The organism is Mesorhizobium sp. P2_H9 (assembly GCF_056403215.1).
This window is the reverse complement of record NZ_JBFUFX010000006.1, coordinates 1-111,148: the sequence shown is the minus strand read 5'-3', so window position 1 is coordinate 111,148 and position 111,148 is coordinate 1. Positions and strand designations below refer to the sequence as shown.

Below are 111,148 nucleotides of genomic sequence, written 5' to 3'. Positions count from 1 at the left end.
CCCTCGGCGATCAGCCGCTCGGCATAGATCTGCACCGTCGTCTTGTGGCTACGGATGTTGCGATACATGATCGGCTGGGTGAAGGCCGGCTCGTCGCCCTCATTGTGGCCGAAGCGGCGGTAGCAGAACATGTCGACCACAACAGGCTTGTGGAACTTCATGCGGAATTCGATCGCCACCTTGGTGGCGTGGACCACGGCTTCCGGATCGTCGCCATTGACGTGGAAGATCGGCGCCTCGATCATCTTGGCGACGTCGGACGGATAGGGCGACGAGCGCGAGAAGCGCGGATTGGTGGTGAAGCCGATCTGGTTGTTGATGATGACATGCAGCGTGCCGGCAACGCGATGACCGCGCAGGCCCGACAGGCCGAGGATCTCGGCAATCACGCCCTGGCCGGCAAAGGCGGCGTCGCCGTGCAGCAGCAGCGGCAGCACCTTGGCGCGCTCCTCCAGCGGCACGATTTCCTCGCGGCTGCGGCCGAACAGATAGTCCTGCTTGGCGCGCGCCTTGCCCATCACCACCGGATCGACGATTTCCAGATGCGAGGGATTGGCGGTCAGCGACAGGTGCACCTTGTTGCCGTCGAACTCGCGGTCCGACGAGGCGCCTAGATGGTACTTGACGTCGCCCGAACCTTCGACCTCGTCGGGAGCTGCCGAGCCACCCTTGAACTCGTGGAAGATGGCGCGGTGCGGCTTGGCCATCACCTGGGAGAGCACGTTCAGCCGGCCGCGATGCGCCATGCCGAGCACGATCTCCTTCATGCCGAGTTGGCCGCCACGCTTGATGATCTGCTCGAGCGCCGGGATCAGCGCCTCACTGCCATCGAGGCCGAAGCGCTTGGTGCCCTTGTACTTAACGTCGATGAACTGCTCGAACCCTTCGGCCTCGACCAGCTTCTGCAGGATCGCCTTCTTGCCGGTGGCGGTGAAGGAGATCTCCTTGTCGACACCCTCGATGCGGCCCTGGATCCAGGCCTTCTCGACCGGATCGGAAATGTGCATGAACTCGACGCCCAGCGTCGAGCAATAGGTGCGGGTCAGGATGTCGAGCATCTGCCGGATGGTGCCGAATTCGAGCCCGAGCACATTGTCGAGGAAGATCGGCCGGTCGTAGTCGGCTGATGTAAAGCCGTAATTCTCCGGCGACAGCTCGTTGTAGTCCTCGAGCTTGGCGATGCCGAGTGGATCGAGATTGGCGTGCAGATGGCCGCGCATGCGGTAGGCGCGGATCATCATGATGGCGCGCACCGAATCGCGCGTCGCCTGGTGCACGTCGGCGTCGGAAAGCACGATGCCGTTGGTGACCGCCTTGTCCTTGACCTTCTTTTCCAGGTGCTTCTCGACGACGCCCCAATTGCCGTCGAGCGCCGACACCAGTTCGCCATTGGCCTGCAGCGGCCAGGAGGGCCTGGCCCATGAGGCGCCCTTGGCGTTCTTGCGCACATCGCCGGCGTCGTCCTTCAGCGCCGCGAAGAAGTCCTGCCATTCGGGATTGACCGATTCCGGATCGTCCTCATAGGCCGCGTGCAGTGCCTCGATATAGTCGGCATTGCCGCCATAGAGGAAAGAGGTGAGCGAAAACTGGTCGTTGGCCTGATCTTGTCTTGCCATGTCACTTAGCGGAGCCGCGCTCCGTCTCCTTAGTTGGAGGGAGTAAGGGAGTAGGTCAGTAGGGGAGTAGGGCTTCTTGGCCGCTAATCTCTTTCCCTACTCCCCTACTCCCTTACTCCCTTACTCCCCTATTCCCTTAACCCTTGATCGCCTCGACCAACGTCGTGCCCAACCGCGCTGGCGAGGGCGAAACTTTTATCCCGGCCGATTCCATCGCCGCGATCTTGTCCTCGGCGCCGCCCTTGCCGCCGGAGATGACCGCGCCGGCATGGCCCATCGTGCGTCCCGCCGGCGCCGTGCGTCCGGCGATGAAGCCGGCCATCGGCTTCTTGCGGCCGCGCTTGGCCTCGTCCTTGAGGAACTGCGCCGCGTCTTCCTCGGCCGAGCCGCCGATCTCTCCGATCATGATGATCGACTTGGTCTCGTCATCGGCGAGGAACATCTCAAGCATGTCGATGAACTCCGTGCCCTTGACCGGGTCGCCGCCAATGCCGACGGCGGTGGTCTGGCCGAGGCCGACATTGGTGGTCTGGAAGACTGCCTCATAGGTAAGCGTTCCCGAGCGCGAAACAACGCCGACCGAACCCTTGCGGAAGATGTTGCCGGGCATGATGCCGATCTTGCATTCGTTGGGGGTCAAGACGCCGGGGCAGTTGGGGCCGATCAGCCGCGAGGTCGAGCGATCGAGCCGTGCCTTGACCTTGATCATGTCCATCACCGGAATGCCTTCGGTGATGCAGATGATCAGCGGGATCTCGGCCTCGATGGCTTCCAGGATGGCTTCGGCAGCACCCGCCGGCGGCACATAGACGACCGAGGCATTGGCGCCGGTCTTTTCCTTGCCTTCGGCCACGGTGGCGAAGATCGGCAGGCTTTCGCCCTTCGAGCCGGTCCAGGTCTCGCCGCCCTTTTTGGGATGGATGCCGCCGACCATTTTGGTGCCGTGATATGCCAGCGCCTGCTCGGTGTGAAACGTGCCGGTCTTGCCGGTCAGGCCTTGCACCAGCACCTTGGTGTTCTTGTCGATGAGAATGGACATGATGGCCCTTTTTACAAACCGTTGATCGAGGAAGGCGAAACGCGTCGGTAAACGCCGCTCACCATGTCTTGCCAGGCATTGCTACCGGCCGGCTGGAACTCCAGCCGCATGCGGTAGCTGTCGTCTGTATCGAAAACATAAGTCACCCGGGCCGATCCGCGCGGCGACGAGCGGACCAGCACCAGTTCGCTGCCATTCCATACGCCTGTGGCCGGCGACGCCGGGACAAAGCCCATCGAATCGAACTGATGCATGGTGACGACGCCGTTTTGCTGGTCGAAGCCAAACACATTGTGCGACCCGAACGAGATCGTGCCGTCGCGGCGCTGGCGATAGCGCTGCACCACGAACAGGCCGCCGAACTGTGCCTCTGCCAGCACTTCTGAGGTCGCCGTGCCGGCATCGGTCCATTGTGTGGCCGCCACCTCTTCTTCGCCATGCCACGCGCCGACCAGCGCCTGCAGGCGCTGCTGATCGGCCGAGAGCGAGGAGAAGGAGGCCGCGTTCATGGTCAGAGCCGCTTCAAATCGGCGACGGTAAGGTCGCTCTTGGCATTGCCGGTGTTGAGCGTCGTCGCCGGCTCGAACATCAGCACCACCGGCTCCGCCGTGAGTGAGCGCGGACGATGCTCGACGCCACGCGGCACGACGATGAAGTCGCCCTCGCCGAGTTCGACCGGACCGTCGCGGAAATCGATGGCGATGCGCCCGCGCAGCACGAGGAAGGCTTCATCCTCTTGCTCATGCGCGTGCCAGTCGAAGATCTCGCCGAACTTGGCGACCTTCGCCTGGCTGTCATTCACGTCACCGGCGATATGCGGATCGAAGACCTTCTTGATCTTCGCGTCCGCCGCCTCGACGAGGTTTATCTTGCGCGGAGGCACAGGTTCAGCCCTTCACCGCCGCCACGATCTTCTTGGCTGCGTCGTCGAGGTCGTCGGCCGAAACGACGTTCAGGCCGCTGTCGTTGATGATCTTCTTGCCGAGCTCGGCATTGGTGCCTTCCAGGCGCACCACCAGCGGCACCTGCAGCCCGACTTCCTTGACCGCGGCAATGACGCCCTCGGCGATGATGTCGCACTTCATGATGCCGCCAAAAATGTTGATCAATATGCCTTTGACCGCCGGGTCCTTGGTGATGATCTTGAACGCCGCCGTCACTTTTTCCTTGGACGCGCCGCCGCCGACATCGAGGAAGTTGGCGGGTTCGGCGCCGTAGAGCTTGATGATGTCCATCGTCGCCATGGCAAGGCCTGCGCCATTGACCATGCAGCCGATATTGCCGTCGAGCGCGACATAGGCGAGGTCGTATTTCGACGCCTCGATCTCCTTCTCGTCCTCTTCGGTGGTGTCGCGCAGTTCGAGCACGTCGGGGTGGCGGAACAGCGCGTTGTTGTCGAACGACACCTTGGCGTCGAGCACGCGCAGCCGCCCGTCCTTCATGACGATTAGCGGGTTGACCTCGAGCAGGCTCATGTCCTTCTCGACGAAGGCCTTGTAGAGGATCGGGAACAGCGTATCGCCGTCCTTGGCAGCACTGCCGTCGAGCTTCAGCGCGCCGTTGAGCGCCTTCAGGTCGGACGCCGTGACGCCCTTTTCCGGGTCGATGGCGACGGTGATGATCTTTTCCGGCGTATCATGGGCGACGCCCTCGATGTCCATGCCGCCTTCGGTCGAGACGACGAAGGCGATGCGGCCGACCGTGCGGTCGACCAGGATCGACAGATAAAGCTCACGCGCAATGTCGGCGCCGTCCTCGATGTAGAGGCGGTTGACCTGCTTGCCGGCCGGGCCGGTCTGCTTGGTGACCAGCGTGTTGCCGAGCATCTCCTTGGCGTTGGCGGCCACTTCGGCCACCGACTTGGCCAGCCGCACGCCACCCTTGGCATCGGGCGAAAGCTCCTTGAACTTGCCCTTGCCGCGGCCGCCGGCATGGATCTGGCTCTTCACCACATAGAGCGGGCCGGGCAGCGCCTTGGCCGCGGCTTCCGCCTCGCTCGCCTTGAACACCGGCACGCCTTCGGCAACCGGTGCGCCAAAGCTCTTCAGCAGCGCCTTGCCCTGATACTCATGGATGTTCATCGAGAATGTCTCCGGATCTTGGCAGCTAGGATGTCACTTGGCGGGATGACGGCGAGACGTCACTTGTTGGCGAGATGCGGAGCGATCTTGACGCAGGCCTCGGTCAGGCCCTGCACCGTCGCCACCGACGCATCGAACATCTTCTGCTCCGCCTTGTTGAGGTCGATCTCGATGATGCGCTCGACGCCGCCGGCGCCGATCACAACGGGAACGCCGACATAGGTGCCTTTGACGCCGTACTGGCCGGAGAGGTGCGCCGCACAGGGCAGCACGCGCTTCTTGTCCTTGAGGTAGGCTTCGGCCATCGAAATCGCCGAGGCGGCCGGCGCATAGAAGGCCGAGCCGGTCTTGAGCAGGCCGACGATCTCGGCGCCGCCGTCGCGGGTGCGCTGCACGATCTGGTCGAGCTTTTCCTTCGAGGTCCAGCCCATCTTGATCAGGTCGGGCAGCGGAATGCCTGATACCGTCGAATAGCGGATCATCGGCACCATGGAATCGCCGTGGCCGCCGAGCACGAAGGCGGTGACATCCTCGACCGAGACCTTGAACTCCTCGGCCAGGAAATAGCGGAAGCGCGAACTATCGAGCACGCCGGCCATGCCGACGACATGGCTCTTCGGCAGGCCCGAGAACTTCTGCAGCGCCCAGACCATGGCGTCGAGCGGGTTGGTGATGCAGATAACGAAGGCCTTTGGCGCATACTTCTTGAGGCCTGCGCCGACCTGCTCCATGACCTTCAGATTGATGCCGAGCAGATCGTCGCGGCTCATGCCCGGCTTGCGCGGCACGCCGGCGGTGACGATGCAGACATCCGCACCCTCGATGCCGGCATAGTCGTTGACGCCGGTCAGCCGGGAGTCGAAACCATCAACCGGCGACGACTGCGCGATATCGAGACCCTTGCCTTGCGGGACGCCCTCGGCGATATCGAACAGCACCACGTCGCCGAGATCCTTGAGGCCGATCATGTGTGCGAGGGTGCCGCCGATCATGCCAGAGCCGATGAGCGCTATCTTGTTGCGTGCCATGTGAGGATGTTTTCCCTTTGTCGGTGACGGCGCCGAACGGCGTCGAAGAAGAGCCGGAATGCTGCGGGGAACCGCGAATTTTCGCCGCACCCAATAGCCTTGGTGGAGAAAATATTCAAACGATTATTTTCGAGTGAATAATTTCAATCGGTTAGAAACATTGGGATTTACGTAAACGTCAAAGTTTGTAAGCTGACTTGGGAGATTTTGCACATGACTGTGGAAATCAGAAGGCTGTTTCCGGGCGATGACGTCGTTTTGATGCAAGTCGCCGAAGATGTGTTCGACGAACCGGTGCAGGCTGACAGGCTGGCCGCCTATCTCGCCATGCCGGGTCACTTCATGATCGTGGCCATGGCCGAAAGTGTCGTCGTCGGCCAATGCGCCGCCGTCATCCACCGCCACCCGGACAAGGTCAGCGAACTCTACATAGACGAGGTCGGCGTCTCGCCCACCTTGCAGCGCCAGGGCATCGCCCGAAAAATGCTCGACGCCATGTTCGCACTCGGCCGCGAGCATGGCTGTGGGGAAGCATGGGTTGGCACCGAGCCCGATAATGTTGCGGCGCGGGCGCTCTATGATACGCGCAAGGAGCCGCATGGGCCGGCGGAGGAGTTTGTGATGTATGTGTATGAACTTTTATGAACTTTAGAGACTGGCCGAAAGCTTCCCCAACTCCGCCCTAGGATGACGAATGCGTGGTGGGCTAGGCCTGCGCCTGCTGCACTTCGGCCGTCGCCTTCGCCTTGTGCCGCTCCGCCCAGTCTTCCAGCCAGTCGCGGCTCCGCATCTCGATCAATCTCGACGCAGTCCGCTCGAATTCGAACACCTCGACGCCGCGCTTGGCGGTGTAGAGCAGCTGTGGCTGTGCCGCGGCACTCACCACCAGCCGCACGTGATGGTCGTAGAGCGTGTCGATTAACAGGATGAAGCGTTTGGCCTCGTTGCGCCGGCCTTCGCCGAGCACCGGCACATGGTCGATGAAGATGGTCGAGAAGCGGTTGGCAATGGCCAGAAAATCGCGGGCGCCGAGCGGCTTTTCGCACAGATCGGCGAAGGAAAACCGCGCCGCCGCGCCGGCCGCGCGTGGCACCACAACGTGCCGGCCCTTCACCGTCAGCGTCGTCTCGACCGTCGGCGCGCCATGCGTCATCGCTTCCCAGGCGTCGTCGAGCGTCCGCTCGGCGGCGGCATCGTCGGGAGTGACATAGACCGGCGTACGCGCCAGTTTTTCCAGGCGGTAATCCTTGTCGGCATCCAGCGACAGCACATGCGTCTGCCGTTCGAGAATGCCGATGAAGGGCAAGAACAGCTGGCGGTTCAGCCCGTCGCGATAGAGATCCTGCGGCGCGACATTGGAGGTGGCGACCAGCACCACGCCATTGGCAAACAACGCCGAGAACAGCCTGGACAGGATCATCGCATCGGCGATGTCGGTGACCGAAAACTCGTCGAAGCACAGCACCCAGGCCTGCTCGGCCAGGGCGCGCGCCACCGGCGGGATCGGATCGTCCTCCTTGACGTCGCCGTTCTTGCGCGCCGCCCGGTGCTTCTGGATGCGGTCCTGCACGTCGGCCATGAAGTCGTTGAAATGCACCCGGCGCTTGCGCCGCACCGGCAGCAGCTCGAAGAACATGTCCATCAACATGGTCTTGCCGCGGCCGACGCCGCCATGGATGTAGAGGCCCTTGACCGGCTCATGCGTTTCGCGCTTGCGGGCGAACAGCCAGCCCAGCGCACTCGATTTGTGCGCCAGCCGCTTGGCCGAAATCTCGTCGGTCAGCCGGTCGAGCGCGGCGGCGATCCGCATCTGCGCCGGGTCGCGTTCGATCGCGCCGGTCTCGATCAGATGATCGTAGCGCTGCCTGACGGTCGCATGGGTCTGGAGGCCGTCACGCAGATGCATCGGTCACGTCATTAAAGAGGCGGGTCGGTCTACCTTGTAAGCGAAATCGGCAAGCCGTTGGAAGTCTGGCCGTCGAATTTCGAGCCGCCCGAGGAATAGAGCCGCGCCAGCGCGCCGCCATTCTCGTCATAGAGCGTCAGCTGCTTGCCGGCGACGTTCCACGACTTGATGCCGTCGATGGGTGCTGGGCAATGCAGCGGCCCGGCACGGAAGCCGGCGCCAAATTTGGTCTGCGGCGTCGCCACCTTGCAGTTCTGTCCGGAGACACTGGCGTTCCAGACGCCGGCGACGCTGGCCGCGGTCAGGTCGGTGGCGCCGGCCGGCGCCGATCCATCCGGCGGCAGCGAGGCGACCTGCGTGTTTGCCGGCGCGGTCGGGAATTGCGACGGGTCGGTGGCGCCGGGCGTCGCCGGCGGCGGCAGCTGGTTGCCGGTGACCTGGCCGGCGGGCGCAGGCTGCAGCGGCGCCGGCTGCTGATCGTCCATTGATGAAAAGCGCGAGGTCGAACAGCCGCTCGCAATGAGAGCGGCCAGCGATACGGCCAGCAGGCCGGTCTTCGAAAAATTCATGTCAACCTCCGTCGGATCCGGCTGGGGCTGCCGTCCGCACAATCTCACCCCCACCAAGACGGAGAAGGTGGCGAAATTTCAACCTGATATGGTTAAAATACGGTTTGCGGCAACATTTGTTGCAAATTTAACGCAATCATCCGGCCAAGGCGCGCCCGTCTGTCATCGGAACGTGACCCAAAGGTGCCCTAACGCGGCTCGAACCGGTACAGCGGCAGCGAAACCGGCATTGGCGGCCGCAGCAGGTCGGCGCATCGGCGGTCCAGCCTAAGCGCCAGCTGATGAGAGCGCCGCACTGCCGTCTTCCAATCGCCGGCCGTTTTCAGCAAGGCCAACGCATCCGCGGGACGGTCGGCTGCGATCATGAGATCGGCAGCAACGATGCGATCTTCCGGCGCGATGGGTTCGCCGGTCTTCAGCTTGCCGGCCAATCCAACCCACTGTTCCCAGGGGAAGGTCGCTGCGAGCAGACCCGGGCGAGGTGGCGGTTCGGCCCCATTGTCGAGCATGAAGGAGGCCAACATCACCCGGGCTAACGCCCTGTCTATGAATTCCCCCGCCGTTTCGCCCTGTATTTCGGAGATCAGAGCGTCGCTCAAATTGTGCTCACGGTCGCGGCGGCCAAGAACGTAGTCGATCCCGTCGAGCATGGCTGCCGTGACCGTATCGGGATAGTTGACCGGGTCGAGATGTTTTGCGGCAATCTGCGCGTTGATCGCCCCAGCCACCGCTGTGCCGAGGCTCAAATTGCCGGTCTGGTTCACGAGGGGCAGCAAGATCGCAGTTTGAGGAACATGGGCAATCAGCTGCCCGATCGAGCGGATGGCTGAGCCCAGATCGTTTTGACCGTCGAGCGCCCGCACCTCCGCTGGCTGTCTGGACATATCGAAGGAAGGGCGAAGATTGGCTAGGTTCAGGGCTTTGCGGATAAACCCTGTGCGGCCACTCTTGTCGGGACGTACCGCAGGTGGAAGCCTGTCGAGGTAAGCGACGTAGTCCGAGAGGTCGTCTTTGACTGCCCGCATCTCCAGAGCCATGGGCCAGATGCCCGCATCTTYCGCTCTTTTGGCAAGGCGCGATTTGGCCTCATCGTCAAGGTCCGCCAGCACCTGGGCAAGCCCCACGGAAATCCTCGATGCGTCGAACTGGTCGGCGTCGGCAGCGCGCCAGCGCGCCAGTTCGCCCAGCAGCCAGTCGCCGCCGTCCTCGGTGACGAGCGCACGCAAGGCGGATTGGCCAAGCTGAGGCACAACCGACTTCGCGTTGCGCAGCGGCTGCAGGCCGGCAATCATCGCCGCCCGCTCAGGCGTTGTTGCATAGGCAAGTCTGAGTTCGCCAATCCGCAGCGGCGGATGGCTGCGTTTTTCCAGACCGGCCAGCAGCGCGGCACCCTCGGCATAGGCGAGGCCGCCATAGCGGATTTTCAGATACGCCGCGTCATCGCCAAAAGGGTCGCGCCAGAAATTCGGAAATACCGCTGGTTCAACAAGCAGGAAATCGCTCGCGTCCAGGATGGTTGGCGCATGGATACAGGCACCGTCGGGCTGCGTCTGCGCAACAGCCATCGACGGCGCGGACGCTATCCCGATGACCGCAAGAAAAGCCAGCCAGCGCATGGTGTGAACCCTCCGCCACGACAACATCGTACAAAATCCCCACAGACACCAGCAAGCTGGGCATTCGGTAGTGGGTCAGTTTGAAATTTCGAGGCTGATTCCGGCTGCGAGCCGTTCTGCGACAAGAGCCTGGAGTCGCCACAGGGATCGGTCGTGAATGCCCAGTTCCTCCAGCCGAAACCGTCTCTCTTAGATACTCTGCGCAAGAGCCCCAATGCCCTGCTGCCGTCGCAAGAACATCGGCTGCCGCATCAAGGGACACCTTGCCAGAATAATGTGGACTCTGTCGGTTTACGACGAAACCGAGCGCCCGGATCGGACCGTCGACAGTCTCAGCCGTCATCCAACGGGGCACATTTACCGATGGTTTGATCATCAATTCACGCCGAAACAAGGTGTCCAAGCTTGCCGCGACCTGTTCGGCAGGAAGCCTGAAAATCATACCCTTGCAGCTGCCGCCCCGATCAAGAGCAAGCATCAATCCGGGCTGGTCTCGCGTCCCTCGAAACCGCGCCACCCGAAAGCAGAACGCCCGGTGCCACCCTTGAACGGTGGCTATCCGACTTTCGACGAACTCACAGGCAGGTTTCCAGAGCAGGGAGCCATATCCAAAGAGCCAAATGTCACCCTCTGGCGTGTTCGTCAGGACGTTGTGTATTGCGATGACATAATCGTCATCGGTCATGTAGACCGCGCCTGGAGTCGGCCCCGCATCCTCAACCACGCGAGCGGCCCGAGCCACAAGCTCCGCTGTGAGCGCCATCTGCTGAACGACTCTAGGCACAACTGACCGCCCCGAAAGGTTCTCTGAGCGGAGATGCGTTTCTCTTGGCACTCGCGCTTTGCCGGGTTGGATCGCGCCGACGCTTGGGGTGTTTCGTCATGCCGGGAGTATGCCACTCTTGCCGAGCACCTCCAACGCCCCTCAAGAGCGGGAAATTTCAAAACTGACCCACTACCGGGCATACCGGCTTGCTGGTGTCTGGCCGCTGCCCGGTATTGCGCCAAAGGCCCGCGTCCCTATGTTTGCTGAGACTGAAACCTGCGGGAGCGGAAAATTGGCAGTCAGAAAGAAAGCCGCCAACCGCTATTACAGCGGTCCGCCCAGCGATCATTTCGACGGCACTCTGTTCTTCAACCCCGACGGCAAGCCGCCCGGCCGTTTTTCCGATCTGTTGAAATGGCAATTGAGCGGCGAGCGCTCGAAATGGCCAGCGGCCAATCCGAGCCCGTTTGAACAGGCAAGACCGGCGGAGCGGATCGCCGGTTCACGGTTGCGGCTCACCATGGTCGGTCATTCCACGCTGCTCATCCAGACCGCCGGCCTGAACATCCTCACCGATCCGGTCTGGTCGCCACGCGTCTCGCCACTGTCCTTTGCCGGACCCAAACGCGTCAATCCGCCGGGCATCGCCTTTTCCCAACTGCCGCCGATCGACCTCGTCCTGGTCAGCCACAACCATTACGACCATCTCGACCTCGCCACGCTGAAGCGGCTGCAGGCCAAACACGACCCGCTGCTGCTGACGCCGCTCGGCAACGACGCCATCATCGCCAACGCAGTATCAGGCATGCGGCTGTCGGCACATGACTGGGGCGACCGCGTCGAGATCGGCGATGGCGTCACCATCCATGTCGAGCCGGTGCACCACTGGTCGGCGCGCGGGGCGCGTGACCGGCGCATGGCGCTGTGGGCGGGATTTGTGATCGAAACCCCTGAGGGAAAGGTCTATTTCGCCGGCGACACCGGCTTTCATGCCGGCACCAACTACCGGCTGATGGCCGAAAAACATGGCGGCTTCCGCCTCGCCATTCTGCCGATCGGCGCCTATGAGCCACGCTGGTTCATGGCGCCGCAGCACCAGAATCCGGAAGAAGCGGTGCAAGGCATGAAATTGTGCAACGCGGCTCACGCCGCCGGCTGCCACTGGGGCACGTTCCATCTGACCGACGAACCGATCGACGAGCCGGTGAGGAAACTGGTCGAGGCGCTCGACGATCAAGGGATTTCTCAAGAGCGCTTTCGCGCCTTGCGCCCGGGCGAGATCTGGGACGTGCCGGAGACCTAGGCCAATCGACATTGTCGATGTCGATTGGTCCTGACACGGCTGAGGTCTGCATTTGGCCGTTTACGGCACTGCCGTTTTCGTTGATGGTCCCCCCTCAACCGGCGTAGGGGAATCACATGAAATCAATCCTGGCAGTTCTGATGGCGCTGGTGATTTCGGCACCGGCTGCTTTCGCAGGCGAAATCAGCGATCGCGCAACAGAGGCCGAAAAGGCGCTTCAGTCGGGTGACGGCGCCGGCGCGCTGGAAAAATTCCGCAGCGCCGAGGACGCTCTGTGGCAAGCGATGCCGCTTGGCGTGCAGAATGTCAGGCAGATCGACACGGCGAGCGGCTTTGGCATCTACAGCGAGCGCGCCAACCACATCTACAAGCCTGGCGAGAAGATCATCCTGTACATGGAGCCTGTTGGCTATGGTTACGGCTCGGACGGCCTCGGCAACAGCTTGATCGCGCTTTCCGTCGACATCACCGTCGTTTCCGAGGCGGGCGAGACTCTCGGCACGATGGAGAAGGTCGGTCGCATTCAGGTCGCTTCGCGCTCGCACAACCGCGAACTGTTCTTCAAACTCGACCTCTCCCTCGATGGCCTACCGCCCGGCAAATACCGGTGCGATTTCGTCATGCACGATGAGAATTCGAGCAAGACGGCGCCCTTCACCACCGATATCGAGATCGCCGGCTAGACAAGAGCCAAGGGAACCGCCGGCCTCGCAACCGCGTTTATCGACAGTTTCAAACTGGGCTGTGAGGCATTTCCCATGATCAAATGGATCATCATTCTGCTGATTGTCGCGGCTGCGGCGAGCCTGCTCGGCATGCCGGCCCTGGCCGGAGCCGCCGCAACCGGCGCCCGGGTGCTGATCGGCATCGTTCTGATCGTCTTCCTGCTGATCGTGCTCGGGGTCTTTGCGATAACCTAAGAGCAGCGCGGACTGGTAATTTCGGCCGGTATCCGCCATATAGGCGCCAAACCGGCAAGAGACCTTTCGACCCATGGCAAGTGCTGCCCCTTTCGCCAAGATGAACGGCATCGGCAACGAGATCATCGTTGCCGACATGCGCGGCCGTGCCGATCGCGTGACGGCGCCGGCTGCCGTGGCGCTGAATGCCGACGCAGCGACCAAGTTCGATCAGATCATGGCGATCCATGACGCCAGGACGGCGGGCACCGCTTATTACATCGACATATTGAATTCCGACGGCTCCGGGGCGCAGGCCTGCGGCAACGGCATGCGCTGCGTCGTCCAGGCGCTCGCCGCCGAGACAGGCCAGAAGACTTTCACCTTCGAGACCCGTGCCGGCATCCTCAACGCCATAGAGCATGCCGATGGCACGATCTCGGTCGACATGGGCATGCCACGCTTCGGGTGGCAGGATATCCCGCTGGCGGAGGAATTCCGCGACACCCGCATGATCGAGCTGCAGATCGGCCCTATCGACGCGCCGGTGCTGCATTCGCCCTCGGTGGTATCGATGGGCAACCCGCACGCCATCTTCTGGGTCGACCAGGACGTCTGGTCCTATGAGCTCGACCGTTTCGGCCCGCTGCTCGAGAACCACCCGATGTTCCCCGAGCGCGCCAACATTACGCTGGCGCAGGTGACCTCGCCCGACACGATGATCATCCGCACCTGGGAACGCGGCGCCGGCCTGACCAAGGCCTGCGGCTCGGCCGCTTGCGCCTCGGTGGTTGCCGCGGCCCGCACCAGGCGCACCGGCCGCAGCGTCACATTGATGACCCCCGGCGGCGGCTCGCTGCATGTCGAATGGCGCGACGACGATCATGTCATCCTCACCGGTGCCGCCGAATGGGAATTTTCCGGCAGTTTCGACCCGTCGACCGGCCTATGGGCCCGCGACACCGAAAGCGCCGCCTGATGGCACCCCTCTCCATGGGTCCCAAGGGTATTGATGTCGTTACCTTCGGCTGCCGGCTGAACACCTATGAATCCGAAGTGATGCGGCGCGAAGCGGAAAACGCCGGCCTCGGCGCACTCGAAGGGGGCGCCATCATCTTCAACACCTGCGCCGTCACCTCGGAGGCGGTGCGCCAGGCCAAGCAGTCGATCCGCAAAGCCCGCCGCGAAAACCCTGGGGCGCGCATCATCGTCACCGGCTGCGCCGCGCAGACCGAGCCTGACAATTTCGTCGCCATGGACGAGGTCGATCTCGTGCTTGGCAATGAGGAGAAGCTGAAGGCGCATTCCTATCGCGCGCTGCCGGATTTCGGCGTCAACGACACCGAAAAGGCCCGCGTCAACGACATCTTTTCCGTGCGTGAGACCGCTGGCCACATGGTTGACGCCATCGAGGGCAGGGCACGCGCCTTCGTCCAGGTGCAGAATGGCTGCGATCACCGCTGCACCTTCTGCATCATTCCCTATGGCCGCGGCAATTCGCGCTCGGTGCCGATGGGCGCCGTTGTCGAGCAGGTCAAGCGTTTGAGCGGCAATGGCTATGCCGAGATCGTGCTGACCGGCGTCGACATGACAAGTTTTGGCGCTGACCTGCCGGGTGCGCCAAAACTCGGCAGGCTGGTGAAAACCATTTTGAAGCAGGTGCCGGACGTGAAGCGCCTGCGGCTCTCCTCCATCGATTCGATCGAGGCCGACGACGATCTGCTCGACGCTATCGCCACCGAGAAGCGGCTGATGCCGCATCTGCATCTGTCGCTGCAGTCTGGCGACGACATGATCCTGAAGCGCATGAAGCGCCGGCATCTGCGCGATCAGTCGATCCGCTTCTGCGAGGATGTGCGCAAATTGCGCCCTGCAATCGTCTTTGGCGCCGACATCATCGCCGGCTTCCCGACCGAAACCGACGCCATGTTCGAAAACTCGGAAAAGATCGTCGAGGAATGCGGTCTGACGCATCTCCACGTCTTCCCGTTCAGCCCCCGCGAAGGCACGCCCGCAGCGCGCATGCCGCAGCTGCGGCGCGAGGTGGTCAAGCAGCGCGCCGCTAGGCTGCGCGCCGCCGGAGAGGCCGCCTATCGCCGCCATCTCACTTCGCTTGCCGGGACCCGCCAGTCGATCCTGGTCGAGCGCGACGGCCTCGGCCGCACCGAAGGCTTCACATTGGCCGCTGTCCCCACGGGCTCGCCGGGCGACATCGTCGAGGCCTATATTTCCGGCCATGACGGCGCCCGCCTGATCGCCGCGCCGCTTAGCGCCCGCGCCGCCTGAGAAACGCAAAGCATGGCTGGTTTTTTCAAGAAGATATTTTCGTTCGGCAAGAAGGAAGTGGTCGAGGAGCGGGTCGACGAGACCGCGCCGCTGCCGCCGATCAAATGGGAAGCGCTTGACGCGCTGAAGCCGGCGGCTGAACAGGCGCTGCCGGAATTTTTGAAGCGCGACGAGGCTGAGGCGGAGGTCGCGCTGGCGCCCCAGCCGGAGCACGAGGAGCCGAGGCCAGAGCCGACCATCCCGCCTGCGCCGGAGCCGACCGTTCCGTCCGGGCCAGAACCTCTGCCGGAGCCTGAGCCTGTAGAGGAGCCGGCTCCCGAGTCGCCGACACCCGAAATTCCTGCACCGCCTGCCGTTCCGGAGCCCTCGCCCGAACCGACCCCGTCCATTCCATTGGAGCCGGAGATCCAGCCGGAGCCTGCTCCGGTCGAGGAACCGCAGCCGCCGGAAGCACCTGCTGAGGAGCCGGCTCCGGTGGAAATCCCGGTCGCGCCTGTGGTGCCGGAGCCTGAACCCGAACCGCAGGAAATTCCGCAGCCCGAGCCGAAGCAGCCGGAAATCGTTCCGCCGCAGCCGGAGAAACCGCCGGAGCCAGCACCTGTCGAAGTGCCAACACCTGCCGAGGTGCCGGCCGAAGCGCCAGCGCCGATCGAGGTGCCACAACCGGCCTCGCCTTCCACGCAGCCAACGGCGGTGGCCGCGCCAGCGCCCCACCCTCCCCTCGATGGGGAGGGTCAACGCGAAGCGGCGGGGTGGGGTGACAGCGCCGGCGCCATTGCGCCGTCCGTCGGCAAGGTGACCGTCACCAAGAAGGTCGAGCAGAAGGCCGAACCGCAGAAGGCACCGGAACCGGCACCGAGACGCTCATGGTTCCAGCGCATGAAGGACGGGCTTGCCCGTTCTTCCAAGGAGCTGACCGGCAACATTGCCGGCGTCTTCACCAAGCGCAAGCTGGATGAAGAGACGCTGCAGGATCTGGAAGACGTGCTGATCCGCGCCGACCTCGGCATGGAAACCGCCCTGCGCGTCACCGATGCGCTGGCTGCCAGCCGCTACGGCAAGGACGTCTCCGACGCCGAAGTCCGCGCCATCATGGCGACCGAGGTAGAGAAGGTGCTCACCCACGTCGCCATGCCGCTGGAGCTCGACCTCAGCCACAAGCCGCATGTCATTCTGGTTGTCGGCGTCAACGGCACCGGAAAAACCACCACCATCGGCAAGCTGGCAGCCAAGCTAACCGATGGCGGCCTGTCGGTGATGCTTGCCGCCGGCGACACGTTTCGCGCCGCCGCCATCGAACAGCTGAAGATCTGGGGCGAGCGCACGAAATCGCCGGTCATCGCCTCCAAGATCGGCGCCGATGCCGCGGGCCTTGCCTATGACGCCTTCGAGCGGGCCAAGGAGGCCGGCTCCGACGTGCTGATCATCGACACTGCCGGCCGGCTGCAAAACAAGACCGAATTGATGGCGGAACTCGAAAAGATCGTCCGCGTGCTGGGCAAGCTCGATCCGGAAGCGCCGCACACGGTGCTGCAGACGGTCGACGCCACCACCGGCCAGAATGCGCTCAACCAGGTCGAGATCTTCCGCAACATTGCCGGCGTCAACGGCCTGGTGATGACCAAGCTGGACGGCACGGCACGTGGCGGTATTCTGGTGGCGATCGCGGCAAAGCACAAATTGCCGGTCTATTTCATCGGCGTCGGCGAACAGGTCGACGACCTCGAACCCTTTTCAGCCAGCGAATTCGCCAGGGCGATCGCGGGCGTAGCATAGCAGGCACGATCTCCAGGAGCTGCAGGCTTTTTGGACAAGATCATGCGTCAGAAGGAAATCATGAACCCGCCCATCCTCGAACGCGACCCGTCCGACCCGCAGAAGAAGAAGGAGAGCGTCAACCCGCTGCTCAAGCTGGTGCTGGAACTCGGCCCGTTGATGGTGTTCTTCTTCGCCAATGCGCGCGGCGCCTGGCTGGTGCAGAAATTCCCTGTTTTGGCCGAACTCGGCGGACCGATCTTCGTCGCCACCGGCCTGTTCATGGCCGCCACCGCGATCGCCTTGATCGCCTCCTGGCTGCTGTTGCGCACCTTGCCTATCATGCCGATGGTGTCGGGCGTCGTCGTCCTCATCTTCGGTGCGCTGACGCTCTATCTGCAGGACGACATCTTCATCAAGATGAAGCCGACCATCGTCAACACGCTGTTCGGCGGCGCGCTGCTCGGCGGCCTGTTCTTCGGCAAGTCGCTGCTCGGCTACGTCTTCGATTCCGCCTTCAGCCTCGATGCCGAAGGCTGGCGCAAACTCACCTTCCGCTGGGGGCTGTTCTTCCTGTTCCTGGCACTCGTCAACGAAGTGGTCTGGCGGAATTTTTCCACCGACGCCTGGGTTACCTTCAAGGTCTGGGGCATCATGCCGATCACGCTTCTGTTCACCTTCAGCCAGATGCCGCTGATCCTGCGCCATTCGCTGGAGGACAAGACCGGAGAGGCCGGCAAGTAGGGAGATGCGGCTATGGAGTTTGTCACTTCGCGCGACCAGCTGAGGACGATCTACAAGACGCCGCGGCCGACCGACGGCTCCATCCGCAAGGAACTGAAGGCGCTCGACGGCCACTGCCGTTCCTTCATCGGCAAGAGCCCGTTCGTGCTGATCGGCTCGTCCGACGGCGCCGGCAATGCCGACGTGACGCCCAAGGGCGACAGGCCCGGTTTCGCCGCGGTGCTCGACGACAACACCATCGCCATCCCCGACCGCCCAGGAAACAACCGGCTCGACACGCTGGAGAACATCCTTCTCAACCCTTCGGTCGGGCTGCTCTTTCTCATCCCGGGTATGAACGAGACGCTGCGCGTCAACGGCGACGCCCGCATCACCGTCGATGCCGGTTTGCGCGAGCGGCTGGCGGTCGACGGGAAGGAGCCGCAGAGCATCGTCGTGGTGACGGTCAAAGCTGCCTACATGCATTGCGCCAAGGCTTTTATGCGCTCGGATCTGTGGAAGCCGGAGACTTGGCATGACCGCGCGACGCTGCCGACGCTAGGCCAGATCCTGCGCGACCAGCTGGCGGTTGCCGATTCGGCAGAGGCGACCGACCGCCGGCTCGACGAGGAATACAAGCAGACGATGTGGTAGGTTTTGCGGACACGATTCGCTCGCATACGGCTCGCCTCCCTTGATCGAAATCTTCGCCCTCTCCGGCAGCCTGCGCGCCGCCTCCACCAATTCGGCGCTGGTCGCAGCGCTGGCGCAAAACGCACCGTCCGGCTGCCGCGTCAGCGTCTATGACGGGCTTGGCCGCTTGCCGATCTTCAACCCCGACGACGAAGGTGAGCGGACGCCGCCTGAGGCTTCCCGGCTGATTGATGCCGTTACCAACGCCGACGGCGTCATCGTCTCTTGCCCGGAATATGCCCATGGCGTGCCGGGCGGCCTGAAGAACGCGCTCGACTGGCTGGTGTCGCGCGACGCCGCCGTCGAGAAGCCCGCCATGCTCGTGCACGCCTCGCCGCGCTCGCTGTTTGCCCGCACGGCGCTCGCCGAGATCATGCGGACGATGTCCTTTTCGCTTTATGAGGAAGCGGTGCTGGAGATCGCCCTGCTCGGCAAGAAGCCGCCGGAGGTGGAAGCGATCCTGGCGGAGCCAGAGAGCCGGCTGGCGATGCGCGACGCCGTCGCGGCCTTCGCTGAGTTCATCCGGACGCGTTGAGGACGACGACCCACCACGCCTTCGTCATCCTAGGGCGAAGCAGTCGCGAAGCGGCGTCGCGGAGACCCTAGGATGACGAAGGAAGGGCTCGCCACTCCTTCGAGCTACCCCTTCCGCAGCGTCTCGACATCAGTCTTGCCGACATACCAGTCCCGCGCGTTGACCTCCTCGAAGACCACCCAGACGTCGTCATTGCCCAGTCCGGTGGCGTCCATGATGGCCGCCGTGACTTTTTTGGCGATATCGGCCTTCTTGCCGGCCGGGTCGGCGGCAATCACCTCCTTGACGATACGGATGTTGACGAATGGCATGATGTCCTCCCCCTCAATGTTGTTGACGGTCGCTCAGAAAGTCTTGGCGCCGTTGACCATCAACCGCACCATATAGAGTGAGGTGGTGCCGGCGATGTACAGGCAGTTCAGCTTGTTGCCGCCGAACACGCAGTTGGCGACGACTTCCGGCACCTTGACCTTGCCGATCAGCGTCCCGTCGGGGTCGTAGCAATGGATGCCGTCGGCCGCACTGGTCCAGATGCGCCCGTCCGCATCGAGGCGAAAGCCGTCGAACAGGCCGGCGGTGCAGTCGGCAAAGACCTTGTCGCCCGACACTTTCTTGCCGCCCTTGCCGACATTGAACACCCGCATATGGGCCGGGTTCTTGGCGCCATGCGTGCGGCCTGTGTCGACGACATAGAGCTTGCTCTCGTCGAGCGAGAAGGCGAGCCCGTTGGGCCTGACCATGTCGGTGATGACGGCTTCTACCTCGCCGCTGTCGGGGTCGACGCGGTAGACATGGCAGGCGCCGATCTCGCTCTCGGCCTTGTCGCCCTCGTAGTCGGTGTCGATGCCGTAGCTCGGATCGGTGAACCAGATCGAGCCGTCGGATTTCACCACCGCGTCGTTCGGCGAGTTCAGCCTTTTGCCCTTCCATTTCGTGGCGATTGTGGTGACCGAGCCATCAAACTCGGTGCGGCTGACGCGGCGGCCCGAATGCTCGCAGGAGACCAGCCGGCCCTGCCGGTCGACGGTGTTGCCGTTGGAATTGCCGGACGGCTGACGAAAGACGCTGACATTGCCGTCGGTCTCGTCGTAGCGCAGCATGCGATTGTTGGGGATGTCGGACCAGACGACATAGCGCCCGGCGGCGAACCACGCCGGCCCTTCCGCCCACTGGCATCCCGTGAACAGCTTTTCCACTTGCGCGTTGGAATTGAACAGCCGCGCGAAACGCGGATCGAGAATTTCGTAATAGTCTGCGGCCGCCATGCTTTCCTCCGGGCACTACACAACGCGAGGGATCAAGCCAGCCCGTGAAACAGAAGGCAATGTGCGTCCGCACAGTGTCATGCAAAAAGGGCGGCCAGGACAGATGGCTTGCCGGCCTATTGCCTGCGCTTGGACGTTAGCGCCGCATTAACCGGCTATGCGCCCAGTGCAATGGTGCATTGCAACATCTTCTTTTTGCAACGCAGCGTAACTATGTCATGGTTCGTATCGATCAAGGGAGGAATAACTGCCGCAGCAATGCGGCGCTGAAAAGGAACCTTGCTATGATCATCGACAGCCTTATGACCCGCGCTCGTGCCAGCATTGCCAAGCGCAAGCACTACAACCGTCTCGTTGCGGAAATCGACAGCTTCTCCAGCCGCGACCTCGCCGACATGCGCGCCGACCGCTCGGAAATGCTCTATCAGGTCCACAAGCAGATCTACGGCTGAACTTTCAGTCGACCGATCACGTTCGTCATCCTTGGGCGTAGCGACGCGAAGCGGAGCGAAGACCCAAGGATCCATGCCGTGACTTTCGAGCACCGCAGCGGTACAGGACACTGGTCCTGCGATAGCCCCTGATTTCGCGCGTTGAAGGCGCCTATTCTAGGCGGTCGCATCCTTCGGCAAATGTCACGGCATGGATCCTAGGGTCTGCGCCGCGTCGCTTCGCTCCTTGCTTCGCCCTAGGATGACGAAGGCGAGTGAGCCCCGTCAGTTCGGCACCGCCAGCGCCTTTTCTATCTGTGGCAGCAAGAGGTCCCTGGCCGATTCCGGCGTCAACGGGCCGACATGCTTGTAGGCAATCTTGCCGTCCTTGCCGATGACGAAGGTTTCCGGCACGCCGTAGACGCCCCAGTCGATCGCCGTACGACCCGCTACATCGACACCGATCGCCTGGTACGGATTGCCGACTTCACCGAGGAACCGGCGCGCGTTTTCCGGCTGGTCCTTGTAGTTCAGCGCCGCCATGACAAAGCGCTTGTCCTGCGACAGCGCCAGCAGCACCGGATGTTCTTCCCGGCACGGCGCACACCACGACGCGAAGACGTTGACCAGCGTCACCTTGCCGGCGAATGATTTCGACTCCAGCCCCGGCAGATTGATGCCTTCCAGCGCCGGCAGGTTGGTCTGCGGCGCCGGCAGGCCGATCAGCGCCGACGGCACTTCCGAAACGTCACGCCCGGACAGGAGCTGCGACAGGAACAGCCCGGCCAGCCCGAGGAAAATCAGCAGCGGCAACAGCACGATCAGGCGGCGACGTGCCGGCGTTTCGTTGTCCATGCTCATGGCTTGGCGGCCTTGTCGGAGCGTCGCCGCACGCCGGCGGCTTCCAGTTCGGCAAGATCGCGCTTGCGCCCGCGCTGGTCGATGAGGATCCAGCCGATCAGCCCGGCCAGAACCACGGCCGTGATGGCATAGGCGGCCGTCACATACAGCGCATGCGCGCTCATGCGGCTCGCTCCGCCAGCGCGCAGCCTTCCAATCCGACCGTTTCGCCTTTTTCGATCATGCTTTTCCTTAGCCTCGCGCCAGCGGCTTCGCAATCAGCCGCCGCGCCGCAGCCTTCAATCTGTCCCGTGCCGCAACGCCAGCGCCGCCGCCACCGGTCCCAGCACGGCAAGAAACAAGGTCAGCGCGGCAAGAATGAGGAAGGGCTGCAGGAACGGGTCGGGATCCGCCACCGCGCCATAGCTGGCAGCGACGCCAAAGATCAGCACCGGAATGGTCAGCGGCAGCACCAGCACCGAGATCAGCAGCCCGCCGCGCGGCAACGCGACGGCCACCGCCGCACCGGCGGCACCAATGAAAGTGATGGCCGGTGTGCCGACGAGAAGCGTGAGCGCCGTGGCGCCGATGCTGACCGGCTCCATGTTCATGAACAGGCCCAGCAAGGGCGCGGCGATGACCAGCGGCAACACGCTGCCCGCCCAATGCGCCAGGCATTTCGTCAACACGGTCAGCGCCAGCATGTGGCGGTCGTTGCCGAGCACCAAGAGATCGAGCGAGCCGTCTTCGCGGTCGGCCTGGAACAAGCGATCGAGGCCGAGCAGGCAGGAGAGCAGCGCGCCGATCCACAGGATCGCCGGACCGATGCGAGCGAGCAGCTTCAGGTCCGGCCCAACGCCGAAAGGGATCGTCGCGATCACGGCGAGGAAGAAAATAACGCCAGTCAGCGCCCCGCCACCGGCGCGGATGTTGAGGCGGATCTCGCGCAGGAAGAGGGCTAGCACTTCACCCTCCCCCTTGTGGGGAGGGTCGGCGCGTAGCGCCGGGGTGGGGGAGCGGCGGTAATCATAAGAGACCCCCACCCCGCTCCGCTTCGCGGATCGACCCTCCCCACAAGGGGGAGGGTAAGCCCATCACCAACTCTTTCGCCCCCTCGATCCCCAGCGGCAGATGCGTTGCCGCGACAATCATCCCGCCCTCTTCACAATGCTTCGTCATCAGCGCGGCAAACCGCGCCTCCGAAGCCTTGTCCAGCCCCGCCGTCGGCTCGTCGAGCAGCCACAGCGGCCGATGACTGACCAGCAATTTCGCGATTGCCGCCCGCCGCCGTTGCCCGGTCGAGAGATAGCCGAACGGCAGATGGCCGATGCCGCCAAGCCCGACGGTTTCCAGCGCCTCTTCGACGCTCGCCACACCCGCACCCGAAAAATCCCGCCAGAAGCGCAGGTTTTCCGTCACGCTCAGCGCCGTCTTCATCGCGTTGAGGTGGCCGAGATAATGGCAGACCGCCGCGACCGTCGGAAAGTCCTCACCACCGCCCTCGATCGACACGCGGCCTTCCGCCACCGGCAGCAGCCCGGCGACGACCCGCAGCAGCGTCGATTTGCCAGAACCGTTCGGCCCGGTGACGATCAGCGCCTGACCTTGAGCAAGTGCGAAGTGGATGCCGGAAAACACCGTCTCGCCGCCGCGTTCACCGCCCAGATTTTCGGCAAGCAGCCGCATTCGTTCCCCTTCGGCTAAAGTCTAGGAGCGGCTTCGGTGCGCCGCAGCAAAAATGGCCAATCCGTGTCTAGAACTATTCCAGAAAATTCTCTATATCCGGGTCATCCGTGCCAGCGGTCGGCACGGGAACAGGAATTTGCGCCGAACCAGCGCACGCGCCGCCTTTAACGGCTCGGGTTGGCTGGGAACGGACAGCGGAAATGGCCGTACCCGCACCTTTGCGCGTGATTGCATGCCATCGGCGTCCGTTCCCTTTCAGGCTGAACAGACAAGGACGGACCGCACGTGTCAAAATCCCTCGATAGTTTCAACTGCCGCCGCACGCTGACCGCGAGCGGTACAGACTATATCTATTACGACCTGATCGAAGCCGAGAAGAACGGCCTCACCGGCATCGCCCAGCTGCCCTATTCGATGAAGGTGCTGCTGGAGAACCTGCTGCGCAACGAGGACGGCCGTTCCGTCACCAAGGAATCGATCCAGGCGGTTGCCGGCTGGTTGACCGACAAGGGCACCGCCGGCGTCGAGATCGCCTATCGGCCAGCGCGCGTGCTGATGCAGGATTTCACCGGCGTTCCGGCCGTGGTTGACCTCGCCGCCATGCGCGATGCCATGGCCTCGCTCGGCGGCGACCCGCAAAAGATCAATCCGCTGGTGCCGGTCGATCTGGTCATCGACCACTCCGTCATCGTCGACGAGTTCGGCACGCCGATGGCCTTCGCCCGCAATGTCGAGCTCGAATATGAGCGCAACGAGGAGCGCTACAAGTTCCTTAAATGGGGCCAGCAGGCGTTCCGCAATTTCCGCGTCGTGCCGCCCGGCACCGGCATCTGCCACCAGGTCAATCTCGAATATTTGGGACAGGTGGTGTGGACCAACACCGAGGACGGCGAAACCACCGCCTATCCCGACACCTGCGTCGGCACCGATTCGCACACCACCATGATCAACGGCCTTGGCGTGCTCGGCTGGGGCGTCGGCGGCATCGAGGCCGAGGCCGCCATGCTAGGCCAGCCGGTTTCCATGCTGTTGCCCGAAGTCATCGGCTTCCGCCTCACCGGCAAGCTCAAGGAAGGCGTCACCGCCACCGACCTGGTGCTCACCGTCACCCAGATGCTGCGCAAGAAGGGTGTCGTCGGCAAGTTCGTCGAGTTCTTCGGCCCCGGCCTCTCCAACATGACGCTGGCCGACCGCGCCACCATCGGCAACATGGCGCCCGAATATGGGGCCACTTGCGGCTTCTTCCCGGTCGATGGCGAGACCATCCGCTACCTCACAATGTCGGGTCGCGAGGAAAGCCGCATCGCTTTGGTCGAGGCTTACGCCAAGGCGCAAGGCCTGTGGCGTGACACCGGCTCGGCCGATCCTGTGTTCACCGACCTGCTCGAGCTCGAGCTCGGCAGCGTCGTGCCGTCGATGGCCGGCCCCAAGCGCCCCGAAGGCCGCGTGGCGCTTGAAGGCATTCCGGAAGGCTTCGCCAAGGCGATGGAGACCGAATACAAGAAGGCCGCCGAAATCCACAAGCGCTACGCCGTCGAAGGCACAGACCATGATCTCGGCCATGGCGATGTCGTCATCGCCGCCATCACGTCGTGCACCAACACCTCCAACCCGAGCGTGCTGATCGGCGCCGGTCTGCTGGCGCGCAACGCCAACCGGCTCGGCCTCAAGCAGAAGCCGTGGGTGAAAACCTCGCTGGCGCCAGGCAGCCAGGTGGTCGCCGAATATCTGGAGAAATCCGGCCTGCAGAAGGAGCTCGACCAGATCGGCTTCAACCTGGTCGGCTTCGGCTGCACCACCTGCATCGGCAATTCCGGCCCGCTGCCGGCGCCGATCTCGAAAACCATCAACGACAAGGGTCTGATCGCCGCCGCGGTGCTCTCCGGCAACCGCAATTTCGAAGGCCGCGTCTCGCCCGACGTGCAGGCGAACTATCTCGCCTCGCCGCCGTTGGTCGTCGCCCACGCGCTGGCCGGCACCGTGACAAAAGACCTGACCACCGAGCCGCTCGGCGAGGACAGGAATGGCAACCCGGTCTACTTGAGGGATATCTGGCCGAGCTCGGCCGAGATCCAGGAGTTTATCGAGAAGAACGTCACCCGCGAGCTGTTCGCCCGCAAATATGCCGACGTCTTCAAGGGCGACGAATATTGGCAGAACGTCAAGGCGCCGGAAGGCCAGACCTATGCCTGGGACGACAACTCGACCTATGTGCAGAACCCGCCCTATTTCGCCGGCATGACCGCCGGCTTCGGCAAGATCGGCGACATCAAGGGCGCGCGCGTGCTTGGCCTGTTCGGCGACAAGATCACCACCGACCACATCTCGCCGGCGGGTTCGATCAAGGCGGCCTCGCCGGCCGGCAAATACCTCACCGACCATGGCGTCGGCGTTGCCGACTTCAACCAGTACGGCACGCGCCGCGGCAACCATGAGGTGATGATGCGCGGCACCTTCGCCAACATCCGCATCCGCAACCACATGCTGGGCGAGAACGGCCGCGAGGGCGGCTACACCATCCACTACCCCAGCAAGGAAGAGACATCGATCTACGACGCCGCCATGGAGTACAAGAAGGAAGGCGTGCCGCTGGTCATCTTTGCCGGTGTCGAATACGGCAACGGCTCGTCGCGCGACTGGGCGGCCAAGGGCACCAATCTCCTCGGCGTCCGCGCTGTCATCGCCCAGTCCTTCGAGCGCATCCACCGCTCCAACCTGGTCGGCATGGGCGTCATCCCCTTCGTCTTCGACGAAGGGACGTCATGGGCCACGCTCAACCTCAAGGGCGACGAAATCGTCGAGATCGATGGCTTGAGCACTATCAAGCCTCGGCAGACGATGACCGCCAAGGTGACCTATGGCGATGGCACGGTGAAAAACGTGCCCATCATCTGCCGCATCGATACGCTGGACGAGCTCGACTACTTCAAGAACGGCGGCATTTTGCAATATGTGCTGCGTGACTTGGCGGCTTAAGCCGAACAGACGATCGAGCTGAACCAGAAAACCGCCGGAGCCAAGGCTCCGGCGGTTTTTTCTTGTCTGTATTTGGCCCTCATGCCGTGTGCCGGTCACCTGCAACGGCAAAATTTCACCGCAACGTGACTTCCCGTTGACTGTGGCTTCTGCCACATATTTCAGCAACCAGAACAAGGCCGGCAGCACCGGCGGGAAATCGGAACGACCATGGCCTTCAACAGACCATTGCGGCTTGCGGCTTTAGCGCTGGCCCTTTCGGCGCTCGCCGGCACCGGGCTTGCCGCCGAAACCGGCAAATCCCAGATCGACAGGCCCTTGGGCGTGGTCGAGCTTTTCACCAGCCAGGGCTGCAGTTCCTGCCCGCCGGCCGACGCGTTCTTCGCCGAGCTTGCCGCCAAGGAAGACATCGTCGCGCTCGCCTATCACGTCAACTATTGGGATTATCTTGGCTGGCAGGACACGCTGAGCCGCAAGGAGAACACCGAGCGCCAATATGACTATATGCGCGCCTTCGGCAACCGTTCGGTCTACACGCCGCAAGCCGTCATCAATGGCCGCAGCCACGTCAACGGCGCCAGCCGCAAGGAAGTCGATGGCGCGCTGGCCCGCATGGAACGAGCCGGCGAAGGCATGCGGGTCGGCATCAAGGTCAGCCAGACCAGCGACCGCGTCATGATCGACGCCGGCGACGCCGGCAGCGGTCCCCGCGACGCCCATGTCGTCATCGTCTATTTCGACCCGCCGCAGACGATCGACATCGGCAAGGGCGAAAACAGCGGTCGCAGCATGACCTACTGGAACGCCGTCTCCGGCATCCAGACCGCCGGCATGTGGCACGGCAAGGCGCAGCGCTACGAATTGCCGATGAGCGAGATCTCCAAGAAGGCCGGCTGCGCGGTGTTGCTGCAGTCGGTCGGCAAGGACGGCATGCCTGGGCCGATCCTGGGCGCTGCGTTTATTCACAAGCCGTAAGATAGCGCGCCGAAGCGACCCGGGCCTTCGTCATCCTGGGGCGAAGCAGGAGCGAAGCTCCGTCGCGGAGACCCCAGGATCCATGCCGTGACATCGGCTGCGCACGAAAGCGGTCCAGAAATACGGGAGCGACCTGCTTAAGCTATCCTGACGCACCAGCTGACTAGCCTGATAGGGAGCGTGCCTCGACAAACGTCACGGCAGGGATCCTCGGGTCTGCGCGTCCGCTTCGCTTCCGCTCCGCCCGTGGATGACGACGTCGCGGTAGCGTGAAGTCGTTTCAGCAATAAAAAACCGACGTCAGCTTGCTTCTGACGTCGGTCATTTAGTTTTGGGATCGTCGCACCCGATTTTCCCTTGGGAAAACCGAGGTTGGTTCGATCCGACGCAGACCCGTGGGCGGGGGGCTTGGGGTTTACGAGCCGGTGCCGGACCGAACCGTCTCAGGCAACGCCGGTAAACTCGTCGGACATTGGGGCATGAGCGCGGATAAAAAAAGGCAGAAATGTGGCGAAGGATCACCAATTCCATCAACGCGTTTCACAAAAGTGACTGGACGTGACGAAAACAGCGCGGTTGCGGGATGCTTAGCCGGGTCTTGCAATTCGGCGACGAACACGCCAACTTTGGCTGGCAAGATTCATTTTGAAGGATCGACGCATGACCGATCGCGGCAGTGGGGCGGAGGATGGGGACGCATCCGCAATATTGATCCCGTTGCATGAGGCAAGACGCGAACGCCTCGACCAGCCGGTTCGCTTCGACCGGCGCGAGCTGGACCAGATACTCAGACTTTACGGACGCATGGTCGCCGCCAATGAATGGCGCGACTACGCCATCGACCAGCTTGCCGACCGCGCCGTTTTTTCGGTGTTCCGCCGCACCAGCGAGGTGCCGTTATTCCAGATCGTCAAGGACCCGCAGCTGGCGCGCCGGCAAGGCGCCTTCGCCGTCATCGCCGCCGGCGGCCGCATCCTCAAGCGCGGCCAGGAGCTTGGCCGTGTGCTTGGCGTCTTCGACCGCACGCTGAAGCTGGTCGAAGCCTAAACCCTTATTTCTGCTGACGAAACTCCCGCTCTGGCAGCGATTCGGGATCGGGCGGCACCTGCGCCCCGCCATTCAACGACAGCTGCATGAACACGGTGTCCAGCCAGCGCTCGTGCTTGTAGCCGGAGCCTTCCAGGCGCCCCGAATGGCGAAAGCCGAGCTTTTCGTGCAGCCGCACCGAGGCACTGTCCGCGTGGCCGTCGCCGATGACGGCGACGATCTGGCGAAAGCCCGCCGCTCGGGCTGCCTCTATCAGCGCTTGCATCAGCTTGAGCCCGACGCCCTGTCCCTTGGCATCGGGCGCGACATAGACGGAATCCTCGACGATGAAGCGATAAGCCGGGCGCGGCCGGAAGGCGCCGGCATAGGCGTAGCCGAGCACCGTGCCGTCCTTCTCCGCCACCAGATAGGGAAAGCCGCCCCCCATCAGACTGTCGAATCGCGTGCCCATTTCGGCACGGCTCGGTGGCTCCAGCTCGTAGCTCGCCGTGCCATGAGTCACCGCGTCGGCATAGATTTCCGTGATCCGGTCAAGGTCGGCGGCAATTGCGGCGCGTATCGTGATGCTGCTCATAATTTATGCAAGTGATCCATCTGCCCGCTATTACAGCAAAGGCCGGCGCAAAAGAAAAGGGCGGCCGTTGGGCCGCCCTTCTTGAACTCGATGGTCCAGCGCTGCTGATTAGCGGCGGTCGCCCATGAACTGCAGCAGGAACATGAACAGGTTGATGAAGTCGAGGTAGAGCCTCAGAGCGCCCATGATCGCCTTGCGGCCGGCGACATCCGTGGCGTCACCATCGTAATACATTTCCTTGATGCTCTGCGTGTCATAGGCGGTGAGGCCTGCGAAGATCAGCACACCGAGCGCCGAGACGGCAAAGCCGAGCGCCGACGACTGCAGGAAGATGTTGATCACCATCGCGATCATCAGTCCGACCACGCCCATGATCAGGAACGAGCCGAAGGCGGTCAGGTCGCGCCTGGTCGTGTAGCCGTAGAGCGACAGCGCGCCGAAGGCGGCCGCCGTGGCGAAGAAGGTCTGGGTGATGCTGGCGCCGGTGTAGACCAGGAAGATGGTCGACAGCGACAGGCCAACCAGGGCCGAATAGACCCAGAAGGTCGTCTGCGCCGCGGCAACGCTCATCGACTGGATTCTGAACGACAGGAAGAACACGGCAGCCAGCGGGGCCAGAATGACGACCCAGCGGAAAGCGCTTGTGTAGATGAGCGCGCCGAAAGCGGTAAGCTGGCCATCACCCGTGACGGCGAGCTGGAAAGCGCCCCAGGCAGCAAGGCCGGTGATGAGGAGGCCAAGCCCCATCAGATTGTAGACCTTGATCATGTAGGCGCGCAGGCCCTGGTCGATGCCTGCGTCAACGCGGGCGCCGGGCACGGCGCGCGTCTGGTAGTTGCGAAGGGGTTCAGCCATGAGAGTCCTCTATTGCTTCTGCCCCGTCCGGTGTCAGGCCCATTTGGACCCAGGCGCCGCTGGCGGGGCTCCAGCATGCCTATGGCGAAATATGATGGTTCTTTGCCTCAAGAACAAGGCCGTAACCGGATGTAATGCTTTGTGAAACATTGCAGACCCGGTTTGGCGGCTTTCAGACCCGCAACATTAACAAAATTTAACCAAAAGCGGGTCGCCCAGACTAGAGATTCCGCAGCACCGGGGCCGCCTTGTGCCCCAGCACCCGCCATGTGCCGGCAAGGCCGATGCCGACCGTGATCACCAGCGCAAAGACGATTGTGGCGACTGCCACTTCGGGCATGAAATGCGACGGCAGCGTCATGATGCGCGCGACGACGAACCACGCCGCAACCCCGCCCGCAACCAGCGCGAAGATGGCGGTGGCAAGCCCGATCAGCATGTATTCCAGCGAGAAGGCCGCAATCAGCGTTTTCCGTGTCGCGCCCAGCGTCTTCAGCACCACCGCGTCATGGATGCGGGCCCGATTGCCGGCGGCAAGCGCGCCGGCCAGCACCAGCACCGAGGCAAACAGCGCCACGCCGGCCGCCGCCCGGATCGCCGTGCCGAGTTGCGCCACCAGCCGGTTGACGATGTCGAGCGCGTCCTTGACCCGGACCGTCGTCACCGCAGGGAAGGCGCGGGTGACGGCGTTGAGCAGGCGGGCATCGTCGGCCGTAGAAGTGTTCTTCTCGGTCAGCGTCGCCAGCCAGCCATGCGGTGCCCCGGCAAAAGTGTTGGGCGAGAACACCATGACGAAGTTGATGCCCATCGTCTCCCACTCGACCTGACGGAAGTTGGCGATCCTGGCCGTCACATTGCGGCCCAGCACATTGACGGTGATGGTGTCGCCGAGCTTCAGCCCGATCTCTCTGCCCTCTTCGGCCGAGAACGAAACCAGCGGCTCGCCGGCATAATTGTCCGGCCACCACGTGCCTTCGGTGAGTGTCGCGTTAGCGGGCTGTTTCGCCTCATAGGTCAGGCCGCGATCGCCGCGCAGCACCCAGGCGCCTTCCGACGGAACGTTGACCTTGCCGACATCGACGCCGTTCAGCGCCATCACCCGGCCGCGCAGCATCGGCACCTTGAGCAGCGTGCCTTGTGGCGCTTGGCTGCCGATCAGCGTCGAGAACGCATCGACATCATTGCTCTGGATGTCGACGAAGAAAAAGTTCGGCGCACGTTCCGGCAGGCTGCCGGAAATCTGCCGCCGCAGATTGCCGTCGATCAGCGCCAGCGTCACCAGCAGCGTCAGCCCGAGCCCCAGCGACAGCACCACCGATGGGGTCAGCGCGCCCGGCCGATGGATGTTGCCGATCGCCAGCCGGAGCGCCACGGAGCGGACGCGCGGGCTCTTTTTCGCCGCCCATTGCACCAGCCCACCAACCAGGCGCAGCACAAGAAAAGCAAAAATAGTGGCGCCGACGAAGATCGAGGCGATACGGCGGTCGCCGGAAAACAGAATGGCCAGCGCCGCCAGCAGCAGCGCAATGCCGATTGCCGCGCCGACATAGGGCGGGCGCGGAAAGCCGCGACCCTCAAACCCCATTTCGCGAAACAGTGCAGTTGCCGGCACGTCGCGGGCGCGGCCGAGCGGCAGAAGCGCAAAGGCCAGCGTCACCAAGAGGCCGAACAGCGCCGCCATGGCGAGCGCGCCGGGATAGAAGCCGCCCTCGGCCGGCACCGGAATGACCGACTGCAGGGCAGCACTGGCCGCAAACGGCATCAGCGCGCCAAGCACGAGGCCGAGCACGACGCCGAGCCCGGCGATCATCAGGATCTGGACGAGATAGACGGTAAAGACGAAGCCGCCGGAGGCTCCCAGGCTCTTGAAGGTGGCGATGACGGCTCGCTTGCCGTCGAGATAGGCGCGCACCGCGTTGGCGACGCCGACCCCGCCGACGACCAGCGCCGTCAGCCCGACCAGCGTCAGGAACTGCGAGAAGCGCTCGATATTCGAAGACAGCGCCGGTGCCGCATTGGAGCGCGAGCGGATCGACCAGCCGGCTTCTGGAAAGTCCTTTGCCGCCTGCTCCTGAATGCCTTTGATATCGGCCTCGCTGGCCCCGGCGGGCAGGCGGATCTTGTAGGCATTCTCGACCAGGCTACCAGGCTGGATCAGCCCGGAGGCGGCCAGCCCCTCAGTCGACACCATCAGCCGCGGCGCAAAGCCGAAACCGTCGGATACGGCGTCCGGCTCGCTGACCAGCCTGGCGCGCAGCTCGAATGTGGCGCTGCCGAGCTTCAGCCGGTCGCCGATCTTCACATTGAGCCGATCGAATAGAAGGTCCGGTGCGGCGGCGCCGAACACGCCGGATTTCTCACCAAACAGATCCTGTTTCGACAGCGCCGGCGCGGTCACCAACGCGCCATAGAGCGGGTAAGCCTCGTCAACCGCCTTGGCCTCGACCAGCGACTGGTCGGAACCGTCTTCGAGCCTCGCCATTGAGCGCATGTTGGCGCTGCGCGAAACCGTGCCCAGCCTATCGAGGAAGCTGCGCTCGGCCTGGCTTGTATCGCGCTGGTTGATCTGGAAACGCAGATCGCCGCCGAGCAGGGTCTGGCCCTGGTTGGCGACGCCTGATGTAATCGCCTGCGCCACCGAATTGACGCCGCCGATCGCTGCGACGCCAAGCGCGATGCAGGCAAGGAAGATCATGAAGCCGGACAGCCCGCCGCGCATCTCGCGCAGCGAGAAGCGGAAAGCCAGTTTCAGCGTGCGCGACAGCGGCATCAGGCCGGCACCTTGACCGGTGCTGGCGCCTCGATCCGTCCCGAGCGCATCGAAACCTGGCGCGAGCAGCGCGCCGCCAGCGACGGATCATGGGTGACCAGCACCAGGGTCATGCCGCGCTCGGCCGCCTTGGCGAACAGAAGATCGGCAACCTGCCGCCCCGTGGCCTGGTCAAGATTGCCGGTCGGCTCATCGGCAATCAAAAGGCGCGGCGAGGGCGCCAGCGCCCGGGCAATGGCCACGCGCTGCTGTTCGCCGCCGGACAATTCGCCCGGATAATGGGTGACGCGATCGCTGAGGCCTACGGCTCCCAACTCCCGCGCCGCCACCCCGAACGGATCGGCATGGCCGGCCAGTTCCAGCGGCACCGCGACATTTTCGAGCGCCGTCATGTTGGGGATGAGGTGGAAGGACTGGAAGACGATACCAATGTTTCGCCCCCGAAACGAAGCAATCTGGTCCTCGCTTTTGCCGTTCAACAGCTCGCCGGCGATCCGTACCGTACCCGAATCGACCCTTTCCAGCCCGGCCAGGACCATCAGCAACGTCGACTTGCCGGACCCCGAGGGACCGACGATGCCGGTCGCCTCACCCTCGGCGACATCGAGGCTGACGCTCTTCAGCACATGGACGGAAGACGCGCCTTCGCCGAGTGTCAGCGATACGTCTTTCAGCGCGATGACGGCTTCTGTCAAAATGAAAGCGTCCTATATGGGAGGATGAAGGCTCTGCTTGTCGGGCCGGAAGAATCCTTGGTCATATGGGGCCTGCCGCATGTCTTTCAAACGCATCTTTGCCGCAGGCTTCATGCTTTTTCTTGGCCTCAGCAGTGCCGTCTCATTGGCGCACGCCGAGACGTTCAAGATCGTCGGCTTCGGCGACAGCCTGATGGCGGGCTTCAGCCTCGGCCCCGGCGAAGGGTTTACCGACAAATTGCAGGCAGCCCTTCGCGCCAGAGGTCTTGATGTGAGCGTCGCCAATGCCGGGGTTTCCGGCGATACGTCGAGCGGTGGCCTGGCTCGGCTCGACTGGTCGGTGCCGGACGGCGCAAATCTTGTCATCCTCGAGCTTGGCGCCAACGATATGCTGCGCGGCGTTTCACCCGACATTCCCGAAAAGAACCTGGACGAGATGCTGGCCAAGCTGAAACAGCGTAAGATTGCCGTGCTGCTGGCCGGCATGCGTGCTGCCCCCAATCTCGGTGCCGATTACCAGAACGCTTTCGACACAATCTATCCAAAACTGGCTGCGAAATACGACGTGCCGCTCTATCCGTTCTTTCTCGACGGCGTTGCCGGCAAAGCCGCTTTGCAGCTCGAAGACGGACTGCACCCAAACGCCCGGGGTGTCGACCAGATGGTCGAACGCATCCTGCCGACCGTGGAAAAGGCAATTGCCGCGGTGCAAGGCAATCCCTGAAGTGAGTTATTCCCGCGGCATGCCGTTGGGGAAGCTTGTCCGACGAGCCTGCGACCAACAAACCACTTGCCGAGTTTCAATATCGATGATTCGCTAGGGGCATAGTTCGATTCGAGGAAGGGAGGCTCTCCATGCCGCGTCTTTTCACCGCCCTCGAAATACCGCGTGACGCCGCTCTTTCGCTGTCCCTGCTCCGGGGCGGCCTGCCCGGAGCCCGCTGGATCGACGTTGAGAACTACCACATGACGCTGCGCTTCATCGGCGATGTCGAGGGCCATGTCGCCGACGAGATCGCCAATGCGCTCGACCGAATCCACCGCCCCTCCTTCTCGCTGACATTGTCGGGTGTCGGCGCTTTCGGCCAGAAGAAGCCGCATGCGGTGTGGGCCGGCGTTTCAGCTTCGCCCGATCTTTCCGCCCTGCAGGGCGAGATCGACCGCATCTGCCAGCGGCTCGGCCTCCCCGCCGACCCGCGCAAATTCACCCCGCATGTGACGCTGGCGCGCCTGCGCAATTCGAGCCCGCTCGACGTTGCCCAGTACCTGTCGGCACGCGGCAATTTTTCGACACTGGCGTTCCGTGTCGGCCGCTTCGTCCTGATGTCGTCGCGCGATTCGGTCGGCGGCGGACCCTACATCGTCGAGGAGGCCTGGCCGCTGTCGGGCACCGATGCCCGTGTCGCGAGCCGCGTCGACAGCATCTCCGACGCGTCGCGGATCATGCGGTAGACCAAAGCGAACGCGTCGGCGCCGTCATAATAGGGATCCGGCACGTCGCCCGCCTTTCCCTCGGCGAACTCCAGGAACAGATGCACCCGGTCGCGCAGGGCGGCCGGCGCCAGCGCTTTCAGGTCCCGGACGTTCGACCGGTCCATGCCCAAAATCAGGTCGAAACGGGAAAAGTCGTCCGGCGTCACCTTGCGCGCTCTCTGACTGGAAATGTCGATGCCGTGCCGCGCGGCGATCGAGATCGAGCGCGGATCCGGAGCAGAGCCAACCTCCCAGCCGCTGGTTGCGGCTGAATCGAGCAGGATATCCTGATGTTGCCCGCGCTCGGCCAGCACCGCGCGAAAGGTGCCTTCGGCCAATGGCGAACGGCAGATGTTGCCGAGGCAGACGAAGAGAATGGATTTTATGGGCTTCGCGCTCATCGATCCGGCATTTTGTCTTGCTGCATGTCGTTATCCCAAAACCGCGACACACTTTTGGGCGACATGCATTATGGTGAAGGTCATTTTTCGAGATAGCACAGGAAGCTGATATGACGAGAGAGAAACTGGGCAAGGAAGCCATCACTGCGGCGCTGGCCGAACTCGGTGGCTGGACGTTGGCCGCGGATGGCGCCTCGATCAAGCGCACCTTCACCTTCAAGAATTTTTCCGAGGCCTTCGCCTTCATGACCCGCGTCGCTTTGGCGGCGGAGAAGATGGATCATCACCCCGACTGGTCGAACGTCTACAAGACCGTGGACGTGACGCTGAACACCCACGACGCCGGCGGCGTCACCGCGCTCGACATCGAACTGGCGAAGAAGATGAACAGATATGTCGGCTGAGGGCAGGAGCGCAAGTAGCCTCGCTTCGTCATCCTAGGGCGAAGCAGGAGCGAAGCTCCGTCGCGAAGACCCTAGGATCCATGCCGCGACCTTGGGCAAAGGGTGCAACGGTGCTGAATTCTGTACCGTCGCGGAGCTCGAAAGCAACGGCATGGATCCTCGGGTCTGCGCCGCGTCGCTTCGCTCCTTGCTTCGCCCGTGGATGACGAAGGGAGGGGCGTTTCGGCCAATCTCCAAAGAGAGCTGCCGCCAAGGAGTTACCCCCGGCATCATCTGCACCGTCCGGTTCCGGCAACGTTCCGTTCGATTTTGGGATCAGGGATCGACTAGACTCTTGTAGCGGACCTTGGCTTTCACCACATTTTCCCTCGCAGGCGCCAACGCAACGATGCGCTTGAGCCCGCAAGGAGAGACTGATGGCGCAACAACCCGGTTTTGATTTCTTCGGCTTTGGCGGCAGCGATGAAGGCGAAGTGCGCGAGAAATTCTGGCGCACGGCCAAGAAGGCGGCCCGCCAGATCCCGTTCATGGAAGAGGTGGTTGCCGCCTACTACTGCGCCATGGACAAGAAGACGCCGGTGCGCGCCAAGGGCATTTTGCTGGCGGCGCTCGGCTATTTCGTGCTGCCGGTCGATGTCATCCCCGACTTCGTCTTCGGGCTTGGTTTCACCGACGATATCGCTGTGCTGACCGCCGCGATCACCGCCGTCAGCGCCCACATCACGCCGGCGCACCGCCTCGCCGCCAAGCGGGCGATTGCCGACAAGAGCTGAGCCGGCAGTCCAGTTGAAAAGTCAAACTCTTGCCGCTTTCGTGGCCTCCAAGTCGCGCCAGGGACATTCTGACGGTCGCTTTTCGGCAGGCGGCGGGGAAATGGCGGTGGTTTCCCGGGGTGAATGTCCTTTTCGCGAGGGAAATTCACCGTTTGGTAACCCAGATTAAATCAAAATGAAGCGACGGGCAGGACGCCAGACCGGCCTGCCGCCGCACCAGTTGGAATACGGGAAAAACGATGCGCGGATTGATTGCTACAGTTTCGAGCCTGGTCCTGGTGGCCTTGACAGCGCCGGCGCTGGCGCAGACCGCGACCAAGACCGGCCAGCACAATGCCTGGGGCACCTACAGCTACCAGGCTTCCGGCGGCAAGGTCTGCTACGTGCTGACCGTGCCGACCGACAAGCAGCCGCCGACGCTCGACCATGGCGACATGTTCTTCTTCGTCAGCCAGCGACCGGGACAGCAGGTGTCCTACGAGCCGCAATTCATTGCCGGCTACAAATTCCAGGAGGGCTCCAAGGCCACCGTCACCATCGACAAGAAGTCCTTCTCGATGTTCACGCGCGGCAAGTCGGCTTGGGTGGAGAATGCCGCCGAGGAGCCGGTGCTGATCGCCGCGATGAAGACCGGCACCGACATGAAGGTGTCGGCCAAGTCCGGTCGCGGCAACCCCACCTCCTACGTCTTCTCGTTGAAAGGCATTTCAGCGGCGCTGACGTCGATCGCCAAGTGCAAGTAGGCAAGGCTTGTAACTAGGCAACTTCGTTTTGCAATGACAGGCCGGGCCGCAAAGCCCGGCCTTTTTGCTTTTTCAGGCCGGCGTGCGTGCCGGCGGTTCAGTCTTACATGGCCATTTTTTCACATTCGGCCTGGGCTTTCTTGGTCGACGTATCGATCATGAAGGCTTTGCCCTTGGCGTCGGTCATCATCATCATGCAGTGCTTGATCGGCTTTGCCATCTTCATCATCTCGGCGCCCATCTTTGCATCCGGCATCATGGTGCCCATATGCCCGTCCGGCATGATCGCCATCACTTCTCCACCCTTCATCATGGTCATCGTGCCCATCGCGTCTTCGGCAAATGCCGGCGAGGCGGAAAGGCCGACGAGGCCGGCAATGACGGCGAGCTTGATAGAGTTCATTCTGCATACTCCCATTTTGTAGGGGCATAGTTGCCCCCTTCGGACTTCGAAGGCGCGATGGGAATCGTTACGCAAACACACGACTATGTGATCGGTCCATTTGCAGCGCGAGGACTGGGCAGGGTGCCAGATGGCCGTAGCGAGCTATCAGCCGCTGCATTCCCCGCGCATGACTCTGCCCCCAACCTGTGCTATGCGCCGCGCTTCAATTCCGGCACGATGCTGAAATCGGCCGCAAACCGCTTATATCAAGTGCCACCATGACCCTTTCATTCGATCTCACCATTGAGGGCGCTCGTGACGCGTTGCGCGCCCGCGCCGCGCCCGAGAAGCCGTCGCTGATCGGCCTGACCCGGGCCGAGCTTGGCGAGGCCCTCGTTGCATCAGGCATCGTGCCGGAGCGCCAGGCCAAGATGCGCGCCCAGCAGCTGTGGCACTGGATGTATGTGCGCGGCGTTTCCGACTTTGCCGGCATGTTCAACATCTCCAAGGATCTTCGCGCCGAGCTGGACAAGCATTTTACCGTCGCCAGGCCGGAAATCGTCGAGGAGCAGATTTCCGCCGACGGCACCCGCAAATGGCTGTTCCGCTTTCCGCCACGCGGCGCCGGCCGTCCGGTCGAGATCGAGACCGTCTATATTCCCGAGGAAGGCCGCGGCACGCTCTGCATCTCATCGCAGGTCGGCTGCACGCTGACCTGCTCGTTCTGCCACACCGGCACGCAGAAGCTGGTGCGCAATCTGACGGCGGAGGAAATCCTCGCCCAGCTTCTGACCGCCCGCGACCGGCTCGGCGATTTCCCCGACCGCGACACGCCCGACGGCGCCATCGTGCCGGCCGAGGGCCGCAAGGTGTCCAACATCGTCATGATGGGCATGGGCGAGCCGCTCTACAATTTTGAAGCCGTCAAGAAGGCGCTGCTGATCGCTTCCGACGGCGACGGCCTGTCACTGTCCAAGCGCCGCATCACCCTGTCGACCTCCGGCGTCGTGCCCGAAATCTTCCGCACCGGCGAGGAGATCGGCGTCATGCTGGCGATTTCGCTGCATGCAACCAATGACGATCTGCGCGACCTCCTGGTGCCGATCAACAAGAAGTATCCGCTGAAGGAGCTGATCGCGGCCTGCCGCGMCTATCCCGGCCTGTCSAACGCCMRSCGCATCACCTTCGAATATGTSATGCTSAAGGRCGTSAACGATTCCATCGAGGACGCCAAGGGGCTGATCAAATTGCTCAAGGGCATTCCGGCCAAGATCAAYCTGATCCCGTTCAAYCCSTGGCCMGGCACCWWCTACSARTGCTCGGACTGGGAGACGATCGAGAAGTTTGCCGACTACATCAACAATGCCGGCTACGCCTCGCCGATCCGCACCCCGCGCGGCCGCGATATTTTGGCCGCCTGCGGCCAGCTCAAGTCGGACTCCGAGCGCATGCGGAAAGTGGACCGGCTGGCGCTGGAAGCCATGATGATCGCGGGGCACGGCGAGGCGTGAACCGTCTCGTCGCCTATCTCATCCGCTTTGCCGTCATCCTGATCGGCTATGTCGTCGCCTCGCTGGCGGCCAGCGCCTTTCTCAACATCATGGTGCTGGCGTCGCTTGGCTACGCGCCGGAGCATGCCCACCCGACGGCGACCGCATCGCTGTATTTTTCAATTCCCTTCGTGGCGCTGTTCGTCGCCTATTTCGCTTTCATGCCGGCGGCGATCGTCATCATTGTCTCGGAAATCCTCAGCCGTCGCGACTGGCTGTTCTATGCGCTCGCTGGCGCGGTGGTGGCGGCGGTCTTCCTCGGCTTCGTCCACCGGACCGCCGATGCCAATTTCGACGTCACCGACACCAGCGCCGTGTTGGCGGTGGTCGGCTGCGGCATGGTCGGGGGCATTTTCTACTGGCTGAGCGCCGGGCGCTGGGCCGGAAGCTGGCGGCAAGCCACCTGAAGGTTCGCTGTAGCGCCTATTTCGTCTACGCCGTCGGCGTCTGGTCCAGTGGCTGCGGCGACCGAAGGCCCGTTCGTCCCTTGCGTTAGCCGGAAACGCCGTGATACCTCGCCCGCCGAGAACTCGTGATCGCGGAACCGCCAAATGCAAAAAGCAAAAGACGTCAAGAAGGTCGTGCTCGCCTATTCCGGCGGCCTCGACACCTCCATCATCCTGAAATGGCTGCAGACCGAACTCGGCGCCGAAGTCGTCACCTTCACCGCCGACCTCGGCCAGGGTGGCGAACTGGAGCCGGCGCGCCGCAAGGCCGAGATGATGGGCATCAAGGACATCCGCGTCGTCGACGTGCGCGAGGAATTCGTCTCCGACTTCGTCTTTCCGATGTTTCGCGCCAATGCCGTCTATGAAGGCACCTATCTGCTCGGCACCTCGATCGCCCGGCCGCTGATCTCCAAGCACCTGGTCGAGATCGCCAAGGAGACCGGCGCCGATGCGATTGCGCACGGCGCGACCGGCAAAGGCAACGACCAGGTCCGTTTCGAGCTGTCGGCCTATGCGCTGAACCCCGACATCAAGGTCATCGCGCCCTGGCGCGACTGGTCGTTCAAGTCGCGCACCGATCTGATCAACTTTGCCGAGCAGCACCAGATCCCGGTGCCGAAGGACAAGAAGGGCGACGCGCCGTTCTCGGTCGACGCCAACCTTCTGCATTCCTCCTCCGAGGGCAAGGTGCTGGAGGATCCATGGGTGGAGCCGCCGGAGTTCGTCCACCAGCGCACCGTCTCGCCGATGGACGCCCCGGACAAGGTCACCGAAATCGAGATCGAATTCCTCAAGGGCGATCCGATTGCGCTCAACGGCAAGAAACTGTCGCCGGCAACGATGCTGGCCGCGCTCAACGACCTCGGCCGCGACAACGGCATCGGCCGGCTCGACCTAGTCGAGAACCGTTTCGTCGGCATGAAGTCGCGCGGCGTCTACGAGACCCCCGGCGGCACCATCCTGATCGCCGCACACCGGGCCATCGAATCGATCACGCTCGATCGCGGTGCCGCGCATCTCAAGGACGAGTTGATGCCGCGCTATGCCGAGCTGATCTACAACGGCTTCTGGTTCGCGCCCGAGCGGCTGATGCTGCAGGCGATGATCGACAAGAGCCAGGAAGACGTCGAAGGGACGGTGCGGCTGAAGCTCTACAAGGGCAACGTCATGGTCAACGGCCGCAAGTCGAAAAAGACGCTCTATTCCGACGCGCTGGTCACCTTCGAGGACGATCGTGGCGCCTACGACCAGAAGGACGCTGCCGGCTTCATCCGCCTCAACGCGCTGAGGCTGAGGACGCTTGCCGCGCGCAACCGCAAGGCTTGATATCCGAACAGCAGCGCGGGGCCGACCTCATCAACGCTGAAACGGCTCAGGAAACCCGGCGGAGACGCCGGGTTTTTGTTTGCTAATATAATGGAAGTCAATACCCGCCAGGATCACTTCGCCGACGCAGATCTGAATGTCGCGATATGGTCGCTCTGGAACTATGTCATGGGCGCCACCGTCACCCGGGCGAGCTTCGACCTCTCGGAAGACGACAGGGCCGCCGCGCGGCAGCGCCTTCTCACCGAACGCTACCCGACGATCGAACGCTCCCACCTGCTGTTGGATGACGATTGGGATGGTGCTTTCCGCAAAGGCCTCGGCTTCCTGCTCGACGGCCTCACTCCAGGATAATGAATCGGCCGGAGTGACTGGGGTTTTTGCCCCTGGACCATCAACAAAAAGCCCGGCACATGGCCGGGCTTCTTTTGTCGAATGGAGATTTCTATCCGTCAGTCGCCGTCGATCGCCGTGGCGATCTGGGCGATGGCCTGCTGGTAGACGCTCGCGGAATTCCAGCCGGCAATGGCGCCCATATTCGCACTTGCGCTGGCACCCGCCCGCCAGCCATGCGCCTTGAGGAAGTTGGCGGTGGAAGCCAGCGCCGTCGCCTTGTCGCGCAGATTTCCGTTGCCGACGCCATACTTCAAGACATTTCCGGGCAGGAACTGCGTATGGCCGATCTCGCCATGCGCGGCGCCGGTCGACGAGGCGCTCAGCGCGCCGCGATCGACCAGCTTCAGCGCCGCAATGGCATGCGGGTAGAAGAACCCCGGGCGGCGGCAGTCATAGGCAAGCGTCAGAATGGCCGAGACCGTATTCTGGTTGCCCATGGCGGAACCGAAGCCGGTCTCCATGCCCCAGATGGCCAGCAACACGCCCGGCGAGACGCCGTAATTGCTCTCGATCCTTTCGAAAAGTGCTGCGTTCTGCTTCTTCAGCGAACGGCCTTTGGAAATGATCGAGGCCCCGCCACGGCGCTTCATGAAAGCGTCCACCGAACCGCTGAACGCCTTGTGGATGGCGCGGTCGACGGAGATCGTCTTTGTTGCGTAGCTGGCGCCAGCCAGAGCGGCCAGACCCTTGGCGCCGACACCTTCGGACTTGGCCTCCGCGGCGAACTCCGGCTTCCAGGCGTCGAAGCCGGCGCCGGTTTTGCCACAGCTGGCCGCCGCTTGCGCGCCCGTCGCCAGCGCAAGCACCGCCACCGCCGCGGCCACAAAAATCCTACCCTTGGCAAAAAATGCCATGCTGTTCTCCTGATTTGCCTGAATCACGTCCCGGTTGCGAATTTGCCAGCGAAACGTGCACTTGTCACTGTCTGCCGGCGCTGCGCTGGCCAATGCAGGGGAATTTGCCTACGATCAAGGGATTACTGTGGCGAGAATGCAAGTTGAAGCCCGATTGGTCCATCTGCCGCATCGCTGATCGGGCTTTTCGGCAGGGAATGCCGGCCGATGGCAGGCGTTTGGGGCGGCCGCGCACTATATCCCTGCCCTGACCATTTGAGGCCGAGATGAAACTCTTCGACTGCCCCCATTGCGGCCACCGCCTCTATTTCGAGAACGCCCAGTGCCTGAACTGCGCCAGCCCGGTGCTGTATGATCCCGAGCATGCGCGCTTTGCGCTGTCGGGTGTCGACGGCATCTTCCAATGCACCAACGCCGACGAATGCGCCTGCAACTGGATGGCCGAGCCGGGCCACGCCTTTTGCCGCGCCTGCGTGTTGAACCAGCTGATCCCCAATCTTTCCGTCGACGGCAACCGCAGTCGCTGGATCCGCGTCGAAGCGGCCAAGAAGCGCGCCATCTATTCGCTGCTCGCCTTTGGATTGCCGGTGGCGCCCAAGCAGGGCGCTGCCGACGAAATTGGCCTTGCCTTCGACTTGCTTGCCGATCCGATCGGCGGCGGTCCCGGCGGCGAGCGCATCCTGACCGGTCACGACAACGGTCTGATCACGCTCAACGTCGCCGAGGCTGATTCAGCCGAGCGCGAAAAGCGGCGGGTCGAGATGGGCGAGAACTACCGCACGCTGCTCGGTCATTTCCGCCACGAGCTCGGCCACTATTACTGGGACCGCTTGATCCGCGACGATCCGCAGCGGCTCGCGGCCTTCCGCGCCCTGTTCGGCGATGACCGCGCCGATTACGAGCAGGCGCTGAAGACCTATTATGCCAATGGTGCTGCGTCGGACTGGCAACAGGGCCACATCTCGGCCTATGCGACGTCCCACCCGTGGGAGGACTGGGCCGAGACCTGGGCGCACCATCTGCACATCACCGATACGCTGGAGATGGTGCATGCGCTGAACTTTCCGCTTGGCCGGCTGGAAACCGTGGAAACCAACACTCTGCCGCAAGGCGACACCGGCGGCAGGCCGCAGGCCGCACCCGCCGAACCTGCCGCCACGCCAGAACGCTTTGAAGATGTTCTCGCCCGCTGGCTGGTGCTGTCGGAGGCCTCCAACTCGATCAATCGCTGCATGGGCCTGCCCGACCTCTACCCGTTCGTCATCTCGGACGTGACCGCGCAAAAACTGGCTTTCGTTCATGAACTGCTGACCGGTTTGCCGAAAGAAAGGGGAATAATTCGTGAGCCGGCCCAGGCATTTTAGCCGGAACGCATAAGGCTGTGCTTCGTTTCCGTTTCGCGAGGGACTACGAAAACGGAGAGAATGCCATGAAACGGATACTGTTTCCTGCCGTCGCCGGGGCGCTCGTCGCCATGTCCGGCGCGGCTTTGGCCGATACCGCGGTATCTGCTGTCACCGATCTCAACGTGCGCGCCGGCCCTGGCCCGCAATATCCGGTCATCGGCGTGCTGGCCGCCGGCCAGTCGGCAACGCTCAATGGCTGCATCGAAAACAGCAAATGGTGCACCATCGCCGAGGCCAATGGCCAAGGCTGGGTCTATTCCGACTATGTGACGGCCGATTTCGGCGGCAACGCAGTCGTGCTGACACGGCGTCCGGCCGACGCCGGCATAGCGGTCGTCGAGGCGCCGGCCGACGACAGTGACTATCCCGACAGCTATACCGGTGCCATCATCTCGGCCGAACCGGTCGATCCGATCGCCAGGCCGCCGGCTGAAGTGGGCACGTATATCAGCACCCACCGGCTCGACCCAGTCTATCTCGATGGCGAGGTGGTGACGGGCGCGACCTTGCCTGACACCGTCGAACTGCGCGAAATCCCCGACTACAACTACCGCTATGTCTATGTGAACGGTCAGCCGGCCCTGGTTGACCCGCAGACACGCCGCATCATGTACGTCGTGCGCTGACGCGGAACCGCTCAAACGGGCGGCCGCCGGCGCAGGCGGCCCCCGCCCCATTTTGGCCCGCGCGCATGAGACCTACGAGGATGATTGCGCGCGAGGCCCCGATCCCATAGATCATGCGACCCGAAAGCGTTCGGCAAGGGGACCCGCGTGATCATCGACAATGCCGCCTTCGAGCGCTACCGGCGTTCGCCGAACGACAAGACGACCTTGCCGCGCCTGCTGCTCGGAACGGTGATCGTCGTCGTCTTCTGGTTGGCAGTCACCGTGGTCGTGGTGTTTGGCGGCACCTATGCCTTTGTTGTCTGGATGGCCTCGACCGGCGGCTCGGTCGGCATCCAGCCGGTGCAGAATTTTCTGGCATCGCCCCCCGGCATTCTCGTTGCGCTGAGCTCGTTCGCCGGCATCTGGCTCGGCCTGTGGGTGGCCATGCGCTGGGTCCATGGCGAGGCACTGGCGGCGCTGATCGGTGCCAGCCGCCGAGTTTCGCGCAACGGCTTCCTGAAAGGCCTGGCCGCGGTGCTGATCACCTCGCTGTTTTCCGAAATCCTGCTCTATTGGTTGCAGCCCGGGATCGCACGCGGCGCAATCAGCCTGTCGTCCTGGCTGCTGTACCTGATCCCGATCGTTGCGCTCACCTTGCTGCAGACATCGTCCGAGGAGGCGCTTTTCCGCGGCTATCTGCTCAGAGGCCTGGCCAGCCGTTTCGAGAACCCGTTCATCTGGGCGCTGCTGCCGGCGCTGCTGTTCACCGCATTGCACTGGAGCACGAGTTCGACCGCCGCCATCAACGGCAGCGTGCTGGCCTCGATCGCCGCCTTCGCGTTGCTCTTGACGCTTCTGGTCTATATCACCGGCAACCTCGGCGCCGGCTTCGGCGCCCATCTTGGCAACAACCTGACCGGGTTCCTGCTGATTTCGCATCAGGAAAGCTACAATTCCTTCGCTTTGTTCAACGCCAAGCCGCTCGAAGGCGCCGACTGGACGACGACGAATGCAGTTCTCATCGCGACGATCGGCATCGTCAGCAGCCTGTTGACGATCCTGCTGCTGCTGCACCCGCGCTCGCCGCTGAAGGTCGAACCCGGCTTTTCGCGCACCGGCGGACCAGGCTGATGCGCATCACCCTGGTCGCTTCGGGTGTGCTCCCTGCGAGGGGCTATGGCGGCACTGAGCGCCAGGTCGATTGGCTGACGACCGAGCTGGTGCGCGCCGGCCACCATGTCGTGTTGATTGCCGGCGCCGGCTCAAGCCATCCGCTTTGCGAGGTGCGCGGCGTATCGTCGGAAGCGCAATGCCGGGCGGCCATTCCGGTGGATACCGACATCGTCCATTTCAACGGCTGGTACGTCGAGGTTCCGTTTCCGACCCTCAACACCGAGCACGGCTATTTGCCGGGCGAACCCAGGCGGCAGAAAAACTGGAATTTCGTCAGCGCCAGCCATGCGCGCAATCACGGCCGGAAGACCTTCGTCTACAACGGCTTTCCCGCCGATTCCTATCGGCTGGCCAGCTCGAAGAATGACCGCCTGCTGTTTCTGGCCGGCATCGCGCGCGCCGGCAAGAACCTCAATCGTGCCGTCGACCTTGCCAGGAGACACCATTTCCGCCTCGACATCGCCGGCGGCGCGCGCTGGACACTGCTGACGCGCAGCCAGGTCCGGCGCGACGGTGTGTTCTTCAAGAGCCTGGGGTCACGCTATCGTTTCCACGGCACCGTCGATGGCGACGAAAAGCTGCGTCTGCTGGGTGAGGCAAAAGCCTTCCTCAACCCGATCGCCTGGGAAGAGCCGTTCGGCATGGCGCCGGTCGAGGCCATGCTGTGCGGGACGCCGGTGCTGAGCACGCCGCGCGGCGCCTTGCCCGAGATCGTCGATGGCGACACGGGGCTGCTGTTCGACACCGACGCGGACTTCGCCGTCGCCCTCGATGCGGTTGCTGGGCTTTCCCCGCAACGCTGCCGCGACTCCGCCGCCGACCGGTTTCCGATCGCCAAAACCGCGAAGGGCTATCTCGATCTTTACGCCCGCATCCTCGACGGCGAAGTGCTGCCATGAGCCGCATCCCGCCCAGACCTTGACTCTTCGCCGGATTTCCTGTCTACAGCCCGCGAAATCCGCGACGAGTATCCCTCCGAGCAAGCCGACCAGGACGCCGAAACCTCTTTGAGGTGAAGTGCTGTAAATCGATCCTGGAGGCCAACACCCGGCAGCGCTGAGCGCCCCCGGGTGCTTTTTGGCTTTGCGCTTGCCCGGGCTTTGTTTGGACAAGCTCTTTTGTTTGGACACTTGGCGCGAACGCATTACCTCTCGGGCACCATCCGGGTGCCAGGGAAAAGGAAAAAGAATGTTTGAATCGCTACAGGAACGTCTTGGTTCGATCCTGAACGGCCTGACCGGCCGCGGCGCGCTGTCGGAGGCCGATGTCTCGGCGGCGCTGCGCGAGGTGCGCCGTGCGTTGCTCGAGGCCGACGTGGCGCTGGAAGTGGTGCGTTCCTTCACCGACAAGGTGCGCGAAAAGGCCGTCGGCGCCGCCGTGGTCAAGTCGATCAAGCCGGGACAGATGGTCGTCAAGATCGTCCATGACGAGCTGGTCGACATGCTCGGCTCCGAAGGCGTCGCCATCGACCTCAACGCGCCGGCCCCGGTCGTCATCATGATGGTCGGCCTGCAGGGCTCGGGCAAGACGACGACATCGGCCAAGATCGCCAAGCGCCTTTCCGAGCGTCAGAACAAGAAGGTTCTGATGGCCTCGCTCGACACCCGGCGTCCGGCCGCGCAAGAGCAGCTTCGCCAGCTCGGCGAACAGATCAAGGTCGCGACGCTGCCGATCATTGCCGGTCAGAACCCGGTCGACATCGCCAAGCGCGCCGTGCAGGCAGCCAAGCTCGGCGGCCATGACATCGTCATCCTCGACACTGCCGGCCGCACCCATATCGACGAGCCGCTGATGGTCGAGATGGCCGACATCAAGAAGGTGTCGAGCCCGCACGAAATCCTGCTGGTCGCCGATTCGCTGACCGGCCAGGACGCCGTCAACCTGGCGAAAAGCTTTGACGAGCGCGTCGGCATCACCGGCCTGGTGCTGACCCGCATGGACGGCGACGGCCGCGGCGGTGCAGCCCTTTCGATGCGCGCCGTCACCGGCAAGCCGATCAAGCTCATCGGTACCGGCGAAAAGATGGACGGGCTGGAGGAATTCCACCCCAAGCGCATCGCCGACCGCATTCTCGGCATGGGCGACATCGTCTCGCTGGTCGAAAAGGCCGCCGAAAACATCGACGCCGAACAAGCGGCGGCGATGGCCAAGAAAATGCAGTCGGGCAAGTTCGATTTGAACGACCTCGCCGGCCAGCTTCAGCAGATGTCGAAAATGGGCGGCATGGGCGGCATCATGGGCATGATGCCCGGCATGGGCAAGATGAAGGACCAGATGGCCGCCGCCGGCCTCGACGACAAGATGTTCGGCCGCCAGCTCGCCATCATCTCGTCGATGACCAAGGCCGAGCGCGCCAACCCGGACCTGCTGAAACATTCGCGCAAGAAGCGCATCGCCGCCGGCTCCGGCACCGATGCGGCCGAAATCAACAAGCTTCTGAAAATGCATCGCGGCATGGCCGACATGATGAAGGCGATGGGCGGCAAGGGCAAAGGCGGCGGCCTCATGCGCGGCATGATGGGCGGCCTCGCCTCCAAGATGGGTCTTGGCGGCATGATGCCCGGCGGCATGGGTGGTATGGGCGGCGGCATGCCCGATTTGTCGAAGATGGACCCCAAGCAGCTCGAAGCCTTGCAGAAGCAGGTGCCCGGCCTCGGTGGCATGAAGGGCTTGCCTGGCGGCCTTCCCGGCGGTGGCTTGCCCGGTCTGCCCGGTGGCATGAAGCTTCCGGGTCTTCCCGGCCTCGGCGGCGGCGGTCTGCCCGGTCTCGGCAAGAAGAAGTGAGGGCGTCATGAACGAAGAAAAGGACATGGCCGACGCACGCACCATCCTGGCCGACTACCGCGCCTCGATCGACAACATCGACGCGGCACTCATCCATATGCTGGCCGAGCGCTTCCGCTGCACCAAGGCCGTCGGCGTGCTGAAGGCGACACATGGTCTGCCGCCGGCCGACCCGGCGCGCGAGCAGCAGCAGATAGCCCGCCTTCGCCAGCTGGCGAAGGATGCCCACCTCGACCCGGATTTCGCGGAAAAATTCCTCAACTTCGTCGTCCGCGAAGTGATCCGACATCACGAACAGATCGCCGCTTCCAACGGCGTGACGAAAGCCGGCTAATAAACCAGCCACAACCAACCAACGAAATCAGAATTGTTAGGAGAAACAGAAATGCCGTTGAAAATCAGACTGGCCCGCGCGGGCTCGAAGAAGCGTCCCTACTACCACGTCGTCGTCGCCGACGCCCGTTCGCCGCGCGACGGCCGGTTCATCGAGTCGCTCGGCTCGTGGAACCCGCTGCTGCCCAAGGACGGCGAGCGCGTCAAGGTTGACGCCGACCGCGTCAAGCATTGGCTGTCGCACGGCGCCCAGCCGACCGACCGCGTGCTGCGCTTCCTCGACGAAGCCGGCATTGCCAAGCGCGACGCCCGCTCCAACCCGAAGAAGGCCGAGCCGGGCAAGAAGGCGCAGGAGCGCTCTGCCCTGCTGAAGAAGGCGCAGGAAGATGCCGCCGCCGCTGTTGCTGCCGCGGCAGCCGCACCGGCCGAGGCGGCAGCCGCCACAGCCGAGTAATTCACGATCCATCATTCACGAAAACGGCGGGCCTGTGCCCGCCGTTTTTGTTGTGTCGTCCGGTCAATAGCCGTCGGGACAGCGGGCGATATAGGTACGTCCGTAGCGGTCGCGGTAGCGGCAGCGGTCCGGTTCGTTGGCCCGGCCGATGAGCGCGCCGGCGACGGCCCCGACAGCACCACCAACGACAGCGCCTTCCACCGGATCATTTGCCACCGCGGCGCCTATGGCCGCACCGCCCAGGCCACCAACCGCCGCGCCTTTTTCCGTTTGCGAGCAGGCGCCGAGCGGTAGCAGCAACACCATCAAAAGCATGATCTTTTTCATCGTCGTTCCTCTCCCAAGGGGCAAACTTTTCACCCGCCGTGGATCGACAACGCACGAAAACGTGATTTGATCCCTTAGGAGAGCGACAAAGCGATTGCCTTACTTTTCCGCAGCTCTTTTCAAACTGGCGAGACCGGCCTCGAAGTCCTTGCCGACCAGCCTGTCGAAGTTCATGAACACGCCGATCAGCTTGGCCATGAACGGGTAGCGGCCGCGCATGGCCCAGGTGACGGTGGTTGCGTTGCCGGCCGGCTTCAAGGTGAACTCGACCGTGTTGTTGGCCTTGAACGGCTTCTCGAAGTCGAGCTTCAGCGCAATCAGCGAAGACGGCACCGAACCGGTGATTTCCATGCGACCTATGCCGGCCTTGCCGCCGCTGTGCCAGGCATAGGCGGCGCCCTTGCCGCTGTCGGCGCCGGAGAAAGTGCGCTTCATCGCCGGGTCGAGTTTCTCGTAAGGCGACCAAACGCTCCAGCGCCTGAAATCGTTGATCTCAGGAAAGATCGCCTCGGGCAACGCATTGATGCTGGCCGAGCGGCTGACGATGAAATCATCCGGCCGTGTCGCGGCATAGATGAGCACGGCGGCGATCAGCACAACCAGGATGACGATGATGGTGGTGAGCATTCTTTTCTTCTTGTGTGCGCTTATCGGGTGAACGGAACGAGGGCACGCAGCCGGGGGTCCCTGAGATACAGGCCGCCCCACAGGATGATGCCAAGATAGACGCCGAACAGCGTGTGCGAAAACAGCGGGTTGTCGACGCGCACATTGGTGGCGATGGCGCCGCCCATATAGGCGGTGAGCAGGATGGCGCCGAGCACTGCGGTGCGTGGCAGCGCATAGAGCGCCGTCGAGACCAGGCCGATGATGCCGAGCAGGCGCGCAACATTGGGATCGGCCGGCCAGCCGAGCGGCACCATGGACTGGGTGACGATGTCGAGCGGCGGCAATTTGATGACGCCGTCGAAGATCATGAACAGCACGATGATGGCGCTGAGCACCCGGCCGGTCCACAGGGCGCCGGATGAGACGGGCGCGGTTTGGGAAATGGTCATTGGTGTTCCTCCGTTTGGTTCGGGCACTGGCGGTTTTGCCAGGGTTGAACCAAGGACGGGGCACGGGGCGATGATCCGACAGGGTCGGGATTCTTTTTCGGCGGTGGGTCCTCCACAGCAGGGTCAAAGTAGGCCGCTGGCCGCCGCGCCTTCGTCATCCTCGGGCTTGACCCGAGGATCCATGCCGCGACATCAGGCGAAGAATGCGGCGGTCAAGAAGGAAGCGTCCATTCGCTGCGAAGAAGAGTGCTCGCTTGTGGTCCGTCTTCGCGTACCACAGGCATCACGGCATGGATCCTAGGGTCTCCGCGACGTCGCTGCGCTCCTGCTTCGCCCTAGGATGACGAAGGGAGGGATGTTCCAGCTATTCTCGAAGGTTTGCTGACCACCGAAGCATCAACGTTCACTGCCTATCGGCCTCGCGAAGACCTACGAAAAATAAAACTTCTCCGCCGCAATCATCTTCGGCGGCGTCTCGCCCAACGCCTCGAACACCGAGATTTCGCAGACGCGGCAGAGACCGTCGAGCGCCAGATCGTTGGCCTCGGTGCCGAACGGATCCTCGAGTTCTTCCGACAGCGCGTCGAGACCGAAGAAAGTGTAGGCGATCAGCGCCGTGAACAGCGGCGTCGCCCAGCCGGCGGCCGAGGCCAGCCCGAATGGCAAAAGCAGGCAGAAGATGTAGGCGGTCCGCTGCAGGAGCAGCGTGTAGGCAAAGGGCAGCGGCGTCCCGGCGATGCGCTCGCAGCCGGCCTGCGCAGCGGCGATTTCCGACAGCCGCTCATCGAGGATGCGGTAGCCGATCGTATCGATGGCACCTGCCTTGCGAAGTGCCGCGATGCGTCCGCCCATCCGCCGCACCATGGCGTCCGGTGCGTTGGCGGCCTTGGCGGCGCCTTCAACGTCGTTGCCGATGAAGGTGCGGGCTTCCGCCGTGGCGTCGACGCGCCTGAGCAGGCCGCGCAGGAAGTGACAGAAGGCGGTTGCTTCCATCAGCAGGCCGCGCAGTTCGGTGCGGTCCTCGATCAGGCCGCTCGACGCGCGCGCGAGATTGCGGATGTCGAAGACCAGTTGGCCCCACAGCTTGCGCGCTTCCCACCAGCGGTCATAGGCGGCGTTGTTGCGAAAGCCCAGATAGATTGACAGTGCGACGCCGAGCAATGCGAAGGGTGCCGTGCCGGCATTGCCGAAGTCGAGCTTCAATGCCCTGACGATGACCACCACCATCGCGCCATAGGCGGCAAAGCCGAAGATTTGCGGCAGGATGCGCGGCACCACGGAGCCGCGCATGATAAAGAACAGATGCAGGAATCCCGGACGCGGGCGAACGATCATCGAAACCCCTTTCACGGACCGGCGCCGGTCCTGAGCCCGTCTAGTGTGCAATGCACCGGCAAGGCAAGCTCGGCCGCCAGCGACATCGCCATGTCGCCCAAGTGGGGGACTACCGGCGCGATGCCGGCCGGTCCAAGGACGAAGCGGGACAGTTCCCGCAGCTTGGGAACGCCCAAGGAGGCACCATGACCGGCGAGACCGATCTGAAAAAGCTGCTGGCGTCGATGACGCCCGAACTGCTTCCGGCCATCCATGTCTTCGTCACGCTCGCACCTGGCGCTGCGCAGCCGCAAGGCGTCGACCCGGTGATGGTCTTTCGCGAACGAGAGGGTCTGACATTGATCGTGACCGAGGGCGCGGCAAGAGCAGCCGGCCTAGCCGCTTCGTTCCGCTGCCGCATGATCACGCTAAACATCCATTCGTCGCTGGACGCGGTCGGCTTCCTCGCCGCCATCACGACGCGGCTCGCCGCTGCCGGCATGGGCGTCAATCCGGTCTCGGCTTTCTATCACGACCATCTGTTCGTGCCGGCCGACCGGTCCGAAGAAGCGATGGAACTGCTGCGCCAGTTGGCCAAGGACAGCGCCGGCTGAGCTTCACAAGCGGCGGACGTAGAGAATATCCGGCAGGCCTTCCTCATTGGTGGTGCCGTCGCCGAACGACTCGGCGCGAAAACCGTGTCGCTCATAGAAACGCCGGGCGCCGGTGTTGGCCTGGAAGCAATGCAGTTTCACGATCCGTAGCGCGGCGGTCGCTTGCACCAGCAACCGGCTCCCGATGCCTTGTCCCGTCCAGGCCGGGTCGAGATAGAGCTGCTCCACCCAATCGCCGCTGACGGCAATGAAGCCGACGATATTCTCGGCGACCTCGGCGACCGTCACCTGCTGCCGGGGCAGCACGATGTCGCGGATGAAGGCAAGATCCTCGTCCGGCGTGTGGATGACCGGCATCCAGTCGAACGAGCCAAGCGCTGCCCGCATGAGCCTGGCGATGGCAGTGGTGTCGGAGCTGGTGGCCGGGCGAAGCGTGACTTTGGCCGAATCGTTCAAAAAGCATCTCTCTACAGAGGCCCGTGCCGCCCCTCATCCCCCTGCCGGGACCTTCTCCCCGTGAACGGGGAGAAGGAGGCTAACGGCCGAAGGCCGAGCCCGCGACTGCGGGCCGCCGGCTTTCCGGCGCCCCCGCGGAGGGCCCGCCGCGGCAGCGGCGATACGGCCCGTGAGCGAAAAACTATGCCGCCTTCTTCTTCGGCTGGATCAGACCGCGCTCGACCAGAAGCTCGGCGATCTGCACCGCGTTGAGCGCGGCACCCTTGCGCAGATTGTCGGAGACGATCCACATCGACAGGCCGTTGTCGATGGTCGAATCCTCGCGGATGCGCGAGATGAAGGTGGCGTCCTCGCCGGCCGATTCGAGCGGCGTGATGTAGCCGCCGTCCTCGCGCTTGTCCAAGACCTGGCAGCCGGGAGCCTCGCGCAGGATGTCGCGCGCCTCGTCGGCGGTGATCGGCTTTTCGAACTCGATGTTGACCGCTTCCGAATGGCCGATGAACACCGGCACCCGCACGCAGGTTGCCGTCAGCTTGATCTTGGGGTCGAGCATCTTCTTGGTCTCGGCGACCATCTTCCACTCTTCCTTGGTAAAGCCGTCGTCGAGGAAGACGTCGATATGCGGAATGACGTTGAAGGCGATGCGCTTGGTGAACTTCTTGACGTCGACCTGGTCGGCGACGAAGACCGCGCGGGTCTGGGTAAAGAGCTCGTCCATGCCTTCCTTGCCGGCGCCCGAGACCGACTGGTAGGTGGCGACGACGACACGCTTGATGGTGGCGAAGTCGTGCAGTGGCTTCAGCGCGACAACCAGCTGCGCCGTCGAGCAGTTCGGATTGGCGATGATGTTCTTGCGGGTGAACAGCGAGATCGCGTCCGGGTTCACCTCAGGCACGATCAGCGGCACGTCCTGGTCGTAGCGGAAGGCCGACGAATTATCGATGACGACGCAGCCCTGCTTGCCGATCTTCGGCGACCATTCCTTGGAAACAGCGCCGCCGGCCGACATGATGCAGATGTCGGTGTCGGAAAAATCATACTGGTCGAGCGTCCTGACCTTCAGCGTGCGGTCGCCGAACGACACTTCGGTGCCCTGGCTGCGCCGCGAGGCCAGCGCCACTACTTCGCTCACCGGAAAGCCGCGCTCTTCCAGTATGTTGAGCATTTCCCGGCCCACATTGCCCGTGGCACCGACGATCGCAACCTTGAAACTCATAGTGATCTCCTGTCCCTCTCCGCTCGGTTTTTGGAGAAAACCCGCCGGCCAATGCGGGTTTCGTCCCCCGGGCCGAACCCGGGAGAGGGTGGTTAGGCCAAGGGAATCACACCGTTTTGGTGGTGGTTTTGGCCATGGTTTTGCTGGAACGAGGAGACGCGCCGACGCGCCCGGCCCAATGATTTGCATTGTGGCCAGGGAAATCGAATGCAAGAAACGCCATCAAAAGGCCGCGCATCGAAAACTGTCCTGTTCGGTGCCGGCTTTTACGCGGTTTGCGTCAAGAGTCAATTGGTGGTCCTTCCTTCTCCCCTTGTGGGAGAAGGTGGATCGGCGCGCAGCGCCGAGACGGTTGAGGGGTGTTGGACGGAGCGCGGTGGGTGCCAAGCTGGAGCACCCCTCATCCGACCGAGCTTCGCTCGGCCACCTTCTCCCACAGGGGGAGAAGGGAAGCACGCCACGGCTTGCCCTGTACAAGAGAGGCGGCAGGAAGTACGAACGGCCAAGATTGTTTGGTTGGCGCTGCGCCAGCCCCGGCTCGCGCTCCCTGACGAGCGCAGACCCCGAATTCCGAAAGAGTGAGATGTCCAACTTCGAAGCTATTGTCCCGGCGCTGGCAAAGGCGCTGGAAAAACGCGGCTATTCCGAGCTGACGGCGGTGCAGAAGGCGGTGCTGGAGCTCGGCCAGGCCGATGCGCTGGTTTCCGCCCAGACCGGCTCCGGCAAGACCGTCGCCTTCGGCCTGGCGCTGGCGCCGACGCTGCTTGGCGATGCCGAGCGCTTTGTCCATGCCTCGGCACCGCTGGCGCTGGCGGTGGCGCCGACGCGCGAACTGGCGCTGCAGGTCACCCGCGAGCTGGAATGGCTTTACGAACTGACCGGCGCCACGGTGGCCTCCTGCGTCGGCGGCATGGACATGCGCACCGAAAAGCGGGCGCTGGAGCGCGGCGCCCATATCGTCGTCGGCACCCCCGGCCGGCTGCGCGACCACATCACCCGGCACTCGCTCGACATGTCGGCGCTGAAGGCCGTGGTGCTCGACGAGGCCGACGAGATGCTCGATCTCGGCTTTCGCGAGGATCTGGAATTCATTCTCGACGCGGCACCAGCCGCCCGCCGCACGCTGATGTTCTCGGCCACCGTGCCGCGCTCCATCGCCACGCTGGCCAAGGGCTACCAGCGCGACGCGGTGCGCATCTCGGCCGCGGGTGAGGAAAAGCAGCATCTCGACATAGAATACCGGGCGCTGAGCGTCGCCCAGGCCGACCGCGAGAACGCCATCATCAACGTGCTGCGCTATTACGAGGCCAAGAACGCGCTGGTGTTCTGCAACACCCGCGCCGCGGTGAACCACCTCACCGCGCGTTTCAACAACCGCAATTTTTCCGTCGTGGCGCTTTCCGGCGAGCTCAGCCAGAACGAGCGCAGCCATGCGCTGCAGGCGATGCGCGACGGCCGTGCCAAAGTCTGCATCGCAACTGACGTGGCGGCGCGCGGCATCGACCTGCCCAACCTCGAACTGGTGATCCACGCCGATTTGCCGACCAACCCGGAAACGCTGCTGCACCGCAGTGGGCGCACCGGACGCGCCGGGCGCAAGGGCGTCAGCGCGCTGATCGTGCCCAACAATGCCCGCAAGCGCACCGAACGGCTGCTCCAGAATGCCGGGCTCAAGGCGACATGGGCGAGCCCGCCCTCGGCCGACGACGTGATCCGCCGCGACGATGAACGCATTCTCGCCGATCCAGCTTTCGACGAGCCGGTAAAGGATGACGAGCGCGGCTTCATCGACGCGCTGCTCGCCCGGCACGGCGCCGAACAGGTGGCGGCCGCCTTCGTGCGCCAGTGCCGCGCCAGCCGTTCGGCGCCCGAGGATCTCATGGAAATCGCGCCGTTCACGCCTTCGCGTGAAAGACCGGCGGGCGAAACCTTCGCGCGCCGCGACGAGGCCCCCAGCCGCCGCGACGATTTCGGCGACAGCGTCTGGTTCTCGGTTTCGGTGGGGCGGCGGCAGAATGCCGAGCCGCGCTGGCTGATCCCGATGCTGTGCCGCACCGGCGGCATCACCAAGCGCGAGATCGGCGCCATCAAGATGCAGCCGGAGGAAACCTTCGTGCAGATTTCGGCCGACTGGGCCGACCGCTTTCTCGCCGCCATCGGCCCCGACCGCAAATTGCAGAACAACATCGCGGTGAAGCGGCTGGACGGCACACCCGATCTGTCGCGCGCCGGCTATCAGCCGCCAAATCCGGACAAGAAGCCACACCGCGGCAAGGGGACGTTCGACCCGAACGCGCCGAAGCGCAAATTCGAGAAGCGGCCGCCGGCAGCGGGCGATCAGCGCCCGGCATTCGAGGCAAAGCCGTGGGCTCCGAAAGCGGGCAAGCCGAAATTCGACAAGGCCGGACCGCCGAAACACAAGAAGTCGAAGAACCGGCCGGCCTGATTTCCGCCGCTGGCGTATGCCCCCTTGCGATATGCCAGAACTTTGAACAGTCTGGAGCGCGAACACGGGGGTGAGCGGATGCGCGGCGAAGTTCTTCACTATGACGAGGCGCAAGGCTTCGGTTTCATCACCGGCGCCGACGGCAACCGCTACACCTTCACGCGGGAGAGCCTGCGCCGCGAGGTGTCGATGGCCAAGGGCACCGCCGTCGAGTTCCAGCCCGGCGGCGGCCAGGCGCGCGACATTTTCTCGATCGGCGCCCAGAATCCGACCGACAGCGCTGCTGCCGCAGCGAGTGCCCCACCGCGCCAGGCAGGCAGCGCGCCCGCGGGGCCACAGCATTTCGGCCGTGCCGCCGAAAACGTGCCCGGCGAACCCACCGATCTGTGGGGCTATTTCTGGCACGCCCTGACGCAGAACTACTTCAATTTCGGAGGCCGGGCCCACCGCAAGGAATATTGGAGCTATTTCCTGTTCTGGGTGGTTTCTCTGCTCATCGTCGGTGGCCTTGGACTGTTCCTCGACGCCAAAATGGGCAATTTCGACAGCGACATGTCGGCAGCGGCAACCGTTGGCCTTTGCGGCACCTTCCTGCTGGCGACATTCCTGCCCAGCCTCGGGATGGCCGTTCGCCGCCTGCACGACATCGGCCTGCCGGGATGGCTCTGTCTGCTGGTCTTGATCCCGACCATCGGCAGCCTGATCATCATGGTCTTCGCGCTGATCCCGACGCAGGCCAAGGAAAACCAGTGGGGACCGGTGCCTGCTGGAGTCAGGGTTTAGAACCGCCGCATCCCCGGCCGTCGCCCAGCGGACGTCGACCGCAATGGGATCAGCCCAGGAACTTGGCGATGATTGCATCGCCCATTGCAACGGTGCCGACCTCGGTCATGCCCTCGGACAAGATATCCTTTGTCCGCAAGCCGTCTTCGAGCACGGCGGCGATTGCCGCTTCGAGCTTGTCGGCCTCATCAACCATGCCGAACGAATAGCGCATGCACATGGCAAAAGACGCGATCATGGCGATCGGGTTGGCGATGCCCTTGCCGGCGATGTCGGGCGCCGAGCCGTGCACCGGCTCATAGAGCGCCTTGCGCTTCTTGGTCTTCACATCCGGCGCGCCGAGCGAGGCCGACGGCAGCATGCCGATCGATCCGGTCAGCATGGCGGCGATGTCGGACAACATGTCGCCGAACAGATTGTCGGTGACGATGACGTCGAACTGCTTTGGCCAGCGCACCAGCTGCATGCCGCCGGCATCGGCCAGCATGTGGTCGAGCTTGACGTCTGAATAGCGCGCCTTGTGGGTCTGGGTGACGACCTCGTTCCACAGCACGCCGGATTTCATCACATTGCGCTTTTCCATCGACGTGACGTGGTTCTTGCGCGTCCGCGCCAGCTCGAAAGCGACGCCCGAAATGCGCTCGATCTCGAACGTGTCGTAGACCTGCGTGTCGATGCCGCGCTTCTGGCCATTGCCGAGATCGATGATCTGCTTCGGTTCGCCGAAATAAACGCCACCGGTGAGCTCGCGCACGATCAATATGTCGAGACCCTCGACCACTTCCTGCTTGAGCGAGGAAGACGCCGCCAGCGCCGGATAGCAGATGGCCGGACGCAGGTTGGCGAACAGTTCCATGTCCTTGCGCAGCCGCAGCAGGCCGGCTTCGGGGCGCACCTCGTAAGGCACCGCATCCCATTTCGGCCCGCCGACGGCGCCGAACAGCACCGCATCGGCCGCCATCGCCTTTGCCATGTCGGCATCGGAGATCGCCGCGCCATGCGCATCGTAGGCGCAGCCGCCGACCAGACCCTCGTCGGTGGCAAAATCGCTGCCGAGCTTGGCGTTCATGGCCGATATCAGCTTCTTCACCTCGGCCATCGCCTCGGGGCCGATGCCGTCGCCGGCGAGCAGGAGAAGATTTTTCGAAGCCATCAGAACCGTCCCAACATCGTTTGGAGAAACCGCGGCCTTGCTAAACGCCAAGCGGTTACAGTGCAAGGGGAGGAATTTCCTCGCCCCCGCCAAGGGCGGGGGAGAGGAACTGGAGTCTGTCATCACCGATGCGAGAGGATATTCACCAATCTGCCATAGGGATCGCGCACATAGAAGCGGCGCACGCCCCAGGGTTCGTCGGCGGGTCCGTATTCGATGGCGAAACCAGCCGTCTTCATCCCATCAAGCGCCGCCTCGACATCGTCGACCTCGATCGACAGATCGGGCACTGGCGTGCCGGAGCCGCCTTCGGCCATGAAGCTGACCTGCACGGTCATTGTCTCTTGCGAGCCGTAGGTGGCGATCCAGCCAAGGTCCATCTTGAGATCAAGGCCGAGCACATCCTGGTAGAAGCGCTTTGCCGCCGCGACGTCCTGCGTGCCTATGTTTGCAACGATGCGCCGGACGTTCATGATCCGCGCCGCAACGCGGTGACTTCGATCTCGATCTTCATTTCCGGCTTGTTGAGCTGGCACACGATCATCGTCGCCGCCGGCCCGATCTCGCCAAAGGTTTCGCCGAGGATCGGAAAGACGATGTCCACGAAGGCCTGGTCGGTGATGTAGTAGTGCGCCCGCACCACGTCGGCCATGGCGAAGCCGCCGTCCTGCAGCGCCTTGGCGATGGTGGCCAGGCAATTGCGCGTCTGCGCCTCGACCGTCTCCGGCATGGTCATGGTCGCGTAATCGTAGCCGGTCGTTCCGGACACGAAACACCAGTCGCCCTGCACCACGGCGCGCGAATAGCCGGCGGTCTTTTCGAAGGGTGAACCGGTGGAGATGAGTTTTCGCATGGTGTCCTCGCGGATTGTTGGCTCGCATCTAGCAGGAGACGCGCTGCTCGGTCGTGGGCCAAGCCGAGGGGATTATTATCACGAAGGCAAAGCGCAACATCGGAGATTGACCGAGACATCCCTCCCGTCGTCATCCCAGGGCGAAGCAAGGAGCGAAGCGACGCGCGCAGACCCTGGGATCCATGCCGTGACCTCGAGGCGTTGCGGCGTTTCAGAATTCTGCACCGTTGAATTCTACGGCAACGGGTGACGGCATGGATCCTCGGGTCTGCGCTCCGCTTCGCGTCGCTCCGCCCGTGGATGACGAAGCCGCGATGGTGTGCCGAGCCCTAGTTCGCCGACCCCAGCGCCTTGTCCAGCGCTTCCTTCACATCCGCCGGCCAGTCCTTCAGCGGCGGCCACGCATTCGGCTCGCCATTGTCGCCGCGCCTGGAGAAGTAGAGCGCGTGCTTGGCCGGGTCGACCGCCATGAAGCCGTCATTGCCGCCGCAATCATGCGGGACGCAGCCGGTGGCGTAGAAGGCGCCGGATGCGGTCTTTTCGGTGCCGCCACCGACCAGCAGGCTGGTCGCCATGTCGGGCATGGTGTCGCCGAGCAGCGTCTTGGCCGCCTTGTAGACGGCCTCGTTGTGGAAGGCGTCGATGATGTTCTGGTATTTGGAGGGGTCGATGTCCTTCCAGTCGGTGCCCGGCTCGGGCGCGTAAGTCAGATCGCCTGAAATCGTCAGCCCTTCGGTTGGCGACCATTGCAGCGCTTGCTGCGAAGCGCCCGGCAGCAGATAGGGCACGAAATAGATGGCGTTGTCGGCGACCGCCGCCGGCGGCGCGCCGCACTCGTCCTGTTCGACTGTGAGGCTCTGGATCTCGCCGCCTTCCGGCTTCCAGACGATCACCGTGGCCGGCCCGCACTGGTTGCCGCCATCGCCGACATTGACCAACGCGACGTTGACGCCGCCAACCTTGACCACCTTGTCGAAGAACACCTCATAATTGCTGGCGAGCTGCTTGCCGTCATAGGCCAGCACCTTCTCGCCATCCTGCTCAGGCTGGGTGATGGTCAGCTGCCCACCCTCGAACGGGATCGGTCCCTGGCTGTCATCGTCGGCCAGAGCCGCATTGCTCGATGCGCCCGGGTTCGCCCCGCCGGACGGATCTTCAGCCGGCACCAGCACCTTGTCCGTCTGTGCATGCGCACCAGCCACCGACATCAACATCCACGCCAGCGCGCAGACGCCGGCAAGAAGCGAACGTGTCATGACCTGTCCCTCCCGTTCAGCCGCCACGAACCCGGCCAGTCGCGGCCGGGTCATCGCACCGCTCAGGCCCAGGGGCGCTCGGCGGCGTTCTTCTTCTCGAACGAGGCAATGGCGCCGGCCTTCTCCATGGTCAGGCCGATATCGTCGAGGCCGTTGAGCAGGCAGTGGCGCTTGAAGTCGTCGAGGTCGAAATGCACCACGCCGCCATCCGGGCCGCGGATTTCCTTGGCCTCGAGGTCGACCGAAACCGTTGCGTTGGAGCCGCGCGAGGCGTCGTCCATCAGCTTCTCCAGATCTTCCGGGCTGACGGTGATCGGCAGGATGCCGTTCTTGAAGCAGTTGTTGTAGAAAATGTCGGCGAACGAGGTCGAGATGACGCAGCGTATGCCGAAGTCGAGCAGCGCCCACGGCGCATGCTCGCGGCTCGAGCCGCAGCCGAAATTGTCGCCGGCGACCAGGATCTGCGCCTTGCGATAGGCCGGCTTGTTGAGCACGAAATCAGGATTTTCCGAGCCGTCATCATTGTAGCGCATTTCGGCGAACAGGCCGGTGCCGAGCCCGGTGCGCTTGATCGTCTTGAGATAATCCTTGGGGATGATCATGTCGGTGTCGACATTGACGATCGGCATCGGCGCGGCGACGCCGGTGAGCTTGGTGAATTTTTCCATGGCTTTTGCCCGTATTTTCGTTGCGGGAGGATTTGCTGACGCCGGTTTACACAAAGGCGCAGGCAATTAAAAGGCGGCTGTTTGAGCCTGGTCTTGGTCCTCGATCAAAAGATCGAGCGCAGCGTCTTCAAAAGCGGCGGCCGCTGGTGCACCTTGGCCGGCATGACATCTCCTTCAAAAATCCTCTATGCCAGCGAGTCGGAACTCGAGACCGCCGAGTTTCGTCGCGTGCTGGTCGAATCCGGCCTCGGCGACACACGCCCCGTCAATGACGACGCCCGGCTGAAAACAATGCTTGCCAATGCCGACCTGGTGCTGACCGCGCGCCTCGACATCGAAGGCAAGCCGCTGATCGGCGTTCTCAGGGCCATGACCGACTTTTCCTGGGTCTGCTACATCTCCGAACTCGCCGTTTCCCAATCGGCGCAAGGACTCGGCATCGGCAAGGGCCTGATGAATGAGGCGCGCCGGCAGCTCGGACCCTCCGTCGCGATCAGCCTCATTTCGATGCCCGACGCCATCGGCTTCTACGAACGCATCGGCATGAAGCGCATGGCGGATGCGTTTTGGTTTGGGCGGAAAGCCTGACGCCTCTTCCTTCTCCCCTTGTGGGAGAAGGTGGATCGGCGCGACAGCGCCGAGACGGATGAGGGGTGCTCCAGCGGAGTGAGACGTTGGTGTTTCCTGGAGCACCCCTCACCCGTCGCCTTCGGTGACACCTTCTCCCACAAGGGGAGAAGGGAAGGTTGCACCTGTCCCGCTCAAATCACATTCAATTCCCGAAACGCCCGCCCCTCGGCGACGCGCTCATAGCCAAACGCCGAGCAATCCACCGTGCGGTAGCCGCCATGCACCAGAAGCTCGGCCAGCGCCTTGCCGACCGCCGGTGCCTGCTGCAGGCCGTGACCCGAGAATCCGTTGGCGAACAGGAAATTCGTCACCTCGGGATGCGGGCCGATCACCGCGTTCTGGTCGAGCGTGTTGTAGTCGTAATGGCCGACCCAGGCGCGGGTCGGTTTGATCGCCTCGAAGGCCGGAATGCGGGTGGCCAGCACCGGCCAGATCACCTCTTCGAACAATGGCCATTCGACATCGAAATCCTGAGGGTCGGCGGGGCCATCGCCGTCTTCCGGCTCGGCGCCGCCGGTGATGTAGACCGAGCCTTCCGGCCTGACATAGATGCCCGAGGGATCGACCAGCAGCGGCATGTCGGCATATCTTTCGCGCGCCTCGAAGACGAAGACGTTGCGCTTGCGCGGCTCCACCGGCAGCGCCAGCCCGGCCATCGCTGAAACCTTGCCGGCATTCGGCCCGGCGGCGTTGATGATTGTGCCGGCCTCCAGCTTGTCGCCATTGTCGAGGCTGACGCTGGTGACGCGGTCGCCCTGTCGTTCGATGCCGGTGACGTCAGCGGTGATGAAATCGATCTTTTTCGCGCGCAGCGCCTTGCGAAACAGCATCAGCATGGCATGCGCGTCGAACCAGCCCTCGCCGCTGCGGCCATAGGCGCCGGCGGTGATGCCCTCGGCCGACAGCCACGAAAACCGCCGCACCAGCGCGTCGGCATCCTCCAGCACGATGTCGGCGCCTTCGGCCATCTGCGCCTCGTGGTTGGCTTTGAGGATCGGCAGCCCGTTCTCGCCGGCCAGGATCAGATAGCCGCCTTCGCGAAAGCCGATATCAGCGTCGGCGCCGAAGGTTTCCGTCAGCCGCCGGAACAGTTTCAGCGTGAACTGCGACAGGCGAATGTTTTCCGGAATGGAGAATTGCTGGCGGATGGAGGCGCAGGAGAGTGTCGTTGCCGCATGCGCAAATTGCGGGTCGCGCTCAACCAGCGCGATCGAGCCGGAAAAGCCTTCCTCGCGCAGATAGTAGGCGATCGAGGACCCGACGATGGCCCCGCCGATGATGACGATGTCGTAGCGCATTTTTTCTCCGCTTCGCCGCCTGCATCCCTACGCAACCGGCACGATAATCTCGAAGCGCGTGCCGCGCCCGGAGTCAACCAGGCGGATCGTACCATCATGCGCTTTCAGGAGGGCCAGCACGATGCCGAGGCCCATGCCGGTGCCGCCACTGTCGCGACGCGTGGTGAAAAACGGCTCGAAAATCCTGTTGCGATTGCTCGGCGAAATGCCGGCGCCGTCATCGCTGACCAGCACCATCGCCTTGCCGCCCGTGCTCGCCGCCGTGACCGAAACCTGCGTCGCGCCATGCCGCGCCGAATTGTCGATGAGATTGGCCAGCACGATCGCGGCGTTTTCCGCCGATATGCGCAGACCGATATCGCCGCCCGCCTCGATGCGAACCGCCACCCTCTCCTCGGCTGGCAGCAGCGCCAGTGCGGCGCCGAGCGATGTGCTTTCACCGCTCGGCGCCAGATTTTCGGCGCGGGCCAAATCGAGCAGGCGCCGCACCAGGAGATTGAGCCGTCCGGCATCGGTGACGATGTTGTTGGAAAACCGCTGCCGCTCGGCCTCGTCCATGGTGCCACCGGAATCGCGCAACAGTTCGGCTGCGCCCTGGATCGCCGTCAGCGGCGATTTGAGTTCATGCGAGACATAGGTGGCAAAGGTCTGGATGCTGTCCGATCGCGCCTGCAGCTTTTCCGCCATGTCGAGAAAGGCGGCGGAAAGCTCGGCCATTTCGCGCGTGCCGTGATGGTCGAGCGGCCGGATCGCCGCGCGGTCGCCTGCGGCGATACGCTCTGTGCGCTCGATCAGCGCGTAGATCGGCCGGCTGACGGTGCGCAGGAAGACGAGGCCGATGAGCAACGTGCCGCCGAGTATGGCGATGGCCGCCAACGTCACCTTGCCGCGCTCGCCATAGAGATGTTTGATGATGTTGTTCGGCGTTCGCGACAGATAGACGACGCCGGCGACCTGTCCCGCGACGGCAACCGGCATGGCGACGAAGACACGCACCTTGGTGCCGCGGCTGACCGAATAGAGCGGCGGCGTTGGCTGGTCGGGGATGCGCAGCCTGAGCGCGCTGGCATAGTGACCGGCAAGTGCTGCGCGCACCTCTTCGACATCGCCGAGCGACAGGCCGATCTCCTCGCGCCCGGCGATGACGATGCCTGAGGGGTCGAGCACCCGAAAGCCGGCCAGCGTGGTTTTCTGCGTGGCGTCAAGAATGCCGGACAGGCGGACGCCGATCGCCGCATAGGCCGGATCAATGGTCGCGGCCTTCGCCACTGGCCGCGTCGGCAGGACATAATCGGAAGCGAGGTCGAGGCGCGGCTCGATCGGATTGTAAGGATAGTTCCGATCGCTGACACCGGCCGCCGGCATCGCCGCGCCGAGCTTCTCCACCGGAATGCCGGCGTCACGCACATCCTGCGCATAGATGGCGGCGAGCACGGCCCCTTGCGCGATCAGCTCGGCCTCGGTCTGGCGGATCAGCTGGTTCTCATAGAGCCGGAAGAAGAACAGCCCGACCAGCGGCAGCGCCATCACCATGATCAGGATGGCGACGACGACAGTGGCCAGGCGCGGCCGCCATTTGCTGCCAATCCATTTGCGGGCGCTCACGCGCTGCATCGGCCGAGCCGGAAGCCGACGCCATGCACGGTCTCTATGCCGTCCATGCAACCCGCCGCCGCCAGCTTGGCGCGGATGTTGCGGATATGGCTGTCGACGGTGCGGTCGGCGACATGGATGTTGGCGGCATAGGCGCTGGCCATCACCGCGTCGCGGTCGAGCACATGCGCCGGCCGCGCCAGAAATCCTCTGAGGATCGAGAATTCTATCCCCGTCAGCGCCAGCGGCTTGCCGTCGAAACTGGCGCTGTGGCTGGCCGGCGCCAGGCTGAGCTTGCCATGCGCGAAATGCCGGTCGTCGGCCGTTTCCGGCGCCGGGCGGGCGCGCCGCAGGATGACGTTGACGCGGGCGACCAGTTCGCGCGGGCTGAACGGTTTGGTGACATAGTCGTCGCCGCCCATTTCCAGCCCGAGGATACGGTCGATCTCCTCGTCGCGCGCGGACAGGAACAGCACCGGCACGTCGGAGCGCTGCCTGAGCCGCCGGCAGACTTCGAGCCCGTCCATTTCCGGCATGCCGATGTCGAGCACGACGAGATCGGGCGCCCGGCGCTCGATGGCCATCAGAGCGGCGGCGCCGTCGGCCACCGCTTGCGTCTTCATGCCGGCCTTTTCCAGCGCAAAGCAGATCACTTCGCGGATATGCGGGTCATCGTCGGCGACGAGGATGTGATGCGGCATGAATCTAGCGGTCCGGCATGGAAGGCTGGGAAGGTTGCGAAGGTGGAGGAAGCACGAGCGGGCCTCTGTTGTCGAGAACCCTGGTCAGCCGCCAGCCGCGAAAGCTCCAGGCGCGCCACTTCTTTTGCTCGGCGATATAGTCGTCGGCCATCTGCAGGTCGACCACCCAGGTGGTCAGATGTCCGGTCTGATGCATGTAGTAGCGATCCAGTGCCGGCAGGGCGACGGCGCCGAATGAGCGCAGATACTCGGCATCGAGCGGCGTGCCGGAGCCGGACATTTCAAGGGAGTGGTCGACATTGTAGTTGGCGATCAGCGCCGCGAAGTTGATGAAGCAGCAGGCATAAAGCGTCGCCGATAACGTCAGAAGATTGGCGGAGGACAGCCATTCATTGGATTTTCCAAGCGCAATGCGGGCGACAATGAGGGCAAGACCTACCGCCACCAGTCCCATCCAGACGAAGGCGGCGATGCGCCAGGAGGTCAGCGCATAGATGCCGACATAGAGATCGAGCCGCAGGATCGACGAGATGACCAGCATGATGTTCTGCGCCACCCAGGCATAGACCAGCCGGCGGATGAGCGGATCGCCTGAGGTTTCGCTGCCGGGCCTGAGCGCCGCCAGCACGAAACCGGCGGCAAGCAGGGCCGTGACGATCAGCGGATAGGCGCCGCGATGCGCATAGGAAGCGTAGCTCAGACCGTCGGGCAGCGCGACCCCGCCCCACAGATAGGTGGCGTCGAGCCCGGTCTGCAGCGCAAACAAGATGTTGAAGACGATCAGCGCGCGCAGAATGGCGGACTTGCCGAAGATGATGTCCTCGATGATCGGTCCGGCCTTTGTCGCGGAGGGCGGGGGCTTGGATAGCGGGCTGACTGGCGCAGGCTTTGCCACACGCGGGATGCGGCGCAGAAAGCGTGGCAGGCGCGGCCGCAGGAAAGCCCAGACGACGACAAGCATCATCAGCCAGAAGGCCAGCCGCATCAGCTGGATCAGGTCGAGCAGCGCCATCAGGTCGATCAGCGAGAACCAGTAGTCGATGACCGGGTTGGCGGCGCCGAACAGCGCGAGAAACACCACGCCGAGGACCAGCGGCATGATCCAGACGGCCAGCGCTGCAAGGCGGATGCGCCGCCGGCCGTACCGACGCGCCGCCTGGCGCCAGCGCAAGAAGTCGCCAGCGAAGCGGAAGGGGCCGGCGAGCAGGAAGAGTGCTGCCTGGCCGGCCATGCGGGCAGGGCTGTATCGCAACCGCTTGGTCAGCGAAAGCGCGAAGATGACCATCGCCACAAGCGCGATCGAGACGGACAGCACGCTGACATTTTCGGCCAGCGGCAGCAGCGCAACGAACAGGGCAGCAGGCTTGAGCCACACCCTGCCGTCGCTGAAGGCAGCAGGATGGACGGCGACGACCGCGCCGGCAATCAAGATGGCGAACAGGAAAACCGTGATGCCGACCGGTTGGCCATAGAAGAAGAAATCCGCCAGCGCGACCAGCAGCACGGCGATGCCGAAGCGGCTGCAATAGCTCGGCGCGCCGATAAGGAACGATGTCATGAGCGGACTTTCCTGGTGATACAACCGACATGTCTGGGTGTGCGGACGAAAGGGAGGAGCGTGGCCTCGCCCCGGGGCGGATCGACGAGCCACCAGCTTTCGTTACGGAGCCGGTACGGCAGGGACCAACGGGGGGTGTTTCGCTGTTGCATGCCGCCCTTGTCGCCTACAGGCATGCGCGCAACTGGGCGGAGCCGAGGAGATTTTCCGCAACCGCGTGCAGTTTTTGTGCAGCAATCGCTTGAGGCCTGCCGCTCATTCTTGCGGGATTAGCGCTGCCCCTCATCGCCCTGCCGGGCACTTCTCCCCGTATAGTGACGGGGAGAAGTGGCTGGCCGCAGCCTCGGCGCCTTCCTTGCAACGCTCGTGATTGGCGAAGCCGTCGATGCGAGCGTCCCTCTCCCCGTCGCTATACGGGGCGAGGATGCCTGCAGGCAGGTGAGGGGCAGCGCCATCTTTGGCGATTGGCTCGTCTCCAACACAGATCAAGCCATGAGTGTCCGAAGCGATTGCCTTGTGTGCTTGCCTCCCCCGCCCTCAGCCGGCATAGATCGCGCTATGACAAGCGAACCCTACCGCCCGCGCCGCTCGGTGCTCTACATCCCGGCCTCGAACGACAAGGCGCTGGCCAAGATCGCGCAGCTTGCCTGCGACGCCATCATCATCGACCTGGAAGATGCCGTAACCCCGGCCGACAAGAGTGCCGCGCGCGAAAAACTGAAGGGCATTTTCGCCAACCGCCCGGTTGCCAACGGCCGGCGCTGCGAGATGGTGGTGCGCGTCAACGGGCTCGCCAGCGTATGGGGCACCGACGATCTGCTGGCCGTTGCCAGCTGCGAGCCCGACGGCATCCTTTTGCCCAAGGTCGCCACGCCGCGCGACATTCTCGAAGTCGGCGATGTTCTGGACGACAATTTTGCCCCCGACGCGGTGAAATTATGGGCGATGATCGAGACGCCAAAGGCCATGCTCAACATCGGCGCCATTGCCGAGCTTGGCCGCGATCCGGCCTCGCGCCTCACTTGTTTCGTTGCCGGAACGAACGATCTGGTCAAGGAGACCGGCGTATCGGCCACCCCTGACCGGCGCTATCTCGTGCCATGGCTGATGCAGATGCTGCTGGCCGCGCGCGCCGGCGGTCTCGACATGCTCGACGGCGTCTTCAACGATTTTCGCGATGCCGACGGCTTTGCCCGCGAATGCGCGGAAGCAGCCGCCATGGGGTTCGACGGCAAGTCGCTTATCCACCCGGCCCAGATCGAGGCCGCCAACCGCGCCTTTGCGCCGTCGCCCGAAGCCTTGGCCGAGGCGCGCGCGATAAAAGAGGCCTTCGCGCTCGCTGAAAATGCCGGCAAGGGCGTGATTGCGCTGGATGGCAAAATGGTCGAACGGCTGCATCTGGCACAGGCCGAAAAACTGCTGGCGAAGGCAGCCGCCATCGGGGCATGATGGCCCTCGATGCTCGCGGGCTACAGGTTATTTACGACAGGAACTGAACCATGAAACTCTACCGCTTTCTGTCCGCTCCGGACGACGCCACCTTCTGCCACAAGGTGACGGCGGCGCTGAACAAGGGCTGGCACCTGTTCGGCTCGCCGACCTATGCCTACGACAAGAAGGCAAAAACCATGCGCTGCGGCCAGGCCGTGGTGAAGGACATCGAAGGTCAGGAATACGGGCCGGACACCAAGCTTAGCGATTGGTAGGCGTTCACCCGCTGCGCAGCTCTTTCGACGCAGGCRGGACAGCGCCCCCCTCTGTCCTGCCGGACATCTCCCCCACGAGGGGGGGGAGATCGGATGTCGCGACGGCTTTCGCCAGTTTTCAACGTTGAAAAGAAGGCGCCTGAGCCGAAACTGCCAATCTCCCCCCGTGTGGGGGAGATGTCCGGCAGGACAGAGGGGGGCGCGAAGGAACGGGACGTCCGTGCTGGAGACGTGACGCAGCCAAGCAGGCTGCCTACTCCGCCGCCTCTTCAATCTTCTCCATATCATCATCCGACAGCCCGAAATGGTGGCCGATCTCGTGGATCAGCACATGGGTGACGATGTCGCCCAGCGTCTCCTCGTTCTCGGACCAGTAGTCGAGGATGGCGCGGCGGTAGAGCGTAATGCGGTTCGGGCCCTCGCCGGTCTGCGGGTTCCAGCGTTCGGCGATGCCGCGTCCCTCGAACAGGCCGAGCAGGTCGAACGGCGTCTCCAGCGACAGATCGTCCATGATCTCGTCGGTCGGAAACTCGGCGATCTGGATAACGATCTCGCCGGTCAGCTTGCGAAAATCGTCCGGCAGATGCGCGTACGCCTCCAGCGCCAGGAACTCCATTTCCTCCATCGAGGGCGAAAGTTCGTCGTGCCAGGTGCGGGTCTTGTAGATGCGGGCCATGCTTTATCCTTTGAACCCGGCATATAGGCTTTCCCTCAGGAATCGGCAAATGACGCGGCGGCGGCCCCAACGCAACGGCTTCAAACGATCAGTGGTCGATGTCGGCCCCGCCCCTCATTGCCCTGCCGGGCATTTCTCCCCGTGAACGGGGAGAAAGAAGCCGGCCGCAATGCTGGCGCCCGTCTGCAACGTTGGTGATTGGCGAAATGGTCGACGGCAGCGTCCTTCTCCCCGTTCACGGGGAGAAGATGGCGGCAGCCAGATGAGGGGCAGCGCCAACGACCGGAAAGGATGACGGGGCGATTCAAAGCAACCTGCTTGGCTGGGCTCGCGTCGACAGGAATAAATTCCCCATGACTCCGCTTGACTCTTCCGGCCCCCTCTGGAATCTATAGGAACATAACAGGAACAATTGTGAGTGGAAGCTGACCGTCATGGCGATGACCGCCGTGGCGCGGGAGACTGTTTTTGCCCTGCGCCGCCAGATCGCGAAGATCGAGGGAACGCTGCCCGAGCGCCTGGAGGCGCCGGCTGGCCCGTCGCTTGACGCCCCCAATGTCACCTCCAACACCGATGTGACGATTGTCCGCCGCGGCATCGCCGTGGCCTCGCCGGAGGCATTTCTGCGCACCGGCGCCGAGCGTCTCGACCGCGCTTTGAGCGGCGGCCTGCCGAAAGCGGCACTGAGCGAAATCCATGGCACCGAGACCCGCGACGCGGGTTCCGTCGCCGGCTTTGCGCTGTCGCTGATCAGCCTGATCCTCAGGCAAGGGCCGCGCCTGCCGGTGCTTTGGATCGGCACCACGGAGATTTTTCGCGAGGCCGGCTTTCCCTATGCCAGGGGGCTGCATGGCTTTTTCGGCATCGCGCCGGAGCAGTTGCTGTTTTCGCAGGCGCCAAGACTTGTCGACGCGCTGTGGATTGCCGAGGAGGCCGCGAAGATGACGGCGCTGGCCGCCGTCATTCTCGAGATACGCGGCAGCCCGCAGCGGCTCGATCTCACCGCGACGCGGCGGCTGCACGCGCGGGCGCAGAGCGCCGGCCGGCCGGTGTTCCTGCTGCGGCAGGCCGGCGAGGCCGAACCGACGGCCGCACCCGTGCGCCTCATTGTGTCGTCGGCGCCGTCGGCACCGCGCAGCACCATCGCCGGGCCGCTGGCCGGTTCGATCGGCCGCCCCGCCTTCACAATCAGCATCGGCAAGAGCCGCACGGCTCTGCCTGGACAATTCACACTGGAGTGGAACCCCGATGAACACGCTTTTGAGGAAAGACGGCCCCGGGGAGAACGGGCAACGGATACTGTCGCTGTGGTTTCCGCATCTGGCCGCCGAGAGGATATTGCGGCAGCGTCTGGGTCGGTCCTGGCGTTCCCGGCCGTCGGATCATCTGCCACTGGTGATCAGCCATCGCGACCGCAACGCCCAGCGCATCTCAGCCCTCGACGAGCGGGCTGAGGCGCTGCATCTGAAGCGCGGCATGGGCATAGCCGATGCGCGCGCCATGCATCCGTCGATCGACATCGTCGAAGCCGATCTGGACGCCGACCGCCGCCTGCTCGAAGGCCTCGCCGACTGGTGCGACCGCTACACCCCGCTGGTGGCGCTGGACGGTGCCGACGGCCTGTTTCTCGACGTCACCGGCTGCACCCATCTGTTCGGCGGCGAACGCGCCATGCTCGACGACATCCTGTCGCGCTTCTTCCATCAGGGCTTTGATGTCCGCGCCGGCCTTGCCGCCACGCCGGGCGCCGCCTGGGCGGCGGCGCGGTTTTCCGGTGACCTTATCGTCGCGTCAGGCGAGGAGGACGCACTGCTCGCCCCACTGCCATTGGCGGCGTTGCGCATCGACCCCGACATCCGCGCCAGCCTGGAAAGCGTCGGCCTGCGCACCGCCGGCGCCGTCATGGCCGCACCGCGCGCCCCACTTGCCCGCCGCTTCGGCGCTTCGCTGCTGTTGCGCCTCGACCAGGCGCTCGGCCGTCTCGACGAGGCCGTGTCGCCGCGCCTGCCGGTCGCCCCGCTTTCGGTCGAGCGCCACCTCGCCGAGCCCGTCATGCTGACCGACGAGATCGAGCGGCTGGTGCGGCTGCTGGCGACGACCTTGAAAAGCGACCTCGAGCGCCGCGGCGAGGGCGCGAGAACACTGGCGCTGCTTTTGTTTCGCGTCGATGGCGCCGTCAGCCGGATCAGCGTCGGCACCTCGCGCCCCTTGCGCGAACCGCTGCTGATCCAGAGGCTGTTCCACGAGCGGCTGGCCGCGCTCGAACAGGATATCGATGCCGGCTATGGCTTCGATCTCGTGCGCCTCTCGGTGCTGTCGGCGGCTGCCTTCGACATGCAGCAGGCCGACCTCACCGGCGAGGCCGAGGACGACGGCGCCGACATCGCGCTGTTTGCCGACCGCATCCGCGCCCGGCTCGGCGACGGTGCGGTATTGCAACCCGTCGCCGTCGACAGCCATCTGCCGGAGCGCGCCGTCGCCACGCTTCCCTTCACCGAGGCGCCGCAACGGACCACGCCGCCGAAAAAGCCGGAGCGGATGAAGGCGCCGGCGACAATCTTCCGGCCGGAGCGGCCAATTCGGCTGTTCCGATCACCCGAGCCGATCGAAGTGCCGGCCACCGAACTGCCCGAGGGACCGCCGATGAATTTCCGCTGGCGCCGCGCTCTCTACCGGGTCGCCCGCGCCGAGGGACCCGAACGCATCGCACCGGAATGGTGGCGCCAGCAGCAGGGCCAGGGAGACGCGCCGACCCGCGATTATTTCCGCATCGAGGACAGCGACGGCCGCCGCTACTGGCTCTACCGCCAGGGTCTTTACGGCACCGGGCAGCCTTCGCCACGCTGGTTCATGCACGGGGTGTTCGCATGAACGCGCTGACCGTCATTCCCTATGCCGAATTCGGCATCCAGTCGAATTTCTCCTTCCTGCGCGGCGCCTCCAAGCCCGAGGAACTGGTGGTCGCGGCCAAGCTTCTGGGGTTTTCGGCGATCGGCCTTGCCGACCGCAACACGGTGGCCGGCGTCGTGCACGCCTGGCAGCAGGCCAAGGTCGAGCACCTTGCCTATCACCCCGGCTGCCGGCTGGTTTTCGGCGACGGCACGCCGGACATTCTCGCCTATCCCCAGGATCGCAAGGGCTGGGGGCATCTCTGCCGCATGCTCACGCAAGCCAATCTGCGCGACGAAAATGAAAAGGGCGCAACCCTTCTTACCCGCGACGACCTGCTCGAATGGGGCGATCAGATGTCGCTGGCCATATTGCCGGATCTGACGGCGGCCGCGGAAGACGGGCTCGCCCTGCTGCACCAGCTCAGGCACCGCTTCGGCAACAATGTGCGGCTTGCCGTTGCGCCGGATTATCGCGGCAACGACCGGTTCCGCATCGAGCAGGCGGCAGGCCTGTCGGAAGCGACAGGCATGGCGCTGATGGCAACCAATGACGTTCTCTACCACACGGCCGAGCGCCGCTCGCTGCAGGACGTGTTGACGGCAATCCGCCTCAACGTGCCTGTCGCCGAAGCCGGGCTGGAGCTGACCGCCAATGCCGAGCGCCACCTGAAGCCGCCGCTGGAGATGGCCCGCCTGTTCCGCCGCCACCCGCAGGCGCTGATGGAGACGCAGATTTTTGCCGAAGAGCTGACCTTCTCGCTCAGTGATCTCCAGTACAATTATCCTGATGAGCCGACGGAATCGGGACTCGGGCCACAGGCCGAGCTCGAACGATTGGCCAGAGAGGGGGCCGCCACGCGCTATCCGGCGGGCGTCCCTGCTTCCGTATTCCAGCGCATTGGGGAAGAGCTCGCTCTGATCGAGCGCCTGAACTACGCGCGTTACTTCCTGACCGTTTATGACATCGTCAAATATGCCCGCAGCCAGGACATTCTTTGCCAGGGGCGCGGCTCCGCCGCCAATTCGATCGTCTGTTTCTGCATCGGCATCACCGAGGTCGGGCCCGACCGGATCGACACGCTGTTTGAGCGCTTCATTTCCGAGGAGCGCAACGAGCCGCCTGACATCGACGTCGATTTCGAGCACGAAAAGCGCGAGATCGTCATGCAGTACATCTACAACAAATACAGCGCCAAGCGCACCGCGCTGGCCGCCGCCGTCGTCAGCTATCGCGGCCGCTCGGCGCTGCGCGAAGTGGCCAAGGCGATGGGCCTGTCCGACGATGTCCGAGGCGCGCTGTCCGGCTCGATCTGGGGCTGGTCGACCTCGGAACTCGGCGAAAAGGAAGCAAAGGCCGGCGGTATCGACCGGGCCGACCCGTCGACGCGGCATGTGCTCGCTCACGCCAACGAGATCATGGGCTTTCCCCGCCATCTCTCCCAGCATGTCGGCGGCTTCGTCATCACCAGGGACCGGCTCGACGAGATCGTTCCCATCGTCAAGACGGCGATGGACGAGCGCAAGATGGTCGAATGGGACAAGGACGATCTCGACGCGGTAAAAATCCTCAAGGTGGATATTCTGGCGCTCGGCATGCTGACCTGCCTGCAGCGTGCCTTCGCCTTGCTGAGGGATCATTACCCGGACGCGCGAGACCCACATGGCCGACCCTATGTGCTGGCCACATTGCCGGCGGAGGACAAGCGTGTCTACGACATGATCTGCCGTGCCGACACGCTCGGCGTTTTCCAGATCGAATCGCGCGCCCAGATGTCGATGCTGCCGCGCCTGCGGCCGCAGAATTTTTACGACCTCGTCATCGAGGTGGCGATCGTGCGGCCCGGCCCGATCCAAGGCGACATGGTCCACCCCTATCTGCGCCGCCGGCAAGGCAAGGAAGAGGCGGAGTATCCCAAGCCGGAGTTGAAAGAGATCCTCGGCAAAACGCTGGGCGTGCCGCTGTTCCAGGAACAGGCGATGAAGATCGCCATCGTCGCCGGCGGCTTCAGGCCGGGCGAGGCCGATGAATTGCGCCGCGCCATGGCCACTTTCAAGCGCACCGGCACCATCGGCAATTACCGCCAGCGCATGGTCGATGGCATGATGAAAAGGGGATACGAGAAAGACTTCGCCGAGCGCTGCTTCAAGCAGATCGAAGGTTTTGGCGAATATGGCTTTCCCGAAAGCCATGCCGCGTCCTTCGCCCTGCTGGTCTATGCCTCCTGCTGGTTCAAGACCTTCTATCCCGACGTGTTCTGCGTCGCGATCCTGAATTCACAGCCGATGGGTTTTTACCAGCCGGCCCAGCTGGTTCGCGACGCACGCGACCATGGCGTCGACATCCGCGAGGTCGACGTCAATCATTCCGCCTGGGATTGCGCCCTGGAGGAATCGGCCTTCAATCCGGCGCGGGTCCTCGAACGCCATGGCGAGATGCGCGGCGTCATTCGGACCAACCATGCCGTCCGGCTTGGCTTCCGCCAGATCAAGGGACTTTCCAAGGAGCGCATGGACCTGTTCGTCGCCAGGCGCGGTTCCGGCTACACAACCGTCAGGGATGTCTGGTTGCGCTCCGGCCTCGACGTCGGCGAAATCGAAAGACTGGCGCAGGCCGACGCTTTCCGCTCGCTCGGCCTCGACCGCCGTGAAGCGCTGTGGGCGGTGCGCGCTCTCGACGGCAAGAGTGCCGCCGAAAAGTTGCCTTTGTTCGACCAGCCCGAAATCCGCCTGCGCGAGCTGGAGCCGCAGACAAAGCTGCCGACAATGCCGCTCGGCGAACATGTCATCCACGACTACCGTTCGCTCGGCCTTTCGCTGAAGGCGCACCCGGTCGCCTTCCTGCGCGAACGACTGGATCGTGCCGGCGTCACGCCCAATGCCCGGTTGGGCTCCGTGCGCGACGGCAGGCGGGTCTCCGTCGCCGGCCTCGTGCTGGTGCGGCAACGGCCCGGCAAGGGTAATGCCATTTTCCTGACGCTCGAAGACGACAAGGCGGTCGCCAACATCATTTTCTGGCAAAGAACCTTTGAACGCTTTCGGCCCATCGTCATGGGCGCGCGCTTCGTCCGCGTCACCGGCAAATTGCAGTCGGAATCGGGTGTGGTCCACATCGTCGCCGAAAAGGTCGAGGATCTGACGCCCTGGCTGACGGTGCTGCTGGAGAAGGTCAGCGCGGCCAGCCCGCCAGTCGCCGATCAAAGCCTGCCGACTATACGGAGCGCGCCGATCAGACAGGATATCGCGACGCTGTCGGGAGAAGCGGAGCGGGTCATGCCCAAGGGGCGTAACTTTCAGTAGGTACTTCGGCTTCTGCGCGAACGTCAGCGGGACAGCGCCCCCCTCTGCCCTACCGGGCATCTCCCCCACACGGGGAGATCGGCAGCTTCGCCGCCAGCTCTCTCATATTAAACGTTGGAGATTGGCGAAAGCTGAGGCGACATCCAATCTCCCCCCGTGTGGGGGAGATGTCCGGCAGGACAGAGGGGGGCGCGAAGGAATGCCGACACTCGTTCTCCTCGCTGTAGTCGTTCAAGCAGGCCCGCTCGCACGCGGCTGCGCCAGCACGTCCTCGGCCGAAAGCGCCCGCGCCTCCGAGGGCAGCATGATCGGGATGCCGTCGCGCACCGGATAGGCAAGCTTTGCCACCCTTGAGACCAATTCGCCGCGCTCCGGGTCCCAGGCCAGCGGGCCCTTGGTCAGCGGGCAGGCCAGAAGTTCCAGCAGCTTGGGATCGACCTTGTTCCCGCCATCCGCCGCCATCGGCTCTCTCCTTCTTCGCCAAACGCCAACCCAACGTGTGTTGAGATTCAGGTCAGGCCGAGTTTTGCAGGCCGGCATCACCTGAATACCGGCACACCTTACTGCAGGCTCGAGCCAAAATCCTCATTCTCGCGCGCCAGCGCCATTTCGGTGATGGCGATCAGCGTTTCGGCGCGCGTCTTCAGATCCGCCGCTTCGAGCAGCGCCTGTTTCTCGGCCGGCCCATAGGGAGCCATCATCGACAGCGCGTTGACCAGCATGGCGTTTTCGGCGCGGCTGACGCTTTCCCAGTCGGCTTCCAGATCATTGGCCTGCAGATACGCGCGAAATGCCCTCAGCAACGCTGGCCGATCGATCTCGTTCGCCGCCTGATCTTCATGGAGATCGGCGAGAAAGGGCGCGATCTTGCCCTGGCGAAACGGAGTTTTGACCGGGAGTTCATGTGCGATGCGAAACCGGCAGACGCCCTGCAGCGAAATCAGATAGCGGCCGTCGCCGCTTTCGGCCAGCGAGATGATGCGCCCGGCGCAGCCGACATTGCAGAGTTCCGGCTCGCCGTCGGCGCGCAAGGCGCCGTCGAGGCTGGGCTGGATGATGCCGATCAGCCGCGATCCGGCCATCGCCTCATCGACCATCTGCAGATAGCGCGGCTCGAAAATGTTGAGCGGCATGCGGCCGCCCGGCAACAGCAGCGCGCCTTCGAGCGGAAAGATCGCGATCGTCGACGGCAAATCCTTGGCCTGCCGGTAGTGCGCGTTTCCCGCCTGCACCTCATCCTCCGATCGCTTCGTCAAGAAGCGCGTCAATCCGGAATTTCGCCCGTCGCAATCCAACAGGCGCAAGCCATGCCCGAAGCAAGCGGATCGGTCCGGCCCGATCTCTTGCCGTCTAACATGGCGCAGCCACCGTGACCCGCAAGGCCATCCGCCAAAAACAGCCTAAAACCGGCTCTACGAAAACAGCAGCGACGACAGTTTGCGCCGTGCCGCCAGCGTCGCTTCGTCGGTCATGCCCCAGGCCTCGAAGAACTGCAGCAATTGCGTCTTGGCGCCATCGTCGTTCCAGGCGCGGTCGGCCTTGATGATGGCCAGCAGATTGTCGGCGGCCTGCGTGCGTTCGCCCTTGGCGTTCTGGATCATGGCCAGATCGAAGCGCGCCTGATGATCGCCGGGATTGGCGGCCAGGCGCTGCTCGAACTCGGCCGGATTGCCAAGGGCCGCGGCTTGCGCGGCGAGTGCGATCTTGGCGCGCACGGCGGCAAGCACCGGCGCGTCCTTCTTGGCTTCCGGCGCCTTGGCCAGAACCTCTTCGGCGCCCGCTGTGTCGCCGGCCTCGAACAGCAGCTCGCCCAGCCCGGCAATCGCCTCGATCGTCTCCGGCGCCTGCTCCAGGATGGCGTCATAAATGTCGGCCGCGGTTTGCATGTCGCCGGCGGCGCGCGCTTCCGCTGCCGCGGCCAGCGCCTCGGCCACCGGCGGCGCGCCGTTGCCCTTGCCGCCAACCTTGGTGATGAATTCGGCGATCTGGCTCTCCGGGATAGCGCCCATGAAGCCGTCGACCGGCTGGCCGTCCTTGAAGGCGATGACCGCCGGGATCGACTGGATGCCGAGCTGGCCGGCGATCGACGGATGATCGTCGATGTTCATCTTGACCAGCTTGACCTTGCCGCCGGCGGCGCGCACCGCCTTTTCCAGGAGCGGCGTCAATTGCTTGCACGGGCCGCACCACGGCGCCCAGAAATCGACCAGCACCGGTTGGCGGCGCGATTCCTGGACGACGTCGGCGGCAAAGGCCGCGGTGGTGGTGTCCTTGATGACATCGGCGGTGGGCGCCTCGCCAAGCGCAACCTTCGGCCGGGCAGGCTCGGTTCCACCATACTGCACTGTGGTGGAATATTGGCCACTGGCGCCGCCAAACGGATTGTTGTCACTCATCTCGTCACCCTTTCGGTCGCGCCGCTGTCCCACGGACGGGCGCAACGCCCTTTTTCACAAAGCCGGTTTCAGCCACCATGTGGCGATCACGCCGAGACTTTCAAGATAACAGCATCATGCCCGGTTGCCTCGACGAATTTGATCAGGTCGGCGGCGGCGATCGATGTCGTGGCTTCATTGGTCAGCGGATGGGCGTTGATCACCGCATGCGCCATCAGTTCCTGGTCGAGAACCACCTTGACCCGGCGCGAAGTATCGTTGATCAGCCCGAACACCGTGACCGCGCCCGGAACCACGCCGAGCAGCTCCATCAGCAGCTCCGGTCTGCCGAAGGAAACACGGCCTGTGGCGCCGATGAGATGGTGGATCTGCTTGAGATCGACCTCCGCCTCCTCGCCGACGCTGACCAGGAAGACATTGTCCTTCTTGTCCTTGAGGAACAGGTTCTTGGTGTGCCCGCCGGCAATTTCCCCGCGCAGCGCCTGCGAATCGGCAACCGTGAACAGCGGCGGATGGCGCCGCGTCTCGACGGCGATGCCGAGTTCGGCGAGAAAGGCGAAAAGCTCGGCTTCGGTCTTCGGCATCGGTATTTTTCTCTGTCGCGGTTCAAGCCTGCCGTTTACGGCCAATGATGCCGTCGAGACAAGACCGTCGTGCAACAAGGCAATAGGCGGCTTATCGCCGCGCATGCATCCGGCAAGGCTAGTCCGCGCCATCAGGTGCGGCCAAAAGGCCTGCGATTTCCCTGTTGCAATCGCCGCGCTCTTCGGCCATATAGGCGCGGCTTGCGGCCCAAAAGCCGTGCGAGCGGGTGTAGCTCAGGGGTAGAGCACAACCTTGCCAAGGTTGGGGTCGAGCGTTCGAATCGCTTCACCCGCTCCAATTTCCTCCTAGGGAAATCAAGCATCGAAAAGCCGCGGTTTTCCGCGGCTTTTTCGTTTCTGGGGTGATTCGCGAGGCCTCTTGCGCTCGCTCTTCGGTGCCGGCCGCCTATGACTTGCCTCTTCCACCCGGTCCGGGCCAGGGAGCACAGCTTTCTCTCTCGACGAGGACAGGCAGGAGGATTTCACGGCGCGACTGGGCCGCAGGGTCGCCGAGGCGATCCAGCAGCAGGCTCACAGCCCACGTTCCTATCTTCTCGACCGGTTGGGCGACCGTCGTCAGCGGCGGCCAGGTGGTGACGGCATAGGGTATGTCGTCGAAGCCGATCATCGACATGTCCTCGGGAACCTGCAATCCGCGCGAGCGCAGCGCCGTCAGCGCGCCCATGGCCATCAGGTCGTTGCAGGCGAAGACCGCCGTGATCTCGGGCGCCTGCGCCATCAGGCGCTCCATCGCCAGGCGCCCGCCGGCGAATTGATAGTCGGAATCCACCACCCTCGCCGCAGGCAAGTCCAGCCCGGCTTCGCGCAGCGCCCTGATGAAGCCGAGCAGGCGGGCGGGGCTCGAACTGGAATCCCGCGGGCCGCCGATGACGCCAAACGTGCGGTGGCCGAGCTTGATCAGATATTGACCGGCGAGGTAGCCACCGTGATCGTGGTCCACCAGCACCGAGTCCATATTGAGTGACTGGATCTCGCGATCGAGCAGCACCGCCGGCACGTTGGTCTTGGAGAGGCGCGAGAACACCCGCGCGCGGTCCGACGAGCCGGCAAAGATCAGGCCGTCGATCTGTTTTGCTATCAGCACGGACAGATAGCGCTCCTCCTTTTCGGCGCTGCCGTCCGAATTGCACAGGATCACCGTGTAGCCCGCCAGGAAACCCGCATCCTCGATCTGGCGCGCGACGCTGGCGAAGAACGGGTTGGAATTGTCGGGCAGAAGCAGGCCGATGGTCTTGGTCTCGCCGCGCCGCAGGCTGCGGGCCAGCGAATTCGGGCTGTAGCGCAAGGCCGCGATCGCCGCGTGCACCCGCTCGGCCGTCTCCGGTCCGACATGGCGTGTCTGGTTCATGACGTGCGACACGGTGGCGACGGACACCCCGGCATGTCGCGCGACATCGGCAATCGTCGTCATGGTCCCCTTTCCCGCATTTTTCTAGCGAATTACCCTGAGCAGCCTTTCCCGGTAGGCGTCAAGGATGACGGCCAGCACGATGACAAGGCCGATCACGATCGGCTTGAAACTATCACCGACGCCGAGCAGCTGCAGCCCGGTGCCCAGCACCTGAAGAATGCAGGCGCCCACCAGCGTGCCGATGATGGAGCCCTTGCCTCCGTTCAGGCTGGTTCCGCCGATGATGACCGCGGCAATGGCGTTGAGCTCGTAACCGACGCCGGCGATCGGGCTGCCGATGTTCAGGCGCAGCAGATAGACCATGGCCGCGATGCCGGCCGTCGCGCCGCTGATCGTGAAGGCGGCGATCTTGTAGACGTCCGGATTGTGGCCCGAGAGGCGCACCGCTTCGTCATTGGTGCCGACGGCGAAGATCATGCGGCCGAAAACGGTGAAGCGCAGCACGAACCAGCCGACGGCGATCACCAGCACCGCGATGAGGAAGATCGAAGGCAGGAAGCCGCCGATGATGAGGTTGCCGAAATCGATGAAGCTTTGCGGCAGGCCGGTGATCGTCGAATTGTCGCTCACCACGCGCGCCGCTCCCGCGGCCATGTTGAGCATGCCGAGCGTAACGATGAAGGATGGGATCTTCCAGCGTGTGGAGATCAGGCCGTTGAGGGCGCCGCAGACGGCACCGGTCGCCATGCAGGCAAGCAGCGCCAGTGTGATCGCCATCGCCGGCGACAAGCTCTCGTTGATCATGACGGTTGCGCCGACGACCGTGCAGAGCGCAAGCACCGAGCCGACGGAGAGGTCGATGCCGCCGGTGAGGATGACGAAGGTCATGCCCGCCGCCAGAACCGTGTTGATGGCGATCTGCACGAAGATCTTCAGCGCGTTCTCCGGCGTGGCGAAATAGGGGGCCGTGAAGGAGAAGAACAGCGTGATCAGCACCAGTGCCACCAGCACGCCGGCGTCGCGGACGAGAAAGCGCAGGAGCTTCGGCCTGGCAGAGGAGGCAGGTGCCGACGCTGCGGTTTCGGACATGTCGCTCATGGTCGCACATACTCCTGATAGGCGAGCGACAAGATGCGCTCCTGGTCGAATTCGGATCGCGGCACTTCGCCGACGATCCTGTTCTTCGAAAAGACGATGATGCGGTGGCACATGCCCATGAGTTCGGGCAGGTCGGACGATACCATGACGATGCCCTTCTGCGCCGCCGCCAGCATCCACAGCAACTGATAGATCTCGCGCCGCGCGCCGATGTCGACGCCGCGCGTCGGCTCGTCGAGGATCAGCGTCGAGGTGCCGCGAAACAGCCACTTCGCCAGAACCACCTTTTGCTGGTTGCCACCCGAAAGGTCGCGCACGGCCTGGGCGATCGAGCTGGTCTTGACCCGCAACTGGCCGACCAGATCGGTCGCCGCGGCGGCCTCCGCGTCACGATCGAGCAGACCGTACCGCGAGACCCTGCTGAGGTCGGTGATGGTCATGTTCTGGTCGACCGGCAGGTCGAGCAGCAGGCCCTGGCCCTTGCGATCTTCGGTGAGCAGGCTCAGCCCATGCCGCACGGCGTCCTTCGGCGCGAAAATCGCGGCCCGCACGCCGTCGACTTCGATGACGCCGCCGATCTTTGCATCGGCGCCGAACAGCGCCCGCATCGCCTCTGTCCGGCCGCTGCCGACGAGGCCGGCCACCCCCAGTATCTCGCCATGTCGAACGTCGAAGGATATTGCGGGTGTCGTGGTGTCGCGCTTCAGATCCTTGACGCTGAGCGCAACCTTGCCCGGCACGATGGAGGTGTCGAAGCCGTATTCGTCGGCGATGTCGCGTCCGATCATCATGCGCACGAGGTCGGGCACGGTGAGACCCTGCAGGTCGCGGGTGCTCACCAGCTGGCCGTTGCGCAGCACCGTCACCCGATCGCCGATTTCGAACACCTCATGCAGGCGGTGCGAGATGTAGATGATGGTGACGCCCTTCGCCTTCAGCCGCTTGATGATGGCGAACAGGCGTTCGATTTCCGGTGGCGTCAACGTCGCGGTCGGCTCGTCCAGGACAAGAAGCTTGCTGTCGTAGCAAAGCGCTTTTGCGATCTCGACGAGTTGCATCTGCGCGACGCCGAGTTCCTCGACGCGCGTCTTCGGGTCGACGTCCAGGCCGACCTCCTTGAGGAGTGAAACGGCGCGCCGGTTGAGCACCTTGCCATCGACCACGCCGAAGCGGCGGGGCAGGCTCTCCAGCATCAGGTTCTCGGCGATGCTCAGATACGGGAGCTGATTGAGTTCCTGGTGGACGATGCGAATGCCGCCTGCCTGCGCGTCGTGAGGCGTCTTCGGGTGGTAAGGCACGCCGTTGAAGGCAATCTCACCGCTGTCAGGCCGGTAGATGCCCGCCAAGAGCTTGATCAGAGTCGACTTGCCGGCGCCGTTTTCGCCCAGAATGATGTGGGTTTCGCCGCGTTCGATGGCGAGCGAGACGCCGCTGAGCGCGATGGCGCCCGGAAACACCTTGCCGACCCCTTCCAGGGTTAAGATTGCATCGTTCGCCGTCATGGCAACAAATCCTGAACTTCGCTCGCGCGCCTGGACGAGGGGCATCAACTCCACGGCGGGCGCCGTCATCGCCGCCAGGGCTTGGCTAGCGGCCATGACGGCGTATGCGAGGCCGGAGCATCTGCGCCCGGCCGTGGCGATGCAAGGGTCCGCTCGGAGGCCTTAGCCGGTGACGAGCTTGATGTCGGTCTTGACCCAGCCGGAGAATTTCTCGCCAGCCAATTCGCGCAGGCCGTAGTCGATGCCCAGCGCTGCCATCTTGGCGCCATACTGCTCGATCGTGGCAAGCATCTTGCCGCTCTTCAGCAGCGGTCCGACAGCCGGAATGTTGTCGAAGCCTACCACCTTGATCTGGTCCGACTTGCCGGCCGCGTCGATGGCCTTGACGACGCCGAGCGCCATCGAATCATTCGCCGCCATCACGCCCTGAATGTCGGGGTGCTGGGTCATGAAGTTGGTCATCAGCGTGTTGGCTTCCTCGGTTTCCCAGTGTGCCGTCTTGCTGTCGAGCAGATCCAGCCCGTGTTCCTTCACCGCGTCGTCGAAGCCCAGCTTGCGCTCCTTGGCATTGTCGGCTTCCGGGTTGCCTTCGAGAATGACGACCTTGCCACCCTTGCCAAGCGCCTTGCCGAGCGCGTCGCCGGCCAGCTTGGCGCCGGCGCGGTTGTCAGGCCCGAAGAAGGCGAGATCGATGCCGGCTTTCTTCTTGGCTTCTTCGTCAAGCGCGACGTCGATGTTGATCACCTTGATGCCGGCCTTCAGCGCCTTAGCGATCGGGGTGACCATGGCCTTCGAATCGGCCGGGGCAACGACGATGATATTGAATTTCTGGGTGATGAAATTCTCGATCGCGTCGACCTGCGCGGCAAAGTCACGCTCGTCCTTCATGCCGACGGCGGCGAAATCGAACTTGTCCTTGTTCTTGGCCGCGTAGTCTTCGGCGCCGGCCTGCATCTGCTTGAAGAATTCGTTCGCCAGCGACTTCATGACCAGGCCGACCTTCGGTTTGTCGGCCGCGATGGCCGGTCCGAGCGGCATGGCCAGCGCACCCGCCGCCAGCACGCTGGTCTTGAGGAATTGGCGGCGAGAAAATGGGCTTGAATCGAGACCGGGGACGGCGTGCGTATTCGGGTTCTTGCTCATGCGTTCCTCCACTTGATTGAACCGTAATCGATTGCGTAACCGATTACGCCGCCAGTAAGTGCCACTATTTGCCCGCTGTCAACATCCATTGCCGGAACGATCGAGCGTTCGAATCGCTTCGCCCGCAGCTACGCCATTGTCCGACGGGGTATCCAGCAGGCTCCCTGGAGCCGCCGATCGTACGCCGCCAAGAGCGGGTTTTCCGGCCTGGCGCCAACGTCTTGAACCGACCCATCGCGGAAGTTCGGCATCAACCGCGAGCAATCGGCCTTCATGTTCTCCATTGTATGGCTTAGACTCGCCGCATGGGACTGTTGACCTTCGGCATCAACGTCACCCTGGACGGCTGCGTCGACCACCAGGAGGGAATTGCCGACGACGAGACGCACGCCTTCTTCACCCGCCTTATGGATGAGGGCGGAGCAATGCTGTGGGGTCGCGTCACCTACGAGATGATGGAGAGCTACTGGCCGGCAGTCGCCCGCGGCGACGAGGAGGCGCCGCCGGCGATACGCGAGTGGGCGGTCAAGCTGGAGGCCAAGCCGAAATACGTAGTGTCATCGACGCGAAAGGCCTTCCCGTGGACCAACAGCCACCACATCGGCGGCGACCTGCGCACGGGCGTGCAGAGGCTCAAGGACGCGACCCCGGCCGGCGTGCTCCTCGGTAGCGGCAAGCTCGCGACCGAGCTGGACCGGCTGGATCTGATCGACGAGTACAAGCTCCTCGTGCACCCCAGGATCGCGAGCCACGGCCCGACCCTCTACCAGAGCGGGCTGCCCAGCACGCGACGGCTCGAGCTGATCTCGGCCAAGCCGCTCCGCAACGGCGCGGTCGCCATGCATTACCGGCGCGCGCGCTGACCGAGAGCCACCTCTTCGCGCGTCCGCCTCAGCACCAGAGCGGAAATCGTACCTTAGAGGGCGATAGCGTAGGCGTAGTGATCGGGCCTCGATTCTGCGCTCCAATTTCCTCATAGGGGAATCAGGCATCGAAAAGCCGCGGTCCGCCGCGGCTTTTTCGTTTGGGCGCACTGGAAGCAAAATTCGCGCTAGGGCATTCTCGCAAGCTACTCGGGATGCCTCATGCACAGTCTCACCCCCATCCTGTCGACCGTCACCGCCGCTTTCCTCGCTTCCTTCGTAGAGGTCGTCGAGGCCTTCACCATCGTGCTGGCGGTCGGGGTGACGCGCGGCTGGCGGCCGGCGCTCACCGGCGCTGCCCTGGCGCTGGCGCTGCTGGCGGCGCTGGTACTGGCGTTCGGACCGCTGCTGGCGCTGGTTCCGATCACCGTTCTGCAATTCGTCGTCGGCGTGCTGCTGATCCTGTTTGGCCTGCGCTGGCTGCGCAAGGCCATTCTGCGCGCCGTCGGCATCATCGCCCTGCACGACGAGGAGCTCGCCTTTTCAAAGGAGACAGCCAGTCTGCAGCAGCAGGCCAATGACCGCCGCGCCGACTATTTGGCAGGGCTGGCGGCATTCAAGGCGGTGCTGCTCGAAGGCGTCGAGGTGGTGTTCATCGTCATTGCGGTCGGCGCCGCGCATGGGCAGACCCTTTACGCCGGCCTTGGCGCGCTGGCGGCGTTCGTCCTGGTGATGTTGATCGGGCTCGCGGTGCACCGGCCGCTGGCGCGCGTGCCGGAAAATGCGCTCAAATTCGTCGTCGGGCTGATGTTGACCAGTTTTGGCATTTTCTGGACCGGCGAAGGCATCGGCGCCGACTGGCCGGGCGCCGACCTCGCTCTGCTGGCCATCTTCGCTGTCGTTTCGGTGGCGTCCCTTGCCATCGTCCGCTGGCTGCGCGGCGCCTATCCCAAGGAAGGGTTTGCCCGATGAATGTTGTCCGTCTTGCCCTCAAGGAGCTTGTCGGCATGTTCGTCGACGACGGCAATCTGGCCCTGCTGGCGCTGATCCTGATTGCGACGGTCACAGCGGCGGTGAAGTTTCTGGCGCTGCCGCGATTGCTTGGCGGCGTGTTGCTGCTGGTGGGTTGCCTTGCGATTCTGGTGCAGAGCGTCCGCCGCGCCGCGCGCACGCGATAGCGGTCCATTGCCTGCTGACGACCAGTGCGCTGAAAGCAAGCAAGAAAGACCGCCAACTACGCATAGAGACGACGAGGCCATGCAGCAGGGTCGCCGCAGTGTGCGTATCCTTGCGGTGCGTCGATTTCGTTCAGCGGATGTAAATGGCGACGCAATCGCAAACCACAGCCGATACGTCATAGTTAATGGACAGTGCTTTGTTTAAGTGCTCAACTAGATTTGTCATCAGCCATTGAACGGGCGCTGGTGCTTGAGAGCGCATATCATTCTCCCGCCCCAGCGGGAGCTGTGCAGTGACAATCAACCCAACCTTTGTATTTTCCGGAATTCCCATTGAAAGCACCGACGGCACGATTTCGGTGCTGCGGACACTTCCCGAAATGGCCGACGCCCTGGCGAATGACTGGCCCTCCGATGGGCCGATGTTCATGGCTGCGCTGGCTGCCCTGGTGCAGGAAAGGGTCGGCTCTTGCAGCACGAGAGACGTCCACAGGGCCTTCATTGCGGCGGCTGTCGAAGCCGATTGCCTTCCCGACAGCTACCTGAAGGATTGAGGAGATGCCTTTCACGCTCCGCACGACACTCTGTGAGACGAGGGATGCGCTGCACGTGCTGCGAAGGGCCCTGTTTGTCCGCGGTCATATGGAAGCGATGGAGAGCATCGATACGCATATTGGCTTCGCGGAAGACGAAGCCGTCCAGGCGATAAGCGCGATTGACCGCGCGGAATTTCGACCACCCATCCTGGTCTCGGTGGCAAACCCGGTGGTATCAGCCGCTATTGTCGCCCCGACCGCGCTGCCGACAAAACTCGGCGAGCTCAGGGACCTTGGACTGGGCCTGAGCGCCTATTGCGGCAATCCGCGTTGCGGTCATTTGCGCTCGCTCGATCTTGACGCTCTGATCGAGACTTACGGCACCCACTACGATTTCATCTCCGAACGGCGGCTGGCCTCGAAGCTAATATGCAAGCGCTGCCAGCATGTCGGCGGCAGGTTGGTCGTGGTTTCCGACAAAAGGCCCCGCTATTGACGGCCGGGCAGGATCAGGCGTGGATCAATAGAGGGTGAACAATGTCGGCAGGAAGCCGCCATTCCTGAAATGCTCGCCTCGTGATCCCGATGCCCGGCGTCCGCCGCGCGGCTGGTGGCGCCAATCAATACAATCAATACAATCAATAGACGGTGAAAAGCGTCGGCAGGAGGCCGCTATTCCTGAAATGCTCGACCGTTTCGATCAGCGGGAAAAGGGCAAGGAAATAGAGCCCGTCATAAAAGGTCCGCTTCAGAGCACCCGTTGAAAACTGCCGCTCGGCCTGGTCGGCAAACAGCAGCGGATTCGGCCAGAAGCGCGGTGTCCGCTCGGCATACGCCGCATAGGCGGGGCCGAACTTTCCTAGCAGGAATTCGGCTTCCTTGCGCGCCGTCACCCGGAAAACGATGAAACTGGCGAGGCCCAATGCCAGGGCCACCACCACGGATCCGTATATCAACCCTATGCCCACCGCGCCGATCGTGGAGAAGAAATAGAGCGGGTTCTGCGTCATCGAGAATGGCCCCGCGGAAATCAGCTCTTCGTTCTTCTTGCCGCCGACATAGAGGATGCTCCAGAGGCGACCGCCGACACAGGCAAGCACCAGGATGACGCCGAGGAGTTCCATGAGCTCGTGACCGTCCGACCCTTCGCTCAGGAACGGCTTGGCAAACAACAGCAGCACCATGGCCAGCACGACCGCGACCTGGACAACGATCAGGCGCTTGTGCTGGTCGAAAGCCTGCGGCGAGGGCTTGGAAGAAGCGTAGGTCATGGTGTTCTCGCGACTCCGGCAAGCCTGTGGAACCTGGGCAACGAAAGTGCGCCCTGCATTAGCCACTACTCTTTCTGCCCGCTGCTGGCGAGATGTCGGTGGCGATTTTGTCGCTTCCGAAGGGCTCACCGCCCTCGCTCAGCGGTCGATGCGCGTCGACAGGATGATCGAGGATGACGTCCGCTCGACCCCTTCCATGGCGCCGATCTGATCGAGCAGCGTGTCGAGATCGCGGATCGACGGTGCGTCGACGATGACGATCATGTCGAAATTGCCGCTGACCGAATGCAGCGTCCTGACCGGCGCCAGCGCCTGCAGGCTGCGCACCACCTTGTCGGCAAGCTTGGGCGTGACTGTGAGCAGCACATGCGCCCGCACCAGCCCCCGCTCATAGTCCGGCGCCAGCCTGACCCCATAGCCGGTGATGATGCCGCGCTGTTCCAGCCGCTCGATCCGGCTCTGCACCGTGGTGCGCGACACGCCGAGCTGCCGCGCCAGCTCAGCGGTCGAGGCGCGCGCATTGCCGCGCAGCAGGGAAAGCAGGGCCTGTTCGGCGTCACTGAGCATTTCGACGAACCTTATCGGCAGATTGACCAAAGAGAGGCTTCGTTTCGAACAATTCCACGCTTCCTTTCGACAGGCAAGCTGCGATTCTGCCCCAAACTAATCAACTTTCGGGCGAGGGAACCGGTCATGAAGAAAATTACTGTCGTCGGTGCGGGCAAAATCGGCTCGACCATTGCCGAGATGCTCGCGGCAACCGGTGATTATCACGTCACCCTGGTCGACCGCTCGGCGGCACAGCTCGCGGCGGCTGAACTGCCGGCCGCAGTGGCAACGCTGGAGCTCGACATCGAAGCATCAGGCGCGCTCGAGGCGGCGCTCGCCGGCACATTCGCGGTGCTCAGCGCCGCGCCCTTCCATCTCACCACGCGCATTGCCGAGGCGGCAGCCAGCGCCGCCGTGCATTATCTCGATTTGACCGAGGATGTCGTCTCGACCCGCCGGGTCAAGGAACTGGCGCGTTCGGGCAAGAGCGCCTTCATCCCGCAATGCGGCCTGGCGCCCGGCTTCATCTCGATCGTCGCCAACAATCTCGCCAGCCGCTTCGACTCGCTGGAAAGCGTGCGCATGCGCGTCGGCGCGCTGCCGCAATACCCGTCGAACGCGCTGAACTACAACCTGACCTGGAGCACCGACGGCGTCATCAACGAATATTGCGAGCCGTGCGAGGCGATCGTCGAAGGCGAGCTGGTCGAGGTGCCGCCGCTGGAAGAGCGCGAGGAATTCTCGCTCGACGGCGTCACCTACGAGGCGTTCAACACCTCGGGCGGCCTGGGCACGCTGGCCGAAACGCTGAAGGGCAGGGTGCGCACGCTGAACTACCGCACCATCCGCTACCCCGGCCACGCCGCGATCATGAAGGCGCTGCTCAACGACCTCGGCCTGCGCCACCGCCGCGACGTGCTGAAGGACATTTTTGAAAGTGCTTTGCCGGCAACGCTTCAGGACGTGGTCATCGTCTTCGTCACCGTCTCCGGCCGCAAGAACGGCCGACTGCTGCAGGAAACCTACGCCAACAAGATCTACTCGAAGCGTGTCGGCAATGTGGTGCGCAGCGCCATCCAGATCACCACCGCGTCCGGCATCTGCGCCGTGCTCGACATGCTGGCCGACGGCAGCCTGCCGGCGACCGGCTTCGTCAAGCAGGAAGACATCGCACTCGACGCCTTCCTCGCCAACCGCTTCGGCCGCGCCTACGCCCAGCACGAAATGGTAAGCCGGCTGGCGAGCTGAGCTGCCTCTACCCTTCTCCCCCTGTGGGAGAAGGTGGATCGGCGCGTAGCGCCGAGACGGTTGAGGGGTGTTCCAGCGGAGTGCGGCGTTGGCGTTCCCTGGAACACCCCTCATCCGTCGCCTTCGGCGACACCTTCTCCCACAGGGGGAGAAGGGAAGACCTACCGCCTATTTGCGCAGGCGCATGGGTCGCCCAAGCACGAACCGGACAAGATTGTCCATGGTCCGCGGCGCCACACCCAGGCCAGTCTGCAGCGGCTTCTTGTCATTCCGCTCGGGTCTCGGGGGTTTGCGTTCAGCGCCCGGCCGTCCCACGGTGAAGGACGGCTTGGCAATCGGCTTGCCCCTGAGCACGTTCGCGACATTGTTGTCGTGGACGACGATGCACCACTGGGCATCCTTTGACTCCGCCACCACGGTGTTGAAGCGGCCCGCCATTTTTGCATGGGAGTCGCTGTAAATGCCGTTCATCGACGACGATCGCCGCTCCAGCATCGTACCGAAAGCCGATGTGACATAGTCGTGATGCGTGTAGCGGCCGGTGGCCCGGTCAAAATTCTGGCCATGCGGAACGGCGATGTAGAGTGGCTGCTGGTCTGCCGTCCCCTTGGCGATCTCCCTGCGGGCGTAATAGTCGATCCGCGCCATGAAGCTCGGCGCCAGCGCATCGTCGCTGTCGAGACGCGTGAGGGTGACGAATTCGGCGTCCGTATCGTTCTCGACGAATGCATTGAGACAAGCGTTGTAGCTCTCATCCGCAGCGACCAGGACCGGCCTGATATCGATGTCTCGCGCACAAGCGCAGACGGCCTGGATGGTATCCGCGTTCGTCTCCCTGTCGAACGCCACCAGCACCGTAAAATCCTTGGCTGACTGGCTTTCGAGGGAAAAGGCACAATAGCTGTCGAACAGCTCCAGCCTCTCGGCCAGCCACGCCGGATCGAGATTGGCGGCTCCTTCCCCGTTCCATTGGCTGGGCCTGAAGTCCAAGGCCGTGTTGTAGCGTATGGCTATGTATTTCTTCAGTTCGGTATCCATGACTGGACACTTAATACATTCTGCCGATTTGCGACAATCGGCGGCTGGCCGGGTTCGCGCCTTCCTCCCCCCTCCGGAGGGAGAGGAAAGGGGGCCCGCTAAGTGCTCAAATATGCAACGCATGCCCCAGCGCCTTCAGCGCCGCTTCCTGAAAACCTTCGCCTTGCGTCGGGTGGGCATGGATGGTGCCGGCAATGTCCTCCAGCCGTGCGCCCATTTCCAGGGCCAGGCCGAAGGCGGCCGCCAGTTCCGACACGCCATGGCCGACCGCCTGGATACCGAGCACCAGATGGTTGTCCGCGCGGGCGACGACGCGGACAAAGCCCTCCTCGCCGAGCTTGGTCATCGCCCTTCCATTGGCGGCAAAGGGAAACAGGCCGATCTTGATCTCGCCCTGGGCCTTTGCCTCTTCCGGCGACAGGCCTGCGGTGACCAGCTCCGGATCGGTGAAGCAGACGGCGGGGATCGATCGCTTGTCCCAGCTGCGTTTGTGGCCGGCGACGATCTCGGCGACCATCTCGCCTTGCGCCATCGCCCGGTGCGCCAGCATCGGCTCGCCGGTGACGTCGCCAATGGCAAAGATGCCGCGCATCGAGGTGCGGCACTGGTCGTCGATGCGAATGAATTTGCCGGCCCGGTCGAGATCGATCTGCTCGAGCCCCCATCCCTCGGTCACCGGCTTGCGCCCGACCGTGACCAATATCTTGTCAGCGGCGATTTTCGTGCTCTTGCCGTCGGAAGCCTCGACCAGCAGCGCGTCGCCCTTGGTGGAAATCCCCTTGGCCTTGGCGTTGACCAGCACTTCGATGCCGAGCTCGGCCAGCCGCTTGACCACCGGCCGCGTCAGTTCGGCATCATATTGCGCCAGCAGCCGCGGTAGCGCTTCGACCACGGTCACCTTGGCGCCCATCTTGGCGAAGGCAATGCCGAGTTCCAGCCCGATATAGCCGCCACCGACAACCGCAAGTTTCTTCGGCACGTCGCCGAGTGCGAGCGCCTCGGTGGAGGAAATCACCGGCCCGCCAAACGGCAGGAACGGCAATTCGACCGGCGCCGAGCCGGTTGCGATCACCACCGTCTCGGCACGGATCACCTGCACGCCGATCTCGGTCTCGACCTCGACGGTCTTGCCATCGCGGAACGTCGCCCAGCCATACACGGTCTTGACCTTGGCTTTTTTGAGCAGGCCGGCGACACCGCTGGTCAGCCGGCTAACAATACCGTCTTTCCAGGCGATTGTTGCTGCGAGATCGAGCGCTGGCTTCGACAGCGAAATGCCGAGCGGGCTCTTGCCGCCGGCCATATGCGAAACCTTTTCGAACTCTTCCGCCGCATGGATCAGCGCCTTGGAGGGAATGCAGCCGACATTGAGGCAGGTGCCGCCAGGCTTGCCGGCCTCGACGATCACCGTGTCGATGCCGAGCTGGCCGGCACGGATGGCGCAGACATAGCCGCCCGGACCAGCGCCAATGACGAGCAGCTTGCAGGAGATTTCTTTCATGACGGCACCTTGGTTCGTTGCAGCACTAGACCTGCAGATCGTCGACCGTGGAGATTGGCCGCAACGCTTTTGCCTTCGTCATCCTGGGGCGAAGCAGGAGCGAAGCGACGTCGCGAAGACCCCAGGATCCATGCCGTGAGATCAGAGCGCCGCATCGGTGCAGAATTCTGTTCCGCAGCAGCACCTTTCGGCATCGGTCGCGGCATGGATCCTCGGGTCAAGCCCGAGGATGACGAAGGCGTGGAGGCCTGCGGCCAATCGCAGACGTTGTAGGCTTGCGGCCGGGAGCCGGCCGGCAGTGACCACGCGCTGCGTTCAGCCAAGGAACCAACTCCTCCAGCCATCCCACTAATCCACGAAAATCAGCGCCGGCGTCTCCAGCAGCGTCTTGATCCGCTGGACAAACACCGCCGCATCCCACCCGTCGATGACGCGATGGTCGAAGCTCGACGACAGGTTCATCATCTTGCGCGGGATGAACTGGGTGCCGTCCCACACCGGCCGCACCATCATCTTGTTGACGCCGATGATCGCCACTTCCGGGTGGTTGATGACCGGTGTCGTCGCCACGCCGCCCATGGCGCCAAGCGATGTGATGGTGATGGTCGAGCCCGAGAGCTCGTCGCGCGTCGCCGTGCCGGATTTGGCCGCCTCAGCCAGCCTGTTCACCTCGGCGCCGCAATCCCAGATGTCGCGCGCCTCGGCATGCTTGACCACCGGCACCACCAGACCCGACGGCGTCTGCGCGGCAATGCCGATATGGACGCCGCCATGCTGGTGGACGATGCCGGCCTCGTCATCGAACAGCGCGTTGAGATTGGGCTGGGCGGCAATCGCCTTGACCATCGCCCGCATCAGGAACGGCAGCAGCGTCAGCTTAGTCCGGTCTGCGCGCTTCTCCTTGTTGAGCGCGGCGCGCAGATCCTCAAGCGCGGTGACGTCGATCTCCTCGACATAGGTGATGTGCGGAATGCGCGACTTGGACAGCGTCATCTTCTCGGCGATCTTGCGCCGCAGCCCGATGATCTTGATGTCCTCGACGGCATCGTTGCGGGCAAGGCCGGACGCCTTCGCCACCTGCGGACCGCGCTTCAGGAAAGCCTCGATGTCCTCATGGCTTATGCGGCCGGCCGGACCGCTGCCTGCAACCTGTCTGAGATCGATACCCGCTTCTTTTGCCCGGAGGCGAACAGCCGGCGACGCCAGCGGCTTTTCGCCTTCCGGCCGCGGCGCACCGGAAGGTTGCGTCGTGCTTTTCGGCGCAGCCGAAGACTGCGAGGGTTTCGCCGGCGCCTCGGCCGCCTTTGGCGATGGCTTGGCAGTCGCCGAAGCCGCTTCGGGCTTGGGACTGCTGAGCTTCACCGGCGCTTCAGCTTCGACAGGCTTTTCCACCTTGCCGCCATCCGCCGCGCCGCTCTGCGGCTTGACATTGCCCTCGCCAGCCACCTTCAGCCGCACGATCGGCGAGCCGATCGCCACCGTGTCGCCGATCTCGGCGCCCAGCCACAGGATCTCGCCGTCGACCGGCGAGGGAATTTCGACCGTCGCCTTGTCGGTCATGACGGCGGCCAGCACCGTGTCCTCGCGCACCAGGTCGCCGACCTTCACATGCCACTCGACCAGCTCGGCCTCGGCCACACCTTCGCCGACATCCGGCAGCTTGATGATATGTTCGCCCATGGTCAGGCCTCTCCTCAAGCTTCCAATGTTTCGCGCAGGGCACGGCCGACCCGGGCCGGACCAGGGAAATACTCCCACTCCTGCGCATGCGGATAGGGCGTGTCCCAGCCGGCGACGCGAGCCACTGGCGCTTCCAGATGGTAGAAGCAATTCTCCTGCACCAGCGCCGAAAGCTCGGCGCCGAAACCGGAGGTCAGCGTCGCCTCGTGCACGACCACACAGCGCCCGGTCTTCTTCACCGAGGCGACGATGGCGTCGAGATCAAGCGGCAACAGGGTCCTTAGATCGATGATCTCGGCGTCGATGCCGGTTTCCTCGGCTGCGGCCTGCGCGACATAGACCATCGTGCCGTACGCGAGCACGGTGACGGCCGAGCCGACCCTGCGGATCGCCGCCTTGCCGAGCGGCACGGTGTAATGGCCGTCGGCGACCTCGCCGAGCTCATGCTTCGACCATGGCGTCACCGGCCGGTCGTGATGGCCGTCGAACGGGCCGTTGTAGAGCCGTTTGGGCTCGAGGAAGATCACCGGGTCCGGATCCTCGATCGCCGCGATCAACAGCCCCTTGGCGTCATGCGGGTTGGATGGCACCACCGTCTTCAGGCCGGAGACATGGGTGAACAGCGCTTCCGGGCTCTGGCTGTGGGTCTGGCCGCCGAAGATGCCGCCGCCGGTCGGCATCCGCACGACGATCGGGCAGGTGAAATCGCCATTCGAGCGATAGCGCAGCCGCGATGCTTCTTGCGTCAGCTGGTCGTAGGCCGGGTACATGTAGTCGGCGAACTGAATTTCCACGCATGGCTTCAACCCGTAGGCGGCCATGCCGATCGCCGAGCCGACGATGCCGGATTCGTTGATCGGCGCGTCGAAGCAGCGGCTCTTGCCGTATTTGGCCTGCAGGCCTTGCGTGCAGCGGAACACGCCGCCGAAAAAGCCGACGTCCTCGCCGAAGACGATGACGCGTTCGTCGCGCGCCATCGACACGTCCATGGCGTCGCGAATGGCCTCGATCATGGTCCGTCTTGGCATGATCAGACCCCCGCCTGCTGGCGCTGGCGCCGAAGATGCGGCGGCATCTCGGCATAAAGGCCTTCGAACATGTCGCGCGTCGACGGCTTGCCGCCGGCATGCAGCGTGCCGTGGCTTTCGGCTTCCTTCTGTGCCGCAATCACCATGTCGAGGATCTCCGCCTCGGCCTGGGCGTGGCGCTCGTCCGACCAGACCTTGCGCGCGATGAGATGGTTCTTCAGCCGGATCACCGGGTCGCCCAATGGCCAGGCGTCGGACTCGGTCTTCGGCCGGTAGGCCGAAGGGTCGTCGGAGCTCGAATGGGCGCCGGCGCGGTAGGTGACATACTCGATCAGCGTCGGCCCGAGGTTCTTGCGCGCGCGCTCGGTGGCCCATTTGGCCACTGCGTGGACGGCGAGGTAGTCGTTGCCGTCGACGCGCAACGCCGGGATGCCGAAGCCAAGGCCGCGCGCCGCAAACGTGCCGGAGCCGCCACGCGCAATGCCCTGGAAGGTCGAGATCGCCCACTGGTTGTTGACGACATTGAGCACGACCGGCGCCTTGTAGGTGGAGGCGAAGACCAGTGCCGAGTGAAAGTCGGACTCGGCGGTCGAGCCGTCGCCGATCCACGCCGCGGCAATGCGGGAATCGTTGCTGATCGCCGAAGCCATCGCCCAGCCGACCGCCTGGATGTACTGCGTCGCCAGATTGCCGGAGATCGAGAAGAAGCCATGCTCCTTCGACGAATACATGACCGGCAATTGCCGGCCCTTCAGCGGATCGGCCTCGTTGGAATAGATCTGGTTCATCATGGTGACCATCGGATAGCCGTCGGCGATGAGCAGGCCGGCCTGGCGATAAGTCGGAAAGTTCATGTCGCCCGGCGCCAGCGCCTTGCGGAAGGCGCAGGCCACCGCCTCTTCGCCCAGATGCTGCATGTAGAACGAGGTCTTGCCCTGGCGCTGCGCCATCTGCATGCGCGCATCGAAAGTGCGCAGCGTCATCATGTGGCGCAGGCCGGCCAGCAGCTCCTCATCGGAAAGAAGCCCGGCCCAGGGTCCGACGGCCTCGCCGTTGCGGTTCAAGACGCGGATGATCGAGAACGCCATGTCGCGAATGGTGCGCGGATCGACATCGATCTCCGGCCGCGGCACAGAGCCAGCCTCCGGAATGGGCACGTTGGAGAAGTCAGGCGTCCCGCCCGGCCGCACCTCCGGTTCGGGCACGTGGAAGCGCAACATTCCAGCATCGGCCATGACCTTGGTCCTCCAATGTTGCCTGGCCAGGATATTTGCACATCTGTGCCGCCAGACCAGTGTCAATTCGTGGGGCCAGATAAAGCCCGTCCTCCCGGTCATCAGCCTTTTCGGGCCGATGCGGCGTGCGGTCGACAAGATGCAGATATGCCGCCGAAATTTCTTGTCGATCTTTTCCGCCTGCGCGCAATTTGGCGAATGGGAACGACGGGTCTGGCGCAACAGGAGCTAATTTCTGCCGATGTCTGCGCTGCCCCTCATTGCCCTGCCGGGCATTTCTCCCCGTATAGTGACGGGGAGAAAGGGCTGACCGCACCCTCATCGCCCATCTTGCAACGCTGGCGATTGGCGAAGCCAGCGATGAGAGCGACCCCTCTCCCCGTCACTATACGGGGAGAGGATGCCGGCAGGCAGGTGAGGGGCAGCGCTGTCGCCTGGATATGAGGCACCCATCGCTGCAGCCGCATAGAAGCGGTCCGCACTGGCTCTGGTTCACCCACCCTGACCCATGCTAACCACCCACCATGGCGCAGAAAAAAGGATATGAGGTCGATTCGTGGCTCGCGAAGCCGGACGCGCGTATTTCGATCGTCCTGCTCTACGGCCCCGACCGCGGCCTCGTCGCCGAACGCGCCAAGGCCTTTGCCGGCAAAACCGGACTGCCGCTCGACGATCCGTTCTCGGTGGTCCGGCTGGAAGGTTCGGAGGTCGACCGCGACGAAGGCCGCCTGCTCGACGAGGCCCGCACCGTGCCGATGTTTTCGGAGCGCCGCCTGCTCTGGGTGCGCAATGCCAGCGGCCAGAAGGCGCTGGCCGACGACGTCAAGGCGCTGACGGCGGAACCGCCTCGCGATGCCATCATTCTTATCGAAGCCGGCGATCTCAAGAAGGGCACCGGGCTGCGAGCCATCGTCGAAGCGGCCGACAACGCCATGGCTCTGCCCTGCTATGCCGATGAAGCCAGGGACATCGACGGTGTCATCGATGACGAATTGCGCAAGGCCAACATGACCATGGCGCTCGATGCCCGGCAGGCGCTACGCCGCAACCTTGGCGGCGACCGGCTGGCCTCCCGCGGCGAGATCGAAAAGCTGGTGCTCTACAGCAACGGCCAAAAGGAAATCGGCCTCGACGACGTCAAGGCAATGTCCGGCGACGTCTCCGGCGCCTCCTTCGACGATGCCGTCGACGCGCTGCTCGAGGGGAAAATCAGCGATTTCGACACCGCCTTCACCCGCCATTGCCAGTCCGGCCAGCCCTTTCTGGTGCTGTCGTCGGCGATGCGGCAGCTGCAGGCGATCCAGGCCATGCGCGGCCAGATGGACTCCGGCGGCCGCAACGCCGCCTCGGTCGTCGCCGCGGCGCGCCCGCCAGTCTTCTTCTCGCGGCGCAAGCTGGTGGAAAGGGCGCTGGAGCGCTGGAGCGGCGAGGCGCTTGGCCGGGCGCTGACCCGGCTGCAGGCCGCAGTGCTGCAGACCCGGCGAAGGCCGGATCTATCCGTCGCGCTGGCGCGGCAGGCGCTGCTTGGCATTGCGGTGGAAAGCAGCCGGCTGGCGCAGCGCGGCTGATCTCCCCCCTCGAGGGGGAGATGTCGCCGAAGGCGACAGAGGGGGTCCCAGCGCGTAAAGCGCCGACCTTTCTTCACACCGTGCCGGCGCCTGATGTGAGACGACCCCTTCTGGCCTGCCGGCCATCTCCCCCTGACGGGGGGAGATCAGCGGCTCCACCGCTTTCGCCAAATACAAACGCCGCAACCGAGAAAGGCCTTTTCAATTCATTGTCATGGCGCCCATCGGCTGGAAGGTTGGCAGCGCCTGTGGAAAGACCAGCACCGCCGCGCCATAAAGCAGCAGGGCGACACCCGAGACCTTTGCGATCCCCTCTCCTGACGGGAGGGTCTTTTCCGCAAAGATCAGCAAGGTGACCACGGCCATTGCGGCGACGTTCATGATCCCGAGAGGAAACAGCGCGAGAAACAAAAGCCAGCAGCAGCCCAGGCAAAAAAGTCCGTGCTCCAGGCCCATGCGAATCGCGCCCCAGTAACCATCGCGCCATGAGGTGAGGATGAAGCCAATCGGCGTGCGGCATTTGGCCAGACACAGATCTTTCAGCGGGGACAGTTGATAGGCGCCGCCAAGCATCAGCAGCGCGCCGCCGATACGCGCGGCCGTCGCCGTCGACAATCCCACATGCCCGGCAAGCATCTCCGCACCCGCCGCGCCGGCAAAGGCGACAACGCCCATCACGCCCCAGACCAGCATGTACCCGGCCACGAACACCCAGCTCGAGACAAAGGTCTCGCCCCGGCCCCGTTTGCCGGCCTGGACCTGGTGAAACGTCAGGATCATGGGCGCGGCCGTTGGAAACATCATGGCAATCATCATGATCATCCAGACGGCAAGAAACAGCGGCGCCTCCATGCCCATGGTGGGTGAGTACATTTCCATGCGCATGTCCGCGTCCATGCCCATCTGCTGCCAGACAAGCAGGGTCCACGCCGCCGCAGCGATAGCGATCAGCAGCGCGAGAATGATGTTTCGCTGCAGCGTCAGCGGATCCGCCTCGACCATGCGGCCAACGCTACTGCTGGCCGGACCAATTGATCGGGGCGTAGTGTCCGTTTCGACGGGAATTGTCCCAACTCATGCCATGGTCACTGAAAGTACTGCCTTCCGCCCCCATCGCCAGGGCGAGCCAGTCGGGATTGATGGGATGGCCGGTGGCCGCCCACATCTGCCCGTCCTCGCGCATTGTCGGCAGCGGCTCGACCGCCATCTGCATGACGCCCGCAATCTCCGCCGACCGCTTCTTGCCGTCTATCCGATAGTCTATCGGCACCTTCTTGGCGCCGAGATTCGTGCCGATCATGGGCGCCAACACCGCCATAGGGCCGCCCGCGGCGCCAGTGAAGATGGCACCCAGCGCCTCTGTTTGCTTGTCATCGGCGCGTTCGTCGATATAGGCGGCGGCGGTCCAATTGCCGTTTGCCATCGGACCCGGCGTGTGCGCAACCATCGCGACACTGAGCCCATCCAATCGAACGTCCCCGTAATTGCCCTTGTCGATGTGAAAGACCAGACCGACGTCGCAAACGCCCTTCGTCGGCTTCGATGTCAGCTGTGCATTGGTGGACAGCAGGCAAGGACATACGACATCGCAGCTACAATTTTCGAAGTAACTTCCGGACAATTGCCAACGGACTGCCATTTGCACCTCCCACTTGCGTCAGGCGCGTCGGCATATCGTTTTGGCGAGGCGGTGCCATTTCACGGCTATTGTAGGAATGGCAAATACCCTCGCCGCGACTGATCGGCACGCCAGGGCAGATAATTTAAGCCATATCTAATTTAGGTTACGCCGTTGCCCGGCACTGTCAAGCCGTGAGCGCCAGGCGCTGCTTGGCATTGCGGTTGAGAGCAGTCGACTGGCGCAGCGCGGCTGATCTCCCCCCTTGAGGGGGAGATGTCGCCGAAGGCGACAGAGGGGGTCCCAGCGCGTAAAGCGCCGACCCTTCTTCGCTCCGCGCCAGCGCTCGATGTGAGACGACCCCCTCTGGCCTGCTGGCCATCTCCCCCTCGAGGGGGGGATACGCAGCCTCGCCGATTTCGCCAATTGCCAGCGACGCAAAGGAAAGGGCCGGCAATCGCCAGCCCTTTCCGCATGCACCAAATCAATCTTCAGCTGGAGTTATTCGCCGGCTAACTACCGCTCCTGCTTCAATCTTCGGCACAACTCATCGAGCTGCTCCAGCGTCCGGTAGTTCACCCGCAGCACGCCGCCCTTGCCCTTGTGCTCGATCGCCACGATCATGCCGATCGTGTCGGTCATCAGCTTTTCCAGCGCCAGCGTGTCGGTGTCCTTGTCCGCCGGCTTGGCCGCTGGGCGCGCTCCATTCGAGCTGCTGCCTGCCGGCATCTGCGCCAGCGCTTCCGTCTGGCGGACCGACAGCCCCTCCTCGACAATGCGTTTGGCCAGGCCGGCCGGATCCTCGGCGGTCACCAGCGTGCGGGCATGGCCGGCCGACAGCGCGCCGTCGACCAGCATGTCGCGGATCACGTCGGGCAATTTCAGCAGCCGCAGCGTGTTGGCGACATGGCTGCGGCTCTTGCCGATCACCTGGCCGAGATCGGCCTGGGTATAGCCGTGATCGTCGATCAGCTGCTGGTAGCCGAGCGCCTCCTCGACCGGGTTGAGGTCGGTACGCTGGACGTTTTCGATGATGGCGAGCTCGAGCGCGGTGCGATCGTTGACGTCGCGCACGATGATCGGGATCTCGGTCAGCCCGGCGCGCTGCGCCGCGCGCCAGCGCCGTTCGCCGGCGATGATCTCGTAGCGTCCCGCTTGTGTCGGCGAGGGCCGCGCCACCACCGGCTGCACGACGCCATGCTCGCGGATCGACTGCGCCAGATCAGTGAGCTCGGCATCGCCAAAATGCCGGCGCGGGTTTTTCGGATTGGGGGTCAGGAACTCGATCGGCACCTTGCCGTCGGCGTTCAGGCCCTGTTTTTCCGGTGCGGCCGGGCGATCTATCTCGCCGATCAGCGCCGCCAGTCCCCGCCCCAGTCTTTTTCGTGAAAGGTCTTCGCTCATTCTCTGTCCAGATCGTTTCGGTGTCGAATCGGCTTGTTCGCTAATTAAGCAGCGCGTAATTTACGCTCGCGGCGGATAACCTCTGAGGCAAGCTGCAGATAGGCCTGGCTGCCTGAGCATTTGAGATCGTAGAGGATCGCCGGCTTGCCGTAGGACGGCGCCTCGGAAACCCGCACATTCCTAGGGATGATGGTCTCGTAGACCTTGTCGCCCATATGCGCCCTGACATCCTGCACCACTTGGTTGGCGAGGTTGTTGCGGCCGTCATACATGGTCAGCACGATGCCCTGGATGGTCAGATCCGGATTGATCGAGCGGCGCACCTGCTCGACCGTCTCCAGCAATTGGCTGAGACCTTCCAGCGCAAAGAACTCGCATTGCAGCGGCACAAGAACAGAATCCGCTGCCGCCATTGAATTCAAAGTCAAAAGATTGAGCGACGGCGGGCAGTCGATCAACACATAGCCGAAAGGCGCCCCGCGCTCGGTCGCGGCACGCAGCGCATTGCGCAGCTTCAGCACCCGGTCCGGCGCCGAGGCAATCTCCATCTCGATGCCGAGCAGATCAAGCGTCGACGGCACGATCGACAGGCCGGGAACCGCGGTCGGAATGGCTGCGGCTTCGAGGTCCAGCTCGCCGGTCAAAACGTCGTAGGAGGAGACGGTGCGGTCCTTGCGGTCGATGCCGAGACCGGTCGAGGCGTTGCCCTGCGGGTCGAGATCGACGATCAGCACTTTTTCACCGATCGCCGCCAGCGCCGTGGCCAGATTGATGGCGGTCGTCGTCTTGCCGACACCGCCCTTCTGGTTGGCTACGGTGATGATTCGAGGGCCATTCTTCATCATGGGTTTATGCCAGAAGTTCATTTTTAACCGGGCGCAAAGCAGACAATTCGAGGATGACCCCATGCGGGTCGGTGACACTCGAATGTTCTACCAGATCGAAGCACCATCGGTGAGCGCTTTCTTCCACTTCGGTGCGGTAATCCCGGCCTTTGTGGAACAGGCCGCGCGCACCTTTTGTCAGCCACGGCGCCGCCAGATCGAGCAAAGCGGGCAGCGCGGCAAGCGCTCGGGCCGTGACGATTTGCGGTTCAGAAACAAGCGCATAGCTGTCGTCGATGCGCCGCGCGATGATGCGCGCGGGCAGATTGAATTGCCCGACGACGGCTTGCAGGAACGACGCCTTCTTGCGGTTGCTCTCAACCAGGTCGATCGAGGCGCCGGCGCGCTCGGCGAGCAGAAACGCCATGACCAGGCCAGGGAAGCCGCCACCCGAGCCGATATCGACCCAGCGCGTTGCCACCGGCTCGAGTCGCGCCAGTTGCACGCTGTCCAATATATGGCGGCGCCAGACATCGTCTTGCGTCGATTGCGCGGCCAGGTTTATGCGGCTGTTCCACTTCTGGAAGACCCGTTCGAATTCGACCAAACGATCGAATGTTTCACGTGAAACCGGGCCTGCGGCCTCTTGCAGGCTTTTCCATGTGGCAGCGCTCACGCAACGTCCCTTTGCACGGACGCCTCGGCGTTGCGGACATGTGCGACGATGATCGCCAGAGCCGCAGGCGTCATGCCTTCCATGCGCTGCGCATCGGCAATGGAGCGCGGCTGGCGCGCCAGCATCTTCTGCTTCAGTTCATTAGAAAGTCCTGGAACACTCGCAAAATCGACTGCAACAGGGATCAAGCGGCTCTCCTCATGCCGGATCTGAGTGACGTCGGCTTGCTGGCGGTCAAGGTAAACGGAATATTTCGCCTCCGTTTCGAGTCGCTCTGCCGTTTTGGCGTCGATTTCGCCGAACGCAGGCGAAATTCGAGCCAGCCAGGCGACATCGACGCCGGGATAGGCCAGCAATTCATAGGCTGAGCGGCGGACACCGTCCTTGTTGATCTGCAGCCCGTGACCCGACGCCTCGTTTGGGGTCATGGTCGTGCTGGTTGCGAGCTGCCGTGCCTTGTTGAGATCGTCCACGACATCGTTGAACCGCTGCGTCCGCTTCTGTGAGGCAATACCAAGCTTCACGGCCAATGGCGTCAGCCGCTCATCGGCATTGTCGGCGCGCAGCGACAGCCGGAACTCGGCCCGCGAGGTGAACATGCGGTAGGGCTCGCTGATGCCGCGGCTGGTCAAATCGTCGACCATCACGCCGATATAGGCTTCGGTGCGGCTGAGCACGATTGGCTCGCTCGCCGAGGCTTTGCGCGCCGCGTTGAGGCCGGCGAGCAATCCTTGTGCGCCCGCCTCTTCATAGCCGGTGGTGCCGTTGATCTGCCCCGCCAGGAAAAGGCCGCCAATCCGCTTCGTTTCCAACGTCGCCAGCAATTCGCGCGGGTCGACATGGTCGTACTCGATGGCATAACCGGGCTGCAGCATGGTCGCCCGCTCCAGCCCCGGTATGGTTTTCAGAATGTCGAGCTGGACGTCCTCGGGCAGCGAGGTCGAAATGCCGTTCGGGTAAACTGTGTCGTCGTCCAGGCCTTCCGGCTCCAGGAAAATCTGGTGACCCTCGCGGTCACCGAACTTGACGATCTTGTCCTCGATCGACGGGCAATAGCGCGGCCCCACACCTTCTATCGAGCCGGAATACATGGCCGAACGGCCAAGATTGGCGCGGATCAGCTCGTGCGTCGCCGGTGTCGTGCGGGTAATGCCGCAATGGATCTGCGGGTTTTCGATGCGATCGGTCAACAGCGAGAAAGGTGAGGGATGTTCATCCGCCGCCTGGCTTTCCAGCGATGCCCAATCGATCGTCCTACCGTCTAGGCGCGGCGGCGTGCCGGTCTTCAGCCGCCCGAGCTTGAAGCCCGCACGGCTCATCGTCGCCGACAGTCCAAGGCTGGCCTGCTCGTTCATACGGCCGGCAACGATCTTCTTCTCGCCGATATGGATCAGTCCGCGCAGAAAAGTGCCTGTGGTCAACACCACGGCGCCGCAGGCGAGTCTGCGGCCATTTGCCAAATTCACAGCCGACAGGCGCCCGTCCTCGATCTCCAAATCGAGAACCTCGCCTTCGATCACATCGAGATCGGCCTGTTCACGGATCGCCGCTTGCATTGCCAGCCGATAGAGCTTGCGGTCCGCTTGCGTGCGCGGTCCACGCACTGCCGGGCCTTTGCGCCGGTTGAGCAGACGAAACTGGATACCGGCGGCATCGGCGACGCGGCCCATCAGCCCGTCCATGGCGTCGATCTCGCGCACAAGATGGCCCTTGCCGAGGCCGCCGATCGCCGGATTGCACGACATGACGCCGATCGTGTCGAAGCGCAGCGTCACCAGCGCCGTTCTGGCGCCAGCGCGCGCGGCAGCACTGGCCGCCTCGCACCCTGCATGGCCGCCGCCCACCACAACCACATCGTAGTGATCGTTCATTCCTAGAATCCCGAATTTCAGTTCGCCCGACACATGTGCCCGCATGCGCGTGCTGTCAAGAATGCAAGGCCCATCGTTTCACGTGAAACAACATCGCCGGCATCCCAGTCGCCCTGTTTCACGTGAGTCACGACAGTTCGGACGGGCGCAGTGTTTCACGTGAGTCACCTGCCAGCCGCCAGGTCGTGTTTCACGTGAGTCATTTGCCGATGCAGAACTGCGAAAAGATGACATCCAGCAGATCCTCGACGTCAACAGCACCAACGATGCGGCCAAGCCGGTCCGCCGCCAGGCGCAGATCCTCGGCGCGCAACTCCTGCCCACGCCCATCTCCCGTCACCGCCGACAGCAGGAAGCGTTTCGTCTCATTAAGCAGCTCAACGTGGCGAAGCCGCGACGGCAGGATATCACCGACCTGGCCGGCCTGCGCCGCGGCGCGGCTTCCGATATCCGCCAACAGCTCCGTCAGCCCCGTTCCATCCTTGGTCGAAATGACCGCGTCGTACTGCGTCGCCGGCGTCTGCGGCACCAGATCTACTTTTGTGCCAATCCTCAGCGTCGGAACGTCGGCCGGCATTGCACCAACTTCTGCCGGGTTCAGCATATCCTCCAGCAGCAGCAAAAGGTCGGCACCGCGTGCCTTCGTTCGGGCTTTCTCTATGCCGATCGCCTCGACCTTGCCCGGCGCCTCGCGCAAGCCCGCCGTGTCGGTCACCCTGACCCGCATTCCCTCGAGATCCAGCACCACCTCAAGCAGGTCCCGCGTCGTGCCGGGCTCATCCGTTACAATAGCCGCATCGCGCCGCGCCAGGGCGTTGAACAGACTCGACTTCCCGGCATTCGGTGCGCCCAGGATGACGACCTCAAAGCCGTCGCGAATGATCTCGGCGGCGCGAAACCCGGCGACGTGGCGATCGATCTCGTCGATCATCTTTCGCACGTCCAACCAGACCGTATCCGAAACGGAACCAGGGACATCGTCCTCATCGGCGAAGTCGATCTCGGCCTCGATCATCGCCCGCGCATGGATAAGCCGGCGGCGCCAGCCGAGATAAAGTTCGCTTTGCACGCCTTGGGCGTTCTGCACCGCAAAGCGCCGCTGCGCTTCGGTTTCGGCGTTGATGAGGTCGGCCAGCGCCTCGGTCTCGACCAGGTCGAGCTTGCCGTTGAGAAAGGCGTGGCGGGTGAATTCGCCCGGCTCCGCATGCCTGACACCGTCAAAACCGGCGATGGTCTCCAGCATTTTGGTCACCACGGCCCGGCCGCCATGGACATGGAATTCGGCGACATCCTCGCCGGTAAAGCTGTCGGGGCCAGGAAAAAAGACGACGAGCCCGCTGTCGAGCACGGTTTTGTCTGGCGCCCGTAGCTTGCGCAAGGTCGCGACACGGTCCTTAACCTTGCCGGCAATCGTTTCGACTACGAATCGACTCTTCGGGCCGGAAATACGGATGACGGCGATGCCGGCGGGCAGGCGGCCGCTCGAAAGCGCAACGATGGACTCAGCTGAAATCATTTGCCCGCTCTGTCGAACCGCCCTAGCTTCGCCCGCTTAATCCTGATCCCGTTCAGCGAGTTGCCCATTTTGACATTGCCCGCGCAAAACCTGCTTGCCGAAGAGGCCAGCCCCTACCTGCAGCAGCACAGCGGCAACCCGGTGCACTGGCGGGCCTGGTCGCCTGCCTCTTTGGCGGAAGCCAAGGCGCTCGAGCGACCCATCCTGCTTTCGGTCGGCTACGCCGCTTGCCACTGGTGCCATGTCATGGCGCATGAAAGCTTTGAGAGCGACGCTGTCGCCGCCGTCATGAACCGGCTGTTCGTCAATATCAAGGTCGATCGCGAGGAACGGCCTGATATCGACCAGATCTACATGGCAGCACTTTCGGCTATGGGCGAGCAGGGCGGCTGGCCGCTGACCATGTTCCTGACCCCGGACGGCAAGCCGTTCTGGGGCGGCACCTATTTTCCGCGCGAGGCGCGCTATGGCCGTCCCGGGTTTATCCAGGTGATGGAAGCCGTCGACAAGGCCTGGCGCGAAAAGCAACAGAGCCTGCATCAGAGCGCGGATGGCTTGACCAACCATGTCGAGGCGCGGCTGGCGGGCACTCATGCCAAGGCCACGCTCGACCTTGATACGCTGAGACAGCTCGCCAACGGCATCGACGGCATGATCGACAGGGATCTGGGCGGCCTGCGCGGCGCGCCAAAGTTTCCCAACGCGCCGTTCATGCAGACGCTGTGGCTGTCGTGGTTGCGCGACGGCAGCACCTCGCATCGCGACGCCGTCCTGCTCAGCCTCGAAAAGATGCTGGCCGGCGGCATTTACGACCATATCGGCGGCGGGCTCAGCCGCTACTCGACCGACGCCGAATGGCTGGTGCCACATTTCGAAAAAATGCTCTACGACAATGCCCAGCTGATCCGCCTGTGCAACTGGGCCTATGCGGCCAGTGGCAATGATTTGTTCCGGATACGAATCGAAGAGACGATCGACTGGCTGCTGCGTGAGATGCGCGTCGAAGGTGGCGCCTTAGCCGCCAGCCTCGATGCCGACAGCGACGGCGAGGAGGGGCTGTTCTACACTTGGAGCAAGAACGAGATCGAAGCCGTGCTCGGTGACGAATCGGCCTTGTTTTTCAAACACTTCACGCTTTCCGGGCCGCATGGCTGGGAAGGCAAGCCGATTGTCCATCAGAGCGAAGCCCAGCAGACGCAAAGCGTGGCCGATCGCGATCAGCTCAATCCACTGAAGGCGAAGCTTCTCGCAGCCAGAGAGCATCGCGTCAGGCCTGGACGCGACGGCAAGGCACTCACCGACTGGAACGGCCTGATGATCGCAGCACTTGCCGAAGCAGGGCGATCGCTCGGCCGGACCGACTGGATCGAAGCGGCTGAAAAGGCCTTCGCCCATATTGCCGAAGCCAGCCAGGACGGACGCCTGCCGCATTCGATACTTGGCGCCAAAAAGCTGTTTCCGGCGCTGTCGAGCGACTATGCCGCGATGACCAACGCCGCGATCGCGCTGTTCGAGGCAACCGGCGATTGGAGCTATGTCGAGCGAGCCCGCCGGTTCATCGAACAACTCGACCATTGGCATCAGGACAGCGACAAGACCGGCTACTATCTGACTGCGTCGGACAGCACCGACGTGCCGATCCGCATCAGGGGCGATGTCGACGAGGCGATCACCTCGGCCTCCGGCCAGATCATCGAAGCCCTGGTCCGTCTGGCTTCCGTTACCGGCGATCTCGACCTGCAGGAAAAGACCTGGAAAGTCGCCGAGCATGCCGCCGGCCGCGCTGCACACCAGGCCTATGGCCAGGCCGGCATCGTCAACGCCTGTGCCCTCGCGATCGAGCCATTGAAGCTGGTGCTAATAGACAACCTCGCCGATCCAGGACTCGTTCCGGTTGCGAATCGATCCCCGGATCCGAGACGAGTCGATATTGTATTGGCGATCGGTTCGGAAGCGAATCGACCGACTTTGCCGGGCGGTGTCCTACCGCCTACCGACAGAGCTGGCGCCTGGCTTTGCACGGGGCAGGTGTGTTTGCCGGTGGTGACGGATGCTGAAGAGCTCGAGCGGCTCTTGCGACGGTGATTTGACCCAAATGAAGAAGCCCATCCCGATCTCTCGGAATGGGCTCCCAAATAGCTTTGCTTGGAACGAACCGCGGATCCGCAGCTCGACCCCTACGTGTTCATCGAATCGAAGAAGTCCGCATTGGTCTTGGTCTGCTTGAGCTTGTCGATCAGGAACTCGATCGCATCGGTCGTGCCCATCGGCGCCAGGATGCGGCGCAGCACGAAGATCTTCTGCAAATCCTGCTTGGCGACCAGCAAATCTTCCTTGCGGGTGCCGGACTTGAGGATGTCCATCGCCGGATAGATACGCTTGTCCGCGACCTTGCGGTCGAGCACGATTTCCGAATTGCCGGTGCCCTTGAACTCTTCGAAGATGACTTCGTCCATACGGCTGCCGGTATCGATCAGCGCGGTGGCGATGATGGTCAGTGAACCGCCTTCCTCGATGTTACGGGCGGCACCGAAGAAGCGCTTCGGCCGCTGCAGCGCGTTGGCGTCGACACCGCCGGTCAGCACCTTGCCGGATGACGGCACCACGGTGTTGTAGGCGCGGCCGAGGCGGGTGATCGAATCGAGCAGGATGACGACATCGCGGCCATGTTCGACCAGGCGTTTTGCTTTCTCGATCACCATTTCGGCGACCTGGACGTGGCGCACCGCCGGTTCGTCAAAGGTCGAGGACACGACCTCGCCCTTCACCGAACGCTGCATGTCGGTGACTTCTTCCGGCCGCTCGTCGATCAAAAGCACGATCAGATAGCATTCCGGATGATTGGTGGTGATCGAGTGGGCGATGTTCTGCAGCAGCACCGTCTTACCGGTACGCGGCTGCGCCACGATCAAGGCGCGCTGGCCTTTGCCGAGCGGCGCCACCAGGTCGATGACACGGGCTGAAATGTCCTTGGAGGTCGGAACCTCCATTTCCATCTTCAGCCGCGACGTCGGATAGAGCGGCGTCAGATTGTCGAAATGGATCTTGTGGCGGATCTTTTCCGGGTCGTCGAAATTGATCGTGTTGACCTTGAGCAGCGCGAAATAGCGCTCGCCCTCTTTCGGGCTGCGGATCGGCCCTTCGACCGTATCGCCGGTCTTCAGCGAAAAGCGCCGGATCTGCGACGGGGAAATATAGATGTCGTCGGGACCGGGAAGGTAGTTGGCGTTGGCGGAGCGCAGGAAGCCAAAACCATCCTGCAGCACTTCGACCACGCCGTCGCCGATGATCTCGACGTCCTGCGCGGCCAGTTTCTTCAGGATGGCAAACATCAGCTCCTGCTTGCGCATGACGCTGGCGTTTTCCACCTCGAGCGATTCGGCATAGGCGATCAGCTCTGGTGGCTTCTTGTTCTTGAACTCTGCGAGTTTCATTTCTTGCATAGACGGACTCTGAATCTGCTTTGGGGAAAATATATCGGCGGGATGCGACAAATGCCGGGCGCGGCCGAAAGCGATGAAGGGCGGCGCATGACGGGAAGGAAGACCCGTCTTTTATCGTCGGTCGGGTGAAAGAGCAAGCTGCGTTTTACGGGACCGATATGGTCTAGAACGGCTTGACGACAACCAGGATCACGATGGCGATCATCAACAATGTGGGGATCTCGTTGACGATCCGCCAGTGCTTCGCGGATTTTTCGTTGCGATCCATGGCGAACTTGCGCACCGCGCCGGCGAGATAGCCATGCACGGCGGACAGCAAGAGCACCAAGGCGATCTTGCCGTGCAGCCAGCCACCCTGGAACGCAAAACCTTTCCAGGCCAGCCACAGCCCGAACACCCAGGTAACGACCATCGCCGGATTGATGATGCCGCGCAGCAGGCGGCGCTCCATCACCTTGAAGGTCTCCGACTGCACCGAGCCTTTCTCGGCATCGGCGTGGTAGACCAGCAATCGCGGCAGATAGAGCATGCCAGCCATCCACGCGATGACGGCAAGGACATGGATCGCCTTTGCCCACGGATAGAAGCCGTCGGGCGCGACGAAATACAAAAGCGCCGTTAGAACAACCAGCGCGGCGACACCAACGGCCATGCGTATCATTGCCTGGCTGGTGCTGTTCGTGTTGTCCATCTGAGTCATCGGCGTGTCGCGCTCCGTACCTGTTTCACCATCGCCTCGACATGAGCGATCGGCGTCTCCGGCGTGATGCCATGGCCGAGATTGAAGATCAGCGGCCCATCTCCCAGCGCTTTCAGGATCGCGCCGACACCATCGGATAGCGCCTTGCCGCCAGCCACGAGCCGCAAGGGATCGAGATTACCCTGAACCGCACCCGAGCGCTGCAATTCCTTCGCTGCCGTCAGGGGCACCGTCCAGTCGATCCCCAGGGCCGTTACACCGGTCTTCTCGCGATAGGTCTGGTAGCGGGCGCCAGCGCCCTTGGGAAAGCCGATGATCGGAACCTTGGGATGAACGGCGCGAATTTGGCGGACGATCTCCGCCACCGGCTGCACGCAGAACAAGTCGAAAGAGGCATCGTCGAGCACGCCGGACCAGGAATCGAAAATCTGCACCACGTCGGCGCCGGCCTCGATCTGACGGATGAGATATTGCGCCGAGTGATCGGCAAGCACCTTCAGCAGCTGCAGAAACGCCGCCGGCTCGCGATAGGCAAACAGCCGCGCCGGCGCCTGGTCGGGCGTGCCATGGCCGGCAATCATGTAGGTCGCCACCGTCCACGGCGCGCCGCAGAAACCGATCAGCGTCGTTTCGTCAGGCAGTTTCGCCCGCAAGCGGCGCACCGTCTCGTAGACCGGTTCGAGATTCACGTGAAACGTTTCGCCGCTGAGAGCCGCAATCTCGGCCGCGGCGATCGGCGTCAGCAGCGGACCACGGCCTTCCTCGAAGCGCACGTCACGGCCAAGCGCATGCGGCACCACAAGGATGTCGGAGAACAGGATCGAGGCATCGAAGCCGAACCGTTCGATCGGCTGCATCGTCACTTCGACAGCCAGATCGGGATCATAGCAGAGATCGAGGAACGAACCGGCGCGACGGCGCGTCTCGCGATATTCGGGCAGATAACGGCCGGCCTGACGCATCATCCAGAGCGGCGGTGGAAACACCGCTTGCCCCTTCAGCACGTCCAGCATGGTCCTGACTTCGGGCATTGAACGCTCGCTTCCTAAGCCTTCTCTATAATTAAAGAGTCTATTTCTAGAATCTTCTGATTCTAAGAGTCTGTTGGTATCGGTGGTTGTCACCTGTCCCGCTTTGGCCCGATAAAGGCCAGCCAGCATATTGTCGCGCGCTTCTCCAAAAGGATTGCAGAACTTTGTGGAAGGTCGGGAATTTACGACTGGAGTCAATGGTTTGTCGTCGAGCCAAGGAAATTGCCGCTGTGGATGACGCCTGGCTGAAAAAAAGCGTCCCCGGACTTGTCCCCAGCCGCCCGACGAAGCCGACAGCACATCGAATTGTGGACAAACTGCCATCTGATACAGTCGCTTCCAGCCGGCCGATTTTTCGGCCCGGTTTATCCACATTCGCCCACAGCCTGGAATGGACCCTGTGAACAAACCCCAGAGCTTCTTTCATCTGCATCTGATCTCCGACGCCACCGGCGAAACGCTCCTCGCCGCCGGCCGCGCCGCTTCGGCGCAGTACAAGGATGCGCGCGCCATCGAGCATATCTATCCGCTCATCCGCACCGAAAAGCAGGTGGCCAAAGTGTTCGAGGACATCGAGGAGGAACCAGGCATCATCCTCTACACCGTCGTCGACCAGAAGCTGGCGCGCGGCATCGACGAGCGCTGCGCAACCATGGGCCTGCCTTGCGTCTCGGTGCTGGAACCGGTGCTCACCGTGTTCCAGTCCTATCTCGGCACGCCGGCCGGCCGCCGCGTCGGTGCCCAGCATGTTCTCGACGCCGAATATTTCCGTCGCATCGACGCGCTCAACTTCACCATGGAGCATGATGACGGCCAGCTGCCGGCCAATATGGATGACGCCGACATCGTGCTGATCGGCATCTCGCGGACGTCGAAGACGCCGACCAGCATTTATCTCGCCAATCGCGGCATCAAGACCGCCAACATTCCGATCGTGCTCGGCGTGCCGATCCCGGAAAGCCTGATCAGCGCCAAGACGCCATTGATCGTCGGGCTGATCGCCACCGCCGAGCGCATCTCGCATGTCCGCCAGAACCGCGTGCTGGGCAACTCAAGCGACTACGAGGCTGGCGACTATGTCGACCGCGCCGCCATCACCGAGGAACTCGCCTATGCCCGCCAGATCTGCACCCGCCACGGCTGGCCGATGATCGATGTCAGCCGCCGTTCGATAGAGGAGACGGCGGCGGCGATCGTTGCCCTGAGGGGGAAGAGCAGATAATTGGAGCCGTGCGCCGCGTTGTTAACACCCACCGTCGCGAAGCTCAAAGGTCACGGCATGGATCCTAGGGTCTGCGCCGCGTCGCTTCGCTCCTTGCTTCGCCCTAGGATGACGAAGG

112 protein-coding genes, 1 tRNA gene and 2 pseudogenes (1 of these 115 cut by a window edge) are annotated in these 111,148 nt (G+C 63.5%); 49 read left to right on the top strand and 66 right to left on the bottom strand.

Annotated features, from left to right (window positions below; all coding sequences use genetic code 11):
• The 6 genes from AC1DXN_RS12865 to mdh all read right to left on the bottom strand — a co-directional run.
• On the bottom strand, positions 1-1,616 hold the 5' portion of the coding sequence (locus AC1DXN_RS12865) for a 2-oxoglutarate dehydrogenase E1 component (RefSeq protein ID WP_477249482.1). It extends 1,369 nt beyond the left edge of the window; only the first 1,616 of its 2,985 coding nucleotides appear in the window; it begins with the start codon at positions 1,614-1,616; the stop codon falls past the left edge of the window.
• A 136-nt stretch (positions 1,617-1,752) separates the two neighbouring features.
• Positions 1,753-2,655, bottom strand: a complete 903-nt coding sequence (gene sucD, locus AC1DXN_RS12860; protein WP_477249484.1) for a succinate--CoA ligase subunit alpha — start codon at positions 2,653-2,655, stop codon at positions 1,753-1,755.
• 11 nt (positions 2,656-2,666) lie between these two features.
• A complete protein-coding gene (locus tag AC1DXN_RS12855; RefSeq protein ID WP_477270308.1) occupies positions 2,667-3,164 on the bottom strand; it encodes a DUF1579 family protein in 498 nt (165 codons plus the stop codon).
• A gap of 2 nt (positions 3,165-3,166) precedes the next feature.
• Entirely contained in the window at positions 3,167-3,538 is a 372-nt protein-coding gene (locus tag AC1DXN_RS12850) for a cupin domain-containing protein (protein WP_477270306.1), read from the bottom strand.
• Positions 3,539-3,542: 4 nt separating this feature from the next.
• The gene (sucC, locus tag AC1DXN_RS12845; protein WP_477270304.1) at positions 3,543-4,736 is read right to left on the bottom strand and encodes an ADP-forming succinate--CoA ligase subunit beta; all 1,194 of its coding nucleotides are present in this window, start codon (positions 4,734-4,736) and stop codon (positions 3,543-3,545) included.
• A gap of 59 nt (positions 4,737-4,795) precedes the next feature.
• On the bottom strand, positions 4,796-5,764 hold the full coding sequence (mdh, locus tag AC1DXN_RS12840; RefSeq protein WP_477249490.1) for a malate dehydrogenase: 969 nt from the start codon (positions 5,762-5,764) through the stop codon (positions 4,796-4,798).
• Positions 5,765-5,977: 213 nt separating this feature from the next.
• On the opposite strand from mdh, the gene AC1DXN_RS12835 reads away from it, so the two are divergent.
• On the top strand, positions 5,978-6,409 hold the full coding sequence (locus tag AC1DXN_RS12835) for a GNAT family N-acetyltransferase (RefSeq protein ID WP_477270302.1): 432 nt from the start codon (positions 5,978-5,980) through the stop codon (positions 6,407-6,409).
• Positions 6,410-6,470: 61 nt separating this feature from the next.
• Here the strand turns inward: AC1DXN_RS12835 and zapE are convergent, their stop codons facing one another.
• From zapE to AC1DXN_RS12815, 4 genes and pseudogenes are all read right to left on the bottom strand, one after another.
• The gene (zapE, locus tag AC1DXN_RS12830) at positions 6,471-7,670 is read right to left on the bottom strand and encodes a cell division protein ZapE (protein WP_477270300.1); all 1,200 of its coding nucleotides are present in this window, start codon (positions 7,668-7,670) and stop codon (positions 6,471-6,473) included.
• A 29-nt stretch (positions 7,671-7,699) separates the two neighbouring features.
• Positions 7,700-8,239, bottom strand: a complete 540-nt coding sequence (locus AC1DXN_RS12825; RefSeq protein ID WP_477270298.1) for an AprI/Inh family metalloprotease inhibitor — start codon at positions 8,237-8,239, stop codon at positions 7,700-7,702.
• 188 nt (positions 8,240-8,427) lie between these two features.
• Complete coding sequence (locus AC1DXN_RS12820; protein WP_477421562.1) at positions 8,428-9,855, bottom strand: hypothetical protein; 1,428 nt, start codon at positions 9,853-9,855, stop codon at positions 8,428-8,430.
• Between the two features lie 244 nt (positions 9,856-10,099).
• A pseudogene (locus tag AC1DXN_RS12815) lies at positions 10,100-10,540 on the bottom strand (gamma-glutamylcyclotransferase); the annotation flags it as partial.
• 373 nt (positions 10,541-10,913) lie between these two features.
• Between AC1DXN_RS12815 and AC1DXN_RS12810 the strand changes: the two are divergent.
• The 9 genes from AC1DXN_RS12810 to AC1DXN_RS12770 all read left to right on the top strand — a co-directional run bounded on the left by AC1DXN_RS12810 (position 10,914) and on the right by AC1DXN_RS12770 (position 18,815).
• Positions 10,914-11,924, top strand: a complete 1,011-nt coding sequence (locus tag AC1DXN_RS12810) for an MBL fold metallo-hydrolase (RefSeq protein WP_477270294.1) — start codon at positions 10,914-10,916, stop codon at positions 11,922-11,924.
• 116 nt (positions 11,925-12,040) lie between these two features.
• Positions 12,041-12,607: a hypothetical protein gene (locus tag AC1DXN_RS12805; RefSeq protein ID WP_477249502.1), complete on the top strand. Its 567-nt coding sequence runs from the start codon at positions 12,041-12,043 to the stop codon at positions 12,605-12,607.
• A 75-nt stretch (positions 12,608-12,682) separates the two neighbouring features.
• A complete protein-coding gene (locus AC1DXN_RS12800; protein WP_224669222.1) occupies positions 12,683-12,844 on the top strand; it encodes a DUF1328 family protein in 162 nt (53 codons plus the stop codon).
• 73 nt (positions 12,845-12,917) lie between these two features.
• Complete coding sequence (gene dapF / locus AC1DXN_RS12795; protein WP_477270292.1) at positions 12,918-13,802, top strand: diaminopimelate epimerase; 885 nt, start codon at positions 12,918-12,920, stop codon at positions 13,800-13,802.
• Positions 13,802-15,109 (top strand): tRNA (N(6)-L-threonylcarbamoyladenosine(37)-C(2))-methylthiotransferase MtaB, encoded by a 1,308-nt coding sequence (gene mtaB, locus AC1DXN_RS12790; RefSeq protein ID WP_477270291.1) that lies wholly within the window; start codon positions 13,802-13,804, stop codon positions 15,107-15,109. The genes dapF and mtaB overlap by 1 nt, the downstream gene beginning before the upstream one ends.
• A 12-nt stretch (positions 15,110-15,121) precedes the next feature.
• Entirely contained in the window at positions 15,122-16,885 is a 1,764-nt protein-coding gene (gene ftsY / locus AC1DXN_RS12785; RefSeq protein WP_477270289.1) for a signal recognition particle-docking protein FtsY, read from the top strand.
• 60 nt (positions 16,886-16,945) lie between these two features.
• Positions 16,946-17,608, top strand: coding sequence for a septation protein A (locus AC1DXN_RS12780; protein ID WP_477249585.1), 663 nt, complete (start codon positions 16,946-16,948; stop codon positions 17,606-17,608).
• 12 nt (positions 17,609-17,620) lie between these two features.
• Positions 17,621-18,241 carry a pyridoxamine 5'-phosphate oxidase family protein gene (locus AC1DXN_RS12775; protein WP_477249509.1) on the top strand — a complete coding sequence of 207 codons (621 nt, stop codon included), beginning with the start codon at positions 17,621-17,623 and terminating at the stop codon, positions 18,239-18,241.
• 40 nt (positions 18,242-18,281) lie between these two features.
• Entirely contained in the window at positions 18,282-18,815 is a 534-nt protein-coding gene (locus tag AC1DXN_RS12770) for an NADPH-dependent FMN reductase (protein WP_477270287.1), read from the top strand.
• A 104-nt stretch (positions 18,816-18,919) separates the two neighbouring features.
• Here AC1DXN_RS12770 and AC1DXN_RS12765 read toward each other — a convergent pair whose 3' ends face one another.
• Positions 18,920-19,126: a tautomerase family protein gene (locus AC1DXN_RS12765; protein WP_013892236.1), complete on the bottom strand. Its 207-nt coding sequence runs from the start codon at positions 19,124-19,126 to the stop codon at positions 18,920-18,922.
• A gap of 33 nt (positions 19,127-19,159) precedes the next feature.
• Positions 19,160-20,080 carry an SMP-30/gluconolactonase/LRE family protein gene (locus tag AC1DXN_RS12760; protein ID WP_477270284.1) on the bottom strand — a complete coding sequence of 307 codons (921 nt, stop codon included), beginning with the start codon at positions 20,078-20,080 and terminating at the stop codon, positions 19,160-19,162.
• A 284-nt stretch (positions 20,081-20,364) separates the two neighbouring features.
• Between AC1DXN_RS12760 and AC1DXN_RS12755 the strand changes: the two genes are divergently transcribed.
• Entirely contained in the window at positions 20,365-20,532 is a 168-nt protein-coding gene (locus AC1DXN_RS12755) for a hypothetical protein (protein WP_477249514.1), read from the top strand.
• 264 nt (positions 20,533-20,796) lie between these two features.
• Here AC1DXN_RS12755 and AC1DXN_RS12750 read toward each other — a convergent pair whose 3' ends face one another.
• The 4 genes from AC1DXN_RS12750 to ccmA form a co-directional block, all read right to left on the bottom strand.
• Positions 20,797-21,372, bottom strand: a complete 576-nt coding sequence (locus tag AC1DXN_RS12750) for a DsbE family thiol:disulfide interchange protein (protein ID WP_477270283.1) — start codon at positions 21,370-21,372, stop codon at positions 20,797-20,799.
• Positions 21,369-21,536, bottom strand: a complete 168-nt coding sequence (gene ccmD / locus AC1DXN_RS12745) for a heme exporter protein CcmD (RefSeq protein ID WP_477249518.1) — start codon at positions 21,534-21,536, stop codon at positions 21,369-21,371. The genes AC1DXN_RS12750 and ccmD overlap by 4 nt, the downstream gene beginning before the upstream one ends.
• A gap of 114 nt (positions 21,537-21,650) precedes the next feature.
• Positions 21,651-22,316 carry a heme exporter protein CcmB gene (gene ccmB, locus AC1DXN_RS12740; protein ID WP_477249520.1) on the bottom strand — a complete coding sequence of 222 codons (666 nt, stop codon included), beginning with the start codon at positions 22,314-22,316 and terminating at the stop codon, positions 21,651-21,653.
• Between the two features lie 61 nt (positions 22,317-22,377).
• Complete coding sequence (ccmA, locus tag AC1DXN_RS12735; RefSeq protein ID WP_477249522.1) at positions 22,378-23,037, bottom strand: heme ABC exporter ATP-binding protein CcmA; 660 nt, start codon at positions 23,035-23,037, stop codon at positions 22,378-22,380.
• 285 nt (positions 23,038-23,322) lie between these two features.
• Between ccmA and acnA the strand changes: the two genes are divergently transcribed.
• The 3 genes from acnA to AC1DXN_RS12720 all read left to right on the top strand — a co-directional run bounded on the left by acnA (position 23,323) and on the right by AC1DXN_RS12720 (position 28,035).
• Positions 23,323-26,013 (top strand): aconitate hydratase AcnA, encoded by a 2,691-nt coding sequence (gene acnA / locus AC1DXN_RS12730; protein ID WP_477270281.1) that lies wholly within the window; start codon positions 23,323-23,325, stop codon positions 26,011-26,013.
• Between the two features lie 210 nt (positions 26,014-26,223).
• The gene (locus AC1DXN_RS12725) at positions 26,224-26,988 is read left to right on the top strand and encodes a DUF1223 domain-containing protein (RefSeq protein WP_477270279.1); all 765 of its coding nucleotides are present in this window, start codon (positions 26,224-26,226) and stop codon (positions 26,986-26,988) included.
• A gap of 660 nt (positions 26,989-27,648) precedes the next feature.
• A complete protein-coding gene (locus tag AC1DXN_RS12720) occupies positions 27,649-28,035 on the top strand; it encodes a DUF2794 domain-containing protein (RefSeq protein ID WP_477249527.1) in 387 nt (128 codons plus the stop codon).
• A gap of 4 nt (positions 28,036-28,039) precedes the next feature.
• On the opposite strand, the gene AC1DXN_RS12715 is transcribed toward AC1DXN_RS12720, so the two are convergent.
• From AC1DXN_RS12715 to AC1DXN_RS12700, 4 genes are all read right to left on the bottom strand, one after another.
• Entirely contained in the window at positions 28,040-28,609 is a 570-nt protein-coding gene (locus AC1DXN_RS12715) for an N-acetyltransferase family protein (RefSeq protein ID WP_477270277.1), read from the bottom strand.
• Positions 28,610-28,717: 108 nt separating this feature from the next.
• Positions 28,718-29,464 carry a Bax inhibitor-1/YccA family protein gene (locus tag AC1DXN_RS12710; protein ID WP_477249530.1) on the bottom strand — a complete coding sequence of 249 codons (747 nt, stop codon included), beginning with the start codon at positions 29,462-29,464 and terminating at the stop codon, positions 28,718-28,720.
• 220 nt (positions 29,465-29,684) lie between these two features.
• Complete coding sequence (locus tag AC1DXN_RS12705; protein ID WP_477270275.1) at positions 29,685-32,234, bottom strand: ABC transporter permease; 2,550 nt, start codon at positions 32,232-32,234, stop codon at positions 29,685-29,687.
• The gene (locus tag AC1DXN_RS12700; RefSeq protein ID WP_477270273.1) at positions 32,234-32,929 is read right to left on the bottom strand and encodes an ABC transporter ATP-binding protein; all 696 of its coding nucleotides are present in this window, start codon (positions 32,927-32,929) and stop codon (positions 32,234-32,236) included. The genes AC1DXN_RS12705 and AC1DXN_RS12700 overlap by 1 nt, the downstream gene beginning before the upstream one ends.
• A 79-nt stretch (positions 32,930-33,008) precedes the next feature.
• On the opposite strand from AC1DXN_RS12700, the gene AC1DXN_RS12695 reads away from it, so the two are divergent.
• A complete protein-coding gene (locus tag AC1DXN_RS12695) occupies positions 33,009-33,653 on the top strand; it encodes an arylesterase (protein ID WP_477270271.1) in 645 nt (214 codons plus the stop codon).
• A 131-nt stretch (positions 33,654-33,784) separates the two neighbouring features.
• Positions 33,785-34,381, top strand: a complete 597-nt coding sequence (gene thpR, locus AC1DXN_RS12690; protein ID WP_477270269.1) for an RNA 2',3'-cyclic phosphodiesterase — start codon at positions 33,785-33,787, stop codon at positions 34,379-34,381.
• Here the strand turns inward: thpR and AC1DXN_RS12685 are convergent.
• The gene (locus AC1DXN_RS12685) at positions 34,285-34,803 is read right to left on the bottom strand and encodes a low molecular weight protein-tyrosine-phosphatase (RefSeq protein WP_477270267.1); all 519 of its coding nucleotides are present in this window, start codon (positions 34,801-34,803) and stop codon (positions 34,285-34,287) included. The two genes, thpR and AC1DXN_RS12685, sit on opposite strands and share 97 nt — an antisense overlap.
• Before the next feature lie 110 nt (positions 34,804-34,913).
• Here AC1DXN_RS12685 and AC1DXN_RS12680 point away from each other — a divergent pair, with 110 nt between their 5' ends.
• From AC1DXN_RS12680 to AC1DXN_RS12670, 3 genes are all read left to right on the top strand, one after another.
• A complete protein-coding gene (locus tag AC1DXN_RS12680; RefSeq protein ID WP_477270265.1) occupies positions 34,914-35,207 on the top strand; it encodes a 4a-hydroxytetrahydrobiopterin dehydratase in 294 nt (97 codons plus the stop codon).
• A 416-nt stretch (positions 35,208-35,623) separates the two neighbouring features.
• The gene (locus tag AC1DXN_RS12675) at positions 35,624-35,980 is read left to right on the top strand and encodes a YkvA family protein (RefSeq protein ID WP_477249540.1); all 357 of its coding nucleotides are present in this window, start codon (positions 35,624-35,626) and stop codon (positions 35,978-35,980) included.
• A 239-nt stretch (positions 35,981-36,219) separates the two neighbouring features.
• Complete coding sequence (locus tag AC1DXN_RS12670) at positions 36,220-36,723, top strand: invasion associated locus B family protein (protein ID WP_477249542.1); 504 nt, start codon at positions 36,220-36,222, stop codon at positions 36,721-36,723.
• A gap of 103 nt (positions 36,724-36,826) precedes the next feature.
• Here the strand turns inward: AC1DXN_RS12670 and AC1DXN_RS12665 are convergent, their stop codons facing one another.
• Positions 36,827-37,126, bottom strand: a complete 300-nt coding sequence (locus tag AC1DXN_RS12665; RefSeq protein ID WP_477249544.1) for a hypothetical protein — start codon at positions 37,124-37,126, stop codon at positions 36,827-36,829.
• Positions 37,127-37,386: 260 nt separating this feature from the next.
• Between AC1DXN_RS12665 and rlmN the strand changes: the two genes are divergently transcribed.
• The 4 genes and pseudogenes from rlmN to AC1DXN_RS12645 form a co-directional block, all read left to right on the top strand.
• Entirely contained in the window at positions 37,387-38,619 is a 1,233-nt protein-coding gene (rlmN, locus tag AC1DXN_RS12660) for a dual-specificity RNA methyltransferase RlmN (RefSeq protein WP_477421560.1), read from the top strand.
• The gene (locus tag AC1DXN_RS12655; protein ID WP_477270261.1) at positions 38,616-39,065 is read left to right on the top strand and encodes a hypothetical protein; all 450 of its coding nucleotides are present in this window, start codon (positions 38,616-38,618) and stop codon (positions 39,063-39,065) included. The genes rlmN and AC1DXN_RS12655 overlap by 4 nt, the downstream gene beginning before the upstream one ends.
• 144 nt (positions 39,066-39,209) lie before the next feature.
• The gene (locus tag AC1DXN_RS12650; protein ID WP_477249547.1) at positions 39,210-40,433 is read left to right on the top strand and encodes an argininosuccinate synthase; all 1,224 of its coding nucleotides are present in this window, start codon (positions 39,210-39,212) and stop codon (positions 40,431-40,433) included.
• 120 nt (positions 40,434-40,553) lie between these two features.
• Positions 40,554-40,787, top strand: a pseudogene (locus AC1DXN_RS12645) (TetR family transcriptional regulator); the annotation flags it as partial.
• Between the two features lie 98 nt (positions 40,788-40,885).
• On the opposite strand, the gene AC1DXN_RS12640 reads toward AC1DXN_RS12645, so the two are convergent.
• A complete protein-coding gene (locus AC1DXN_RS12640; RefSeq protein WP_477270259.1) occupies positions 40,886-41,683 on the bottom strand; it encodes a lytic murein transglycosylase in 798 nt (265 codons plus the stop codon).
• Positions 41,684-41,949: 266 nt separating this feature from the next.
• Here AC1DXN_RS12640 and AC1DXN_RS12635 point away from each other — a divergent pair, with 266 nt between their 5' ends.
• The 7 genes from AC1DXN_RS12635 (at position 41,950) to rpsP (ending at position 48,441) form a co-directional block, all read left to right on the top strand.
• Entirely contained in the window at positions 41,950-43,047 is a 1,098-nt protein-coding gene (locus AC1DXN_RS12635) for a zinc-binding metallopeptidase family protein (RefSeq protein ID WP_477270257.1), read from the top strand.
• A 65-nt stretch (positions 43,048-43,112) separates the two neighbouring features.
• The gene (locus tag AC1DXN_RS12630) at positions 43,113-43,715 is read left to right on the top strand and encodes a DUF1236 domain-containing protein (RefSeq protein ID WP_477249558.1); all 603 of its coding nucleotides are present in this window, start codon (positions 43,113-43,115) and stop codon (positions 43,713-43,715) included.
• Between the two features lie 147 nt (positions 43,716-43,862).
• Complete coding sequence (locus AC1DXN_RS12625) at positions 43,863-44,828, top strand: lysostaphin resistance A-like protein (RefSeq protein ID WP_477270255.1); 966 nt, start codon at positions 43,863-43,865, stop codon at positions 44,826-44,828.
• Entirely contained in the window at positions 44,828-45,769 is a 942-nt protein-coding gene (locus tag AC1DXN_RS12620; protein ID WP_477270253.1) for a glycosyltransferase, read from the top strand. The genes AC1DXN_RS12625 and AC1DXN_RS12620 overlap by 1 nt, the downstream gene beginning before the upstream one ends.
• Positions 45,770-46,058: 289 nt before the next feature.
• Positions 46,059-47,654, top strand: coding sequence for a signal recognition particle protein (gene ffh, locus AC1DXN_RS12615; RefSeq protein WP_477270251.1), 1,596 nt, complete (start codon positions 46,059-46,061; stop codon positions 47,652-47,654).
• Between the two features lie 7 nt (positions 47,655-47,661).
• A complete protein-coding gene (locus AC1DXN_RS12610) occupies positions 47,662-47,988 on the top strand; it encodes a chorismate mutase (RefSeq protein ID WP_095083976.1) in 327 nt (108 codons plus the stop codon).
• Positions 47,989-48,039: 51 nt separating this feature from the next.
• On the top strand, positions 48,040-48,441 hold the full coding sequence (gene rpsP / locus AC1DXN_RS12605) for a 30S ribosomal protein S16 (protein ID WP_477270249.1): 402 nt from the start codon (positions 48,040-48,042) through the stop codon (positions 48,439-48,441).
• Between the two features lie 63 nt (positions 48,442-48,504).
• Here rpsP and AC1DXN_RS12600 read toward each other — a convergent pair whose 3' ends face one another.
• The 5 genes from AC1DXN_RS12600 to AC1DXN_RS12580 all read right to left on the bottom strand — a co-directional run bounded on the left by AC1DXN_RS12600 (position 48,505) and on the right by AC1DXN_RS12580 (position 51,337).
• Positions 48,505-48,768: a glycine zipper domain-containing protein gene (locus AC1DXN_RS12600; RefSeq protein ID WP_477270247.1), complete on the bottom strand. Its 264-nt coding sequence runs from the start codon at positions 48,766-48,768 to the stop codon at positions 48,505-48,507.
• Positions 48,769-48,867: 99 nt separating this feature from the next.
• Entirely contained in the window at positions 48,868-49,395 is a 528-nt protein-coding gene (locus tag AC1DXN_RS12595) for an SRPBCC family protein (RefSeq protein WP_477270245.1), read from the bottom strand.
• 20 nt (positions 49,396-49,415) lie between these two features.
• Positions 49,416-49,826, bottom strand: coding sequence for a DoxX family protein (locus tag AC1DXN_RS12590; protein ID WP_477270243.1), 411 nt, complete (start codon positions 49,824-49,826; stop codon positions 49,416-49,418).
• A gap of 429 nt (positions 49,827-50,255) precedes the next feature.
• A complete protein-coding gene (locus AC1DXN_RS12585; RefSeq protein ID WP_477270241.1) occupies positions 50,256-51,161 on the bottom strand; it encodes a bestrophin family protein in 906 nt (301 codons plus the stop codon).
• Between the two features lie 11 nt (positions 51,162-51,172).
• A complete protein-coding gene (locus tag AC1DXN_RS12580) occupies positions 51,173-51,337 on the bottom strand; it encodes a hypothetical protein (protein WP_477270239.1) in 165 nt (54 codons plus the stop codon).
• Positions 51,338-51,346: 9 nt separating this feature from the next.
• On the opposite strand from AC1DXN_RS12580, the gene AC1DXN_RS12575 reads away from it, so the two are divergent.
• A complete protein-coding gene (locus tag AC1DXN_RS12575; protein ID WP_477270237.1) occupies positions 51,347-51,754 on the top strand; it encodes an ACT domain-containing protein in 408 nt (135 codons plus the stop codon).
• A gap of 3 nt (positions 51,755-51,757) precedes the next feature.
• On the opposite strand, the gene AC1DXN_RS12570 is transcribed toward AC1DXN_RS12575, so the two are convergent.
• The 3 genes from AC1DXN_RS12570 to AC1DXN_RS12560 form a co-directional block, all read right to left on the bottom strand.
• Positions 51,758-52,210 carry an N-acetyltransferase family protein gene (locus AC1DXN_RS12570; RefSeq protein ID WP_477270235.1) on the bottom strand — a complete coding sequence of 151 codons (453 nt, stop codon included), beginning with the start codon at positions 52,208-52,210 and terminating at the stop codon, positions 51,758-51,760.
• Positions 52,211-52,391: 181 nt separating this feature from the next.
• Entirely contained in the window at positions 52,392-53,426 is a 1,035-nt protein-coding gene (locus AC1DXN_RS12565; protein ID WP_477270233.1) for an aspartate-semialdehyde dehydrogenase, read from the bottom strand.
• Between the two features lie 106 nt (positions 53,427-53,532).
• Positions 53,533-53,664 carry a hypothetical protein gene (locus AC1DXN_RS12560; protein WP_477270231.1) on the bottom strand — a complete coding sequence of 44 codons (132 nt, stop codon included), beginning with the start codon at positions 53,662-53,664 and terminating at the stop codon, positions 53,533-53,535.
• A gap of 345 nt (positions 53,665-54,009) precedes the next feature.
• On the opposite strand from AC1DXN_RS12560, the gene AC1DXN_RS12555 reads away from it, so the two are divergent.
• The gene (locus AC1DXN_RS12555) at positions 54,010-55,872 is read left to right on the top strand and encodes a DEAD/DEAH box helicase (protein ID WP_477270229.1); all 1,863 of its coding nucleotides are present in this window, start codon (positions 54,010-54,012) and stop codon (positions 55,870-55,872) included.
• Between the two features lie 78 nt (positions 55,873-55,950).
• Positions 55,951-56,655, top strand: coding sequence for a DUF805 domain-containing protein (locus tag AC1DXN_RS12550; RefSeq protein WP_477270228.1), 705 nt, complete (start codon positions 55,951-55,953; stop codon positions 56,653-56,655).
• A 49-nt stretch (positions 56,656-56,704) separates the two neighbouring features.
• Here AC1DXN_RS12550 and leuB read toward each other — a convergent pair whose 3' ends face one another.
• From leuB to leuD, 5 genes are all read right to left on the bottom strand, one after another.
• Positions 56,705-57,808: a 3-isopropylmalate dehydrogenase gene (leuB, locus tag AC1DXN_RS12545; protein ID WP_477270226.1), complete on the bottom strand. Its 1,104-nt coding sequence runs from the start codon at positions 57,806-57,808 to the stop codon at positions 56,705-56,707.
• 122 nt (positions 57,809-57,930) lie between these two features.
• The gene (locus AC1DXN_RS12540) at positions 57,931-58,281 is read right to left on the bottom strand and encodes a VOC family protein (RefSeq protein WP_477270224.1); all 351 of its coding nucleotides are present in this window, start codon (positions 58,279-58,281) and stop codon (positions 57,931-57,933) included.
• Positions 58,278-58,661 (bottom strand): RidA family protein, encoded by a 384-nt coding sequence (locus AC1DXN_RS12535; protein WP_477270222.1) that lies wholly within the window; start codon positions 58,659-58,661, stop codon positions 58,278-58,280. Before AC1DXN_RS12535 ends, AC1DXN_RS12540 begins: the two co-directional genes overlap by 4 nt.
• A gap of 329 nt (positions 58,662-58,990) precedes the next feature.
• A complete protein-coding gene (locus AC1DXN_RS12530) occupies positions 58,991-59,917 on the bottom strand; it encodes a hypothetical protein (RefSeq protein WP_477270220.1) in 927 nt (308 codons plus the stop codon).
• Between the two features lie 62 nt (positions 59,918-59,979).
• Entirely contained in the window at positions 59,980-60,585 is a 606-nt protein-coding gene (leuD, locus tag AC1DXN_RS12525; RefSeq protein ID WP_477270218.1) for a 3-isopropylmalate dehydratase small subunit, read from the bottom strand.
• Between the two features lie 162 nt (positions 60,586-60,747).
• On the opposite strand from leuD, the gene AC1DXN_RS12520 reads away from it, so the two are divergent.
• On the top strand, positions 60,748-61,173 hold the full coding sequence (locus tag AC1DXN_RS12520) for a GNAT family N-acetyltransferase (protein WP_477271454.1): 426 nt from the start codon (positions 60,748-60,750) through the stop codon (positions 61,171-61,173).
• A 173-nt stretch (positions 61,174-61,346) separates the two neighbouring features.
• Here AC1DXN_RS12520 and AC1DXN_RS12515 read toward each other — a convergent pair whose 3' ends face one another.
• The 4 genes from AC1DXN_RS12515 to AC1DXN_RS12500 are packed head-to-tail and all read right to left on the bottom strand — an operon-like array spanning position 61,347 to position 66,365.
• Positions 61,347-62,513, bottom strand: a complete 1,167-nt coding sequence (locus tag AC1DXN_RS12515; RefSeq protein ID WP_477270216.1) for an NAD(P)/FAD-dependent oxidoreductase — start codon at positions 62,511-62,513, stop codon at positions 61,347-61,349.
• Positions 62,514-62,540: 27 nt separating this feature from the next.
• Complete coding sequence (locus tag AC1DXN_RS12510) at positions 62,541-64,127, bottom strand: ATP-binding protein (RefSeq protein ID WP_477270214.1); 1,587 nt, start codon at positions 64,125-64,127, stop codon at positions 62,541-62,543.
• Positions 64,115-64,807 carry a response regulator gene (locus AC1DXN_RS12505; RefSeq protein ID WP_477270212.1) on the bottom strand — a complete coding sequence of 231 codons (693 nt, stop codon included), beginning with the start codon at positions 64,805-64,807 and terminating at the stop codon, positions 64,115-64,117. Before AC1DXN_RS12505 ends, AC1DXN_RS12510 begins: the two co-directional genes overlap by 13 nt.
• A gap of 4 nt (positions 64,808-64,811) precedes the next feature.
• On the bottom strand, positions 64,812-66,365 hold the full coding sequence (locus tag AC1DXN_RS12500) for a DUF4153 domain-containing protein (RefSeq protein ID WP_477270211.1): 1,554 nt from the start codon (positions 66,363-66,365) through the stop codon (positions 64,812-64,814).
• A gap of 558 nt (positions 66,366-66,923) precedes the next feature.
• Here AC1DXN_RS12500 and AC1DXN_RS12495 point away from each other — a divergent pair.
• A complete protein-coding gene (locus AC1DXN_RS12495; protein WP_477270209.1) occupies positions 66,924-67,814 on the top strand; it encodes an HpcH/HpaI aldolase/citrate lyase family protein in 891 nt (296 codons plus the stop codon).
• 50 nt (positions 67,815-67,864) lie between these two features.
• Positions 67,865-68,071: a DUF1737 domain-containing protein gene (locus tag AC1DXN_RS12490; protein ID WP_477250326.1), complete on the top strand. Its 207-nt coding sequence runs from the start codon at positions 67,865-67,867 to the stop codon at positions 68,069-68,071.
• 253 nt (positions 68,072-68,324) lie between these two features.
• Here AC1DXN_RS12490 and AC1DXN_RS12485 read toward each other — a convergent pair whose 3' ends face one another.
• Complete coding sequence (locus tag AC1DXN_RS12485) at positions 68,325-68,747, bottom strand: metallopeptidase family protein (RefSeq protein ID WP_477270208.1); 423 nt, start codon at positions 68,745-68,747, stop codon at positions 68,325-68,327.
• 434 nt (positions 68,748-69,181) lie between these two features.
• Here AC1DXN_RS12485 and AC1DXN_RS12480 point away from each other — a divergent pair, with 434 nt between their 5' ends.
• The 3 genes from AC1DXN_RS12480 to AC1DXN_RS12470 are packed head-to-tail and all read left to right on the top strand — an operon-like array spanning position 69,182 to position 74,935.
• Positions 69,182-70,201 (top strand): ImuA family protein, encoded by a 1,020-nt coding sequence (locus AC1DXN_RS12480; protein WP_477270206.1) that lies wholly within the window; start codon positions 69,182-69,184, stop codon positions 70,199-70,201.
• Complete coding sequence (locus AC1DXN_RS12475; protein WP_477270204.1) at positions 70,143-71,618, top strand: DUF6504 family protein; 1,476 nt, start codon at positions 70,143-70,145, stop codon at positions 71,616-71,618. Before AC1DXN_RS12480 ends, AC1DXN_RS12475 begins: the two co-directional genes overlap by 59 nt.
• The gene (locus AC1DXN_RS12470) at positions 71,615-74,935 is read left to right on the top strand and encodes an error-prone DNA polymerase (RefSeq protein ID WP_477270202.1); all 3,321 of its coding nucleotides are present in this window, start codon (positions 71,615-71,617) and stop codon (positions 74,933-74,935) included. Before AC1DXN_RS12475 ends, AC1DXN_RS12470 begins: the two co-directional genes overlap by 4 nt.
• A 231-nt stretch (positions 74,936-75,166) precedes the next feature.
• Here AC1DXN_RS12470 and AC1DXN_RS12465 read toward each other — a convergent pair whose 3' ends face one another.
• From AC1DXN_RS12465 to AC1DXN_RS12450, 4 genes are all read right to left on the bottom strand, one after another.
• Positions 75,167-75,397 carry a Trm112 family protein gene (locus tag AC1DXN_RS12465; RefSeq protein ID WP_477270200.1) on the bottom strand — a complete coding sequence of 77 codons (231 nt, stop codon included), beginning with the start codon at positions 75,395-75,397 and terminating at the stop codon, positions 75,167-75,169.
• Between the two features lie 98 nt (positions 75,398-75,495).
• Positions 75,496-76,167, bottom strand: coding sequence for an LON peptidase substrate-binding domain-containing protein (locus AC1DXN_RS12460; protein WP_477271452.1), 672 nt, complete (start codon positions 76,165-76,167; stop codon positions 75,496-75,498).
• 180 nt (positions 76,168-76,347) lie between these two features.
• Positions 76,348-77,331: a thioredoxin gene (gene trxA, locus AC1DXN_RS12455; RefSeq protein ID WP_477250338.1), complete on the bottom strand. Its 984-nt coding sequence runs from the start codon at positions 77,329-77,331 to the stop codon at positions 76,348-76,350.
• Between the two features lie 86 nt (positions 77,332-77,417).
• Positions 77,418-77,915 carry a prolyl-tRNA synthetase associated domain-containing protein gene (locus tag AC1DXN_RS12450; protein ID WP_477250340.1) on the bottom strand — a complete coding sequence of 166 codons (498 nt, stop codon included), beginning with the start codon at positions 77,913-77,915 and terminating at the stop codon, positions 77,418-77,420.
• A gap of 223 nt (positions 77,916-78,138) precedes the next feature.
• Here AC1DXN_RS12450 and AC1DXN_RS12445 point away from each other — a divergent pair.
• A tRNA-Gly gene (locus AC1DXN_RS12445) sits at positions 78,139-78,213 on the top strand.
• Between the two features lie 108 nt (positions 78,214-78,321).
• Here the strand turns inward: AC1DXN_RS12445 and AC1DXN_RS12440 are convergent.
• The 4 genes from AC1DXN_RS12440 to AC1DXN_RS12425 all read right to left on the bottom strand — a co-directional run bounded on the left by AC1DXN_RS12440 (position 78,322) and on the right by AC1DXN_RS12425 (position 83,030).
• On the bottom strand, positions 78,322-79,347 hold the full coding sequence (locus AC1DXN_RS12440) for a LacI family DNA-binding transcriptional regulator (RefSeq protein WP_477270198.1): 1,026 nt from the start codon (positions 79,345-79,347) through the stop codon (positions 78,322-78,324).
• A 21-nt stretch (positions 79,348-79,368) separates the two neighbouring features.
• Complete coding sequence (locus AC1DXN_RS12435; protein WP_477270196.1) at positions 79,369-80,385, bottom strand: ABC transporter permease; 1,017 nt, start codon at positions 80,383-80,385, stop codon at positions 79,369-79,371.
• On the bottom strand, positions 80,382-81,887 hold the full coding sequence (locus AC1DXN_RS12430; RefSeq protein ID WP_477270194.1) for a sugar ABC transporter ATP-binding protein: 1,506 nt from the start codon (positions 81,885-81,887) through the stop codon (positions 80,382-80,384). Before AC1DXN_RS12430 ends, AC1DXN_RS12435 begins: the two co-directional genes overlap by 4 nt.
• 162 nt (positions 81,888-82,049) lie before the next feature.
• Positions 82,050-83,030, bottom strand: coding sequence for a substrate-binding domain-containing protein (locus AC1DXN_RS12425; RefSeq protein ID WP_477250350.1), 981 nt, complete (start codon positions 83,028-83,030; stop codon positions 82,050-82,052).
• Between the two features lie 305 nt (positions 83,031-83,335).
• On the opposite strand from AC1DXN_RS12425, the gene AC1DXN_RS12420 reads away from it, so the two are divergent.
• From AC1DXN_RS12420 to AC1DXN_RS12400, 5 genes are all read left to right on the top strand, one after another.
• Positions 83,336-83,893: a dihydrofolate reductase family protein gene (locus AC1DXN_RS12420; RefSeq protein WP_477270192.1), complete on the top strand. Its 558-nt coding sequence runs from the start codon at positions 83,336-83,338 to the stop codon at positions 83,891-83,893.
• A 222-nt stretch (positions 83,894-84,115) separates the two neighbouring features.
• On the top strand, positions 84,116-84,865 hold the full coding sequence (locus AC1DXN_RS12415) for a COG4280 domain-containing protein (RefSeq protein WP_477270190.1): 750 nt from the start codon (positions 84,116-84,118) through the stop codon (positions 84,863-84,865).
• Positions 84,862-85,071 carry a hypothetical protein gene (locus tag AC1DXN_RS12410; RefSeq protein ID WP_477270188.1) on the top strand — a complete coding sequence of 70 codons (210 nt, stop codon included), beginning with the start codon at positions 84,862-84,864 and terminating at the stop codon, positions 85,069-85,071. Before AC1DXN_RS12415 ends, AC1DXN_RS12410 begins: the two co-directional genes overlap by 4 nt.
• 293 nt (positions 85,072-85,364) lie before the next feature.
• On the top strand, positions 85,365-85,625 hold the full coding sequence (locus AC1DXN_RS12405) for a DUF982 domain-containing protein (protein ID WP_477250357.1): 261 nt from the start codon (positions 85,365-85,367) through the stop codon (positions 85,623-85,625).
• 4 nt (positions 85,626-85,629) lie between these two features.
• Positions 85,630-86,103, top strand: coding sequence for a hypothetical protein (locus tag AC1DXN_RS12400; RefSeq protein ID WP_477270186.1), 474 nt, complete (start codon positions 85,630-85,632; stop codon positions 86,101-86,103).
• Between the two features lie 142 nt (positions 86,104-86,245).
• Here the strand turns inward: AC1DXN_RS12400 and AC1DXN_RS12395 are convergent, their stop codons facing one another.
• A complete protein-coding gene (locus tag AC1DXN_RS12395; RefSeq protein WP_477270184.1) occupies positions 86,246-86,878 on the bottom strand; it encodes a methyltransferase family protein in 633 nt (210 codons plus the stop codon).
• Positions 86,879-87,016: 138 nt separating this feature from the next.
• The gene (locus tag AC1DXN_RS12390) at positions 87,017-87,445 is read right to left on the bottom strand and encodes an Lrp/AsnC family transcriptional regulator (RefSeq protein ID WP_477270183.1); all 429 of its coding nucleotides are present in this window, start codon (positions 87,443-87,445) and stop codon (positions 87,017-87,019) included.
• Between the two features lie 126 nt (positions 87,446-87,571).
• Here AC1DXN_RS12390 and AC1DXN_RS12385 point away from each other — a divergent pair, with 126 nt between their 5' ends.
• A complete protein-coding gene (locus AC1DXN_RS12385; protein WP_477270181.1) occupies positions 87,572-88,675 on the top strand; it encodes a saccharopine dehydrogenase family protein in 1,104 nt (367 codons plus the stop codon).
• A gap of 168 nt (positions 88,676-88,843) precedes the next feature.
• Here AC1DXN_RS12385 and AC1DXN_RS12380 read toward each other — a convergent pair whose 3' ends face one another.
• The 5 genes from AC1DXN_RS12380 to AC1DXN_RS12360 form a co-directional block, all read right to left on the bottom strand.
• Positions 88,844-89,713 (bottom strand): glycosyltransferase, encoded by an 870-nt coding sequence (locus AC1DXN_RS12380; protein WP_477270179.1) that lies wholly within the window; start codon positions 89,711-89,713, stop codon positions 88,844-88,846.
• 106 nt (positions 89,714-89,819) lie between these two features.
• Positions 89,820-91,214, bottom strand: a complete 1,395-nt coding sequence (gene lpdA, locus AC1DXN_RS12375; protein ID WP_477270177.1) for a dihydrolipoyl dehydrogenase — start codon at positions 91,212-91,214, stop codon at positions 89,820-89,822.
• A 348-nt stretch (positions 91,215-91,562) separates the two neighbouring features.
• A complete protein-coding gene (locus AC1DXN_RS12370) occupies positions 91,563-92,894 on the bottom strand; it encodes a dihydrolipoamide acetyltransferase family protein (RefSeq protein ID WP_477270175.1) in 1,332 nt (443 codons plus the stop codon).
• Between the two features lie 14 nt (positions 92,895-92,908).
• Positions 92,909-93,922, bottom strand: a complete 1,014-nt coding sequence (locus AC1DXN_RS12365; protein WP_477240132.1) for an alpha-ketoacid dehydrogenase subunit beta — start codon at positions 93,920-93,922, stop codon at positions 92,909-92,911.
• A 2-nt stretch (positions 93,923-93,924) separates the two neighbouring features.
• Positions 93,925-95,157: a thiamine pyrophosphate-dependent enzyme gene (locus AC1DXN_RS12360; protein ID WP_477270173.1), complete on the bottom strand. Its 1,233-nt coding sequence runs from the start codon at positions 95,155-95,157 to the stop codon at positions 93,925-93,927.
• Between the two features lie 524 nt (positions 95,158-95,681).
• Between AC1DXN_RS12360 and holA the strand changes: the two genes are divergently transcribed.
• Positions 95,682-96,725, top strand: coding sequence for a DNA polymerase III subunit delta (gene holA / locus AC1DXN_RS12355; protein WP_477270171.1), 1,044 nt, complete (start codon positions 95,682-95,684; stop codon positions 96,723-96,725).
• Between the two features lie 201 nt (positions 96,726-96,926).
• Here holA and AC1DXN_RS12350 read toward each other — a convergent pair whose 3' ends face one another.
• From AC1DXN_RS12350 to mnmE, 7 genes are all read right to left on the bottom strand, one after another.
• Positions 96,927-97,727, bottom strand: coding sequence for a DUF2182 domain-containing protein (locus AC1DXN_RS12350; protein ID WP_477270169.1), 801 nt, complete (start codon positions 97,725-97,727; stop codon positions 96,927-96,929).
• A gap of 10 nt (positions 97,728-97,737) precedes the next feature.
• Entirely contained in the window at positions 97,738-98,364 is a 627-nt protein-coding gene (locus tag AC1DXN_RS12345) for a DUF1326 domain-containing protein (RefSeq protein WP_477240140.1), read from the bottom strand.
• Positions 98,365-98,859: 495 nt separating this feature from the next.
• Positions 98,860-99,747, bottom strand: a complete 888-nt coding sequence (locus AC1DXN_RS12340; RefSeq protein WP_477240142.1) for a ParB/RepB/Spo0J family partition protein — start codon at positions 99,745-99,747, stop codon at positions 98,860-98,862.
• Positions 99,748-99,791: 44 nt separating this feature from the next.
• Positions 99,792-100,592, bottom strand: coding sequence for a ParA family protein (locus AC1DXN_RS12335; RefSeq protein ID WP_477240144.1), 801 nt, complete (start codon positions 100,590-100,592; stop codon positions 99,792-99,794).
• 4 nt (positions 100,593-100,596) lie between these two features.
• Positions 100,597-101,247, bottom strand: a complete 651-nt coding sequence (gene rsmG / locus AC1DXN_RS12330; protein WP_477240146.1) for a 16S rRNA (guanine(527)-N(7))-methyltransferase RsmG — start codon at positions 101,245-101,247, stop codon at positions 100,597-100,599.
• On the bottom strand, positions 101,244-103,118 hold the full coding sequence (mnmG, locus tag AC1DXN_RS12325; RefSeq protein ID WP_477270167.1) for a tRNA uridine-5-carboxymethylaminomethyl(34) synthesis enzyme MnmG: 1,875 nt from the start codon (positions 103,116-103,118) through the stop codon (positions 101,244-101,246). Before mnmG ends, rsmG begins: the two co-directional genes overlap by 4 nt.
• 199 nt (positions 103,119-103,317) lie before the next feature.
• The gene (gene mnmE / locus AC1DXN_RS12320; protein ID WP_477270165.1) at positions 103,318-104,634 is read right to left on the bottom strand and encodes a tRNA uridine-5-carboxymethylaminomethyl(34) synthesis GTPase MnmE; all 1,317 of its coding nucleotides are present in this window, start codon (positions 104,632-104,634) and stop codon (positions 103,318-103,320) included.
• Between the two features lie 69 nt (positions 104,635-104,703).
• Here mnmE and AC1DXN_RS12315 point away from each other — a divergent pair, with 69 nt between their 5' ends.
• Complete coding sequence (locus AC1DXN_RS12315) at positions 104,704-106,719, top strand: thioredoxin domain-containing protein (protein WP_477270163.1); 2,016 nt, start codon at positions 104,704-104,706, stop codon at positions 106,717-106,719.
• Positions 106,720-106,811: 92 nt separating this feature from the next.
• Here the strand turns inward: AC1DXN_RS12315 and rho are convergent, their stop codons facing one another.
• From rho to hemE, 3 genes are all read right to left on the bottom strand, one after another.
• Positions 106,812-108,077, bottom strand: a complete 1,266-nt coding sequence (rho, locus tag AC1DXN_RS12310; RefSeq protein WP_136621617.1) for a transcription termination factor Rho — start codon at positions 108,075-108,077, stop codon at positions 106,812-106,814.
• 163 nt (positions 108,078-108,240) lie between these two features.
• Positions 108,241-108,777 (bottom strand): protoporphyrinogen oxidase HemJ, encoded by a 537-nt coding sequence (gene hemJ / locus AC1DXN_RS12305; RefSeq protein WP_477270161.1) that lies wholly within the window; start codon positions 108,775-108,777, stop codon positions 108,241-108,243.
• Positions 108,774-109,808 (bottom strand): uroporphyrinogen decarboxylase, encoded by a 1,035-nt coding sequence (gene hemE, locus AC1DXN_RS12300; RefSeq protein WP_477270159.1) that lies wholly within the window; start codon positions 109,806-109,808, stop codon positions 108,774-108,776. The genes hemJ and hemE overlap by 4 nt, the downstream gene beginning before the upstream one ends.
• 400 nt (positions 109,809-110,208) lie before the next feature.
• On the opposite strand from hemE, the gene AC1DXN_RS12295 reads away from it, so the two are divergent.
• The gene (locus AC1DXN_RS12295; protein WP_477240158.1) at positions 110,209-111,030 is read left to right on the top strand and encodes a pyruvate, water dikinase regulatory protein; all 822 of its coding nucleotides are present in this window, start codon (positions 110,209-110,211) and stop codon (positions 111,028-111,030) included.
• The last annotated feature ends 118 nt before the right edge of the window (positions 111,031-111,148 follow it).

Bases quoted from the DNA above. Each gene is read 5' to 3' on its own strand.
- sucD (WP_477249484.1), bottom strand. From the start codon at position 2,655: ATGTCCATTCTCATCGACAAGAACACCAAGGTGCTGGTGCAAGGCCTG.
- AC1DXN_RS12855 (WP_477270308.1), bottom strand. From the start codon at position 3,164: ATGAACGCGGCCTCCTTCTCCTCGCTCTCGGCCGATCAGCAGCGCCTG.
- sucC (WP_477270304.1), bottom strand. From the start codon at position 4,736: ATGAACATCCATGAGTATCAGGGCAAGGCGCTGCTGAAGAGCTTTGGC.
- mdh (WP_477249490.1), bottom strand. From the start codon at position 5,764: ATGGCACGCAACAAGATAGCGCTCATCGGCTCTGGCATGATCGGCGGC.
- AC1DXN_RS12835 (WP_477270302.1), top strand. From the start codon at position 5,978: ATGACTGTGGAAATCAGAAGGCTGTTTCCGGGCGATGACGTCGTTTTG.
- zapE (WP_477270300.1), bottom strand. From the start codon at position 7,670: ATGCATCTGCGTGACGGCCTCCAGACCCATGCGACCGTCAGGCAGCGC.
- AC1DXN_RS12825 (WP_477270298.1), bottom strand. From the start codon at position 8,239: ATGAATTTTTCGAAGACCGGCCTGCTGGCCGTATCGCTGGCCGCTCTC.
- AC1DXN_RS12805 (WP_477249502.1), top strand. From the start codon at position 12,041: ATGAAATCAATCCTGGCAGTTCTGATGGCGCTGGTGATTTCGGCACCG.
- AC1DXN_RS12800 (WP_224669222.1), top strand. From the start codon at position 12,683: ATGATCAAATGGATCATCATTCTGCTGATTGTCGCGGCTGCGGCGAGC.
- dapF (WP_477270292.1), top strand. From the start codon at position 12,918: ATGGCAAGTGCTGCCCCTTTCGCCAAGATGAACGGCATCGGCAACGAG.
- mtaB (WP_477270291.1), top strand. From the start codon at position 13,802: ATGGCACCCCTCTCCATGGGTCCCAAGGGTATTGATGTCGTTACCTTC.
- ftsY (WP_477270289.1), top strand. From the start codon at position 15,122: ATGGCTGGTTTTTTCAAGAAGATATTTTCGTTCGGCAAGAAGGAAGTG.
- AC1DXN_RS12780 (WP_477249585.1), top strand. From the start codon at position 16,946: ATGAACCCGCCCATCCTCGAACGCGACCCGTCCGACCCGCAGAAGAAG.
- AC1DXN_RS12775 (WP_477249509.1), top strand. From the start codon at position 17,621: ATGGAGTTTGTCACTTCGCGCGACCAGCTGAGGACGATCTACAAGACG.
- AC1DXN_RS12765 (WP_013892236.1), bottom strand. From the start codon at position 19,126: ATGCCATTCGTCAACATCCGTATCGTCAAGGAGGTGATTGCCGCCGAC.
- AC1DXN_RS12760 (WP_477270284.1), bottom strand. From the start codon at position 20,080: ATGGCGGCCGCAGACTATTACGAAATTCTCGATCCGCGTTTCGCGCGG.
- AC1DXN_RS12755 (WP_477249514.1), top strand. From the start codon at position 20,365: ATGATCATCGACAGCCTTATGACCCGCGCTCGTGCCAGCATTGCCAAG.
- AC1DXN_RS12750 (WP_477270283.1), bottom strand. From the start codon at position 21,372: ATGAGCATGGACAACGAAACGCCGGCACGTCGCCGCCTGATCGTGCTG.
- ccmD (WP_477249518.1), bottom strand. From the start codon at position 21,536: ATGAGCGCGCATGCGCTGTATGTGACGGCCGCCTATGCCATCACGGCC.
- ccmA (WP_477249522.1), bottom strand. From the start codon at position 23,037: ATGCGGCTGCTTGCCGAAAATCTGGGCGGTGAACGCGGCGGCGAGACG.
- AC1DXN_RS12725 (WP_477270279.1), top strand. From the start codon at position 26,224: ATGGCCTTCAACAGACCATTGCGGCTTGCGGCTTTAGCGCTGGCCCTT.
- AC1DXN_RS12720 (WP_477249527.1), top strand. From the start codon at position 27,649: ATGACCGATCGCGGCAGTGGGGCGGAGGATGGGGACGCATCCGCAATA.
- AC1DXN_RS12715 (WP_477270277.1), bottom strand. From the start codon at position 28,609: ATGAGCAGCATCACGATACGCGCCGCAATTGCCGCCGACCTTGACCGG.
- AC1DXN_RS12710 (WP_477249530.1), bottom strand. From the start codon at position 29,464: ATGGCTGAACCCCTTCGCAACTACCAGACGCGCGCCGTGCCCGGCGCC.
- AC1DXN_RS12705 (WP_477270275.1), bottom strand. From the start codon at position 32,234: ATGCCGCTGTCGCGCACGCTGAAACTGGCTTTCCGCTTCTCGCTGCGC.
- AC1DXN_RS12695 (WP_477270271.1), top strand. From the start codon at position 33,009: ATGTCTTTCAAACGCATCTTTGCCGCAGGCTTCATGCTTTTTCTTGGC.
- thpR (WP_477270269.1), top strand. From the start codon at position 33,785: ATGCCGCGTCTTTTCACCGCCCTCGAAATACCGCGTGACGCCGCTCTT.
- AC1DXN_RS12685 (WP_477270267.1), bottom strand. From the start codon at position 34,803: ATGAGCGCGAAGCCCATAAAATCCATTCTCTTCGTCTGCCTCGGCAAC.
- AC1DXN_RS12680 (WP_477270265.1), top strand. From the start codon at position 34,914: ATGACGAGAGAGAAACTGGGCAAGGAAGCCATCACTGCGGCGCTGGCC.
- AC1DXN_RS12675 (WP_477249540.1), top strand. From the start codon at position 35,624: ATGGCGCAACAACCCGGTTTTGATTTCTTCGGCTTTGGCGGCAGCGAT.
- AC1DXN_RS12670 (WP_477249542.1), top strand. From the start codon at position 36,220: ATGCGCGGATTGATTGCTACAGTTTCGAGCCTGGTCCTGGTGGCCTTG.
- AC1DXN_RS12665 (WP_477249544.1), bottom strand. From the start codon at position 37,126: ATGAACTCTATCAAGCTCGCCGTCATTGCCGGCCTCGTCGGCCTTTCC.
- AC1DXN_RS12650 (WP_477249547.1), top strand. From the start codon at position 39,210: ATGCAAAAAGCAAAAGACGTCAAGAAGGTCGTGCTCGCCTATTCCGGC.
- AC1DXN_RS12640 (WP_477270259.1), bottom strand. From the start codon at position 41,683: ATGGCATTTTTTGCCAAGGGTAGGATTTTTGTGGCCGCGGCGGTGGCG.
- AC1DXN_RS12635 (WP_477270257.1), top strand. From the start codon at position 41,950: ATGAAACTCTTCGACTGCCCCCATTGCGGCCACCGCCTCTATTTCGAG.
- AC1DXN_RS12630 (WP_477249558.1), top strand. From the start codon at position 43,113: ATGAAACGGATACTGTTTCCTGCCGTCGCCGGGGCGCTCGTCGCCATG.
- AC1DXN_RS12620 (WP_477270253.1), top strand. From the start codon at position 44,828: ATGCGCATCACCCTGGTCGCTTCGGGTGTGCTCCCTGCGAGGGGCTAT.
- ffh (WP_477270251.1), top strand. From the start codon at position 46,059: ATGTTTGAATCGCTACAGGAACGTCTTGGTTCGATCCTGAACGGCCTG.
- AC1DXN_RS12610 (WP_095083976.1), top strand. From the start codon at position 47,662: ATGAACGAAGAAAAGGACATGGCCGACGCACGCACCATCCTGGCCGAC.
- rpsP (WP_477270249.1), top strand. From the start codon at position 48,040: ATGCCGTTGAAAATCAGACTGGCCCGCGCGGGCTCGAAGAAGCGTCCC.
- AC1DXN_RS12600 (WP_477270247.1), bottom strand. From the start codon at position 48,768: ATGAAAAAGATCATGCTTTTGATGGTGTTGCTGCTACCGCTCGGCGCC.
- AC1DXN_RS12595 (WP_477270245.1), bottom strand. From the start codon at position 49,395: ATGCTCACCACCATCATCGTCATCCTGGTTGTGCTGATCGCCGCCGTG.
- AC1DXN_RS12590 (WP_477270243.1), bottom strand. From the start codon at position 49,826: ATGACCATTTCCCAAACCGCGCCCGTCTCATCCGGCGCCCTGTGGACC.
- AC1DXN_RS12585 (WP_477270241.1), bottom strand. From the start codon at position 51,161: ATGATCGTTCGCCCGCGTCCGGGATTCCTGCATCTGTTCTTTATCATG.
- AC1DXN_RS12575 (WP_477270237.1), top strand. From the start codon at position 51,347: ATGACCGGCGAGACCGATCTGAAAAAGCTGCTGGCGTCGATGACGCCC.
- AC1DXN_RS12565 (WP_477270233.1), bottom strand. From the start codon at position 53,426: ATGAGTTTCAAGGTTGCGATCGTCGGTGCCACGGGCAATGTGGGCCGG.
- AC1DXN_RS12560 (WP_477270231.1), bottom strand. From the start codon at position 53,664: ATGCGCGGCCTTTTGATGGCGTTTCTTGCATTCGATTTCCCTGGCCAC.
- AC1DXN_RS12555 (WP_477270229.1), top strand. From the start codon at position 54,010: ATGTCCAACTTCGAAGCTATTGTCCCGGCGCTGGCAAAGGCGCTGGAA.
- AC1DXN_RS12550 (WP_477270228.1), top strand. From the start codon at position 55,951: ATGCGCGGCGAAGTTCTTCACTATGACGAGGCGCAAGGCTTCGGTTTC.
- leuB (WP_477270226.1), bottom strand. From the start codon at position 57,808: ATGGCTTCGAAAAATCTTCTCCTGCTCGCCGGCGACGGCATCGGCCCC.
- AC1DXN_RS12540 (WP_477270224.1), bottom strand. From the start codon at position 58,281: ATGAACGTCCGGCGCATCGTTGCAAACATAGGCACGCAGGACGTCGCG.
- AC1DXN_RS12535 (WP_477270222.1), bottom strand. From the start codon at position 58,661: ATGCGAAAACTCATCTCCACCGGTTCACCCTTCGAAAAGACCGCCGGC.
- AC1DXN_RS12530 (WP_477270220.1), bottom strand. From the start codon at position 59,917: ATGACACGTTCGCTTCTTGCCGGCGTCTGCGCGCTGGCGTGGATGTTG.
- leuD (WP_477270218.1), bottom strand. From the start codon at position 60,585: ATGGAAAAATTCACCAAGCTCACCGGCGTCGCCGCGCCGATGCCGATC.
- AC1DXN_RS12520 (WP_477271454.1), top strand. From the start codon at position 60,748: ATGACATCTCCTTCAAAAATCCTCTATGCCAGCGAGTCGGAACTCGAG.
- AC1DXN_RS12515 (WP_477270216.1), bottom strand. From the start codon at position 62,513: ATGCGCTACGACATCGTCATCATCGGCGGGGCCATCGTCGGGTCCTCG.
- AC1DXN_RS12510 (WP_477270214.1), bottom strand. From the start codon at position 64,127: ATGCAGCGCGTGAGCGCCCGCAAATGGATTGGCAGCAAATGGCGGCCG.
- AC1DXN_RS12505 (WP_477270212.1), bottom strand. From the start codon at position 64,807: ATGCCGCATCACATCCTCGTCGCCGACGATGACCCGCATATCCGCGAA.
- AC1DXN_RS12500 (WP_477270211.1), bottom strand. From the start codon at position 66,365: ATGACATCGTTCCTTATCGGCGCGCCGAGCTATTGCAGCCGCTTCGGC.
- AC1DXN_RS12495 (WP_477270209.1), top strand. From the start codon at position 66,924: ATGACAAGCGAACCCTACCGCCCGCGCCGCTCGGTGCTCTACATCCCG.
- AC1DXN_RS12490 (WP_477250326.1), top strand. From the start codon at position 67,865: ATGAAACTCTACCGCTTTCTGTCCGCTCCGGACGACGCCACCTTCTGC.
- AC1DXN_RS12485 (WP_477270208.1), bottom strand. From the start codon at position 68,747: ATGGCCCGCATCTACAAGACCCGCACCTGGCACGACGAACTTTCGCCC.
- AC1DXN_RS12480 (WP_477270206.1), top strand. From the start codon at position 69,182: ATGGCGATGACCGCCGTGGCGCGGGAGACTGTTTTTGCCCTGCGCCGC.
- AC1DXN_RS12470 (WP_477270202.1), top strand. From the start codon at position 71,615: ATGAACGCGCTGACCGTCATTCCCTATGCCGAATTCGGCATCCAGTCG.
- AC1DXN_RS12465 (WP_477270200.1), bottom strand. From the start codon at position 75,397: ATGGCGGCGGATGGCGGGAACAAGGTCGATCCCAAGCTGCTGGAACTT.
- trxA (WP_477250338.1), bottom strand. From the start codon at position 77,331: ATGAGTGACAACAATCCGTTTGGCGGCGCCAGTGGCCAATATTCCACC.
- AC1DXN_RS12450 (WP_477250340.1), bottom strand. From the start codon at position 77,915: ATGCCGAAGACCGAAGCCGAGCTTTTCGCCTTTCTCGCCGAACTCGGC.
- AC1DXN_RS12440 (WP_477270198.1), bottom strand. From the start codon at position 79,347: ATGACGACGATTGCCGATGTCGCGCGACATGCCGGGGTGTCCGTCGCC.
- AC1DXN_RS12435 (WP_477270196.1), bottom strand. From the start codon at position 80,385: ATGAGCGACATGTCCGAAACCGCAGCGTCGGCACCTGCCTCCTCTGCC.
- AC1DXN_RS12430 (WP_477270194.1), bottom strand. From the start codon at position 81,887: ATGACGGCGAACGATGCAATCTTAACCCTGGAAGGGGTCGGCAAGGTG.
- AC1DXN_RS12425 (WP_477250350.1), bottom strand. From the start codon at position 83,030: ATGAGCAAGAACCCGAATACGCACGCCGTCCCCGGTCTCGATTCAAGC.
- AC1DXN_RS12420 (WP_477270192.1), top strand. From the start codon at position 83,336: ATGGGACTGTTGACCTTCGGCATCAACGTCACCCTGGACGGCTGCGTC.
- AC1DXN_RS12415 (WP_477270190.1), top strand. From the start codon at position 84,116: ATGCACAGTCTCACCCCCATCCTGTCGACCGTCACCGCCGCTTTCCTC.
- AC1DXN_RS12410 (WP_477270188.1), top strand. From the start codon at position 84,862: ATGAATGTTGTCCGTCTTGCCCTCAAGGAGCTTGTCGGCATGTTCGTC.
- AC1DXN_RS12400 (WP_477270186.1), top strand. From the start codon at position 85,630: ATGCCTTTCACGCTCCGCACGACACTCTGTGAGACGAGGGATGCGCTG.
- AC1DXN_RS12395 (WP_477270184.1), bottom strand. From the start codon at position 86,878: ATGACCTACGCTTCTTCCAAGCCCTCGCCGCAGGCTTTCGACCAGCAC.
- AC1DXN_RS12390 (WP_477270183.1), bottom strand. From the start codon at position 87,445: ATGCTCAGTGACGCCGAACAGGCCCTGCTTTCCCTGCTGCGCGGCAAT.
- AC1DXN_RS12385 (WP_477270181.1), top strand. From the start codon at position 87,572: ATGAAGAAAATTACTGTCGTCGGTGCGGGCAAAATCGGCTCGACCATT.
- AC1DXN_RS12380 (WP_477270179.1), bottom strand. From the start codon at position 89,713: ATGGATACCGAACTGAAGAAATACATAGCCATACGCTACAACACGGCC.
- lpdA (WP_477270177.1), bottom strand. From the start codon at position 91,214: ATGAAAGAAATCTCCTGCAAGCTGCTCGTCATTGGCGCTGGTCCGGGC.
- AC1DXN_RS12370 (WP_477270175.1), bottom strand. From the start codon at position 92,894: ATGGGCGAACATATCATCAAGCTGCCGGATGTCGGCGAAGGTGTGGCC.
- AC1DXN_RS12365 (WP_477240132.1), bottom strand. From the start codon at position 93,922: ATGCCAAGACGGACCATGATCGAGGCCATTCGCGACGCCATGGACGTG.
- AC1DXN_RS12360 (WP_477270173.1), bottom strand. From the start codon at position 95,157: ATGGCCGATGCTGGAATGTTGCGCTTCCACGTGCCCGAACCGGAGGTG.
- holA (WP_477270171.1), top strand. From the start codon at position 95,682: ATGGCGCAGAAAAAAGGATATGAGGTCGATTCGTGGCTCGCGAAGCCG.
- AC1DXN_RS12350 (WP_477270169.1), bottom strand. From the start codon at position 97,727: ATGGTCGAGGCGGATCCGCTGACGCTGCAGCGAAACATCATTCTCGCG.
- AC1DXN_RS12345 (WP_477240140.1), bottom strand. From the start codon at position 98,364: ATGGCAGTCCGTTGGCAATTGTCCGGAAGTTACTTCGAAAATTGTAGC.
- AC1DXN_RS12340 (WP_477240142.1), bottom strand. From the start codon at position 99,747: ATGAGCGAAGACCTTTCACGAAAAAGACTGGGGCGGGGACTGGCGGCG.
- AC1DXN_RS12335 (WP_477240144.1), bottom strand. From the start codon at position 100,592: ATGATGAAGAATGGCCCTCGAATCATCACCGTAGCCAACCAGAAGGGC.
- mnmG (WP_477270167.1), bottom strand. From the start codon at position 103,118: ATGAACGATCACTACGATGTGGTTGTGGTGGGCGGCGGCCATGCAGGG.
- mnmE (WP_477270165.1), bottom strand. From the start codon at position 104,634: ATGATTTCAGCTGAGTCCATCGTTGCGCTTTCGAGCGGCCGCCTGCCC.
- rho (WP_136621617.1), bottom strand. From the start codon at position 108,077: ATGCAAGAAATGAAACTCGCAGAGTTCAAGAACAAGAAGCCACCAGAG.
- hemJ (WP_477270161.1), bottom strand. From the start codon at position 108,777: ATGACTCAGATGGACAACACGAACAGCACCAGCCAGGCAATGATACGC.
- hemE (WP_477270159.1), bottom strand. From the start codon at position 109,808: ATGCCCGAAGTCAGGACCATGCTGGACGTGCTGAAGGGGCAAGCGGTG.